The organism is Enterococcus sp. M-BR2 (assembly GCF_056612775.1).
The window spans coordinates 295,858-411,200 of record NZ_CM152743.1; the positions used below are offsets into that span (position 1 = coordinate 295,858).

The window sequence follows — 115,343 nt, forward strand, 5'->3', positions numbered from 1 at the left end:
TAGAACCAGCTGGAGTAGGTGCACGTAGTTTGCAAGAATGTCTCATGCTTCAAACGGAACGGGATGATTATGCGCCGGAACTAGCCTACATCGTGCTAGAAGAATGTTTTGAGCAATTGGTGGAGCGAAAATGGAAAGAGATTGCGCAGCGTTTTTCTGTTGATTTACACGCTGTTCAGCAAATATTCGACTATTTGCAAACATTGAGCCCAAGTCCAGGACGAATTTTCGACCGTAGTAGCGAATTGTACATTATTCCTGATGCCCGGGTATTAGTGGACGATGGAAATGTACAAGTCATCTCAAACCGAAAAAACCAGCCGAATATCCGATTCCAAGAGACCTACTTCAAGCAAATGTCACAACAAGCAGATAAAGAAACTGAAAATTATTTAAAAGAACGGAAACAGGAATTCGAATGGTTGAAGAAAACGATCCTCCAACGCGGGGATACAATTTTGCGGGTTGCTCAAGTCATTGTTTCTCGGCAAAAAGCTTTCTTTATCGACAAGGAGCGGCCCATCAAACCTCTTACGTTAAAGGAAGTTGCGACCGAGATAAATGTGCATGAATCTACGGTCAGTCGAGCAGTCAACGGGAAATATTTGGAAACAGATTTCGGTGTATTTGAGTTAAAGAAATTTTTCACTGCAAGAATCCCTACTAACGGTGCAGAACAGACAGAAGATCTTTCGGCAGATACTGCGAAGAAAAAGTTGCAGGAATTAGTTGATCAAGAAGACAAAAGCAAGCCGTTGTCGGACCAGAAATTGGTTGAATTGCTGAAAAAAGATGAGATAGCGATCTCAAGACGGACAGTAGCAAAATACCGTGATTTATTAGGAATCCCGAGTTCATCAAAAAGAAAACGTTATGATAATTAATCATCCAAAAGATCAGAAAAAGTATTTTACTTTTTCTGATCTTTTTAGTTGAAAAACGAAAGCAAAACTGTTAGACTAACAGTCGTGAGGTTGAGATTTCCCTTTATTGATGTGAAATTCGAAAAGTTAATTTCTTTTTTTTATCGTATATGGGTCGTTTTAAGTCTACATTGGACGCAAAGTGTCCAACTAAGGAGATCGCTATGCTAGATGAAATAAAAATGATTGAATCTGTTGCACCAGATATTATCGAAGTGTTGCAAGAACGCTATAAAATTTTACGAAATATCTATTGGATGCAGCCGATTGGACGTCGAAGTTTATCAGAAAGTATGGGGATAACAGAACGAGTATTGCGAACAGAAACAGACCTTTTGAAAAATCTGAATTTGATCGATACCTCAAAAAGCGGTATGACGCTGACAACTAAGGGTGAAGAAGTTTATCAAAGCCTTGAAAACTTCATGGATCAGCTTTTAGGTACGCATCAAACCGAACAACAGTTGGCAGAATATTTTGGTAATCAGCGCTGTATCGTTGTTTCAGGAAACAGCGAAGAGCAAACCAAAGTGGCTGATGCATTCGGCGAAGCGCTGAGTGAAGCCTTAGACCGACTGCTTCCGGAAGGCGAGAATATCATCGCTGTGATGGGAGGAACCACCATGGCAGTTGTAGCAGAACAGTTGTCTAATCTGGAAAATAAAAAACGGCATAACCTATTTGTCCCTGCAAGAGGTGGGATCGGTGAAGCGATAACTGTACAGGCAAATTCTGTCAGTGCAAGAATGGCTGCCAAAGCAAACGGAAACCACCGTGCACTTTATGTTCCAGAGCAATTAAGTCTGGCAACTTACAATTCTTTACTCAATGAGCCATCTATCCAAGAAGTCTTAAACTTGATTAGTGAGGCGAATTGTGTTATTCATAGTATTGGGCGTGCATTACACATGGCAGCACGTCGAAAGATGACTGAAAAAGAATTAGTCATGCTGAAACAAGCAAATGCTGTAGCGGAATCCTTTGGCTACTTTTTCAATGAAAAAGGCGAAGTTGTTTATAAGGTCCCTAGGATCGGCATAGAATTGCAAGATTTGGCGAAAGTCCCAATCATCATGGCGATAGCGGGCGGAAAATCAAAAGCCAAAGCAATTCGAGCTTATATGAAAAATGCACCAAAACAAACGTGGCTCATCACTGATGAAGCTGCTGCAAACGAGATTTTAAAAGGGGTAACCCTTTAAAATAAATATTTTTTTGATTTTCATAAGGAGGAAATCTTAAATGACAGTTAAAGTAGGTATTAATGGTTTTGGACGTATTGGACGTCTAGCATTCCGTCGTATCCAAGATGTAGATGGAATCGAAGTAGTAGCAATCAACGACTTGACAGATGCTAAAATGTTGGCACACTTGTTAAAATACGACACAACTCAAGGACGTTTCAACGGAACAGTTGAAGTTCATGAAGGTTCATTCAACGTAAACGGAAAAGAAGTTAAAGTATTAGCTAACCGCAACCCAGAAGAATTACCATGGGGCGAACTAGGCGTAGATATCGTTCTAGAATGTACTGGTTTCTTCACTTCTAAATCAGCAGCTGAAAAACATTTAACAGCTGGTGCTAAACGCGTTGTTATCTCTGCTCCTGGCGGAAACGATGTTCCAACAATCGTTTATAACACAAACCACGAAACATTAACTGGTAAAGAAACAGTTATCTCAGGTGCTTCATGTACAACTAACTGTTTAGCTCCTATGGCTAAAACATTGAACGACAAATTTGGTGTTGTTGAAGGATTAATGACAACTATCCATGCTTACACAGGTGACCAAATGACTTTAGACGGACCTCATCCTAAAGGTGACTTCCGCCGTGCACGCGCTGCTGCTGCAAACATCGTTCCTAACTCAACAGGTGCTGCTAAAGCTATCGGTTTAGTAATCCCTGAATTGAACGGTAAATTAGACGGAGCTGCTCAACGTGTTCCTGTTCCAACAGGTTCATTAACAGAATTAGTAACAGTTCTTGAAAAAGAAGTAACTGTTGACGAAATCAACGCAGCAATGAAAGAAGCTTCAAACGAATCTTACGGATACAACACAGACGAAATCGTTTCTTCAGATATCGTTGGTATGACTTACGGTTCATTATTTGATGCTACACAAACTAAAGTAATGACAGTTGGCGACAAACAATTAGTTAAAACTGTTGCTTGGTACGACAACGAAATGTCATACACTGCACAATTAGTACGTACTTTAGAATACTTCGCTAACTTATAAGATAGACAAACGTACAAGTGTAAATGATAGACATGTACATTTAAAAGCGGGGAAGCAATCGCGCTTCTTCCGCTTTTTTTGATAATAAGTTTATTCAGGAGGAAATAAAATGGCTAAGAAAACAGTGAAAGATATCGATTTAAAAGACAAAAAAGTTCTTGTCCGTGTTGACTTCAATGTTCCTTTGAAAGACGGCGTGATCACTGACGACACTCGTATCAAAGCAGCATTGCCAACAATCAACTACGTTTTAGAACAAGGCGGAAAAGCAATCCTTTTCTCTCACCTTGGACGTGTAAAAACAGAAGAAGATAAAGAAGGAAAATCTTTAGCTCCAGTTGCAAAACGTCTAGGCGAATTATTAGGTAAAGAAGTAACATTCGTACCTGAAACTCGCGGAGAACAATTAGAAGAAGCAATCCGCAACATGAAAGATGGCGACGTTGTCGTATTTGAAAACACACGTTTTGAAGATGTTGATGGTAAAAAAGAAAGCAAAAACGATACAGAGCTAGGTAAATACTGGGCTTCATTAGGTGATGTATTTGTTAACGATGCTTTCGGTACAGCTCACCGTGCGCATGCTTCTAACGTAGGTATCGCTTCAACTGGTATCCCAACAGTTGCTGGATTCTTGATGGAAAAAGAAATCAAGTTCATCGGTGAAGCAGTAGAAGAACCAAAACGCCCAATGATCGCAATCCTTGGTGGCGCAAAAGTTTCTGATAAAATCGGCGTAATCGAAAACTTGATTCCTAAAGCAGACAAAATCTTGATTGGTGGCGGAATGACTTACACATTCTACGAAGCAAAAGGAATCAAGATCGGTAACTCTCTAGTAGAAGCTGACAAAGTAGAACTAGCAAAAGAATTGATCGAAAAAGCAGGCGACAAACTTGTCTTGCCAATCGACAATGTCTGTGCACCAGAATTTTCAAATGATGTAGAAACACAAGTAATCGAAGGAGACATTCCTGACGGTTTGATGGCTTTAGACATCGGCCCAGCATCAGTAAAATTATTTGCTGATACATTACAAGGTGCAAAAACAGTTGTTTGGAACGGACCTATGGGTGTATTTGAAATGAGTAACTTTGCTAAAGGTACAATCGGTGTTTGTGAAGCAATCGCTAACTTAGAAGGCGCAACAACAATCATCGGTGGCGGAGACTCAGCTGCAGCAGCAGAACAATTAGGTTTTGCTGACAAATTCACACACATCTCAACAGGTGGCGGCGCAAGCTTGGAATTGCTTGAAGGTAAAGAATTACCAGGACTAGCAGCAATCAACGATAAATAAACAGCCAAGTTTGCTCTATTCTGACGAGTGATCGATCAAAAGGTGAAGGGAGTTTTCATGACTCCCTAGCCATTTTTCAATAAATTAAGGAGTGTGTTCCTCAATGCGTAAACCTATTATCGCAGGTAACTGGAAAATGAACAAAACTGCATCAGAAGCAAAAGAATTTGCTGAAGCAGTAAAAAACAAAATCCCTTCAAATGACAAGGTTGATTCAGTCATCGGATCTCCTGCATTATTCTTACAAGAATTAATGACATCAGCTGAAGGTACAGAACTAAAAATCTCAGCACAAAACTGCTACTGGGAAAACTCAGGCGCGTTCACTGGTGAAACTTCACCAGCAGCTCTTGCTGATCTAGGTGTTCACTATGTGATCATCGGACATTCAGAACGTCGTGAATATTTCCATGAAACAGACGAAGACATCAATAAAAAAGCAAAAGCTATCTTTGCAAACGGTATGACACCAATCTTATGCTGTGGCGAATCTTTAGAAACATATGAAGCAGGCAAAACTGCTGAATGGATCGAAGGACAAATTACAGCTGGTTTAGCTGACCTTTCAGCTGAACAAGTGTCAAACATGGTGATTGCTTATGAACCAATCTGGGCAATCGGTACTGGTAAATCAGCTGACGCACAAATCGCTGACGAAATTTGTGGTGTTGTACGTCAAACAGTTGAAAAACTTTATGGAAAAGAAGTATCAGAAGCTGTTCGTATCCAATACGGCGGTTCTGTAAAACCAGAAAATATTGCTGAATACATGGCAAAAGAAAATGTTGACGGTGCTTTAGTCGGCGGCGCAAGCTTGCAAGCAGATTCATTCTTGTCATTGTTAGACGCTGTAAAATAATTGGTGAAAATTTGCGAAAAATGCAAGAAATGTTTGCACTAATGAGCAAAATTAACTAAAATCGTATATGAGGGAAATCCCTTAGGAAAAAACAAACTCAAAGGAGAGACAAAACATGTCAATTATTACTGATGTTTACGCTCGCGAGATCTTAGACTCACGTGGTAACCCAACAATCGAAGTAGAAGTATACACAGAAAGCGGAGCTTTTGGCCGCGGAATGGTTCCTTCAGGTGCTTCAACTGGTGAATACGAAGCAGTTGAATTACGTGACGGAGACAAAGCTCGTTATGGCGGTAAAGGTGTAACTAAAGCTGTCGACAACGTAAACAACATCATTGCTGAAGCAATCATTGGCTACGATGTTCGTGACCAAATGGCTATCGACAAAGCTATGATCGCTTTAGACGGAACTCCTAACAAAGGTAAATTAGGTGCGAACGCTATTTTAGGTGTTTCTATCGCTGTTGCACGTGCAGCTGCTGACTACCTAGAAGTACCTTTATACCACTACCTAGGCGGATTCAACACGAAAGTATTGCCAACACCAATGATGAACATCATTAACGGCGGATCACATGCTGATAACTCAATCGACTTCCAAGAATTCATGATCATGCCTGTTGGCGCTCCAACATTCAAAGAAGCTCTACGTATGGGTGCTGAAGTATTCCATGCATTAGCTTCAATCTTGAAAGCTCGCGGATTAGCAACTTCTGTTGGTGACGAAGGTGGATTTGCTCCAAACCTTGGTTCAAACGAAGAAGGTTTCGAAGTAATCATCGAAGCAATCGAAAAAGCTGGCTATGTACCTGGTAAAGACGTTGTTCTTGCTATGGATGCTGCTTCTTCAGAATTCTATGACAAAGAAAAAGGCGTTTACGTACTAGCTGACTCAGGCGAAGGTGAAAAAACAACTGACGAAATGATCAAATTCTACGAAGAATTAGTTTCTAAATATCCAATCATCTCAATCGAAGACGGATTAGACGAAAACGACTGGGACGGATTCAAGAAATTAACTGACGTATTAGGCGACAAAGTTCAATTAGTTGGTGACGACTTGTTCGTAACAAACACTCAAAAATTATCTGAAGGTATCGAAAAAGGAATTGCTAACTCAATCCTTATCAAAGTGAACCAAATCGGTACATTAACAGAAACTTTCGAAGCTATCGAAATGGCTAAAGAAGCTGGCTACACAGCAGTTGTATCTCACCGTTCTGGTGAAACAGAAGATTCAACAATCTCTGATATCGCTGTTGCAACAAACGCTGGTCAAATCAAAACAGGTTCTCTATCACGTACTGACCGTATTGCTAAATACAATCAATTACTACGTATCGAAGACCAACTTGGTGAAGTTGCAGAATACAAAGGTTTGAAATCTTTCTACAACTTGAAAAACAAATAATTCTTTTCTAATGAAGATACATGATCGACCGATTGAAAGATAGACGAGCATGATCACTTAGTTAAGTAATCAGACTCTCTACCTGCTGATTTCAGCAAGTAGAGAGTTTTTTTGTTGTGAAAATCATTTGATGAATAAATCTCTTTTTTAAGAACAGAAAAATCGGGAGAGTACATAAATTATTATAATAACAACTGTTTATTTATATGTATCACATAAACCCTATTATATAAATATCCATATTTATTAAAAATAACTCATAATTTTATTTTTGTAACTGGCTTCTGTATATAATATTTACAAATATCGATACGAGATAATCGTATCGAAAAAAATCAGTTATCAAGAGATAACATCGTATAGGACCTTTTAAGGATAGAACAATAAGAGAGGAGGAAGCAGTCTTCGTTTCATTCATATCCTTTTACGCTCGGATAGGATGATTCTCTTCAAAAAGGGGATGGCAATCTTCCTCTTTCGATAAAAATCATTTGAACAGGGAGACAGAAAAATGAAAAAATTTTAGATAATTACAATGATAAAAATTATAAATATGGGATAACTACAAATATTTTTGGGATGGATCCGACTTACTGTTCTAAAATCGTCTGGCAAGCTTATTGGTATGCTTCGGCTGCTGTGCAGGTAGGAGGAATGTATCAGCCGCTTATTGCTTTGCCATACGATCTTCCTGATTATTTTGATGAAAGAGCGATCCATATCTTAACATGGGAGAATTGATGATGAGAAGGAGGATTTCTAAAAAAAGAAATTACTGTTCTAAGATTTTTATTTCGATAGGTTTACTGTTAGGGGGTACATGGCTCTATCAATTTCCAATCAAGAAACATATAGCTACACGAGCACTGTATCAATTATTAGAGGAGGAATACCAATTAACCGATTATGATATTTTTATTTCAAGAGTGGTGAAAGATACGAAAAGTGGTAGAGGCGGTGTCAGTATTTTTTTCATGGTAAGGAGTAGTTTGTATGAATATGAGTATGACTACTCTCTTGAAGAAAATAATTGGCTACGTGGTTATTACGTAAGGAGGGGTAATTATAGATCATGTGATACTCTTATTTTCAATGATGAGGAATAAAATGATTTGACTACAGAAGAACAGTTCAACAAAGTAGCTTCTCTTGTTTTTTTACTTGGTTGGATTTACTAGCGTAGAGGCAAGATTTTGAACGCCATTTACTTGGAAAAGGGGAATGTGACGCTGCTTTTGTCACGCCCTTTTTTTCTGTGGCCTCTCTTATTTGAAAATCTAGGCGTACTCCAATACAATAAAAAGAAACGGCAAGGAGAAGATTAGATGAAAAAAGAAGAAAAAATTGCGATTTTACAAGAGATTATCCGAATAAAATCAGTGAATGGAAACGAAGGCGAAGTAGCAGCTTATTTGAATAAGCTTTTGGAAAAACATGGCATAATAGGAGAACTCGTTTCTTACAGTAATGGTAGAGATAATCTGATTGCTCAATTCCAAAAAGGGCAATCAGGAAAAGTGTTAGGCCTATCTGGTCATATGGATGTCGTGGCGGCGGGGAATGAATCGTCTTGGACCTATGCGCCCTTTGCAGCAGAAATCCATGGGAATCGTTTGTACGGACGTGGTGCTACAGATATGAAGAGTGGCTTGGCGGCAATGGTGATTGCCATGATCGAACTCAAAGAGTCAGGAAAACCATTTAACGGAACAGTCAAATTATTAGCCACTGTCGGAGAAGAAGTGGGTGAATTAGGTGGGGAACAGCTCACGAAAGCTGGTTATGTGGATGACTTAGATGCCTTGATCATCGGAGAGCCAACTAATTACAGTTTGATGTATACACACATGGGATAAATCAACTATACGGTCATCTCGCACGGAAAAGAAGCGCATAGCTCTATGCCAGACCAAGGCTATAATGCGATCAATCATCTAAATGAATTTATTACGAAAGCAAATGCTGAAATGAATCACCTCGCTGAAACAATCGAGAATCCCGTCTTAGGAAAAACAATCCATAATGTCACGTTGATTAGTGGCGGAAATCAAGTAAACAGCATTCCGAGCCTCGCGCAGCTTCAAGGGAACATCCGATCGATTCCTGAATATCCAAATGATAAAATCATTGCATTACTGCAATCAATCGTCAAGAAATTGAATCAAGAGACAGACTACCATTTGGAATTGACGATCGATTACAACAAAATACCTGTCAAAGCTGATCCAGATTCTCCTTTGATTCATTGCATTCAGCAACAATTCAGTCAGCCATTACCTTTAGTTGGAGCGGCAGCAACCACAGATGCAGCCGAATTTACGAAAGCTGACCACTCCTTTGACTTTGTCGTCTTTGGACCTGGTGTCGTTACTTTGCCTCATCAAATAGATGAGTATGTCGAGCTCGATAATTATTTAGATATGATCGAAAAATATCAAGCTATTATTTTATCCTACTTAGCGTAAGTTTTTTAATAGATGAAAAACAGAGCCAGATGAGCAACTTTTTGCTCATCTGGCTCTGTTTGTTCATCCTATTTTTCTCTTGGAATATATCAAGCGCTGCGGCAACATAGTGATGACTAATGAAACAACGACGACAGATAGCAGACGGTCAAGGTAGTCTGTGCCTGCCTGTACCAAGATCACACTGATGGTTTGATCGAAACCTAACCCATGTAATAATTGGACGATCATGCTAGACCCTGAGGAAGTGATTCCGCCAAATAACTGAACGGTAATGATCGAAGAGACGATCGTTCCAGGTACAGACAAAATCAAAGCGAGTAATAAGAGTTTCAAACGTTTTTTATCTTTGTCGAGATACCTTGGTAAAATCAATCCAGCCAACAAACCTGTGAGGATTTGGATCGGTGAATAATACAGTGAAAAAATATCTGTAGTCACCCCACTTAATACACCGCTGGATAGTCCTGTCAACATTCCTGGTATGGGACCAAGTAACGCGCCAGCAAAAATCGTTCCAATAGAGTCTAGATAGATTGGCAAACGAAGCCATAAAGCAATCGTTCCTCCAACATAATTGATCCCAATACACAAAGCCATCATTGTAAGTACGCGAGTTGCCATCTTGTTTTTATTCATTTTGTTAACCCATCTTTAACCTTTCCAAATCTTTCATAATCGTTTCTTCTTGTGCATTTAAAAGAACGGTTAAAAACTTTTGGAAAAAAAGACGAGTATCTACTTTTATCATAATTTTACTGTTAGCAGATTTCTGCCAAAATTCATAACGATCAACCAATGTTTGTCCGCGACTTATTCCTTGAGTTTCTACAGCAGTGAAGCTTTTAAAGCCTTCACAGATGGACTCATCGATAAAATAAGCAACAGCTAACGGATCATTGATGACACATCCTAAGATTCTTTCTTGTTTCCAGTGAAAGTCAAAATAAAAACGAGTGATCGCTTTTAGATACTCTCCCTCTTCAGGATTCATTTGGCAGCAATATTCAAGGATAGTCGGTGTCAAGACGATTTCTCTTGTCACATCTAACCCAACCATTTCTATCGGTTGTTTGAGCTTTTCGAATACATAAGAAGCTGCTTCAGGATCACACCAGTAATTGTATTCAGCAACTGGTGAACAGTTACCATGGACTTTGTAAGTTCCGCCCATTGAGACAAAACGATCCATATGTTTCCCAACAGATGGGTTGTTTTTCAAAGCAGAAGCGATATTGGTCAAAGGCCCCAAAGCAATGACTGATGTATCTGTTTTTTCTTTGAAATAATCAGTCAGAAAATCAACTGCATGGAGCGATTCTGCCTGTTTGGCTAAGACCATCGGGAAATTTGTGTCCCCTAATCCATCCAACCCATGAGTGTCTTGCGCACTAATGAAAGGTTGCTTCAAAGGTTTTCCCATTCCTTGATAAACAGGGATATCTAAACGATCACAGCGTTCCAAACATTTCAGCACATTCTGCGTACCGATATCTACAGGGACATTCCCACAAACGACGGTAATAGCAACTACTTCGATATCAGGGGATTTGACAGCTAGTGATAAAGCTAAAGTGTCGTCGATCCCTGGATCGCAATCAATAATTACTTTTCGCATTATTTCCAATCTCCTTTCTTTAGAGATACTTAGTTTTTTATTCTGGGAAGTTTCCGAACCAGTCCAAGACGAGCGTCTTGTTTATAATGCACGAAATTAGTATACTGGCTTTTATTGTGAATGTAAATGCTCTCTTACAAGTAAATCTATTGAGAAGAACTTTAAGTAAATGATACAATGAAAAGGAAATGGAATTTACGTGTGCCGAAGAAAAAGAATCCTATTGATCGGTATATTGTATAATAAATAGATTATAGTTTGGCAGAAAGCGGCGGGTGTACGATGGTTATTTTTTATTTCATTCTTATTCTGATAATTATAGGAATCAGTTACCATTTTCTTTCTTATTTTTATGCAAAGAAATTAGTAAGAGCGGGAGTACAGAGAGGCTATGACTGGTATGAAGACACTGGGCACCGCTTGATGGATCCTGCTGCAGTCACGTCAGTAGAAAAAAAGCGGCAAAAATTAGAAGAAGAATGTGAAAGCTTCTGGGAACAAGGAATACCGAAAACGATCAAAAGTTATGACGGGTTGAAACTAGCTGGACAGATGTTCCTCCAACCAACTCAGCAGAATAAATGGGTCATTTGTGTACATGATTATCGAAGTACAGGGAAAAGAGATATGTCTCATATAGGTAAAAGATATGCAGAGAAAGGATTCAACGTTCTTATACCCGATTTACGTGCGCATGGAGAAAGTGAAGGAGAAATCATCGGAATGGGATGGCTAGACCGGCTAGATTTAATTGCATGGATCCAACTCATCTTAGATGAACAACCAGATGCATCCATTATTTTGCACGGGGGTTCAATGGGCGCTTCTACAATTATGATGGCAAGTGGTGAAAAGCTTCCATCTGCAGTCAAAGGATTTATCTTAGACAGCGGATATGTTTCTGTTTATGCGGAATTTCGGTACATGTTAAGTAAAATCACGGTCTTTCCTAAAAAAATGATCATGAGATATGCGAATCACTATGCTCAGAAATACGCAGGTTATTCTTTAAAGCAAGCATCAGCTACAAGACAGCTTGGTAGTAACCATTTGCCTTTGTTAGTCATCCATGGTGAAAGAGATCATTTTGTTCCTACAGAAGCAGCATACACGATTCAAAACGCTACGGCAGGGGATAAAGCATTACTGCTTGTTCCAGAAGCAGAACATTTGGAAGCATCGATGAAAGATCCGAAAACCTATTGGACAGTGATTTTTTCATTTATTGAACAAAGAATAACGATGGATTGATTTTCTCTTCCTTTTTGTAAGCAATCCGAGGATAAATAATTGTTTATAGACCATGAGACTGTTAAAATAAGGTAGGAATAAAAAAATATCAGTTATTTGAGGAGTGCGGCATATGGAAATCAAAGAGGAAAAAAATCGTCTTGCTTTATTCAATGATGAGCAACAAGAAATCGGAGAAATGACATGGTCGGATGCGGGGCCAGACATCATGATCATTGACCATACATTTGTCGATCCAGCATATCGTGGTCAAAAATTAGCTGAAAAGCTAGTGTATACTGGAGTAGAACTAGCAAGACGAGAGGGGAAAAAGATCATCCCTTTATGCCCTTACGCAAAAAAAGAGTTTGAGAAGAAACCAGAGTATCATGACGTCTTACGCCAATCATAATAATAACAGCTGAAAGATTTGCACTTTCAGCTGTTTTTCCATTTATATAGAGTTGTCACGGAGTTTTATCTATGATAAAGTTAAAGAGACGATATCTTTTGGGAAGGAGGCTGCTATATGTATAATTTAATTTTGGGAATCGTGATCGTTTTATCGATTGTTATGGTCATTGCGATTATGATGCAGCCAAGCAAGCAAAATAGTGCAGCGAGTGCATTTACCGGCGGTGCGGATCAACTATTCGGCAAACAAAAAGCTCGCGGCTTTGAAGCTGTCATGCAGCGATCAACTGCAGTCATGGGAGCTGTCTGGATGATCTTATTATTTGTCCTAGCATTTTTATCTTCGAAGTAGTCGAATAAGCCTCTCGCACAACGGCGGGCGGCTTTTTTTATTGCAAAGAGAACGCTTAAGAAGAAGTTATGAAAGAAACTATGGTAAAATGAGGCGAAAGAGGTGAAACGAGTGAAACAATTACCAAAACCCCTTTATGCAAAACATGGAAAACGAGCAGTTTTGCTGCTTCATGCGTACTCAGGAAGTCCAAATGATGTCCGGATGCTCGCACGGTTTTTAGAAAAAGCAGATTATACAGTCTATGCGCCGCTATTTAAAGGACATGGAACGATGGAGCCATATGATATCTTGCAAGAAAAAGCAGAAAGCTGGTGGGCAGATACTAAAAAAGCTATCCATTTTTTACAGTCTGAACAGTTTTCTGATATTGCCGTATTGGGATTATCGATGGGTGGCATCTTTGCTGTACGGGCACTAGAAGAAGAATCAGTAATTGGCGGCGGTTTTTTCTGTTCGCCCCTGTCTCCTGTAGAAACAAACGTGCCTGAAAATTTTGAAAAATATGTACGTCAAGTGCTGAAGATAGCAGGCAAATCAGAAAAAGAAATCAATGAAAAAGCTGTGTCTTACCGCTCGTTAGCTGAACATCAATTAATGGATATACAAGACCAAGCAGCAATCGCAGAAAGTAGACTATCAGATATCCAACAGCCAATATTTTTAGCTCAAGCTGGGAAAGATGAAATGATCGACCCAAATGGTGTATTTGAAACGGCACGCAAATTGAGCCGCCAACGGGTGACACTTCAATGGTATCCTGAAAGCGGTCATGTGATTACAGTTGGCACAGCAAGACGCGAATTAGAAAAAGACGTGTTGGAATTTTTAGAAAAATTACCTTGGAATGAGGAATAAATATGACAAAAGAAACAATAAAAGAGAAAATTCTCTTTTTCATGGAAAGCAGTCGCAAACGTAGTTTTTCTATGGAAGAAATCGCTGAAGGTCTAGGCTTTCAAAAAAGCGATGATTTTAAATTACTAGTACAAACGATTGCTCAAATGGAAAGAGAACAGAGTATCGTTTTCAATAAAAAAGGAAAAGTCAAACTTCCTTTAAAACCGATCTTGGTCGAAGGGACATTTCGGGCAAATGAACGAGGATTTGGATTTGTAACGATTGATCCCGAAGAAGATGATATCTATATCCCGAAAGAAGCGACTGGCTTTGCAATGGATGGGGATACCGTAGCAATTGATATCATGAAGCGAGCAAATACAGATATGGATCGCGGAGCAGAGGGAAAAGTAGTGGAGATTCGAGACCGAGCGACTACTCAGTTAGCCGGAGAATTTGTTGCTTATTCAGACGAAGAGATACAGGAAACGGATCTTTATGGTGTGGTCATCCCGAAAGATAGAAAGCTTAACCAATTCAAAGTGTATGCTGCGGCAGAGGGAGTTCGTCCAGTTGACGGAAGTATTGTATTGATCGAACTGACCCATTACCCTGAAAAAGGGTATGCGACTAGTTTAGAAGGGATAATCAAGCAAGTGATTGGTCATAAGAATGACCCTGGCATGGATATCCTCTCGATTGTCGTGGCTAACGGTATCCCTACAAAATTTCCTGATGATGTGTTGTCTGAGGCAGATGAAGTTCCAGACCAGATCAGCGAAAAGGATATTGTTGGACGCAGAGATTTAAGAGATCAGCTCATCGTTACGATTGATGGAGAAGATGCAAAAGATCTAGATGATGCAGTGACGGTCAAAAAATTAGAAAATGGTAATTATTTTCTTGGAGTACACATTGCAGATGTATCTTACTATGTGACGCAAGGCAGTCAACTGGACAGAGAAGCATACGAAAGAGGAACAAGTGTCTATTTGACCGATCGAGTGATTCCGATGATCCCACAACGTTTATCCAATGGTATCTGTTCATTGAATCCCCATGTTCCACGACTCACCATGAGTTGTGAAATGGAGATCGATCCAAATGGACAAGTTGTCTCTCATGAGATTTTTCCAAGTGTGATCCAAACAACAGAACGGATGACCTACACAGCTGTCAATCAAATCTTAGAAGATCAAGATGAAGAAACGATGCAACGTTATGCTCAGCTCGTGCCTATGTTCCAAAAAATGGGTGAATTGCATCGAATCCTTGAAACGATGCGAATCAAACGTGGAGCGATTTCTTTTGAGGATCGGGAAGCGAAGATCCTTGTTGATGCTGAAGGACACCCAAATGATATCCAGCTAAGAAGCAGAGGGATAGGTGAACGCTTGATCGAATCCTTTATGCTTGCCGCCAACGAAACGGTAGCTGAACATTATAATAAATTAAATCTTCCGTTTATTTATCGAATCCATGAACAGCCAAAAGAAGAAAAAATGCAGCGCTTCTTTGATTTTGCTTCAGCTTTGGGCATTCTGGTACGAGGAACGAAAGGAACGATCACACCGAAAGATTTACAGCATGTGATCGAAGGAGTAGAAGATAAACCAGAAGCGGCAGTTATCAATACTATGTTGCTAAGAAGTATGCAACAAGCACGCTATTCAGAAGACAATTTTGGGCATTATGGCTTAGCAGCAGATTACTACACACATTTTACATCTCCTATTCGACGCTATCCCGATTTGATCGTCCATCGGCTGATCCGTTCTTATAGCCAAGATAAAAGTGAAAGCAATCAAAGTTTATGGGCTGAGGAACTTCCTGAAATCGCGGATCATAGTTCTAAGATGGAGCGTCGCGCAGTAGAAACAGAACGTGAAGTAGATGCGATGAAGAAAGCAGAATTCATGATGGACAAAGTGGGAGAAGAATTCGACGGGATCATCAGCTCTGTTGTGAAATTCGGACTGTTTATCGAACTACCGAATACAGTAGAAGGATTGATCCATATCAATGAATTGAAACAAGACTATTTCCATTTTATTGAAAATCATTTAGCGCTTGTAGGTGAAAGAACTGGTCTGACTTTTAAAATCGGACAAAAAGTGCGCGTAAAAGTAGTCAAAGCTGATCCAGATGAACGAGCAGTGGATTTTGAACTCGTTTCCGCAGAAGAGGTCACTGCGTTGGAACGTCCAAAAGCACGCAATGGAAAATCTGGAAAACGAGAAGGAAAACAAGCAGGCAAACGCTCAGAAAAAAATGGCAAGAAGAACAAACGATATAGTGATAGTAAGCAAACGTTCGGTAAGAAAAAAGGGAAAAAGCCATTTTACAAAGGTGTCAAAAAGAAGAAAAAGAAAAAATAAAATGAGTTGGAGGAAACAGCTATGCCAAAAGGCGAGGGAAAACTAATTGCACAAAACAAGAAAGCTCGCCATGATTATTCGATCATCGACACGATGGAAGCAGGGATGGTCTTGCAAGGAACGGAGATCAAGTCGATACGAAACAGCCGGATCAATCTGAAAGATGGATTTATTCGCGTCCGCAACGGGGAAGCTTTCTTGCATAATGTTCATATCAGTCCTTATGAACAAGGAAATATTTTTAATCATGATCCATTGCGCACGAGAAAACTATTATTGCACAAGAAACAAATCGTTCGTCTTGAAAACGAATTGAAAAACACGGGAATCACTGTTGTTCCTTTAAAAGTCTATATTCGTAACGGCTATGCCAAGGTATTGATTGGTCTGGCAAAAGGGAAAAAATCGTATGATAAACGGGAAGATTTGAAACGAAAAGATATCGATCGACAAATTGATCGAACATTAAAAAATTTCTCTAGATAATTTCATTATCCTTTTTCGCATATTCGGTGCTTTTGCTTTTACTTAATGATAAAATTTGTTAGCATTTAATCTGATAAAACATGATTATCACAGGTTTTTTCTTAGATCAGGAGCACCGTGCATGGGGAAAAATTCGCTTCGTTTTTGACTGAAATAAAAAAGTGTCTAATTTTCATGAAAATGTTTTGAATTTTCTGTTTCATGGTGGTATGATACCGTGTGGTTAGAAACCGATTGGAAAAAACCAGATACGCACATGAATTGATTTTATGTGAATTTCGGGGAAAAGAGGTGAAATGGATTGGATGAACGCTCGCTAACGTTCCACATTGGACCAATTTGGTTTGATGGTACAGTTTGTATAATGGTGTTACTGACCTGTTTGATTGTTTTCTTCTTAGCTTACTTTTTTACAAGAAATCTTAAGTTGAAACCAACAGGCAAACAAAATGCGATAGAATGGGTCATTGATTTTAGTCGAGGAATCGTAACAGATAATCTGCCTAGAAAAGAATTGAGCAATTTCCATTTGTTGGCATTTACATTGTTTTTATTTGTTTTTGTTGCAAACAACATCGGTTTAGTAACAAAAATCGTCTTACCTAACGAAACAACACTTTGGAAAAGCCCGACAGCAGACCCGTTTGTTACTTTAACTTTGGCATTTATAATGATCTTACTTACTCACTTATTCGGGGTGAAAAAGTTAGGCTTCAAAGGATATTTCGTAAATTCGTTCTTGAAACCCTATAGTTTTATGTTTCCGATGAAACTGATTGAAGAATTTACAAACTTATTAACACTTGCTTTACGTCTTTATGGGAATATTTATGCGGGGGAAGTTTTGCTAACCTTGATTGCAAAAATGATGACAAGCTTAGGCTGGTTCTCATTACCATTAGCAATTCCATTAGAGATGGTCTGGATCGCGTTCTCCTTGTTTATTGGGAGCATCCAAGCATTTGTCTTTGTCACTTTGTCAATGGTTTATATGAGCCATAAGATTGAAGTAGAAGAATAATACTCGGTTAAAAAACAAACTACTATTTATCTATTTTAGGAGGAAAACAATTATGAATTATATCGCAGCAGCAATCGCAATCATGGGAGCAGCAATCGGAGCCGGTTATGGTAACGGTCAAGTTATCTCTAAAACAATCGAATCAATGGCTCGCCAACCTGAAATGTCTGGTCAATTCCGTACAACAATGTTTATCGGGGTAGCTCTAGTTGAAGCTGTTCCTATCTTAGGGGTAGTTATCGCCTTGATTCTAGTTTTTGCCGTTTAATTGAATCAGTATTAAGGCAGAAACAACATCGTTTGTTACTGCTTTTTTACATGGAAACTAGAAATACTCCAAAGAAAGGAAGGCTCGCCTATGCTGAATCAATTGGCAATTGCAGAAGTTGGCAATGCGATGTTAGGTAATATCATCGTTGTCAGCGGCTCATTTTTGATACTACTGGCTCTCTTGAAGCACTTTGCTTGGGGACCAATCAGCGATATTTTGAAAAAACGTGAAGACAAGATCGCCAATGATTTAGATTCTGCAGAACAATCTCGCATCAACTCAGCGAAAATGGAACAAGAACGCGAACAACAATTGTTAGCCTCTCGTTCTGATGCAGCTGATATCATCAAAAATGCGAAAGAAAGTGGAGAATTAAGCCGCCAAAATATTTTGAAGGATGCTCAAGAAGAAGCAGCTCGTCTAAAAAGCAAAGCCCAAGCTGATATCACTGTAGAACGTGATTCAGCGCTGAACTCTGTAAAAGACGACGTTGCAGAACTCTCTCTTCAAATCGCGGAAAAAATCTTGAACAAAGAATTATCTCCAGAAATGCATGAATCATTAATCAATCAATACATTGAAGGTCTAGGTTCTTCAAATGAAACTAGATAAATATACAGTAGGAAGACGTTACGGGAAAGCTTTATTTGAACTGGCGATCGATTCAAATCAAGCAGAAGAAATCTATCAAGATCTCGTAAGTTTACGTCAAATCTATGAACAAGTACCTGGATTAGGAAATATGTTAAGTGATGTTCGTCTAGAACCTCATGAAAAACGAGAAATCATGGACAAGCTTGTCAGCGGTTATGATGGGATCGTTAAAAACTTTTTAGAAGTTGTTTATGAGTATAACCGAATGGATGACCTTTTGTTCATGATCGAAGAATATGAACGTCGATATGATGAACATCAAGGGTTACTATTGGGAAGTGTCACAACAGCAGTCCCACTTTCAGACGAACAACGAATACAATTAGAAAAGAATGTTGCAAAAACAATGGACTATCAATCAGTTGAATTAAAACAAATCGTTGATTCTTCTATTATTGGTGGCGCGATTGTTGAAGCCAACCATCGAGTAATCGACGGAAGCATTCGCACGCAATTAGAAAAAATGCGTAATCAATTAAACAGATAGTACAAAGAGGTAGGTGAATCGAATGGCCATCAAAGCAGAAGAAATTAGTGCCTTGATTAAAGAACAAATTGAAAATTATCAAAACGTGCTTTCAGTCGAAGAAATCGGTACCGTAACTTATGTAGGTGACGGGATCGCTCGTGCACATGGTTTAGAAAACGCGATGAGTGGTGAGTTGCTTGAATTTTCAAACGGCTCATACGGAATGGCGCAAAACTTAGAGTCAAATGATGTAGGTATCATTATCCTTGGCGATTTCGAGTCCATTCGTGAAGGAGATAAAGTAAAACGAACAGGTAAGATCATGGAAGTTCCAGTTGGAGAGGCCTTGATCGGTCGGGTAGTCAATCCGCTAGGTCAACCAATCGACGGACTAGGTGAAATCGTTACTGACAAAGCTCGTCCAGTAGAAGCGATGGCACCAGGTGTTATGCAACGTAAATCTGTTAACGAACCAATGCAAACAGGGCTAAAAGCGATCGACGCCCTTGTGCCAATCGGACGCGGACAACGTGAATTAGTCATCGGTGACCGTAAAACAGGGAAAACTTCTATTGCGATCGATACGATCATCAACCAAAAAGGTCAAGATATGATCTGTATCTATGTAGCAATCGGACAAAAAGATTCTACAGTTCGTACACAAGTTGAAACATTGAAAAAATATGGCGCAATGGATTACACAATCGTTGTGAATGCCGGTGCGTCTCAACCAGCACCATTACTTTATATCGCACCATATGCTGGTACTGCAATGGGTGAAGAATTCATGTACAATGGTAAACATGTATTGATCATTTTTGATGATCTTTCAAAACAAGCTGTTGCTTATCGTGAACTTTCCTTGCTACTTCGCCGTCCACCAGGTCGTGAAGCTTATCCTGGGGATGTTTTCTACTTGCACTCACGTTTATTAGAACGTGCAGCAAAATTAAGTGATGATCTAGGCGGCGGTTCAATGACTGCTTTGCCATTTGTTGAAACACAAGCTGGAGATATCTCTGCTTATATCCCAACAAACGTTATCTCAATCACTGACGGACAAATCTTCTTAGAAAGCGACTTGTTCTACGCGGGTACTCGTCCAGCGGTTGATGCCGGACTATCTGTCTCTCGTGTAGGGGGTTCTGCGCAAATCAAAGCAATGAAAAAAGTTGCTGGGACTTTACGTCTAGACTTAGCAAGTTATCGTGAATTAGAAGCATTTACACAATTCGGTTCTGATTTGGATGCGGCAACACAAGCAAAACTAAATCGTGGACGCCGTACAGTAGAAATCTTGAAACAAAAACTGCATGCACCGCTAGCTGTTGAAAAACAAGTAGTGATTTTGTATGCCTTGACACATGGATTCTTGGACAGTATCCCTGTAGACAGTATTTTAGACTTCGAACATGAATTATTCGAATATCTGGATACCAATCATTCAGATATTTTTGAAACAATCCGTACAACAAAAGATCTTCCAGAAGAAGAAACGTTGAACAGTGCGATTCAGGAATATAAAGACATGTTCTTAGCTACAAAAGGAAATAATTCCTCTACAGAAGATAAATTGAAATCCATTCAAAATGCATAGTGAGGTGAGATGAATGGGTGCTTCATTAAATGAAATCAAGACACGTATCGCTTCAACGAAAAAAACGAGCCAAATCACGCGGGCAATGCAGATGGTGTCTGCTTCTAAGTTGACAAAATCTGAAGCTTCTTCACAGAAGTTTCAGATTTATGCAACAAAAGTAAGAGAAATCGTTACGCATTTGACTGCTACTCAGTTAAATGATATTGCTTCAGAAAATCCTAGAGGGGATATCAATTACAACAGCATGCTGCTCAGCCGTCCTGTGAAGAAAACCGGTTATATCGTCATCACTGCAGATGGCGGTCTGGTCGGTGGATATAACAGTTCGATATTGAAACAAACGATGTCTATTTTAGAAGAAGACCACCAATCACCCGATGATTACGTGATGATCGCAATTGGCGGAACTGGTGCAGACTTCTTTAAAGCACGCGGTATCAACCTAGCATATGAGCTGCGCAATTTATCTGATCAGCCAAGCTTTGATGAAGTCCGCAAAATCGTAAATATGGCAACAACTATGTACCAAAACGAAGTATTCGATGAATTATACGTATGTTATAACCATCATATCAATTCGCTAACTAGTCAGTTTCGTGTAGAAAAAATGCTGCCAATCTCAGACTTAGATCCAGAAGAAGCAACGACTTTCGAACAAGAATATATTTTTGAACCTTCAAAAGAAGAAATCTTGTCTCAGTTATTGCCTCAGTATGCTGAAAGTTTGATCTACGGTGCGATCGTTGACGCCAAAACAGCAGAACATGCTGCTGGTATGACAGCAATGAAAACAGCAACTGATAATGCTGCTAATATCATTGATGAGCTGACGGTTTCTTATAACCGTGCAAGACAAGGGGCTATTACCCAAGAAATTACCGAAATTGTTGCCGGAGCTTCGGCACTAGAATAGTATTGAGATTGGAGGAAAAAAGATGAGTTCAGGCAAGATTGTTCAAGTAATCGGTCCCGTTGTCGACGTGGAATTTTCTTTAGACCAATCCTTACCAGATATCAACAACGCATTAGTTGTTTATAAAAATGACGAAAATAAATCAAAAGTTGTTCTTGAAGCAGCATTAGAATTAGGGGACGGAGTGATCCGGACCATTGCGATGGAATCAACAGATGGTTTACAAAGAGGAATGGAAGTCATTGATACAGGCAAAGCAATCTCTGTTCCTGTAGGTAAAGAAACATTAGGTCGCGTATTCAACGTACTAGGAGATACGATCGATTTAGAAACACCTTTCCCAGAGGATGCGGAAAGAAGCGAAATTCATAAAAAAGCACCAGCCTTTGACGAATTAAGTACAAGTACAGAAATTTTGGAAACAGGGATCAAAGTTATCGACTTGCTTGCCCCATATTTAAAAGGTGGGAAAGTTGGACTATTTGGTGGTGCCGGTGTTGGTAAAACCGTACTGATCCAAGAACTGATCCATAATATCGCCCAAGAACACGGTGGTATTTCTGTATTTACCGGTGTCGGTGAACGTACTCGTGAAGGTAATGACTTGTATTATGAAATGAAAGATTCAGGAGTTATCGAAAAGACAGCCATGGTGTTCGGCCAAATGAACGAACCACCAGGTGCACGTATGCGTGTTGCGTTAACTGGTTTGACGATCGCGGAATATTTCCGTGATGTAGAAGGCCAAGATGTACTGTTGTTTATCGACAATATTTTCCGTTTCACTCAAGCTGGATCTGAAGTATCAGCCTTGTTAGGACGGATGCCTTCTGCGGTTGGTTATCAACCAACATTGGCAACAGAAATGGGTCAATTGCAAGAACGTATCACATCTACGAAAAAAGGTTCGATTACATCGATCCAAGCCATCTATGTGCCAGCCGATGACTACACTGACCCGGCGCCGGCAACAGCATTCGCCCATTTGGATGCGACAACCAACTTGGAACGTAAATTAACAGAACAAGGGATTTATCCAGCGGTAGATCCATTGGCTTCTTCTTCAAGTGCTTTAGCACCTGAAATCGTGGGAGAAGAACACTATAAAGTAGCAACAGAAGTCCAACACGTATTGCAACGATATCGTGAATTACAAGATATTATTGCTATCTTAGGTATGGATGAATTATCCGATCAGGAAAAAGTGTTAGTTTCTCGTGCCCGCAGAGTCCAATTCTTCTTGTCACAAAACTTTAACGTGGCTGAACAATTTACTGGTCTTCCAGGTTCTTATGTTCCTGTAGAAGAAACAGTGAAAGGATTCCGCGAAATCTTGGAAGGCAAATACGATGATCTTCCTGAAGAAGCTTTCCGAAGTGTTGGCCGAATCGAAGACGTCGTAGAAAAAGCGAAAACACTAGGCTACTAGAAAGGGGTGCCCCATGGATCAATATTTAACAGTAAATGTGGTAACTCCTGCCGGTTTGGTCTATGATCACCATGCAGCTATCGTCGTCGCACGTACGACAGCTGGTGAGCTTGGGATTTTGCCTAAACATGCACCGATCATCGTTCCTTTGACGATTGATGAAGTTCGTGTAAAACGGACAGATTCAGATACCCATGTCGATTGGATTGCTGTGAATGGCGGAATCATGGAAGTGCGTGATAATGTGGTTTCAATCGTTGCTGATAGTGCGGAACGTGAACGGGATATCGATGTATCTCGTGCGGAACGTGCAAAACAACGTGCAGAACGCCAAATCGAAGAAGCAAAAGCAAAACAAGATACGAACGAATTGAAGCGGGCAACTGTTGCGTTGCATCGAGCAATCAATCGTATTAAAGTATCTAAGCACTCATAAAATGAGAAGCGGATGTTTATCCGTGAATCAGAGGTCGTGAGCCTGCCATTCAGCTCCGAGTCACAAGGAACAAATTAAAAAACAGGTTCTCATGTTTGATGAATATTGTGGCTTGTGACCGAGGAGTTGGCAGGAGAACACCGTTTATTAGGAATAAAGGACTGAGACAAGACTTTTGTCTCAGTCTCTTTTTTTGCATATTTTTCCCCTTATTTCCTAAAAATGTAAGGGTATTCCTCTATTTTTAAGTATACTTGTTTTTCCTTTTATACATTTTATGGTATTATCATTTTATTAGTTATTATAAAAACAACTGTTAGAAAGGACGTCATTATGCAAGTATACGGAATTGATGCGATACTTCGAATCGTGAGTTATTTGGCGTTTATCTACTTAGCCTTCTGGTCTTTACGTTCGTTACGCATTGAGACTTTTTTTAGACCAATGCATAATACGCAAATTAGAATGGCAATCGTAATTTTTTCAATCTTTTTAGGGTACACTGCAAGTAATTTTTTCTTAGAAGTTATCGCTTTATGCCGAAATCTTTTCGTTAGCCTGTAAATTTTAAAAAAAGGTACTATTTTAAAAGGAAGGGTGTTATAATAGAAAAGATTTTGAGTAAGTGTATGCTCATTGGAATTTTTTGGAGGGAACAACAACATGGAAGAGATCATCGTAAGAGGTGGCAATCAATTAAATGGAACAGTAAGAATTGAAGGAGCTAAAAATGCTGTATTGCCTATTTTAGCTGCCAGTTTGTTAGCAGAAGAAGGTATTACGACATTAGACAACGTCCCGATTCTTTCTGATGTCTTCACTATGAATCAAGTGATTCGTCACTTAAATGTAGATGTAGATTTTGATGAACAAAAGAATCAAGTAACAATCGACGCTTCAAGACAATTAGAGATCGAAGCGCCTTATGAGTATGTTAGTCAAATGCGTGCTTCAATCGTTGTGATGGGACCGCTACTTGCTAGAAATGGACATGCAAAAGTGGCTATGCCTGGTGGATGTGCGATTGGTAAACGCCCAATCGATCTACATTTAAAAGGATTTCAAGCTTTAGGAGCAAAAATTATTCAAAAAAACGGCTATATTGAAGCAATTGCAGATGAATTGATCGGTAACACGATTTATTTAGATTTTCCTAGTGTAGGTGCTACTCAAAATATCATGATGGCTGCCGTAAAAGCAAAAGGAACAACCATCATTGAAAACGTAGCTCGCGAACCAGAAATCGTTGATTTAGCAAATATTTTGAATAAAATGGGTGCGCATGTCTATGGAGCGGGTACTGAAACAATGCGTATCGAAGGCGTTGATCATTTACATGCAGTCAACCATTCAATCGTACAAGATCGTATCGAAGCTGGTACCTTTATGGTCGCTGCTGCAATGACAGAAGGCAATGTACTGATTGCTGATGCTATCTCTGAACATAACCGCCCATTGATTTCTAAATTGATCGAAATGGGTGCAGAAATCATTGAAGAAGAAGGCGGAATCCGTGTCATCGGACCAAAACATATCTTACCTACAGATGTAAAAACGATGCCTCATCCTGGTTTCCCTACAGATATGCAAGCGCAAATGACAGCTATCCAATTAGTGGCAGAAGGTACAAGCGTAGTAACTGAAACAGTTTTTGAAAATCGTTTCCAACATTTAGAAGAAATGCGCCGTATGAACGCCCACGTCAAAATCGATGGAAATGTAGCAATCATGGATGGAAACCATGAATTGCAAGGTGCGGAAGTGTATGCAACAGACTTGCGTGCAGCAGCAGCATTAGTTTTAGCTGGCTTGAAAGCAAATGGAATCACACGTGTCCGTAACTTGAATTATCTAGATCGTGGCTATTATAACTTCCATATCAAACTACAAAAATTAGGTGCAGATGTTGAACGTGTAGACATGGATCAAACTCCTGCTGAAAAAACAGCACAAACGATTGCATAAGGAAGTGGCTGAATGAGTAACCAACGATATATCTTATTAACTCTGATAAAGATTTTAGTGGTGATCTTATTGCTTATCCTTCTTTTTGTAGCCGGAACGATGATTGGATATGGTGTCATCGGTGATGGCAATCCATTTAAAGTATTTCAACCCAGCTTGTGGATTCATATTCGAGACTTTTTTCATTGATAATTAATTACGGTGGTTCTAGTCGATAGGAAATGAGCCATGAAGCAGCATAGGATAAAAGAAAACAGAAGGGAACGTTGACTTTAGTCGCGATCCCTTTTTTTAGTAAAAGAAAAGAAGGAATCTAGTTGATGAAGAAGATATTGATTTATTTAGTTAGAGGATATCAGCGCTTTATTTCGCCTGCATTTCCGCCTAGTTGCCGCTATTACCCAACCTGTTCTAATTATATGATAAAAGCAATTCAAACTCATGGTGCGTTAAAAGGGACGGTAATGGGGACGGCTCGGATCTTACGCTGTCATCCCTTTGTCAAAGGCGGCATCGATTATGTACCTTTGACCTTTCAATTAACGAGAAATAAGAAAGATAAAAAAGAACCAGATTATAAAAAGGTTGTGAAAAATACGGGTAGCACTGAGCAATAAAGAAACAATTTGGAAAATAGCTTCCCATATTTTGCAAAATTGTGAGTGATTGCCGAAGTGCTGGATTTTGAACACCGTCAAAAAAGGTTGTGAAAAATACGAGTAGCACTGAGCAATAAAGAAAAGAGAGAGTGACTATCAAAGCAACGACTTCATGACTACATATATGGAGGTCAAAAATGATCGAAGAACTCAATAAGATAGATTTACCATGGTCCTTGTTATTAGATGCAGATCCTGATAAAGAAAAAGTTCAGGTATATGTTTCAAAGGGGAACGGCTGGATATGGAAAGAAAAAGAAAAAACAATAGGTATACTGATCTATATAGTAAGGGAAAAAGAATTCGAAATCGTTAACGTAGCTGTAGAACCTTCGCATCAAGGAAAAGGGATTGGTGGGAAACTCCTTGAGACAGCTTTTCAGAAGCTTTCACAACTCGCTTCCAGTCAAACTCAGATCATCATACGAACCGGCAGTACTAGCAGTGCTGCGTTACATCTCTATCAAAAAATGGGCTATGTGGAGATTGGTCGAGTCAAAGACTATTTTATCCATCATTATTCTAAACCGATTTTTGAGAACGGAGAACAATTGCGAGATCAAGTGATTTTAGCGATTCACTTACACAAAGCCAGCTTTAACGAATAGACTAGTGATCCGAGAAAATGCTTTCAAATACTAAACATATACATTACAATAGCTTTAGCAAGCAAAAAGGAGAATGTTTTTATGGGGATATTAGTTTTTGATTTTGGCGGGTCGGCTGTCAAATATGGTTGTTGGGATAGTAAAGATGTCAAAGGCAAGGGCCAATTTGCAACGCCTGAATCTTGGAAAGAAATGAAAGCGCAATTATTACAAGTCTATAAAGACATGTGTCTTTCTTTTGAGATTGAAGGAATTGGGATCAGCTCACCTGGAGTAGTGAATAATGAGAAACAGGTAATTGAGGGAATCAGTGCGATTCCTTATATTCATGGCTTTAATATTTTTAGAGATTTGGAAACTTTGTTTCAACTTCCGGTAACGATTGAAAATGACGCCAACTGTGCCGGAATGGCTGAGTTTTATGAAGGAGCTGCTCGTGATTATCAAGATGTTGCTTTTGTCGTGGTAGGAACTGGGATTGGCGGAGCGATGTTCACGAAAGGCCAAATCAATAAAGGTGCACATCTTTATGGTGGAGAATTCGGTTTGATGTTCTTAGAGGGCGATCAGACATTTAGTAAACTTGGTACAGCCGTACAGATGGCTTGGCGGTATTGTGAACGCAAAGGAGTCGATAAGAATACTTATACCGGAAAAGACGTCTTTGAATTAGCAGAAACCGGGGATGAAATAGCAAAAGAAGAAGTTGAGAGCTTTTATACGTACCTTGCAAAAGGTTTATTCAGTATCCAATTTTCATTCGATCCGGAAGTTATCGTATTAGGCGGTGGCGTTTCTGCAAAGGATGGGCTCATCGATGAGATCCAAAGTAGAATGAAGAAGTTGACAGATCAATTCGACCTGCATGATTTCGAGCCACAGATCCTATTGTGTGAATACAGAAACGATGCTAACCTTGTAGGCGCAGCGGCCAACTATATCGCTATAGGTCAAGGGGAGAATTAAAAGCTTTAGAGAAGTCACTTCTTGCATAAAAGAAGATGAAATGGACAAGAGATTTTTGCCTAAGGAATGTTTTATTGGCTGCAATATGATAAAATGTCTGAGAGGTGAAAATGATGTCAAAAAAAAATAAAGATATTGAAGTACGTATCGAAGAAGTAAAAAAAGATATCAAAGGTAAGAATTATGAAGTCACTCAGTTATTTATAGGAAAAAAAATGATTGGTGAAATTTTAGCCTATGGACCAAAAGAATATGAAATTTTCTTTGGTGAAGAAGATTTTGGAAAAGAAAAAAGTCTTGAAAACGCGATAGAAACAGTGATTCGTCACTGGAATCTGCACGAATAAAAAAATATCAAAAAAACTTTCAATAAAGGGTTGCAAAAATCTGGAAAATTAGGTATTATAACTAAGTCAGGTTGATACAAACCTTTCGGAGGAGTAGCGAAGTGGCTAAACGCGACGGACTGTAAATCCGTTCCTTAGGGTTCAGTGGTTCGAATCCACTCTCCTCCATTTCATTGGGGTATAGCCAAGCGGTAAGGCAAGGGACTTTGACTCCCTCATGCGTTGGTTCGAATCCAGCTACCCCAGTATAGCACAACCGTAGGCTCTCGTAAGTTCGAGAGCTCTTTTTTTGCTTTGCTACCTTGTTCCTTGAAGATTCTGTCAAATTAAGATAGAGTTAAGTTAACAAAAAAATTGGAGGGGTCAAAATGAAGTGGAAAGAAAAAGTAGACGAAGCAGCTGAAAAGTTATATGACTTGGTCAAATCAGAAAAATACGATATCGAAGTGAACATTCCTAAAAAAGGTGAAAAAGCAGTCCATGTAAAATCAAAACGCCCAACGAATCATACCAAAAAATGGATGGCTAAAAACCGCTAATAATAACAAAAGATCCATAAATCGGCATTTTCAGCGATTATAGGGTCTTTTGTTATTTTCTCAATAGGACATATCTAGAAAATGAATTCTATTAATAGGAATGGGAAGAAGGATTTGTACCTACATCATCTGTTTATGGATAGACTCCTTTATCTTTTTCAGTTGTGAATCAGGTATATACCAGTTATAATAGAAGAAACGAAAGGATGGGTGTACGTTATGTCGAATCAATTACCTGTATATATACAGATTCATGACCAATTAAAAAATGAAATCGAACAAGGTATATGGAAAGTCGGAGACCGTCTTCCTTCAGAAAGAGAATTAGCAGTGAAATTCAATGTCAGCCGTATGACGTTGAGACAAGCAATTCAAAACTTGGCAGATGAAGGAATCTTAGAAAGAAAGATCGGTTCGGGTACATATGTTGCGCGAGAAAAAGTACAAGAAAAGATGTCTGGCGCGACAAGTTTTACAGAAATCATGGAATCGCAAAATAGAGTACCTTCTAGTCGAACAATCTCTTACTTTTTGACTTCGCCAAGCTCAAGTGAAATGGAAAAACTAAACTTGAGTAAAGATGACACGATCTTGCGAATGGAGCGTATTCGTTTTGCAGATGATGTCCCTATTTGTTTTGAAGTAGCCAGTGTTCCGCAAAAGCTGATCGATGGCTACAGCAAAGCAGAGATTACTGAATCGCTGTATCGCACATTAGAAGAAAAAGGCGGGAAAAAAATCGGTCCAGCGAATCAAACGATTACTGCTGTATTGGCTTCTGAGAAAATCGCAGACTATTTAGAGGTGAAACGAGGAGATGCAGTTCTTCGTTTGCGTCAGATTTCCTATTTTGATGATGGTACGCCATTTGAGTATGTGCGTACGCAATATGTAGGAAATCGTTTTGAGTTTTATTTGGAAAAATAAAAAACAGGTGATCCCTGATTCCTTATTCGAAAAAAAGAGAATCAGAATCACCTGTTTTTATCTATGATCAGTTATCAGTTGCTCGTGATAAGAAACAGGACCTTCTTCAAATTGGACTTGTCCGTTCAGCAGCTCAATGATGGATTCTTTAAAGCTGTCAGCATTTTTTTCATCCACTGCACAGATGACGATGACTTGATCAGTGTATTGGATTTCTTTTATGAAAAAATGCTGTAGTTCAAGATAATTTTGTAATTTTCCTAGTTGCGGATACGTGATCACTACGGAGATCTCCTGTTGCAAGGTACCTTCTACGATTCCAATGTCGGACAATGCTTGAGAGACCGCATGAGTGTATGCACGTATCAATCCGCCCGTGCCGAGTTTCGTTCCTCCAAAATATCGAGTGACTACTGCAGCTACATTGATCAGTTGATTTTTTTTGAGGACTTCCAACATCGGTACGCCCGCCGTTCCACTTGGTTCGCCATCATCGCTGCTACGTTGGATCTCATTTTTTTCGCCAATGACGAAGGCGCTGCAGTTATGGTTTGCTTTCCAATGTTCTTTTTTGATTTCTTGGATGAAGTTTTTCGCTTCTTCTTCTGATTCTATTCGTTTAAGAGAACAGATAAAGCGTGATTTCTTGATTTCAATCTCACTTTGTCCATTTTCTTTGATTGTACGATAACGTTCGATCATCTTGTCACCTCTTTTTTTCGGTTGCTTTATTCAGTATAAAGAAAGTTCTAGGTTGTTTCAACACTATAACGGTTGCGCAATTACTGTAGTATGCGATAATAAAGACAAAGGCAGGTGGATCCGGGGATGAAGGAACGAATGAAAAAGTATGATGCAATTACGCATTATTTGAAGAACAACGGCGGCTCCCAAGTAACATTAACCTTTACCCAATTTGATGAACTGTTGTTTCCCAGTAACGGACTTCCCAAAACAGCCAAGGAAAGCACAGATTGGTGGGCAAATGACTATAGACATCCAGAAAAGGGTGCCTACGGCTGGTTAAATGCAGGCTATGAAGTAGTGGTCATCAATTTGGATAAAGAATATGTCGTATTCAATAAATTAGTGAAATCTAGCTGGCTATTTGATTAAATAAACCGTGTTTAGAAAACGTTGACAAATTTCTTTCTTTTTATATAATAGAGTAACAAACGCTAAGAAAACGTTTGCGTAGTCTGTTTTAAAAAGGAGAGAAAAGTATGGCTAAAAAAACAATCATGCTTGTATGTTCGGCTGGTATGAGCACAAGTTTGCTAGTAACAAAAATGCAAAAAGCTGCGGAAGCAAAAGGAATCGATTCTGATATTTTCGCTGTGTCAGCTTCTGATGCAGATAATAATCTTGCAAATAAAGATGTAGATGTACTGTTATTAGGACCTCAAGTTCGCTTTATGAAAGCTGATTTTGAAAAACGTCTGGAACCAAAAGGCATTCCTTTAGACGTCATCAATATGGCTGATTATGGAATGATGAATGGCGAAAAAGTATTAGACCAAGCAATTACATTGATTGGTGAATAAATAGATTATATAGAACTATCAAACAAGCAATCAAAAAAAAGATTGCTTGTTTTTTCGTATATTTTTTTTAAGGCGAATGATATGAATCATTTTTGGGGCAGAAGGCTTCTTACAAGAGAGATTGAAGCAATGGATTGTGAGGAGGGAAACTTACCAAATTATAAGAAGATCGCAGCAGTAGAACGTTTAGGTAACAGGATTCTTTGTCATCGTTGTGGAGTGAAAACGCCTTTCTTTGAGGGACAGCTTGCAGACTATGGCTATTTTTGCATACATTGCCTGTCTTTAGGGCGATGCGACAGTCAACAAGAGTTATATTTATTTGATCAGCCAAAAGCAGAATCTCGAGAAGTCGTCTTTTCTTGGACAGGACAGCTTACTGAAAAACAAACGGAAATCGCAGATAGGATACTTTATCATTCAGAAAAAAGACACCATCTTATTTGGGCAGTAACAGGTGCAGGAAAAACAGAAATGCTTTATCCGATTTTAGTGAAAACGTTAAAAGCTGGAGGAAGAGTAGCCATTTGTACACCGCGAATCGACGTTTGTAATGAATTGTTTTTACGTTATCGTCCTGTTTTTCCAGAAGAAACAATCATGTTACTCCATGGGAATACAACAACAGCTTATACCTTTAGTTCTTTTGTTATCTGTACGATTCATCAACTATATCGTTTTTATCGATCCTTTGACTTATTAGTAATTGATGAGATTGATGCTTTTCCTTATAGCGGGGATGCTGGGCTAGCTCACGCTGTGCAAACAGCAATCAAATCAGACGGTCGATTCATCTACTTAAGCGCCACGCCTGATGAAAAGTTACTAAAGGAAATCAAGCAGACATTTGAGATCCACAAACTTGCCTTGCGCTTTCATCGGCGCTTGCTTCCTGAACCCGTACTTGTTTTCATGAATAATTGGCGACAAAAATGTGGGAACAAAAAGAAAATCAACTCTTTGGTGCGGATCATTCAGCAACTAATCAAAGAAAACCATATCCTTTTATTTTGTCCAAGTATTACGATGATGCATCGTTTAAAAGTCACACTGCAAGAAGCTTTTCCAGAATATGAGATAACAGATGTTTCTTCACGAGACGATCAACGGGCAAAGAAAGTTCAGAAAATGCGAGAAGCAACATACGAGATACTGTTAACCACGATGATCCTAGAACGAGGAGTCACATTTGAAAGAATCTCTGTCATCGTTTTAGGAGCAGATCATCCAGTTTTTACTAAATCCTCTTTGGTGCAAATCGCAGGAAGAGCTGATCGTAAAGGTCCTTATACGAACAGTCGAGTCTATTTTTTCTATGAAGAAAAAACTTCAGCTATTCGAAAAGCCTGTCAGGAAATCAAAGAAATGAACGAAGAAGGGAAGAAGATGCTGTGAGATGTAGTTGCTGCAGTAAAGACATCATCCAAAATTTAACATTCAGCGAGATCATCGGTGTGTCGAAATATAGACTTCCTCAGACCTGTTCAGTTTGCCGCGCACAATTCCATTTATTGGAAGCAAAAGGTTGTGCAGGTTGTCAAAAACCAATCCATTTGACATACGAGGAGACGAAAAAGAAAGCAAAGACTAGTTTCGTTTTCTGCAACGACTGTCAAGAATGGAAGAAGAAATATCCTGCATATGATTTTCAACACCGCGCCTTTTTTACGTACGATGAAAAGATGCAGGCTTGGATCAATCGGTACAAGTTTATGGGAGACATCCGATTAGCAGGGACTTTTGCATATAAATGGACTCAGATAAAAAAAGATTACCCGGCATATATTTATTGTCCAATACCTTTATCTGAAAAAAGGTGGCTAGAAAGAGGATTCAATCAAGTAAGCGAGATGTTGAAAGCAGCAGAAATTCCTTTTCAGATGCTGCTCAAAAGAGAGCAACATCTGCTTGCTCAAGCAAAAAACACGCGAAAGGAAAGATTGGAGATGCCTCATCCTTTTGAGCTTGCTGTACCTCTTTCTAAGATACAACATAAAAAAATATTGATTATTGACGATGTCTATACAACAGGTCAGACACTTTTTCATGCAGCAGATTGCTTGCAGACCGCACAGCCAAAAATCATCCGAACCATTTCTTTGGCAAGATGAATCAGATGTGGAAATTTGATAGCGATTTAATTTGCAAATAACTTAGAGTTCGATATAATAGAATTAAGAAGAGGGAAAGAGTGGTCCTTCTCCTTCTTGATTGTGGTAGACGAAAGGGGTAATTTTTATGTTTAGATATAATGTACGCGGCGAAAATATCGAAGTAACTGAAGCGATTCGCGACTACGTTGAGAAAAAAGTAGGCAAATTAGAACGCTATTTCAGTGACGCACCCGACGCTACGGCGCATGTGAACTTAAAAGTTTATACAGAAAAAACAGCAAAAGTGGAAGTAACGATCCCATTACCTTATCTTGTATTACGTGCCGAAGAAACTTCTCCAGATCTATACGCAAGTATCGATTTGGTTGTTGACAAATTGGAACGCCAAATCCGCAAATTCAAAACAAAAATCAATCGTAAATCCCGTGAAACGGGCATGAATACTGCAGATGCTGCTGTTTTATTCAATGGAGAGGAAGAAAACGAAAACGATTCTGAATTAGATATCGTACGTACAAAACGCCTTTCATTGAAACCAATGGACAGTGAAGAAGCAGTCTTACAAATGAACATGCTAGGACATAACTTCTTTATTTTTGAAGATGCAGAAACAAATGGTACAAGTATCGTTTACCGCCGAAAAGATGGAAAATACGGATTGATCGAAACAGACTGATCATCCATACTTAAATAACATCAAAAACTTGCAGCAGCTGTCAATAGCTGCCGCAAGTTTTTTTGAGTTCGTCTCTTTTTTAGTTAAAATATGAATAAATTATGAAGTTCTTACTTTAATACGATTAAGATATTTCAATTATCTATAACTAATGATAAAATAAAAAGTAGAGTCTACATAGTCTGGATAATACACAGAAGGAAAAGGAGATTACACAACGCATGGCCAATTTGATTCGTTCACTTATCGAAAATGATAAGAAAGAACTAAAACGTTTAGATAGCATTGCAAAAAAAGTTGAATCATACGCTGACCAAATGGCAGCATTAACTGATGAACAATTACAAGCAAAAACTGCTGAATTCAAGAGCAGATACCAAAAAGGAGAAACATTAGATCAATTACTTCCGGAAGCTTTTGCAGTCGTTCGGGAAGCAGCAAAACGTGTATTGGGGTTATATCCATACCACGTACAATTGATGGGTGGGATCGTGCTTCACGATGGGAATATCCCTGAAATGCGTACTGGTGAAGGTAAAACCTTGACTGCAACGATGCCGGTGTATCTGAATGCGTTGACTGGCGAAGGGGTCCACGTAGTTACCGTCAATGAATATTTAGCAACCCGTGACTCGACGGAAATGGGCGAGCTTTATAATTTCTTAGGATTGACAGTTGGGTTGAATATCAACTCAAAATCTTCGGATGAAAAACGCGAGGCTTATAATTGCGATATCACTTATAGCACGAATAATGAATTAGGATTTGACTATTTGAGAGACAACATGGTCGTTTACCGTCATCAAATGGTACAACGTCCGCTGAATTATGCCATTGTCGATGAAGTTGACTCGATCTTGATTGATGAAGCGAGAACGCCGCTGATCATTTCAGGGCAAGCAGAAAAATCAACAGCTTTATATACAAGAGCAGACAACTTCGTAAAACGTTTGAAAGAAGAAGAAGATTACAAAATCGATATACAATCAAAAACAATCAGTTTAACTGAAGCAGGGATCGAAAAAGCTGAAGAAACATTCGGTTTGGACAACTTATATGACATTGAAAATACTGCATTGACCCATCACTTGGATCAAGCATTGAGAGCCAACTACATCATGCTTTTAGACATCGATTATGTTGTTCAAGATGGAAAAGTATTGATTGTTGACCAATTTACGGGTCGGATCATGGATGGACGCCGTTATTCAGATGGTCTTCATCAAGCGATCGAAGCTAAAGAAGGCGTAGAGATCGAAGACGAAACGAAAACGATGGCGACGATCACTTTCCAGAACTATTTCCGTATGTACAAGAAACTTGCGGGGATGACTGGTACAGCTAAGACAGAAGAAGAAGAGTTCAGAGAGATTTATAATATTCAAGTATACCAGATTCCGACAAACCGTCCGGTCATCCGTGACGATCGACCAGATTTGCTTTACCCAACATTACAAAGCAAGTTCCATGCTGTCGTACAAGATATCAAAGATCGCTACCGCAAAGGACAGCCTGTCTTAGTCGGAACTGTTGCGGTTGAAACATCTGAGTTATTATCAGATATGCTGAATCAAGAACGTATTCCTCATGAAGTACTGAATGCGAAAAATCACTTTAAAGAAGCAGAAATCATCATGAATGCGGGTCAAAAAGGTGCAGTGACGATTGCTACCAACATGGCTGGTCGGGGAACAGATATCAAACTAGGGCTTGGCGTAAGAGAACTTGGTGGCCTAGCAGTTATCGGGACAGAACGACATGAATCTCGTCGTATCGATAACCAGCTTCGAGGACGTGCAGGACGTCAAGGAGACCCTGGTATGTCACAATTCTACTTGTCTTTAGAAGATGATTTGATGAAACGATTCGGTTCAGAACGAATCAAAGCTTTCTTAGATCGAATGAAGATCGGTGACGAAGATGCTGTGATCCAAAGCAAGATGCTGACGAAACAAGTAGAAGCTGCACAAAAACGCGTAGAAGGAAACAACTACGACACACGTAAGAACGTCTTGCAATACGATGACGTGATGCGTGAGCAACGTGAAGTAATCTATAAACAGCGTCAAGAAGTGATCATGGAAGAAAAAAGCTTATCTAAACCACTGATGAATATGGTCAAACGGACAATCAGTCGTGTGGTAGATGCGCATACGCAATTAGAAAAAGAAAATTGGAATTTGGAAAGTATCGTCGATTTTGCTGGCAGCACGCTTGTCCATGAAGACAGTATTTCCCTTACAGATATCGAAGGAAAAACCTCTCAAGAAATCAAAGAATATCTAAACGAACGAGCACAAGAAGTATTCAATACCAAAGCAGCTCAATTGAACGGACCAGAGCAACTGCTTGAATTTGAAAAAGTCGTGATCTTACGTGTCGTGGACTCTAAATGGACAGATCATATTGATGCAATGGACCAATTACGTCAGTCAATCGGCTTGCGTGCCTATGGTCAAAACAATCCATTAGTCGAATACCAAACAGAAGGTTATAAGATGTTCGAAGATATGGTAGGTGCCATTGAATATGAAGTCACTCGTATCTTCATGAAAGCTGAGATCCGTCAAAACGTACAACGTGAGCAAGTTTCTCAAGGAACAGCTTCTCACTCAGAAGATGGAGATGCCAAAGAAAACAGTAATACTAGCGCGAAAAAACAACCAATCCATGTGAACAAGGTTGGTAGAAATGATCCTTGTCCTTGTGGAAGCGGGAAAAAATATAAGAACTGTCACGGAAAAGATGCAAACTAATTTCTGACAGCAGGATTGGTGAGACAAATTCTTTTTTAAAGAATTTGTCTCACCTTCTTTCTGTTATTTGACGATTCTGTTAGACTAGATATAATAAAAAAAGTATAGTGAAAGAAGGAAAAAAACATGGAAATATCCGAAATTCGAAATCTCCTGACAGAAATGCAGGAAAAGGTCACAAGCTTCAGGAGGTCTCTTTGACTTAGACCAGCTGGAAGAAGACATTGCGGAAGCAGAAGCAAAAATGGCTGAACCTGGTTTTTGGGATGATAGCGAAGCTGCTCAAAAAGTGATCAGTGAAAACAATGCAAATAAAGAAACTTATGATCAATTCCATTCTCTTGCTGAAGAACTGGAAGAAATCGAATTGATGGTGGAGATGTTGCAGGAAGAACCTGATGCAGTAATGCAAGAAGAAGCAGAAGCACGTATCAATGCGCTAGATGAAAAAATGAATACGTATGAATTATCTATGTTGTTAGATGGTCCTTATGATCGAAACAACGCCATCGTCGAATTGCATCCAGGGGCTGGCGGAACGGAGTCCCAAGACTGGGGCAGCATGCTTTTACGCATGTATACACGCTGGGCAGAGCAGCATGGGTATCAAGTAGAGACACTAGATTATCAAGCAGGCGATGAAGCAGGAATCAAGAGTGTGACCCTACTGATCAAAGGACACAACGCATTTGGCTATCTGAAATCAGAAAAAGGTGTTCATCGCCTTGTACGTATCTCGCCTTTTGACTCAGCAAAACGTCGTCATACTTCTTTTTGTTCGGTAGATGTGATGCCAGAGCTTGATGAAACGATCGATATAGAAATCAATCCAGATGATTTGAAGATCGACACATATCGGGCAAGTGGTGCAGGTGGTCAGCACATCAATAAGACAGAATCCGCTGTACGAATCACTCACTTGCCTACAGGAACAGTAGTAGCGAGTCAGGCACAACGTTCACAATTGAAAAACCGGGAACAAGCGATGGGGATGCTGAAAGCTAAGCTTTACCAATTAGAAGTGGAAAAGAAAGAACAAGAAGCAGCTGCACTGAGAGGAGAACAAAAAGAAATCGGCTGGGGATCACAGATCCGTTCTTATGTTTTCCATCCATATTCTATGGTAAAAGACCATCGGACAAACGTAGAGACAGGAAATGTCCAAGCTGTTATGGACGGAGATCTTGATTTATTTATTGACGGCTATTTGAAAATGCATCTGCAATAAGAGCCCTTTGTTAAATTGAAATAAAATTGTAAGATTTTGCAAGCAAGTTGAAACATTGCCATGCTATAATAGCTAAAGACTGAAAAAGATATGGAGAGAACGCCATGATTGAAATGAAGGATGTAATGAAGAAGTACTCAAACGGTACCACTGCTATCCGCAATCTCTCGATTGTCATCGAACAAGGAGAGTTTGTGTATGTTGTTGGTCCGTCTGGAGCTGGTAAATCTACATTCATCAAATTGATGTATCGAGAAGAAAAAGCTTCAAAAGGAACTTTGAACGTCGCAGGTCATGATCTAATAGCCATCAAAAACCGCGAAGTTCCTTATCTACGCAGAGAAATCGGCGTGGTGTTCCAAGACTATAAATTATTACCAAGAAAAACAGTATATGAAAATGTTGCGTACGCCATGCAAGTTATCGGCAGAAAACCTCGGGATATCAAAAAACGAGTAATGGAAGTGCTGGATCTTGTTGGTTTGAAACACAAAGTCAGAGTCTTTCCTAGCGAATTATCTGGTGGGGAACAACAACGTGTTTCTATTGCCCGAGCAATCGTAAATACACCTAAAGTACTTATCGCGGATGAACCGACAGGGAATCTAGATCCGGAAAACTCATGGGAAATCATGAAACTATTAGATCGGATCAATGCACAAGGAACAACTGTCGTGATGGCTACACATAACAGTACGATCGTAAATACGATTCGACACCGAGTAATTGCTATCGAAAACGGCCGCATTATTCGAGACCAAGCGGAAGGGGAATATGGATACGATGATTAGAACCTTTTTCCGCCATTTATTAGAAAGTATCAAGAGTTTGAAACGTAACGGCTGGATGACAGTAGCTTCGGTCAGTGCGGTAACGATCACGTTGACTTTAGTTGGTGTGTTCATGGCGGTCATCATGAACGCAACCAAACTAGCACAAGATATAGAAGGAAACGTGGATGTATCTGTGTTCGTAGACATTGGTACAAAAGACGAAGAGATGAAAAAACTAGAAAAAGAATTAAATGACTTAGATCATGTCAAAAAAGTCGAATTTTCAAGCAAAGAACAGGAATTGAAGAAAATCCAAAACGAAATGGGCGATTCTTGGAAATTGTTTGAAGGGGATAATAACCCGTTATATGATGTATACGTAGTAAGTGCTACCGATCCTTCTTATACAAAACAAGTAGCAGAAAAAGCGGCAGATTTGAAGAATGTTTCCCGTTCTGATTACGGTGGGGCTTCCTCAGATCGGATTTTCCAAATTGCTGGTGCAGTTCGAACATGGGGATTAGTTGCGGCGGCCTTGCTGTTGTTTGTAGCAATGTTTCTCATTTCTAACACGATTCGGATCACGATTTTATCTAGACAGCGTGAAATTCAAATCATGCGTTTAGTAGGGGCAAAAAATGGATATATCCGCTGGCCATTTTTCCTTGAAGGTGGTTGGATCGGCTTAATCGGTGCCATTCTTCCGATACTGATCATTACATTTGGTTACGCATGGTTTTACCAATTGATCAATCCGTCATTATTACGATCTCATTATTCATTGATCCATCCAGAAAATATCGTTTGGAAAATCAATCTTTTGATGGTCGGTATTGGTGTGATCATTGGTTCACTCGGCTCGATCATCTCTATGAGACGTTTCTTGAAATTCTAGTGCCACAAGATAAATATAATCAGAAAGTTGGACGATTTCGTTCCAGCTTTCTTTTTTTATTGGCTAAGTGGAGTAAATGGGGTGGCTTTTTTCCCTTTACTTTAAAAAACAACTTGGGTATTCTTAAGTTGGTAGAAAAAGAGGTGAAGCCGTGAAAATTATCGTTGACAATTTTTTTACGATCCTTTTGATTATGAATATTTTGCTTTCCTTTATTATCGTTTTTCGAGAAAGAAAGGAAACCGCGCAAACATGGGCATGGCTGCTCGTTTTGATGTTCATTCCAGTTGTAGGATTTATTTTATATATTTTTTTAGGAAGAGGGATTTCCAAAGAGAAAATCTTTGATTTGAAGATCCAAGGGAAAATCGGTAAGAATCTAGAAATCGAAGAAGACAAACAGGCATTGATGCGAGGACTTTACCCTCATCCGCCTACTGGACAAGTAGATGTGAAACAATTGATCTATATGCTTACTGTATTTGAAAGTACGCTTTATACGACTAAAAATGAAATCACTTTATTTACAGATGGTCGTGAAAAATTCGATGCGCTGATCGAGGATATCAAACAGGCAGAAGACCATATCCATTTCCAATATTATATTTACCGCAGTGATGCATTAGGTGAAGAAGTTCGAGAGGCATTGACAGAGGCAGCAAGACGCGGAGTAAAAGTCAGAGTCCTTCTTGATGCATGGGGTTCCACACAAGTTTCTTCTAGTTTTTTTCAGAATTTAAAAAAAGCTGGCGGAGAAGTCGCATTTTTCTTTCCTCTATTCGTTCCGTATATCAATCCTCGAATCAATTATCGCAATCATCGTAAAATCGTAGTGATTGATGGGAAAATCGGATATACAGGTGGGTTCAATGTTGGAAACGAATATCTAGGATTGGTAAAGAAATTTGGTTATTGGCGAGACAATCATCTGCGTATCTATGGAGAAGCGGTTTACACCTTGCAAAACCGTTTTTTGATGGACTGGAATTCTCAGCATACAAAAGAAGTAGGCTATTCACCAGAATTTTTCCCGTCCATTCATTCTACAGGTGATATGGCTGTTCAAATCGTGACAAGCGGACCAGATACTGAACATGAGCAAATCAAAATGACATATTTGAAAATGATTTCGTTAGCCAAACGGGAGATATTGATCCAAACGCCGTATTACATACCGGATGGATCGATTCATGAGGCATTGAAGTTGGCTCTTCTCTCAGGCGTAAAAGTCCATATCCAAATACCTAACAAACCAGATCATCTTCTCGTTTACTGGGCAACGTATTCTTTCGCTGCAGAGCTGATCGAGTATGGGGCAAGAATCGAAACATATGAAAATGGATTTATCCATGCAAAGACGATGATTATCGATGGCGGCATCGTTTCCGTTGGTTCAGCTAATATCGACGTTCGCTCATTTAGATTGGATTTTGAGGTCAATACACTGATCTATGATGAACGAATGGCTTCTCGCGTAAGAAAAGCATTCTTTGAAGATTCAAAGATTTCGACGCATCTCACAAAAGAAGTGTATGAAAACCGAGGGATGATGATTAAGATGAAAGAAGGATTAGCAAGACTGATTTCGCCGCTCCTTTAAAATACAAAAAAGACAGGAGAGCCATCAATAGATGGAGATCTCGTGTCCTTTTCTCTCGGGGCCATTTCTGAGAGTACGTCAGAAATGGAGAAAGCGTCTCGCATGAGCGAAATTAACTTTGGGGTATCTCTTGTTTTTTGGGGAAAGCAAGAAATAAGCTAATATATGCTATTAAAAGAGACACATTTCAAAGCCAGTATAGCATAGAAACTTTTAATGAGATAGCTTTTTTTGCAATTATGAGAATTTATTTTGTTATTTAATGATTTTGATTCGTTTTCATCAAGTAACGAAAATGATAGAATAAACATACTTTAGGATTAAAGGAGATTTCTAATGAAAAAACTAAAATTATTCTTACCAATAATAGGATTAGCTATTCTTTTATCAGGCTGTTCAAAGTGGATTGATCGAGGAGAATCCATTACTGCAGTTGGCTCTTCTGCCTTACAGCCTTTAGTAGAAACGGTTGCTGAAACCTACCAGACAGAAAATCCTGGAAAATTCATCAATGTACAAGGGGGCGGAAGCGGAACTGGTTTGTCTCAAGTACAGTCAGGAGCAGTCGATATCGGAAATTCTGATTTGTTCGCGGAAGAAAAATCAGGGATTGATGCTTCGGCATTAGTCGATCATCGAGTAGCAGTTGTTGGAATCACTCCTATTGTGAACAAGGATATTGGCGTAAAAGATATCAGTATGGAGAACCTGAAAAAATTATTTACGGGTGAGATCAAAAACTGGAGTGAAGTCGGTGGGAAAGATCAGCCAGTAGTTATACTGAACCGTGCATCAGGAAGCGGGACCCGTAGTACGTTTGAGAAATGGGTGTTGGACGGAGAAACAGCTGTTCAGGCACAGGAACAAGATTCAAGCGGAATGGTGCGCCAAATCGTTGCAGACACACCCGGAGCAATCAGCTATGTTGCTTTTTCTTACGTTTCCGATGATGTGGATACGTTGAATGTTAACGGTGTGGAACCGACAGATGAAAATGTGACAACGAACAAATGGACGATTTGGGCATATGAGCATATGTACACAAGAGATCATCCAAAAAAACTGACAAAAGAATTTTTAGACTATATCTTATCGGATGAAGTACAAGATAATATTGTCGGACAGCTAGGCTATATCCCTGTTTCACATATGAAAGTTGAACGTGATTGGCAAGGAAACATTGTTAAAGAGTAATCTTTACACAAAATTTACAAACTTAGCTAAACTTTTACATGTTATTAAAACCAAATTGATGTTCAATTTGTACACTGAGTGAGTATGTTAAACCTGATTAAGGGGGAGTCATCTGTGGAAGATGTGAAAAAAGTATTATTAACAAAATCAAAACGTTCCAAAATGGAACAGCGTGGAAAATTCATTAGTTTTTTGTGTATCGCGCTGATCGTGTTGGTTGTATTATCTATTTTTTATTTTGTCGCTAGTAAAGGATTGGCCACCTTTTTTACTGATAAGATCAATGTATTTGATTTTCTGTTTGGTACAGATTGGAATCCAAGCCAAATCGGAGCAAATGGGAAACCCATGGTAGGGGCATTGCCTATGATCACAGGTTCATTTATTGTGACCTTTTTATCTGCTATTGTTGCCACACCATTTGCTATTGGAGCAGCAGTGTTCATGACGGAGATTTCTCCTAAAAACGGAACGAAGATCTTGCAACCGGTCATCGAGCTACTTGTAGGTATTCCGTCTGTCGTTTACGGATTTATCGGTTTATCTGTTATCGTGCCTTTTGTCAGAAGTATCTTTGGCGGGACAGGGTTCGGTATCTTAGCTGGTACATTTGTGTTATTCGTTATGATCTTACCGACTGTCACAACGATGACTGTGGATGCATTAAAGGCAGTGCCGCGACACTATCGGGAAGCTTCATTAGCGCTAGGTGCCACAAGATGGCAAACAATCTACAAAGTGGTGCTGCGAGCAGCAGTGCCCGGGATTTTAACAGCAGTCGTTTTTGGTATGGCTCGTGCGTTTGGTGAAGCCTTAGCTATCCAAATGGTTATTGGTAATGCGGCATTAATGCCAACAGGACTTACTACTCCTGCTTCTACATTGACGTCCATCTTGACAATGGGAATCGGAAATACAATCATGGGAACAGTTGAAAATAATGTGTTATGGTCATTAGCGCTGATCTTGCTATTGATGTCATTATTCTTTAATATCGTGATCCGTATGATTGGGAAGAAAGGAGAGCTGAAATAATGAACGCAAAACGCTCAGATAAAATTGCTACAGGTGTTCTATATGTGGTTTCAGGGATCATCGTATTGATCTTAGCAGCTTTATTACTTTATATCTTAGTTCGAGGAATACCGCACATTTCATGGTCATTCTTGACTGAACCTTCCAAAGCCTACCAAGAAGGCGGTGGGATCGGGATTCAATTATTTAACTCGATTTATTTGCTGTTGATTACCATGATCATCAGTTTTCCTATCTCTTTAGGTGCGGGTATCTACCTTTCGGAATATGCCGGAAAAAACTGGCTGACAGACGTGATCCGTACGTCTATCGAAATCTTGAGCTCTTTGCCTTCTGTTGTTGTCGGTTTATTCGGTTTCTTGGTTTTCGTTATTCAATTCCAGTATGGTTTCTCAATCATTTCTGGTGCATTAGCTTTGACCGTATTCAACTTGCCTCTTTTGACTCGAACGGTCGAGGAATCTTTACAAGCGGTCCATTACACACAACGAGAAGCTGGATTGGCGTTAGGTTTGTCACGCTGGGAAACAGTGATAAAAGTGGTTGTTCCAGAAGCGACACCAGGAATTTTGACTGGTGTGATCCTAAGTTCAGGAAGAATTTTTGGTGAAGCTGCCGCATTGATTTATACAGCTGGTCAAAGCGCGCCAGCATTAGATTTTACGAACTGGAATCCATTAAGTGTTTCTAGTCCGATCAGCATTTTCCGCCAAGCTGAAACACTGGCTGTCCATATTTGGAAGATCAACACGGAAGGTACGATGCCTGATGGTGTTTCTGTTTCGGCTGGCGCTTCTGCCGTGTTGATCATTGCTGTTTTATTGTTCAACTTCGGCGCTCGTGCGATTGGCAAACGATTATACCGAAAAATGACTTCAGCCTAAGGAGAAGAAGTAAAATGAAAAAATATAATTGGAATGAAACAAATGTCATTACCATGCCAAAAGATAAGGAAGTTGCATTATATACGAATGATCTGCATGTTTGGTATGGCGACAATGAAGCAATCAAGGGAGTGGATCTAGAATTCGAAAAAAATAAGATCACTGCATTGATTGGTCCCTCTGGCTGCGGAAAATCCACGTATCTTCGTTCTTTGAATCGTATGAATGATGGGATTGCTAATACGAAAATTACTGGAAAGATTATGTATAAAGACGTGGATATCAATGCGCCTCAAGTGGATGTTTATGAAATGCGTAAACGGATCGGCATGGTGTTCCAACGCCCCAACCCTTTTAGCAAATCGATTTATGACAATATAACTTTTGCTTTGAAACAGCATGGTGAAAAAAACAAAAAGAAATTAGATGAAATCGTTGAAACAAGTTTGAAACAAGCAGCTTTGTGGGATCAAGTAAAAGATAGCTTGGATAAAAGTGCCTTGGCTTTATCTGGCGGACAACAGCAACGTTTGTGTATCGCTCGTGCAATCGCGATGAAACCCGATATCTTGCTGTTAGACGAGCCGGCAAGTGCCTTGGATCCTATTTCGACAGGAACGGTTGAAGAAACACTTGTAAACTTGAAAGAAGACTACACGATCATTATCGTGACGCATAATATGCAACAAGCAGCTCGTATCAGCGACTATACTGCCTTTTTCTATCTAGGAAAAGTAATGGAATATGACAAAACAAACAAGATATTTACCAGACCAAAAATTCAGGCAACCGAAGATTATGTGTCCGGTCATTTTGGTTAAGACGGAGGCCTCAACATGACAAAAGAAATTATCTCATCCAAAGATCTTCATCTGTATTATGGAAAGAAAGAAGCACTAAAGGGAATTGATCTAAGTTTCAATCAAGGTGAAATCACAGCGATGATCGGTCCTTCTGGTTGCGGGAAATCTACCTTTCTACGTTCATTGAATCGAATGAACGATCTGATTCCAAATGTAACGATCACCGGAAGTGTTTTATATAAAGACAAAGACATCTATGGTCCGAAAACAGATGTTGTTGAACTAAGAAAAGAAATCGGCATGGTGTTCCAACAGCCAAATCCATTTCCTTTTTCTATTTATGAAAATGTCATCTATGGATTGAAGTTAAAAGGTGAAAAAGATAAAAAAGTCCTTGATCAAGTAGTGGAAGAAAGTCTGAAGGCAGCGTCCGTTTGGGAGGATGTGAAAGATAAACTGCATAAAAGTGCCTTGTCTTTATCCGGTGGGCAGCAGCAGCGTGTATGTATCGCACGTGTTTTGGCAGTGAATCCCGAAATCATCTTATTGGACGAACCAACAAGTGCACTTGACCCTGTTTCTACTGGGAAAATCGAAAGTATGCTGTTAGAATTAAGAGAGCGGTATACGATGATCATCGTGACCCATAATATGTCTCAAGCTTCACGTATTTCAGATAAGACGGCATTCTTTTTAGATGGTCACTTGATCGAATACAACGATACGAAGAAGATATTCATGAATCCAGAAAAACAAGAGACAGAAGATTATATTTCAGGTCGATTTGGATAAGGAGGAAACGGAATGCTACGTACACAATTTGAAGAAGAATTGCTGAATCTCCATAATCAGTTCTACGAAATGGGGATGATGGTGAGCAGCGCTGTGCACAAGTCAGTTCGTGCATACATCAAACACGATAAAATCTTAGCCCAAGAAGTTATCGAAAACGATATAAATATCAATAATATGGAAACGCGTTTGGAGAAGAAAAGTTTTGAAATGATTGCATTACAACAGCCAGTTACAACTGACTTGCGTATGATTATTACAGTCATGAAAGCTAGCTCTGATTTAGAACGTATGGCCGATCATGCGGTGTCCGTTGCTAAATCTACAATCCGCGTAAAAGGACAGACGAGAATACCGGAAATCGAAAAAGAGATCTCCGATATGTCCGATTACGTGAAAAAAATGGTGGACAACGTCCTAGTTGCATATGTCAAAACAGACGAAAAAGACGCGCGTACGATCGCCAATATGGATCAAAGAGTCAATGACTATTTCAATCGAATCTATAATGCAACCATCAAAAACATGCAAGAAAATCCTGAAACAGTCATCAGTGGAACAGACTATTTGAATGTTGCCAGTTATCTAGAACGAATCGGAGACTATGTGACAAACATCTGTGAATGGATCGTCTACTTGGCTACAGGGAAAATCACTGAGTTAAATACGAACCACAATGAGATTTTCTAAACTGAAGTTGTGATTCTGCTGTTTATTCGGGAATAGGGTTTGTGACAAAACATGTCACAAACCCTTTTCATTATTCCAATAGAAAGGATAAAGAATGCAAAAAAAGATTAGCATCATCATCACTCTATTTTTTATTTGTATACTTGCTTCATGGTTTATTCAGCGTCAAGCTGCTCTATATGACGTACCTGTTATCGAGATCGAAAGAGTGAGAATAGAAGAGGATCAGCAATTGATTACAGGAAGATTGATGAACACGGACCAAAAAGGAGAAGTGATTTCTTTATCGGCTCCTTATCAAAAAAATCAAATCGAAACAGCAAATATAACAACAAGACAAATCTATCTTGTCCAAATGCATGGAGATGAATGGCAACTAGTAGCAAAAAAAAATGATGGCTGGCTTTTTTTCTTTACAAGTATCTTCATTGGCACCATGTTGCTTATTGGTGGAAAACAGGGTGTATTTGCTTTGGGAAGTCTCATCGTCAACATCGTTTTACTTTTACTTTTGTTGCTCCTCTTTACCAAAACAGAAGGTATTTCTCTCTTAAATATAGCAATCTTATTTGTCGTTATAGGGATAATCGTTAGTATATTGGCGTTAGACGGATGGAATAGAAGCAGTATAATCAAAATTTCGGCTGCAGTTACAAGTGTTTTTTTAGCATTTTTTATTTGTCTTTTGACAATGAATCATTGGAAAGATCAAGGACTGCGCTATGAAGAACTGAATTATCTGACACGACCGTATCGTTCTGTTTTTCTTTCCAGCGTGCTGATTGGGACAGCTGGAGGGACACTGGATACCGTGATCACAGTCATTGCGACATTAGAAGAATTGACCAAGTAACAACCGAAAATATCAGCGAAACAGTTATGGCTTTCAGGAAGGCAAGTGGGCCGAGATGTGATTGGTTCGATGGCTAATATCCTTTTATTCGTCTATATCAGCGGAGCGATTCCATCGCTTCTGTTATATTTAGGAAATCAATGGTCTTTCAAAGAAACGGTAGAACAACATTTATCATTAGAATTTTTACGTGTCATTGCTGGCAGCTTAGGAATAGTATTATCAATCCCCATCGCGGTCCTCTTTTTTCTCGCTGTAAGGAGGTTAAAAAAATGAATGTACTTATTATACTTGTTGGGATTTTTGCAATTAGTGTGCTATTTGTCGGTGGTACGCAAGGTATGTATATTCTTTTAGGATTATTCATTAATTTAGGAATCTTTTTCCTATTATTATTCGGCTATCATCAGAAGTGGCCGATATTGGTATTGTCGATTATAGGATTCCTATTGATCGCTGTGGTTATCTTATTTTTTATCAACGGTTATAATCTGAAAATGCGAGCCGCTTTTGCCAGTATACTGATCTTTTTGTTTTGTTTCCTACTATTGATTCCTATAACTGATTTTTTAGCGATCCAAGGGTTTACTTCGATAGAACTAGAAGAACTATCTGGCTTAGATAAGACGTTAGCAATTGATTTTAGACTACTTGCGAGGTCGTTGCTTCTGATCAGTCTTAGCGGTGCTGTTTTAGATGCGAGTGTAGCGATTTCTAGTGGAACATTCGAAGTATATCAGGCAAATCCGCATTTGTCTTTTAACCAATTGCGCCATGCTAGTTTTGCCATTGCTAAAAAAATATTGGCGTCAACAGTGATGACTCTTCTTTTTGCGTTTATGGGGAGTTCTTTAGCGTTGATTCTTTGGTTCATTGATTTAGACATTCCTTTTCAGCAAATAATCAATGAAAAATCATTTGTCTTGGAATATACGATGGCTATCCTTACCACATTGGCCGCACTACTTGTCCTGCCCTTAACTTGCGTGACTACAGCATATCTCTTTACAAAAAAGAAAGAACATCTCAAGATGGAGTAAAAGTTACAACTTAAGTCCTATGACATTTTTACTGAATCAGTGCATAATATGGATGTAAGGAAAAGCTTGCAAACAATTTTGCTTAAGGAGGCAATTTCCATGAAAGAAAGAGAACGTATTTTAGACTTAGTGAAAAAAGGAATCCTTTCGACTGAAGAAGGCTTAGATTTATTAGAAAGCATGGCAACTGAAAAAGACGAAAAACAAATCAAAAAAGAAGCAGACAAGGTAACTGCTAGTCATAAAGAAAAAGATCAGGCAAGTCAATTGATCGATGAACTTGAAAACGGTGAAGAAAGAATTTCTGAGCCAGTTGATCCAAAAGAAAAAGAAAGACAAGATCAAGAAAACTTAGAAAAGATCTTAGATGAACTAGCAACTGAAGCGAATAAAACTTCGGCGCGTCTAGACGAAGTAAATGCTCAATTTGCTGACAATAAGGCAGCACGTAATGAGAAACAGGAAGCATTGATGCAGCTGAATACAAAAGAAGAATTAGGCGAATTGACAGAAGAAGAATTAGCACAGCGTCAAACGTTAGAAGCAGAAATCAAAGAGTTAGAAGCAACCGGCGATACACTATTAGAAGAACAATTGAAGCTGGAAGCAGAATTAAAAGATATCCGCAAGAACCAATGGTCTGAGAAAAAAGAAACGTTTACGGATAAGTTTGAATTGCCAGATGATTGGAAAGATCAAGCGACAGATACGCTGAATCAAGTAGGCGAAAAAATGTCAGAAGCTGGATCACAGTTAGGCAAATTCTTGAAGAAAACATTCCAAACTGTTTCAGAAACAGTAAATGACAACATGGAATGGAAAGATGTCAGCTTACGTGTCCCTGGAATTGCGACAACGAAATTTGAACACGAATTTTACTATGAAGCTCCTGCAGCAAGTATCCTTGATATCAAGGCAGCAAACGGAAACGTGACGTTAAAAACGTGGGACAGTGATGATGTGAAAGTGGAAGCTAAGATCAAACTTTACGGAAAAATGGGTGCTGAACCATTTGAAGCATTCTCTGAACGGAGCCAGATCGAGGTCAATGAAGATCATATCTCCTTCCAAATTCCAAATAAGCGTGTGCGTGCAGACCTTGTTTTCTACTTGCCTAAACGAGTATACGACCATGCAGCTATCAAACTTCTAAATGGCAACATCATGATTGAGACATTGGAAGCTAAAGATATTTATACAAAATCTACGAATGGGAACATCATCGTGAACCAATTAACTGCAACGATGTTGGAAGTAGAAGGTGTAAACGGCAATATCGATATTCGAAACGGGAACATCTTAGATTCTATTATCGAAACAGTAAACGGCACAGTGACATTTGGTGCCACACCAGAAAACCTTTCTGTGTCTTTAGTAAATGGTGATGTACGTCTTACGATTAAAGAAGATAATTTGAAAAAAGTAGAAGCAAGTTCAGTGAACGGGAATGTCAAAGTTGCTTTACCAGATACCATCGGTTTGGAAGGACACGCTAAAACAAGTCTTGGAAGCATCAACAGCCGTCTGTCCAATTACGAAGTAGTTCGTGAGAAAAAAGAACGGACAAACCAAATGTTGCAATTCCGCCGTGTTTCAGATGATGAGATCGCGCAAGTGCAACTTTCAACGACAACAGGAAGTATCTATTTAAAAGATACAGATAAATAAAGAGGTTGTGAAAGAGATGTTCAGCCTTGAGCAATAAGAAGCGATTTTGTAAAATAGCTTCCCCTATTTTACAAAATTGTGCCTTATTGCCGATAGGCTATCTCTTGAACACCGATTAAGAAGAAGGTTGTCACAACGATTTTCTTCATTTAAAATAGTAGAACAGAGGTGAGACATGATGAAAAAAAAGTTGACAAAATCCAATAAAAATGTTGTTTTGACAGGTACTTTAGCAGGGATTGGGGAATATATCGGGATTGATCCCACTGTTATCCGTGTGCTTTATGTATTCCTAAGCTTAGTTGCTTTTGGAAGTCCAATCATTTTATACATTTTATTAGCTTTGATTATCCCATCTGCGCGTTCTGCACGAACAAACTATGGACATAACAATGCATATTATGAAAAAAACAATTATCGTGAACAAACAAAAAAACGCAAAGAAGCGGAAAAAATCGATGATGACGAATGGAGTGACTTTTAATGTCGTACTTTCAGCGTATTTTGGTTAATACGTTAACATTCATATCGTTGGCTGTTCTTTTTCCTGCGATGGTCCATGTGAGCAGTATTTGGACGGCCGTTCTTGCCAGCTTCGTATTATCTGTGTTGAACATGTTTGTCAAACCGATTTTGACGATCCTGTCCCTGCCCTTTACATTAGTCACATTGGGATTGTTTACGTTTGTTATCAATGCAGCGATTCTTAAAATGACTTCCTTTTTTGTAGGAGCAGAACATTTTAGTTTTTCTTCATTTGGTGCAGCGTTATTCGTAGCTATCTTGATGTCACTTGTCAATGTAATTGTTAGTGAACATAACAGCAGAAAGTAAAAAAAGCTGTGCCGAGATCTCGGCGCAGCTTTTTTGTTTAGAATAAAGAATGCGTTTTCTATTACATTGGTAATTAAATAAAAACGTTTTTTTTAATTGGTAGTACTTTTGGCTAGACAATGATAAAATGATAGAGAACACTCTAATAGAAATGAGGTAGCATGAATGTCAGAAGTTGTAAAAGTTAGCCAATTAGTAAAAAAATTATCTTTGGAAATCGTCACAGGCGACGAGAAAAGTTTAGACCGCGTCATCGTGACTGGGGACATCTCACGCCCAGGACTAGAGTTGACCGGTTATTTTAATTATTATTCCCATAATCGTTTACAGCTATTTGGCAGTAAAGAAATCAGTTTTGCGGAACGGATGATCCCAGAAGAGCGTTTGATCATTATGAGAAGATTATGTAGTGAAGATATGCCCGCATTTATTATTTCAAGAGGATTGCCGGCTCCGGAAGAAATGATCCAAGCAGCCAATGAAAATGGGATAGCTGTGCTGCGTTCGCCTATCTCAACGTCCCGGCTGCTAGGTGAATTATCTAGTTATTTAGATGGGCGCTTAGCCCCTCGAACAAGTGTCCACGGTGTGTTAGTCGATGTCTACGGATTAGGTGTACTAATTCAAGGGGACAGTGGGATAGGGAAAAGTGAAACGGCGTTGGAACTGATTAAGCGCGGACATCGATTGATCGCAGACGATCGAGTAGATGTCTATCAGCAAGATGAACTGACGGTAATCGGAGAACCTCCTAAAATCCTGGAACATCTGATTGAGATTCGAGGGATCGGTATCATAGATGTAATGAATCTTTTCGGTGCGAGTGCGGTACGAGGCTCTATGCAAGTCCAGTTAGCTGTTTATCTAGAAGCATGGGCGAAAGATAAGAAATACGACCGTCTGGGCTCTGAAGACACGACCGTTGAAATCGCGGAAGTGGGCATTCCACAAATAAAAATCCCTGTCAAAACAGGACGAAACGTTGCAATCATCATTGAAGTAGCCGCAATGAATTTCCGCGCACGTACAATGGGCTTTGACGCAACGAAAACATTTGAAGAAAGATTAAGTCGCTTGATTGAAGAAAACTCAGGCAATGACTAGCAAGGAGTGACAATATGTTAGCACAAATCAATCGAGTTGCTTTTGAGCTTGTAGGAATTCCTATCTACTGGTATGCATTGATTATCGTATCAGGAATCATTATTGCCATGTGGCTCAGCAGCAGAGAAGCTGTTCGGGTAGGATTAAAAGCAGATGACGTGACAGATTTTATGTTGTGGGGATTGCCGATTTCCATTATTGGTGCCCGCTTGTATTATGTTTTGTTCGATCTTCCCCAATATATAGCTGATCCAATCCAGATATTCAATATCCGTTCAGGAGGATTAGCGATTTACGGGGGATTGATTGCAGGTGCAATCACACTGTACTTTTTTACCAAATATCATTTTATTTCTTTGTGGACCTTTTTAGATATCGCTGCACCAAGCGTATTATTGGCGCAGGCAATCGGACGATGGGGAAATTTCATGAACCACGAAGCGTATGGTCCAGACACGACACGAAGTTTCTTAGAAAGTCTGCATTTACCGCAATTCATCATTGATAACATGTATATCGAAGGAATCTATCGACAACCAACCTTTCTTTATGAATCACTTTGGAGTTTGATTGGATTTATTCTGCTTTTGGTTTTGCGGAAGAAACCACATCTTTTGAAAAAAGGAGAAGTCCTTTTATGTTATCTAATGTGGTATAGTTTCGGACGTTTCTTTATCGAAGGATTACGCACAGACAGCCTTTACTTTTTAGGTGTGATCCGCATTTCTCAATTATTGTCTGCTGTTTTATTTGTCGGCACATTGATTCTGTTTATTTGGCGTAGAAAAAAAGGAAGTTTACCGGATTATGACCGCTCATTAGGAAAAAATCAACAAATTATTTGATTTTCAGAGCGTTAAAAATGAAAAAAATTTCAGGAGTGGTAAAATGAATTATAGAGTAGCGGTTTTAGGACCAGGCTCTTGGGGGACTGCTTTAGCACAAGTCCTCGCTGAAAACGGACATGACGTTCGGATTTGGGGACATCGTGCTTCACAAGTAGAAGAAATCAACACCCAACACACCAATCAACGTTATTTACCAGATCATCATCTACCCGATTCCATCCGAGCATTCACCGATATGGAAGATGCAGTAAAAGATGCAGATGCGGTACTATTCGTTATCCCGACGAAAGCGATACGTTCTGTTGCAAAAGAACTAGTTGCCAAATTGAATACGAAGCCAGTGATCATCCACGCAAGTAAGGGATTAGAACAGGGAACGCATAAAAGAATCTCTGAAATCTTGTTAGAGGAAATCCCGACAGAAAAAAGAAAAGCTGTTGCTGTTCTTTCTGGGCCAAGCCATGCGGAAGAAGTAGCAAAGCATGACATTACGACGATCACAGCGGCAAGCACAGATGTAAAAGCAGCAAAATATGTACAAGAGCTGTTCATGAACCATTATTTTCGAATCTATACCAACCCTGATGTGATTGGTGTAGAGATGGGAGCAGCTTTGAAAAATATTATTGCCATTGGAGCTGGTGCTATTCACGGCTTAGGGTTTGGCGATAATGCAAAAGCGGCAATCATGACGCGCGGATTAGCTGAGATCAGCCGTTTAGGTGTAGCAATGGGTGCCAACCCGCTGACCTTTATTGGCTTAAGCGGAGTAGGTGATCTAGTCGTTACTTGCACAAGTGTTCATTCCAGAAACTGGCGCGCAGGCAACTTGTTAGGACAAGGTCAGCCTCTAGAAGAGGTGCTAGCCAATATGGGAATGGTTGTTGAAGGTGTGAATACTACTCAAGCAGCGATGGAACTAGCCCAAATGATGGAAATCGAAATGCCCATCACTCAAACAATCTATGAAGTGCTGTATGAACAAAAAGAAATCAAAACAGCCGCAAAAGAAATCATGTTACGTGATGGGAAAAAAGAAAATGAATTCTCATTAACAATTTTTTGAAGGAGCGAATGTATATGAAAGTAAAAAAAGCAGTTATTCCAGCAGCAGGATTAGGAACAAGATTTTTACCAGCAACAAAGGCGATGGCAAAGGAAATGTTGCCAATCGTGGACAAACCAACGATCCAATTCATCGTTGAAGAAGCGTTGAAATCAGGAATCGAAGACATCTTGATCGTTACAGGAAAAGCTAAACGACCAATCGAAGATCACTTTGATTCAAATATCGAATTAGAAACAAACCTAAGTGAAAAAGGAAAAACCGAATTATTGAAATTAGTAGAAGAAACGACAGATGTCAATTTGCATTTCATCCGTCAATCTCATCCAAAGGGGTTAGGACACGCCGTTCTTCAAGCAAGAGCCTTTATTGGAAATGAACCGTTTGTCGTTATGCTAGGCGATGATATCATGGAAGACGAAGTACCATTGACACAGCAATTGATCGATGACTATGAGCGTACACACGCTTCTACGATTGCCGTTATGCAAGTTCCTCACGATGAAACTTCAAAATACGGAATCATCAACCCAGGGGAAGTACTGGAAGATGGGTTATACAATGTCAAAAACTTTGTTGAAAAACCAGATCCAAGCAAAGCACCAAGTGATTTAGCTATTATTGGGCGTTACTTATTGACTCCAGAAATCTTTGATGTATTATCAGAACAACAACCAGGTGCTGGAAATGAGATCCAACTAACTGACGCAATCGATACGTTGAATAAAACACAACGCGTATTTGCCCGTAAATTCACAGGTAAACGTTATGACGTTGGTGACAAATTTGGTTTTATGAAAACAAGTATTGAATATGGTCTGACACATCCAGAAGTAGGGGCACCTTTGCGTGAATACATCATGTCTTTAGGTAAAACATTAGAAGCAGAAGGAAGCAAGATCAATCATAATCCAAAAGGAATAACAGAAATCAAAGAAGAAAAGAAAAAATAATCTTTTTTTCTAACGAGCTTCAGCTGCTAATTGAATAAAAAGTAGTTGAAGCTCGTTTTTATTTGTTTAAAAAACACGAAAATGCTATCCTTATAGAAAAGAGAGACAAGAAGGGAGTTTGATCATGTCAGGAGGAGAAATTGCAGGATTGATCGCAGCAATCGCCTTTGCGATACTTGTCGTTTTCATCGTTCGCGTATTGTTGCAAGTTTCCAAAACTTTAGAAAAAGTAGACCAGACTGTCGCAGAAGCAAATACGACAATTGAGATCGTCACACAAGACGTAGATCTTTTATCTAGACAAGTAGAAGGCTTGCTAGTCAAAAGTAATGAGCTGCTCTTGGATATCAATGGAAAAGTCGCAACGATCGATCCATTGTTCACAGCAGTTGCTGATTTAAGTGAAAGTGTATCGGAACTTAATCATTCTAGTAAAAACATCGTGACGAAAGTCGGCGGAATCGGAAAAACGACAGCTAAAGCGACTGTTGCCGGAAAAGTCGGTGGAACAGCGATGAAATTTTTTAAAAACAAAAAACATACTGAAACGACAGGAGGAAAATAAGAATGGCTAAAAAAGGTGGATTTTTATTAGGTGCAGTAGTTGGAGGTACAGCCGCAGCAATCGCCGCATTATTGTTAGCACCCAAATCTGGTAAAGAACTTCGGGATGAATTGGCTGCTCAAGCAGATGATTTGATGGACATGGCTTCAGATTACACAGATATGGCAAAAGAAAAATCATCTGAGTTAACAGGTATTGCAAAAGAAAAAGCGCAAGATCTTTCTCAACAAGCAGGGGATCTAGCAGGCAATGTTAAGCAGAAGGTAAGTGAATCAGCAGAGGAAGCAGGAAGCGAATCAGATGATATCTTGTTAAACCTCAAAGAACAATCAGCTGATTTATCTAATCGTTTCAAAAAAACAGCAGAAGATCTGAAAAAGCCAGCAGACGAATTAGGTAGTATTGCTAAAGATACTTCAGAAGATATCATGATCGATGTAAAAGATGCTGCAGATAAAGCAGGAGAGACGGTCAATGAAGGAATGTCAGAAGCAAAACCAGTTGCAGATGACACAAAAGAAATGTTGAAAATGGCAAAAGAAGATGCAAAAGAAGCTAAAAAAGAAATGAAAGATACAATGACAGATTCGACTACCAATCACTAAGATTACTCATTTCTAGAATAAAAAAGGTGAGAGCGGACCAGCTCTCACCTTTTTTATTTTCATTACTCTAAAACAAGTAATTCTTTTGGTGTAGTCGTGAATGGCACACAACCATCACTTGTCACATACACACAATCTTCGATACGTACCCCTACTTTTTCAGGAATATAGATTCCTGGTTCAAGAGAGAAGCACATCCCTTCTTCAATCACTAAGTCGTTTCCTTCTACAAGAGAAGGGAATTCGTGGACGGTTGTTCCGATTCCGTGACCTAAACGGTGATTGAAATATTCGCCGTAGCCATAGCTGTTGATCACGTTTCGTGCGATTTGATCAAGTTCACCTGCTGTCACACCTGGGCGAACTGCCTCTTGTGCGGCAAGCTGTGCTTCAAGAGTGATGTTATAGATTTTTTCTTGGAATTCAGTTGGTTTTTGATAAGCAACTGTACGAGTAGCATCACTGCAATAGCCATTCCAAATAACGCCAAGATCGAATAACACTAGTTCATTTGGTGAAACCTTCGTGCTTCCTGGTGTACCATGAGGGCTTGCAGCATTTGCTCCTGCAAGGACTAATGTGTCGAAAGACATTTGTGAAACACCTTGTTTTTTTAATTGGTATTCGATTTCTGCGATAATTGCTTGTTCAGTTACGCCTTCTTTTACTGTTTTGAAGCCAATTTCAAAGGCAACATCGGCCCATTTACCAGCTTCGATCAGTTTGTCTTTTTCTTCTACCGTTTTGATCAGTTGCAGACGCTGGATAATAGAAGTTAGATCGGTGTAAGAATCTGTACCTGTCAAGATATCAGAGATAGCATCGAAGCGATCGACAGTCAGAGCATTCTTTTCAATACCTACATTACCAGGTTGCCCATAGCGTGCGCGAAGCTCTTTTCCGATGATCTCCCAAGGATTTTCGCTGTCTAAGTAGCCACGTACATCGTACGCCCAGCTGCTGTTTTGAGCATCTTCAACTTCCAGAGCAGGAGTGAAAAGGAAAGGATCTTGTTCCAGAGGGATAAAAAGAGCTAGTACACGCTCGTGAGGATCACTTTCATATCCGGAAAAGTAAGCGATGTGGCCAGGGTCGCTGATATAAGCCAATTCTACTTGGTGTTGTGCCATCCATTGACGTAGTTCATTGATTTTTACGTTATTCATTTGGCAACCTACTTTCTAAATTAATTTTGTATTCAATAATTGTACCACTGATTGATTAAAAGACCAACGTTCTTAAAACTGAAAAAAGTAAAAATTTTCATGAAAACAGAGATAAAACGGTTGCAATTGTTGAGATTATTTGATATCCTATTTTAGAAATGTAAGACGTATTTTCAGAAAACATATAAAATATGAATAGGAGAACACAAATGGAAAAGCAAACAATCACTATCTATGATGTAGCGAGAGAGGCAAATGTTTCGATGGCTACTGTTTCACGTGTCGTAAATGGCAATCCAAACGTCAAACCAGCAACAAGAAAAAAAGTCTTGGAAGTTATCGATCGCTTGGATTATCGTCCAAATGCAGTCGCACGTGGCTTGGCAAGTAAGAAAACAACAACAGTTGGGGTAATCATTCCTGATGTCAGCAATATGTTCTTTGCCTCTTTAGCACGTGGTATCGACGATGTGGCAACAATGTACAAATACAATATCATCTTAGCAAACTCAGATGGCAACGATCAAAAAGAAGTCAATGTATTGAATAATTTATTGGCTAAGCAAGTGGACGGCGTGATCTTTATGGGTCACCATATCACAGACGAAATCCGTGGAGAATTTTCACGTTCAAAAACGCCTGTTGTACTAGCTGGTTCCATTGATCCAGATGAACAAGTAGGTAGCGTAAACATTGATTATGTATCAGCAACAAAAGATGCAGTAAATAAATTAGCAAAAAGCGGCAATAAAAAAATCGCTTTTGTCAGCGGTGCGCTGATTGATCCTATCAATGGTCAAAACCGTCTAAAAGGCTATAAAGAAGCATTAAGCGAAAACAATCTACCATATAGCGAAGGATTGATTTTTGAGGCACAATACAACTTTAAAGATGGTCTGTCTCTAGTTGACCGGATCCATAATAGCGGTGCAACAGCTGTCTATGTTTCAGACGATGAATTAGCCATTGGTATCTTGGATGGTTTATTAGACCGCGGCGTAAAAGTACCAGAAGAATTCGAAATCATCACAAGCAACAATTCTTTACTGACAGAAGTAGCTCGTCCTCGTTTGACAAGTATCACACAACCATTATACGATTTAGGAGCGGTATCCATGCGCCTATTGACGAAAATGATGAATAAAGAAGAAGTCGAAGAAAAAACGATTATCTTGCCTTATGGAATCGAAGAAAAAGGATCAACTAAATAATAAAAGATCAATCATTTAAAGGTTGTTCCAAAAGTGGTCAACTTCTGGAACAACGTTTATACGAGAAAGGGGGTTATGACAAAATTTTGTCATAACCCCTTTTTTTTTGTGACTTTAAAAAAAGAGAAAATGGCGGAAACAAACCTTACGTCCATCGTATACGACACAATCTGTGCGTAGATGCTACATTTTGTTCACTACTATCAAAATTACTTTAAAATGAAAACGTGATAAAAAAGAAAGTAGAAAAGTAACTCTAAAAAATCCAAAAAAATCCAGGCTCGATTGCGTACTTATCTTAAAGGAGAAACAATCCATCATACATAACCCGAAAGGAGACTTCTATTTGCCTAAGAAAAGACGAAAGACCATAGTCATCATTTTGACCATTCTTACTATAGGAATCGGAGGAAAATTTTACATGGACAAAAGAGAAGCGCAAAGACAGCAAGATTTACTCGCAGTAGAAAAACAGTCCGTCAAAGTTCTGAAAAATACCTTTGCGGATATCAAGGAAGTGAAGGTAGAAGAATTTAAAAAAAACCCTGTTACCGGAAGTTATGGTGCACTTGTGACAATGACAAATAATGAAGGGAAATCTGTTTATTTTGATTATTTTTTTTCAAAACAAATGAATGAAATTAGCAGTTATGGCGTAGAAAATGAAGAAATACAAAACGAAGGGGTTACTACTCCTAAAATAAGAGTTATTTATTCTAATGGAGAGGCGGAGGAAGTGTGACAGTAAAAGACGAAGAGTATAGATATATAAGTGAACATGTTTATTGGATAGATCCTAAACATCCACAATACAGCAAAACTTATAAGGAAGGGGGAATAAAAAAAATCGGCAATACAAAGTTCCAAATCCTAAAAATCAAAGACTCATTAGACGGCATGTAGGCGATGGCTGTAGCGCCAATCGTCCATAGCAAATTGGAGAAAAATTTCAAAAATAAAAAAATTCCTGCAAACTTTCGCGTACTTAAATAATAAAGGTATCAATACTTACATAAAAAGAAAGGAGGCACGTTCTTGCCCCGGAAAATAAGAAAATTCAGCTTAGCCATTTTGTTAATCGTCATATTAGGAATCGGAGGGAAAGTCTATATGGACAAAAGAGAAGTGCAAAAACAGCAAGATTTACTCGCAGTAGAGAAGCAGTCAATTAAAGTTTTGAAAAATACTTTTGCGGATATCAAGGAAGTGAAGATTGAAAAATCTGCTCGAAATGAAATGACGGGTTCATACCGGATAGTTATTCTAATGACTAATAAACAAGATCAATCGATTTATTTTTCTTATAGTTTTTGGAAAGAAAGAAATGAGATAGGAAGTTACGGAATAGTTGATGAAAAAAAGCAAAAAGAAGGAAATACGCTCAATAAAGTTAAAGTAACTTACTCTAATGGAAATGAGGAAAGTATTTAATGATTACTGACAAACAATATAGTGAATTAAGTGATGCTGTTTACTGGCTAGATCCTAAACATAGAGACTATGTACCTGAAATGCAAGAAAATTTAAGTTTTAAAATTAACGGCACTATGTATAAAATCCTAAAAATCAAAAACTCCTTCGACGGCATGCAGGCGATGGCTGTAGCGCCAATCAAGAACGGTAAAGTGGATATTTCTCAAGTAGTGATTGCCTTTGCAGGAACGAACTTAAGTGATTGCCTTTGCAGGAACGAACTTAAGTGATTGGAAAGATTTGGAAACGGATGCAAGAAGTATCATGAATCTCTACGGGAATAGACCAGGAGCAAGTTTTTCTGAAAAAGCAACAACAAACAAGATTTTATCCGTTAGTGGATTGAAAACAGCGGGGCAAATCAATTCAGCGATTGCATTTGCTAATGAAGTAAAAAAGGAATATGGAGAAGCTGCTATTTCTACTACCGGCCATTCATTAGGTGGATTCTTAGCATTATATGTAGCAGCAGAGAAACAATGGAAAAATGTCGGCTTCAACGGGCCGGACCCGTATGATCTCTTATCACCAGAAGCAAAAAAATGGGTGGAAGAAAATCCCGGTATGCTCACCAATTACCGAAATCACGCCGATTTTATCGGTAATTTTGGTGGTAATGGCACAGGTGCTGAAGTTCGGATCAGTATGGAAACAGCATTCTTGAATCTGCTTGCTTCCCACAGTTTAACCTCTTGGAAGTTTGATGAAAATGGAAAGCTGATTATTCCTGAAAATAAAAACAATGTTAAAACTCGAAAACAACAGAAAGAAAACCAAGCGACCCAGTTGTTTTCCTATCAGTTGCAAGAACTGAACAACATACGTAAAAAACTACGATTAAGTGGCGGCCGGCTGACAGTTAATGAACAAATTTACTTAGATGACACACAAGCTAGGTTAGTAGTGGAAAAGTTATCGGCAAAAATGAAAAGCGCTATGGAAGAAGTTATCCGCATCAATCAAAGAGGAATTTTTGAGCTAGAGAAAAAATGGCAAGAAGGCTTGCGGCAAGCACGTGTTGTCGCCCCTTCGTTGACTGAACAGGAAATCATAGAAGCATTAGCTAGTGTGGGCGCCACAAAAGAGAACTTAGTCGATTCTGCGAAAGAAGTCTATCTGCTACGAATCAATAAGGCAAGACGTATGGGGGAGGCCTTTGATACATTGGCGAAGGAGATCCAAGACAAAATCAATGAAATCGTGGCACGAGATCGAGAATTAGCACAGCAATTCAATTAAAGGAGAAGTAGATGAAACTAGAAGAATTGGAAAGAGATTATCGAAGTGAACGAAGACAATTAGAAGCTCAAGAAGATGAATTGATCCACTTTAAGAATCAAGGATTACGATTGATGGAGCAAGAGGAGCAGCGACTGCATCATGTATTAAAGAACTTAGCTTTAGATAATGAGCCTCTGTTTCAAGCAAGACGAAGTTATTCGAATTATCAGGAGCATTATCAACAAGCCCTACAAGTAGAACGACGAAAACTCTATCAGCAGCAAGATGAACTAGAACGTTCCTATAGTCAAAAAATCAGACAAATAACTATGGAGAAATCATCTTATGAATGAATTTTTAATGCAATTACTAAAAGAATTAGAGAAAAATCTACATCGATCAAATGTACGTTCAGTGGGTATGGGGATATCTCAGCAAATTTGGGCAGAAAAACAATTGACAGATCAAAACCACCAAATGACTGCAGAAGAAGCTGCTCAAGAATTTTCTAACCGACATGCACACTTAAAAGAATCAGTAAAAGGGCAATTTGCAGAAAAACTAACCGAATTATTCCAAAGACAAGAAAAGAAATTAAAACAGTTTCGTTAGTAAAGTTATATAGAAAAATTTTGTGAAAATGGTTTTTCACATTTTTACATAAATTTGTCTTAATATCGTAGATGTAAGCTTTTGAACACCATTTATTCGGAAAAAGGGAGCTGTGACAAGATTTTTGTCGCAGCTCCCTTTAATTCTGATTAATCTATTAGATCAATCATCTTTATCGTCTGATTCTTTGGTCTCTGGATTCGCTCTAGCATAAGCTGAAGCGGTGTTCCAGTAATCTGTATAGTTTTCATCAGTACCGCCAACGCCGAATTTAAAGGCGCTTTTCTTCGGACCATTTTTTGCCCAAAGTGATTCCACTGTTTTTCCTGGCGTTTGGATAGATTTTTTATTGACAGTAACTTTTCCAGCTGTTTGTCCTGTGAACCCAGATACTTTTTTCTTCATCACATCGGATGATAAGTCAAATTTCTCATCAGTGCCGAAAATCTCAGGGTTTGCTTGGTAAGCTTGATTGATTAGATTGGCAAGATAATTAGCCGAACGTATCCTTGCTTGGCTGTCCATTCCAGTATTGTCATCGTGTCCTGCCCAGCTACTGATAGTGATAGACGGAGTAGAGACGATCAGCCATGAATCTCTGTATTCGTTGGTAGAACCAGTTTTTCCAACCCAATCTGCTTTTCCTAGATTTCCGTTTAAGCTTGAGATGACATCTTTGAATGGTGTAGTGATTTTTTCATTGATCACACTGCGCATCATGTCATTCATGATCGATGCCGTTGCTTCGGAATAAATACGGACAGAATTACTTTCATGTTTATAAATCACATTACCTGCATTATCTGTGATGGAATCAATGATATAGCCTTCTTCGTAGACGCCACCATTTGCTAAGACCTGGAATCCATTTGTCTGTTGAAGCGTCGTTACATCTACTGTCCCTAAAGGAGCCGATTCAACGCCCCAATTATCATTTGCTGGGTAGTTCATCTTCGCCAAGTAGTGCTCGTAAGCATATTGTTTCGATCCACCGGAATTCAATACGTCTTGGTATAAGTGATAAGCTGGGATATTGTTGGACCATTCCAGTGACTCACGGACGGTTTGGAAGGTGTTCGACCCTTCATTGGTCGCATTGACGATTTTCTCGCCAGCATTTTCTCCTTCTTGCCAAGTCGTTGCATAATCTGATACACGGGATTCTGATCCGACAAGTCCCATATCGATTGCAGGACCGTAAACAAGAACCGGTTTGATGGATGAACCAGCTTGACGTTCTGTATCAAAGGCGTGGTTATTTTGATTCTGGCTGTAATTCCGGCCACCCACGAATCCATAGATACGTCCGGTTCTGTTATCCATCAATACATTTCCAGTCTCCACTTGGCTACCAGCACCATCATCTAACATGTAGCCATAATTTTCTACGCCGGTTTGCAATGCAGCATAGATATCTTTATCAATCGTCGAATGGATCGTATATCCTTTGTTTTGGATCGTTTGCTGTGCTTTTTGATAATAAGCTTCACTGACCGATGAATCTGACATATCAGCATTATCTTTTTCTGCCAATTGTTGTGCAATAATCCTTGTTGCTTCGTTCATCACGGTATAATACAAGAATTCTCTGTCAGTCTGTTCCGCGATTTGTTGTGGGAGAAAGTCTTTTGTAAGATCATAGGCTTTCGCTTCTTCGTATTGTTCTTTCGTAATTTGTCCTTCACGGTACATACTGAATAAAACAAAATCTTTTCTGGCAAGACCGGCAGAAAGATCTTCTTTTAGCGCGCCTGTATTCGTGTATGGACTATACGTGATAGGGCTTTGAGGCAAACCAGCGATATAAGCAGCTTGCGGCAGAGTCACATCCTTTGCATCTACACCAAAGATTCCTCTAGCAGCTTCCTGGACTCCAGCAATATTTTGCCCCTTATTATTCCGACCAAATGGTGAGACATTCAAATACGTAGCAATGATCTCATCTTTTGAAAAGTGTTTTTCTACTTGTGCAGAAAGAACGATCTCGTTTGCTTTACGTTTGAATGTTGTTTCATCGGTTAGGATCTGTTGTTTGACTAATTGCTGTGTCAAAGTGGATCCTCCAGACGAGCCGATGCCAGTCGCTTCTGAAACTAGTGCTCGTAAAACAGCTTTAGGGACATAACCTTGGTGTTTATCGAAGTATTCATCTTCTGTACTGATAATCGCGGTTTTCAATAAAGGCGAAATCTTATCAGATGAAATAGTCGTCCGCATCAGATCTGTCTGGATTTTTGATATCTCTGTATTATCTGCATAAACAATCTTTGACGTTTCCGTAATGTTTCCTAGTTCTGTCTGCAGTTCTTTTTTAGTCGGCAATTGTGTGTCTTCGACAAGATAGGCAAAGTAGCCAGCACCTATTCCGATACCTAGAGCTGCGAACAACAAAAGAAGAACAGTAATAAAAACAGTCAATGATTGAAACACTCTAAAAATAATCTTAGGAACAAACCATTTTTCTTTTTTTCTTCTATTCTGTTTTTTTCGAGTATTTTTGCGTGGCAAAAGGGTCACCTCAACTAATGGTTTTATTTCGCTAATTATAGCAAATAATAGGACAAAAAAACAGACAAGGCTGTTTTTGACAGGAATTTCTTTTTCGAATGAGATAAAACGTGAGGAAATGATCTTTTTTATGAAAGAGTTCTTAAGCTTTTCTTTAGGGAAAGTTTCAGTTACTATGGAGAACAGGGCAAAGAAAAACAAACCATTTTCTTTGTACATCATCTTATCAATATACAGGAATTGTTCGAAACAATTGCCTTTCAAGGAGGAATCCATCCATGTTATTAGGCTCACACGTCAGCATGAGCGGAAAGAAAATGCTGTTAGGCGCGGCAGAAGAAGCAGCCAGTTACGGATCTTCGACCTTTATGATCTATACAGGCGCTCCTCAAAATACTAGAAGAAAAGCTATCGAAAAGATGAATATTGATGCCGGAAAAGCATTTATGGCAGAAAACGGACTAACAAATATCGTCGTTCATGCGCCTTATATCATTAATTTGGGAAATACGATCAAACCAGAAATGTTTCCATTTGCTGTACAATTTCTGAGAGAAGAGATTGTCCGTGCGGAAGCTTTAGGTGCTACTCAAATCACCCTTCACCCAGGCGCTCATGTAGGAGCAGGGGCAGAAGCTGGGATTGCTAGAATTATTGAGGGGTTGAATGAAGTTTTGACAAAAGAACAGACGGCACAGATCGCTTTGGAGACGATGGCAGGGAAAGGTACGGAAATCGGTCGAACATTTGAGGAATTAGCGCAAATCATCGATGGAGTAAAATTGAATGAAAAATTATCCGTTACTTTTGATACATGTCATACGAATGATGCCGGATATAATATAAAAGAAGATTTTTCAGGTGTAATGGAAGAGTTTGATAAGGTCATCGGATTAGATCGGCTTAAAGTACTGCATATCAATGATTCTAAAAATCCACAAGGTTCTCATAAAGATCGGCATGCCAATATCGGTTTTGGAACAATTGGATTTGACACATTGAACAAAATCGTCCATGATCCAATGTTTGACAACATTTCGAAAATATTAGAAACCCCATATGTCGGTAAAGATAAAAAGAAAGCTTACGCACCATATGGAAAAGAAATTTCCATGTTCAAAGCGCAAGCATTCGATCCCGAAGTGTTCCCTGAGTTATTAGCAGAAGAAGTCACACTTTAAGTTTTCTACCTGACAGCAACAAAAAAGGATTGGGCAGTCTGCCTTGTCCTTTTTTGTTTAAGAAACAAAGGAGTGCTTTTTGCATTCGTTTTCGCCATGCTCCTTTTGCCCCCTCTTTTTAAATTCAGACAAACAGGGTATACTGATAGAAAAGTAAAAAACGAAAAGTTTCACAAACAAGTAGCAAAACGTGATTGAAAGGACGAAAAGATGCTGAACATTTTAAACCCCTTGATCGACCAACTAAAAAAGAAACATACATACTTTATTCTTGGCATAGCCGTATTATTTACAATTATTCGGTTGTATTTATATAGTAAAGCAATCTATGGAACAGATATGTCGGCGACCTATGATGATCAGCTGCTGATTCACTATGCTCAAAATATTTTGGATGGTAAATGGCTAGGGGAGTACACGACTACGACACTTTCAAAAGGGATTTCCTACAGCTTGTTTTTAGTACTTGCACATAAACTGCATCTTTCTTATGCAGTTTTATTCGGCATGTTCAGTATTCTTGCCAGTATATTGGTTGCACTAGCGTTTAAACCAATCGTGAAGAACAAGTATCTTCTTTTAAGTATCTATTTTTATTTTTTGTTTTCTCCGATTAGTTTTACACATGAATATTCCACTCGAACATATCGTAATGCTCTCGTGATCCCGACTGTTGAGATCATTATCGCTTGTTTACTAGCTATTTATTACCGCAAATATAATTCCAGCAAAAAATTGCTGCCGTGGTTTTTAGGGCTAGCTGTTTCTTTTCCTTTCTTTTGGTTCATTCGCGAAGATTCCATCTGGCTTCTTCCTTTTACTGTAGTCGCGTTAGGCATCAGTTTCGTTCAGATCTTGCTAGGACAAGACTTTTCTTTCAAAGAAGCAAAGAAGTTAAAAGAACGACCATTTCTCCTTTCGAAACAAGAATGGCTGAAACTTTCATTGTTTTTACTCCCTCTAGTCGGTTTCTCCATCGTCTATCAGTGGATCGAATATAAAAACGAGACAACATATGGTATTGCAGCCATCAATGACCGTTCGAGTGGCGAATTTGGACGTTTGATGAAACAGCTGATCCGAATAGATGACGAAACAAACTTAAATAAAGAAAACAGTGAGATATGGGTCTCGCATGCTGCATTAAATAAAGCTTTAGACGCATCTCCTACATTTCATACTGTTTCTACTCGTATTGACGAATTGTATACGACTCATGCGTGGACCCAAGGCGGAAAAGTAAAAGAATTACCAGGAGATATCATTTTTTGGGCATTGCGAGATGTGGTAAGCGAATCTGGTTATTACCAAAACAATGCAAAAGAAACCAATGATTTTTGGAAAAAAGTCAATCAAGAATTAGAAGAAGCCTATCAAAAGGGAACTATCAAAAAGAAAAAAGAATTCTATCTGATGGGATCAGGGGATGGAAAGACGATGAATGATCTGCCAATCGTATTTGATTTTCTGAAATCAGGATATGCTTATGCATGGCGATACAAAGATTTCCATCAAGGGGGGAATTATAGTTTTGGGACGCAAGAACAAGTCGAACAGGCACAAGAATTATTGAATCTTCCACTAATGGATAATTGGATCGATAGCAGTGATCCGAGAACACCTGATTTCCAGTTGACAAAAACAGCAAAAGTCGCGAATGTCATGATAAAAATTTACCAAGTTCTGGCCATTCCCGTGCTGATTGCTTCAATAGCAGGGATATTACTTATGATACTAGGAACCGTATTTGCAAAAGCTGATCGTGCCTATTATAGTTCCTCTTTGATTGTAGTCATCGGATTAATACTGACACAATTGGTTTTTCTTTTCGGTGTCTCGTGGTTTTGTTCTTATGCGCCAGAAAAAAAGGATTATTTTTTAAGTGTCTACACTGGCGCAGGCGTGCCATTAACGCAATTCATCGCAGTAACAAGCATGCTAGTTTTTAGTAAATTGAATCTGAAAAAAGCTTTATCTTCCAAATAAAAAGGGAACTGTGACAAAAGTCTTGTCGCAGTTCCTTTTTCCGAATAAACGGTGCTCAAAAGCTTGCATCTGCGGTAATAAGCTCAACCAAACGTAAAATATGAGGAACTATTTTTGTTTGGCTGTTCTTATTACTTGATGCAGGACAGCTTTTTCACAACCTCTGATACACGGTGTTCCAGAAGTAACTTCTTCGGAAATAAACCGAAATTTCACAAAAATTTGAAAAGCAATTTTCTTAAATTCCTTCTTATTTCTTGAAGCTGCCCACTTCTGTCACAACCTCCTTTGTGTAAAAGAATCAGTTTCTATTCGATTTCTTCTATCGTTTCTTGCAAACGCTGTTCATATTTTTTGTTTCCTTTATATAAATCACCAATCGTCCATGCCAACAGGAGAAGGACAAGAACAATGATTACATAGGCGATTTGATCAGCCAATGCTAGTTGAGCTGAGGTGGCTTGCTCGCCGAAGAAACTTTCGATTTGACCTGGTAATCCTCGTAAGTTCAAGTAAGTCAGACTAATCACAGAGAACCAGCCAAGAAGTTTTACAACAAATGAATTTTTGAATCGGCTCCCCATCTCCGCTTGGCTATTGGTCATCATCAGTAAAGGAATCATCGAGAATGGCAATGCAAAAGCCAGAAAAACTTGGGATTCATTCATCAAGTTATTCAAAGCGGTATGTTCTTCTATCGTTCCTTTTGTACTTGTAAACAAAACACAAATCAATACAGGAATCACAGAAAGCAATCGTGTGACTAGTCTTCTTAGCCAAATCGGGATACGCATATGGATGAAGCCTTCCATGATGACTTGACCGGTCAACGTACCAGTAATAGTAGAGTTCTGGCCAGAAGCAAGAAGTGCTACAGCAAATAAAGTAGACAAGATACCAGATTTTGCTACAGCAATCAAGATACCATTGCTCATAGCTGATGGATCAGATAAAGCTTCATACAGACCAAAAAAGGAAGGATCTTGGACAGAACCGGTTTTGAATACAGCGACACCCATGATCAATAGCAGTGCATTGACTAGAAAAGCCATTGACAACTGGATATTAGAATCCCAAGTAGAAAAGCGTACCGCTTGTGCAACATCTTCTTCGTCTTGGTGATCGATCTTCCGAGTTTGAGAAACTGCTGAATGAAGATATAAGTTATGCGGCATGACTGTTGCACCAATAATCCCTAAGGCTCCAGTCAGCGGAGTTTCACCGCCGATGACCGGTGAGTCTGAGAATGTATGACTGTTAGGGATAAAGCCGGCAAACAAACTGTGCCAATCAGGGTTAGACAAGCCAACTTGATAGACGAAAACGAATAAAATGACGAAAATCAAGCAGACAACCAAAGCTTCGATTTTACGAAACCCGACTTTTGTCAGCAATAAGAGGACGAAAACATCTAACACAGTGATAAATACGGCAATCACTAATGGAATATCAAAAAGCAGGTAGAGGGCGATTGCTGCACCAATGACTTCTGCGATGTCTGTTGCCATAATGGCTAATTCAGTCAAGATCCATAAAATGACACCCAATGTCTTACTTGTCCGTGCTCGAATTGCTTGGGCCAAATCCATTTGGGTCACGATTCCTAATTTTGCTGCCATATATTGTAAAAGCATAGCAATCAGACTAGACATCAAAATAACTGACATCAATAAATATTGGAAATTTTGTCCACCAGTGATCGAAGTGGACCAGTTACCTGGATCCATATAACCCACTGCTACTAATGCACCTGGTCCAGAGTAAGCAAGAAGTGTTTTAAAAAAACTTTTTCCCTTGGGTACATCCACTGTTCCATTTACTTCAGCTAAAGATAAACCATTTGTATGTTCAATAAGTCGATGCTTATGAAATTGTTTGTTGGATTGATTATTCAAGAAAAAACCACCTTTCCTATTTATCTACGATTACATTCTACACCTCAGAAAGAAAAAATTAAAGAAAAAGATTCGGTATGCCTAATTTTTTTTCGTGGCGTGTCTTGCTGGTTAATGAAAGAAATTTTGTTCTTCTCTAAAAAAACCACTATTTTTTGCATGAAACTAAAGAATACGCCTTTCTTTTTTCAATAAACTTTAGTAAAATAAATCATTGAGAGCAATTCGGAAATAGAAAGGAGAGATTTATATGGTATCAACAGGTATTGTCGTACTTATTGCTATTATTGCTTTGCTAATCGGCGCAGTAGGTGGCTTTTTCCTAGCGCGTAAATATATGAAAGACTATTTAGAAAAAAATCCTCCCGTTAATGAGGACATGTTGCGATCAATGATGATGTCAATGGGGCAAAAACCATCTGAGAAGAAAATTCGCCAGATGATGCAGCAAATGAAGAACCAAGGGAAAAAATAGGTTCTGACCCAAAGACTTTTTGCGGGCTGATTTTTTCAGTCCGTTTTTTATTTCGTAATTTGTTAGACTATTCAGACTATTCAGCAAAAAAGACAAGCACAGACAATCCTATGCTCTTGATAAAGACAAAGGAGGAGTAAAATGTCGATTTTTAGAAAATTAGGTTGGTTTTTTCGACAGGAAAAGAAACATTATTTAATTGGGATTTTCTCCCTATTCGCAGTGGCCTTGGTACAGTTAGTTCCTCCAAAGGTGATTGGGATCATCATTGATGAGATTGCCGATAAAAATTTATCAATAAAGATCATTTCCTGGTGGATCTTATTATTGATCCTTGCAGCTCTCTTACAATATCTTTTTCGTTATATCTGGCGGACGAATATTTGGGGAAGTGCAGCTCGGTTGGAGAAAGAACTTCGGCAGCAGCTATTCAAACATTTTACAGAAATGGACAATCTCTTTTACCAAAAATATCGGACTGGAGATTTGATGGCTCATGCAACGAATGATTTGAATGCAATCCAGAATGTAGCTGGAGCTGGTATCTTGACCTTTGCAGATTCAGTGATCACGGGCGGAACAACGATCATTGCGATGATTTTGTTTATTGATTGGCGCTTAACACTGATTGCGCTGATTCCTATGCCTTTACTAGCCGTTACTTCACGAGTGCTGGGGTCAAAACTCCACGATGCTTTTCGTGATTCGCAAGAAGCTTTTTCTAGTATCAATGATAAGACACAAGAAAGTATTACTGGAATCAAAGTCATTAAAACATTTGGACAAGAAAAAGAAGATCTCGCGGATTTTGAAGAAAAGATTGAAGATGCAATTATTAAAAACAAACGAGTCAATTTTTTAGACTCCTTATTTGATCCATTCATTACCTTGATTATCGGTTTGTCTTATGTTGCAACAATTATTTTAGGTGGAAAGTATGTCTTGGAAGGCACGATCTCGATCGGGCAGATGGTCTCATTTATTAGCTATATCGGTATGCTTGTTTGGCCGATGTTTGCGATTGGTCGATTGTTCAACGTATTGGAAAGAGGAAATGCTTCTTATGATCGCGTCAATGAACTTTTGCATGAAAAGACGCATATCGTGGAACAACTGGGTGCAGTGCAGACCCCGGCAAAAGGCGAGCTGAATGTAGCTATTTCCTCTTTTAACTATCCGAAAGAAGAATCACCAGCATTAGAACAAATCAAATTTGTGATCCAAGAAGGAGAAACATTAGGTATTGTTGGGAAAACTGGTGCGGGAAAAACGACAATCATCAAATTACTGATGCGTGAATACGATGATTATCAAGGAAAAATCCAATTTGGCGGACGTTCGATCAAAGAATATTCATTGAATGCTTTATTAGGATCAATCGGCTATGTGCCTCAAGATCACTTCTTGTTTTCGATGACCATTCGAGATAATATCCGTTTTTCTAATCCAAAACTTTCAGAAGAAGAAGTAGAGCATGCGGCTTCTTTAGCATTTATCAACAATGAAATCAAGGAATTGCCAAAAGGTTATGATACCTTAGTTGGAGAACGTGGAGTCTCTTTATCTGGCGGACAGAAACAAAGGATTTCGATTGCTCGAGCATTGATCAAAAATCCTGAATTGCTGATCTTAGATGATGCACTTTCTGCAGTAGATGCCAAAACAGAAGAAGCTATCTTGCATAATTTAAAAGAAATAAGAAAAGAGAAAACAACCATCATTGCAGCTCACCGTTTAAGCAGCGTGATGCATGCAAAAGAAATCATTGTTGTCGATCAAGGGAAAATCATTGAACGAGGAACCCATCATGAGCTGCTTGCATTAGGCGGCTGGTATGAACGAATGTGGGAGAAACAGCAATTAGAAGCGAAGATAGAAGGAGGCGAGGCCTGATGGATGAAAATTATCAATCGGAATGGACAAAATCGATTCCACTTAAAGAACAGAAGAAGATCATCAAACGACTGATGAAGTTCGCCAAACCTTTTAGAAGAACGTTCATCGTTGCTATCTTATTTGCATTTGCCCTGTCTGTGATCAATGTCCTATTGCCAAGGATCATCCAAATTTTTATGGATGATCATCTGGCTAAACAGTCGGCTACGACACAAGTTATTTTGTTTTTTGCTGGTATGTACTTGTTTGGAGTCATAGTCAAAAGTATCATTTGGTTTTTCCAATGGTATTTGTATTCCATGGCTTCATTGAAGACCTATCAGTATGTTCGGGTAAGATTATTTGAAAAGCTGCATACACTAGGTATGCGTTATTTTGATCAGACACCGGCAGGATCGACTGTTTCTCGAGTGACAAATGACACAGAAACGCTATTTGAATTTTGGTATGTCTTTTTGATGGTATTGACTGGGATCTTTGCAGTCGTTTCTTCCTTCATTGCCATGTTTCAAATCAATGGAGAAATTGCCTTGTGGACTTTGGTGTTCTTGCCGATTTTAGGAATCGTCATCTGGTATTACCAGAAATTCAGTTCTCGTATTTACCGGAATATGCGGGAAAAATTAAGTCAGCTGAACACGAAATTGAATGAATCGATTTCCGGCATGCGTATTATCCAGCAGTTTCGCCAAGAAGCTCGTTTAGCTAAAGAATTTGAACAAGTGAACAACGAGTATTTAGACACGCGCTACGCGATGATCAAAACGAATTCGATTCTGTTAAGTCCGATCATCAATTTTCTATATGCATTGGCGATTGCGTTGGCGTTGACTTTGTTTGGGATCGATGCGATGCATTCTCCCGTAGAAGTTGGACTGATCTATGCATTTACGACCTATATCCAGGGATTTTTTAATCCAATGTCTCAAATGATGGACTTTTTGAGCACCTTTACAGATGGGATGGTTGCCGGTAGTCGTATTTTGAAAATCATGGATACAGAAGAATATGCACCGCAACAAAATCCTGGAGCAGATCAAACGATTACTTCAGGTAAGATCGAGTTTCGCAATGTAAGCTTTTCTTATGATGGAGAGCACAATGTATTGAACAATATCTCTTTTGTCGCTAATCCGGGAGAGACCGTTGCATTAGTGGGGCACACCGGAAGCGGAAAAAGCTCGATCATCAACGTATTGATGCGGTTTTACGAATTTTATGAAGGCCAGATCTTGATTGATGATCATGACATTCGAGAATATCCAATGGAAGAGTTACGTAAGAAAATGGGATTGGTCTTGCAAGATGCCTTCTTGTTTTATGGAGATATCGCAGGAAATATCCGGATGATGAATCCAGCTATCACAGACGAACAGATTCGCCATGCAGCTGAGTTTGTTCAAGCAAACAAGTTTATCGATGAATTACCAAAAGGATATCACTCAAAAGTGATCGAACACGGTGCCAGCTATTCTAGTGGACAACGACAGCTGATCACTTTTGCGCGAACAATCGTGACAGATCCTAAAATACTAGTATTGGATGAAGCGACAGCAAATATCGATACTGAAACAGAAGGATTGATCCAAGAAGGATTGACAAAAATGCGACAAGGACGGACAACGATTGCGATTGCCCATCGGCTGTCCACGATTCGGGATGCAGAATTGATTTTAGTTTTAGACAAAGGTCATATAGTAGAACGCGGGAATCATGAAACACTTCTAGCGCAAAATGGTTTGTATGCAGATATGTACAAACTGCAAAGCAGTGGTGTGTAAAAAGTGGTTGTGACAGGGCTCCGTTCAGCTTTAGGTGATAAGAAAAAAATTGTAAAAAAGGCTTTCCAGATTTTTGCATAAATTTGGCTTATCACCGATAAGCTGGTACTGGAACACCGTATATTAGAAGTTGGGACAGTAGCATAGTAGCATTTTGACCTAAGCGCTAGAGTGAAAATAAAACAGAGCTTCCCAGATTCTTCATCTGTGAGCGTTAGTGTCGTAATTACCAGATTTAAAAAAATCACGACAGCTAGTCAGAAGTGCCCAATAGCCGCTAAGAAAGCGTTGACAAAAGCGCTTGCTTTCGATAATATAAAGAAAACGATACAACTTGGATAGTGATTGCCTGATGCAAGCTAAACCTGATGAGTCTCCCATGGTTCCATGGACGGCTTTTTGGGTTTTTCTTTTTGTTTTGGATACAGCCCTATATATCATGGAAAGGAGTAAAACATGCTGATTGAGAAAGTACTGAATAACAACGTCGTAATAACCAGAGATGAAAGAAATCAGGAAATGATCGTGATGGGAAAAGGTTTGGCATTCAAAAAGAAAGTGGGTGACCCGATTTTTGACTCATGCATCGACAAAAAATTTCAGTTGACAAATGACGGACTTTCACAACAGTTCCAAGAATTGGCACAAGCGATTCCTCTTGAGTACTTAGAAATTTCTTGTGAAATCATTGAATATACAAAAGAGGCTCTACAAGTCCAGTTGAATGATTCAGTGTATATTGCATTGACGGATCATTTGTATACGGCTATCGAACGTCACAAAATGGGAATATTTGTACCAAATGTATTGCTGTATGATATCAAACAACTATTTCCTAAAGAGTATGCCATCGGGAAAAAAACAGTGAAGAAAATCTCGGATAAATACCACATCAAGTTATCAGAAGATGAAGCCGGATTTATCGCATTGCATTTAGTCAATGCACAAGGCATTCAAAGCCAACAAGACAATACCTACCTGTTTACTACAACAATACAGGATATTCTAAATATCGTCCGCTATTACTATAAGATTACATTTGATGAAGATTCAGTCCATTTTTTTCGATTCGTCACACACCTACGTTTTTTTCTGACACGCGTCCTAGATGGAGAAAAAACAGAAGTGGGAGAAGTTTCTGAGGAATTGTTCCAGGTTATTCAAAAAAAATATAAGGACACGTTTGGTTGCCTTGAGAAAATAGCAGACTTTTTAGCCGAGGCATTCAACTACCAGATGTCCACGGACGAAAAAATGTATTTAACGATTCATACTGCGCGTTTAGTGCATGAGAATCGTTGTAAATAAATAAAAAAAGGAGGATAAATTAACAAGAACGTATGAAATAAGGGTAGTGACATTCAGTTGGCTAAACCTTCCACTAATAAATTGGAGGGAATAGAAATGGGAAAATATCAAGAATTAGCGAGCAAAATTGTAGAAAATGTCGGCGGGAAGGAAAATATCAATGGTTTGACACATTGTATCACAAGGCTTCGTTTCAAATTAAAAAACGAAGAAAAAGCAAATGATGAGATCTTGAAAAATATGGACGGTGTTGTGACGGTAATGCGAGCGGGAGGACAGTACCAAGTTGTCATCGGGAATCATGTGCCAGTCGTGTTTGAAGAGGTTATAAAAGCAGGAAATCTTACTTTTGATGAGGCTGTTTCAACAGAAAAAATGAGACCGTTTGATATGCTTATTGATGGAATATCGGGCTGTTTCCAGCCATTCCTTGCTATTCTAGCTGCTGGTGGGATGATTCGTGGACTGACAGCATTACTTGTCTTCTTAGGCGCATTTGACCGCGGTTCTGGCACATTTGTTATGTTTGATAATATCGGTGATTCTGTATTCCAATTTATGCCTGTTATTATCGGTTTAACAGCTGCCCGTAAATTTAAAGTAAATGAATTCGTAGGGATGTTGCTTGGGGCAGCATTAATGAATCCTAGCTTGTCGCTGGAAGCTTTGAGTGGTGCAGCAGAAGCACCACTGACGACCATATTTTCTGGCACTATTTTTGAAGCACCTATTTATCAAACAGTATTCGGCATTCCCTGGATTGCGCGTAACTACGCTTCTTCTGTCATTCCCATTATCTTTATTGTGTTGTTAGCTAGCCAAATTCAGAAACCAATTAAAAAGTTAGTACCTGAGATGATCGCGAATTTCTTCGTTCCATTCTTCACCGTTCTTATTACAATGCCCTTAGGTTTTTTACTCGTTGGACCAGCATTCACATTCGCAACTGATATTTTAATGGCTGGATTTGAAACACTTTTAGCACTTTCGCCAGTTATTTATGGAGCAATCGTAGGCTTCTTCTGGCAAATTCTGGTGATGTTTGGTCTCCATTGGGCAATCGTACCAATGGGATTGATGCAATTTTCTGTGAATGGCTGGCAAAATATCATGACACCTGTTGCAGTAGTATCTTTTGGACAAACTGCAGCACTTACTGCACTCTACTTTAAGCTTAGAAGCCCAAAAGACAAAGCAATTGCAATACCAGCCATTGTTTCTGGTATTGTGGGGATTACAGAGCCAGCTATTTATGGGTTTACACTGCCACGTAAAAAAATATTTATTTTTACCTGTGTCGGTGGTGCGTTAGGGGGCGCGTATAGTGGGTTAATGAATTTAACTTCTTGGAATCAAGGTGGACTAGGCATCTTTACAATTCCCAACTATATTAGACCAGATGGTGATTTAACAGATGTGATTAATGTATTGATTGGGATCGCCATTGCGATGGTGGTATCCTTTGCGCTGACTTTTTTCTTTTGGAAGGAGGAAGCAGGTGAAACAGATGATAGACAGAAAAGATCAGGTAAAGAAATTGTAAAAACACCGATACAAGGACAAATCGCTCCACTGAATGCAGCAAAGGATGCAGCTTTTGCACAAGGAACACTAGGTCGAGGAATCTTGATCTACCCTGAAAAAGGAGAAGTACGTGCCCCTTTTGACGGAACAGTCATGACCCTGTTCCCGACGAAACATGCAATGGGAATGGTTTCTGAAGCAGGTCTGGAATTGCTGATTCATGTCGGATTGGATACTGTTCAGTTGGAAGGGAAATATTTTGAAAGCTTGGTGCAGCAAGGAGAAAGAGTGAAACAAGGCGATCTGTTGCTCCGCTTCGACAAAAAGAAAATCGAAGAGGAAGGATACAGTTTAGAAACACCTGTGATCGTCACCAATTACACGGATTATTTGGATATTTTGGAAAATCAAGGGGAGACGGTCGGGCCAGACGATGCACTTATCACCGCACTGACCTGAACGGTTAGGTGAAAGAATGGACTAGGCTTAACTATTCTTTTTATTCCACTTCTTTATTTTCGAAATTGAAAGGCTCTTTCATGATGGCTGAGCTGATAGGGCGTTTATCAAATTTTTGTCCTACAGAAATTAGATGGACTAAATTCTGTTGATAATTTTCTGCAAAAACACAACTATATAACACGTCTAGAAGATAACAAATCGATGTATTGATCGTAAAATTACCAATTTTCGAATACAGTCGTTCGCGTGTCGTAAGTCGCAAAGCGGCTGTACTCATTGAGGATAGCGTTGAATCACCGATACTGGTCAACGCTAAAATTGGAACATGATTTTGTTTCAATATTTCTGCGGTACGAAGGATCACATTGTTTTCACCCGTATAAGAAATCAGAATCCCGCACATATCACTCGTGCAATTGTACGCTTCATAGAACGATTCACCAAAAGTGGTGACAATCGTGACATCCATTTTGATGCGCTTCATTTTCAGCATGAAATCTTGAGAAATCAAAGTATTCGAGTTACTGGCGAAAATCACGATTTTTTTTGCTTGAAGCATTAGTTGTTTGGCTTTTTGCAGTTGGTCATGATGAATGAGAGAAAGTGTATCTTGAATCGTCATCTGTTCTAAAGAAGCCATTTTATTTGCGATCGTCATAATACCGTCTGTGGTGGAAAAAGGAAGATTCGCATCTACGTCTTGAAAATTCCCTTCAAGATAGGCTGTTTCAGCTAAAAAAGCATTACGAAAACTGACCCAGCCATCAAAACCCATTTTTTTTGCTACACGGATGAGGGTGGACGGGTGGACATAACATCGCTCAGCAATCTCTTGGATGGTCATTTCGCCAAGTGCTGGAGAATCGCTTAAGAGAAACTGAATCACTTCATTTTCTGAAGGAGAAAAGGAGATTTCTTTGATTTTTTCACGTAATAACATGTAGATACCTTCTTCTTGTTTTTTTACGTAAATTATAACTTTTTTGAAAATGATTTGTAAACGGATTTATGTTATATAGCTTAATAAAGACATTTTTTGACAAGATATTTACAAAAATCCAGAAGAAAACACTAACTTTTGTAAATGTTACTGGAAAGAAACGAATTTCTATTGTTTGTTTTGTTTACAAAAAAGATAATAAAAGTGTAAAAAGTAAAGGAGTGAGAACATGGCAAAAGGAATCAAAATCGCTACGATTGGTGGAGGCAGCAGTTACACCCCCGAGTTGATGGAAGGATTTATCAAAAGATATGAGGAATTACCGATACGAGAAATCTGGCTCGTAGATGTAGAAGAAGGAAAAGAAAAGCTTGAGATCGTCAGTCAGATGTCTCAGCGTATGTGGGATGCTTCTCCGTATGAAGTCAAAATCTATGCAACTCTGGATCGGGAAGAAGCATTGAAAGATGCGGATTTTGTTACGACTCAGTTTCGTGTCGGTCAATTAGATGCACGAATCAAAGACGAGCGGATCCCTAGTTATTATGGGATGATTGGGCAAGAAACAAATGGTGCTGGCGGGATATTCAAAGCTTTTCGTACCGTTCCAGTGGTTTTGGCAATCGTTGAAGACATGAAGCGTTTATGTCCAAATGCTTGGCTGATCAATTTCGCGAACCCAAGCGGGATGGTGACAGAAGCAGTTATCAGATATGGCAAATGGGATAAAGTGATCGGATTATGCAATGTGCCAGTAATGGCGATGATGACAGAACCAACAATGCTTGGCAAGAAAAAAGAAGAGCTGATCTACAAGTTTGCCGGTCTAAATCACTTCCATTGGCACAAAGTAGCAGATAATAAAGGAAATGACCGCACGGCAGAATTGATTGATCGTTTATACGATGAAGACAATGGATTGCCGAAAAATATCTTTGATATCCCGTTTTTCAAAGAACAATTAAAACAAATGAACATGATCCCTTGTGGCTACCACCGCTATTACTATCGTGAAGAAGAAATGCTGGAACATGCTTTAGAAGAATATCAAACGATTGGTACAAGAGCGCAGCAAGTGAAAGAAACAGAAGCAGAGCTGTTTGAATTATACAAAGATCCAGAGTTGGATCATAAACCTGAACAATTGCAAAAACGAGGTGGTGCTTATTATTCAGATGCTGCCTGTGAAACGATTGCTTCGATCTATGGAAATAAAGAAACACAGATCGTGGTATCTACAAAGAATGATGGAGCTGTTCCTGATCTGCCGGCAGATTGTGTAGTAGAAGTCACTGCCTATGTTGGCGCACAAGGCGCACGAAATGTAGCGTTTGGTTCCCTTCCTGCTGCTGAAAGAGGCTGGTTGCAAGTAATGAAGAATATGGAATTGCTGACGATCGAAGCAGCCGTGACTGGTGATTATGGAACAGCTTTACAAGCATTTACGATCAATCCGCTTATACGATCAGGAAAGACAGCAAAACGGATCATGGATGAGTTGTTTATTGCACATCAGCAGTATTTACCGCAATTCAAGGAAACAATCAGCCGGTTAAAAGCAGAAGGAATCGAAGTCCAAGATGAACTGGCAAGAGAATTATCAAGCAATACACATGTAATGGAGGAAGTATGATGGGATTCAGAAAAGATTTTTTATGGGGCGGAGCTACAGCAGCCAATCAATGCGAGGGCGGTTATGACGAAGGCGGACGTGGGTTAGCGAACGTAGACGTTGTGCCAATCGGAGAAGACCGTTTTCCTGTCATTACTGGAAAAAAGAAAATGTTTGAATTTGATGAAGATCATTTTTATCCAGCAAAAATTGCGATCGATATGTATCATCATTATAAGGAAGATATTGCTTTGTTTGCAGAAATGGGGTTCAAGACTTATCGGATGTCCATTGCTTGGAGTCGTATTTTTCCAATGGGCGATGAAAAAGAGCCAAATGAATCTGGTTTGAAATTTTATGAGGATGTCTTTAAAGAATGTCAAAAGTACGGGATCGAGCCGCTTGTGACGATTACACATTTTGATTGTCCGATGCATTTGATCAAAGAATATGGTGCGTGGCGTTCCAGAGAACTCGTTGGTTTTTATGAAAATCTGTGCCGAGTCATCTTCAATCGCTATAAAGGACTTGTCAAATATTGGTTGACATTCAATGAGATCAATATGATCCTTCATGCACCATTCATGGGCGCAGGGCTGTATTTTGAAGAAGGAGAAAATGAAGAACAAATCAAATATCAAGCGGCACATCATGAGTTGGTTGCAAGTGCCATCGCAACGAAGATTGCTCATGAAGTAGATCCGGAGAACAAAGTAGGCTGTATGCTGGCAGCAGGAGCATATTATCCATACACTTGCAATCCTGAAGATGTTTGGGCTTCTAGAAAATCAGATCGAGAAAATTATTTCTTCATTGATGTCCAGTCACGAGGAGAATATCCCGCTTATGCATTGAAAGAAATGGAACGAAATGGCATTCAGATCAAAATGGAACCTGGGGATGCCGCATTGCTGAAAGAACATACTGTTGATTTTATCTCCTTTTCTTATTATTCTTCTCGAGTTTCGACTACTGACAACGAACTCTTGGAACAGACTGCAGGAAATATCTTTGCTTCTGTCAAAAATCCATATCTGGAAGCAAGTGAATGGGGTTGGCAAATTGATCCATTAGGCTTGAGAATAACGATGAATGATATTTATGATCGTTATCAAAAACCACTATTTATTGTAGAAAACGGCTTAGGTGCAGTCGATACGCCCGATGAGAATGGTTATGTGGAAGATGACTATCGAATCGACTATCTGGCAGCACATATCCAGGCAATGAAAGATACAGTAGAATTAGATGGAGTCGATCTATTAGGCTATACGACTTGGGGATGTATTGATTTAGTATCAGCTGGTACAGGTGAGATGAAGAAAAGGTACGGATTCATTTATGTCGATCGTGACAACGAAGGAAATGGCACATTAGCCCGTTCGAAGAAGAAATCATTCAACTGGTATAAAAAAGTAATTGATTCAAATGGAGAAAATCTTTCGAATGATTGATCAATGATTTGTAAAAGTCTATTGTTTTTCAGCGGATTTTTCGAGTATAATAAAGCTATTCGAGAAACGCAAGCAGAACAATAGACTTTTTTTCGCATTGGCTGTAAAGTATGCTTACTTGATTAAGTAAAGGAGAATCTACATATGTATGATGTAATCGTTATTGGCGCAGGTCCTGCTGGGATGACTGCTGCTTTATATGCTTCACGTTCAAACTTATCCGTATTGATGATCGAACAAGGCGCCCCTGGCGGCCAAATGAACAATACGGCAGAAATCGAAAACTATCCTGGTTTCGATTCAATCATGGGTCCTGATCTAGCTTATAAGATGTATGAAGGTGTTTCAAGATTTGGGACAGAAAATGCTTATGGAATCGTGCAAGATATCAAGGATCACGGCAGCCACAAAGAAGTTATTTGTGAAGATAAAACTTACGAAGGAAAAACAGTCATTATCGCAACAGGCTGTATCCACCGTAAATTAGGCGTACCTGGCGAGGAAGAATTTGCTGGACGTGGCGTTTCTTACTGTGCAGTTTGTGATGGTGCGTTTTTCCGTAACAAACGTCTAGTAGTGATCGGAGGAGGAGACTCAGCAGTAGAAGAAGCCATCTATTTGACACAATTTGCTTCTGAAGTAGTCATCGTCCACCGTAGAGATGAATTACGTGCACAAAAGATCATCCAAGACCGTGCATTTGCGAATGAAAAAATTTCCTTTATGTGGGATACAGTCGTTGACGAAATCGTTGGGAATGAAATGGTAGTGACAGGTGTGAAAGCACGTAATGTCAAAACCGGCAATGAGTTTGATTTGGCAGCAGACGGAGTATTCATCTATGTTGGACTGGATCCATTAACTGCACCATTTAGAGAAGCAGGGTTGACGAACGAAGCTGGCTGGATTCCAACAGACAACGAAATGAAGACGAATATACCAGGCGTTTTTGCCATCGGAGATGTTCGTGAAAAAGATTTGCGACAAATCACTACTGCTGTTGGTGATGGTGGGATCGCTGGACAACAAGTGTATAAATACTTGGAATCTTTAGAAGAAACAACTGCATAAGTTTAAAAAGAGTGGAAGAACGGTTTCAATTGTTCTTTTACTCTTTTTTTTCGCGTGAAATCTACTGAATCCGATTTATGCGAATACTTGCAACCGTGCTTGATAAAAGAATCCTTTCTTGATTTAAGCGTTTTTTAGACCTCGTACTTTCATATCTAATAAGTGAATGCTATACTTATTAAGAACCATATTTCAGAAAGAGGTGTTATTTTCATGTCTTGGGAACAAGTGTATGAACAATGGGTACATGAAGAAAATTTAGAAGAAAACTTAAAAAAACAATTAAATGATCTGGGTGAAGATCCTGAAAAACTTGAAGATGCTTTTTATGCACCGTTGGAATTCGGTACTGCAGGCATGCGGGGAATCTTAGGGCCTGGGATCAATCGAATGAACATCTATACGGTAAGACAAGCAACAGAAGGACTTGCACGTTTCATGGATACACAAGGCGAAGAAACAAAACGCCGAGGTGTCGCTATCGCTTATGACTCACGCCATCAATCACCAGAATTTGCCATGGAAGCAGCCAAAACATTAGCACATCACAATATCCCATCTTATGTATTCGAAAGTCTACGTCCAACACCAGAGCTTTCTTTTGCAGTCCGTCATTTGAAGACGTTTGCGGGAATCATGGTAACCGCATCCCACAATCCAGCAGCTTACAACGGATATAAAGTCTACGGAGAAGATGGGGAACAAATGCCTCCTGCAGACGCAGATGCATTGACGAAATATGTCCGTGAAGTCAGCAATCCGTTAAAAGTTGAAGTATTATCTGACGACGAAGCTGAACATAGCGGATTGATCACGATCATCGGAGAAGAAGTGGATGCCGCTTATCTAGAAGAAATCAAAGCAGTAACGATTGATCATGAATTGGTGGAAACAATGGGTAAAGATTTGAAGCTTGTGTACACACCACTTCACGGAACAGGAAAAATGTTGGGCGAACGTGCGTTGAAACAAGCTGGATTCGAACAATTCGTACTAGTTCCAGAACAAGCTGTCGCAGACCCGGATTTCACTACAGTCAAATCACCGAATCCAGAAGAACACTCTGCTTTCGAGTATGCGATGCGACTTGGCGAGAAAGAAGGCGCTGACTTACTGATTGCAACAGATCCTGATGCAGACCGTTTAGGCGCAGCCGTTCGTTTGCCAAATGGCTCCTATGAAGTATTGACAGGAAACCAAATCGGAGCCCTGTTTGCTCAATATATTTTGGAAGCACACCAATCGCGAGGCACTTTACCTGAAAATGCAGCGGTATTGAAATCAATCGTTTCTAGCGAATTGCCTACAGCAATTGCGGAACACTATGGGGCTACCATGTTCAATGTATTGACAGGATTCAAATTCATTGCTGAAAAAATTCAACAATTTGAAGAAGATCATTCCCATACTTTTATGTTCGGATTCGAAGAAAGTTACGGTTATTTAGTTAAACCTTTCGTTCGCGACAAAGACGCGATTCAAGCATTGCTCTTATTAGCAGAAGTAGCAGCTTACTATAAAAAACAAGGCAAAACATTGTATGACGGCTTGCAAACGATTTTTGAAACATATGGCTACTACGCAGAAAAAACGATTTCTGTGACAATGAGCGGACAAGAAGGCTCTGCAAAAATCTCTGCTTTGATGGAAAAATTCCGTGAAGAAGCACCGACAGAATTTGCCGGAGCAAAAGTCATCCAAACAGAAGACTTCAAAGAGTTGACGAGAACAGACCGTGAAGGAAACGTAGAAAAACTAACGACACCGCCATCTGACGTATTGAAGTATACGCTGGAAGAAAATGGCTGGATCGCTATCCGTCCTTCAGGAACTGAGCCGAAAATCAAATTTTATATCGGTGTAAAAGGAAACTCTTCAGAAGACGCAGCTGAAAAAGTAGCCGCTTATGAAGCGATTATCAAAAAAATGACAGAAGAATAAAAAAACTTGAGACTGATGGAAAAAGTGGTAAACTTTAGAAGTCAGTCTTTTTTCAAGTTGGAGGTGAATGGATTGCCAGACACGCAAAAAACAAAAGTAGAGAAAGTCAGCCAACTATTCAAAATGTTGAGTGACCCCACTCGTCTCAAAATTCTGCTGTATCTGAAAGACGGGGAACAAAATGTGACAGCAATCACCCAAGCAGTAGAAATGGAACAATCTGCTGTATCGCATCAACTGCGTTTATTAAGAGAAAACCATGTCGTCAAGTTCCATCGTGAGGGAAAAGCGATTTTGTATAGTCTTGATGATTCTCACGTACTGGATATTTTGAACCAGACGCTCAAACATGTGGAACATCAATAACGATAGGTGCAAATAGAGACAAACTGGACTGTATCAACGAATCTTCTTCGCTGACACAGTCCAGTTTTTTTAAAGAAAAATTGTTAGTCTGTTTCTTCGGTGGTTTCAGTTCCATAATAACTATGGTCTTCTAGGTCTAAAGCATTCAAAATAAGCGAAGCTGTTTCTTCAATAGATAAAGAAGCGACATTGATTACTACGCAGCCCAATTTTTCATAAAGATCATTCGCAAAATCGAGTTCAGCTCGTATTTTTTCGATATCGGAATAAGCAGTATCAGGATTTAATCCGTAAGAGCGCATCCGTTCTTTCCGGATATTGTTTAAAATATCTGGGTTATTCGTCAGTCCCACGATTTTTTTAGGATCGATCTCCCAAAGCTGTTTGGGAATATGTGCTTGTGGGATCAAAGGTAGATTGGCAACTTTTAAATTTTTGTTAGCTAAAAACAAGCTCAAAGGCGTTTTGGAAGTTCGGGATACGCCTAGCAAAACGACATCTGCTTCTAGAAACCCACGAGGATCTTTCCCGTCATCGTATTTTACAGCAAATTCCATTGCTTTGATCCGTTTGAAATAGTTTTCATTCAATAAATGAAGGGCGCCAGGTTGCCGAATGGGCTTGATACCAGTTAAGCGCTCGATTTCTGATATCGGCGGAGTCATCACATCAAAACTAAATAATTGATGTTCTTCACAAAAAGAACGCGTCATCTCGATCAATTCTTGATTGATCAATGTGTGTAGGACAAGGGCTTTTTCTTTTAGTGCATCTTGCAGTGCCTGCATCAATGTTTTCTCATCTGTCACAAATGTTCTGCGGAATAAATTGAACTCAACGCTAGGATATTGGGCCATAGTGGCTTGTGCTAATTTTGTCGCAGTTTCTCCAGCAGAGTCGGAGATGACAAAAAAAGTAACGATTTCTGTAGAATCGGAAGACATGGATAAAACCTCACTTGCATTTTTTTTATGTTTATTATACCATACTCTAGAATGTGTACTTCGTAATCATTTTGATTTGGAGGAATAAGTCATGAAAAAACAGACATTGATCGAACAATCACTAGAAACATTGAAAAATAACGGTTTTAAATATACTAAAAAAAGAGAAGCATTGTTAACTTATTTAGTGAAGCGCAATCGCTACGTATCCGCTAAAGAAGTTTTTGACTATATGAATCAGGAATTCAAAGGAGTAAGTTACGATACGATTTATCGAAATCTCCATGATTTTGCAGAAATCGATTTACTGGAAGAAACCGATTTAAATGGAGAGATGAAGTTTCGTTTTCATTGCTGTCAAGGAGAAATCGGCCATCACCATCACTTTATCTGTACGGTGTGCGGAACAACGAAAGAAATCCATATGTGTCCAATGAATTATTTCGAAGAACAGCTCGGTGGATGTACGATCGAAGGGCATAGATTCGAGATTTTCGGAAGATGTGAAAATTGTCAATAAGGATTTAAATAAAATAACATTTGATAATTTTAAAAAAAAGCAAGATTTCCTTGACGGTCAAAACAGCATTAGATATAATGTTTACAGGACAGTCTTGTTTTTTGAGATATATTTCAATAACAATTACGGTTACTTTTTAAGCTCGGAGGGAGGGAATTAACATGTCAAAAACAGTCGTTCGCAAAAACGAATCACTTGACGATGCTCTTCGTCGCTTCAAACGTTCCGTGTCAAAAGCGGGTACTTTACAAGAATCTCGTAAACGTGAATTCTACGAAAAACCAAGTGTAAGACGCAAGAAAAAATCTGAAGCAGCTAGAAAACGCAAAAAATTCTAGTTCTGTGATGAATTGGAGTTGGTAGTGTGTCACTACTAAGTAGATTAAACGATGACATGAAAACAGCGATGAAAGCGAAAGATAAGGAATCTTTACAAGTCATCCGAATGATCAAGTCATCTATACAAAACGAGCAGATTAAAGAAGGTCACGACTTGACAGAAGAAGAAGAATTAACGGTGTTGTCTCGCGAAATGAAACAGCGACGTGATTCTTTGCATGAGTTTGAAGAAGCAGGGCGTGACGATTTAGCTGAAAAAGTAAAAAGTGAAATTGTGATAGTCGAAAAATACATGCCGGAACAACTTTCCGACGAAGAAATTCGACAACTTGTTCAAGAAGCAATCACACAAACTGGTGCTTCATCAATGAAAGAATTTGGCAAAGTCATGGGTGCGATCATGCCTAAAGTCAAAGGAAAAGCAGATGGAAACCAAGTAAATGCCATTGTGAAAGAACTATTACAATCTTAATTTTATCATTTAAACTGCGGACAATCATTGTCCGCAGTTTTTTTGTGCGCGTAAAAAAGAAATCTAAAAAATAGCTAGACGAAAGAATAGGATTCTTTCATCTAGCTGGTTTTTTCCTGTTTAATATTTCTTATGTTAAATTGTGTTTGATTTGGTTATTCTTCTGGTAGTTCATTTGCTTCTTGTTTATACCCTGATAGGCGATAGGCGTAATAAAACAGTAGGCTGCCAGCGTAACCAAGTAACGTTGGGACCATCCAGCCAAGTCCTAATGCAGCAAAAGGAACGTGATGATGATAAAATTCGAGCATGCTTGCTACAACTCTTTGTTGACTCACTAAAGCAGGCGAATTTGCCAGCATATCCAATACGGCAGGAACAGCAGCAAACAACATCGTTACTTGATAGACAAATGGTGTCTTTTGGAAAAATTTTGCTGTTAAGGAAAGCAAGATCAACGCAAGCGACAATGGATACAAAAGCATCAATACTGGTAAAGACCATTGGATGATATTGTCTAAACCAGCATTTGCAACGACAAAAGAGACGAAAGTCGTTAACCGCAGCCATGTCATATAACTGACTTTAGGGAACAGTTTATGGAAATCTTGCGCAAAAGAAACAACGAGTCCCATAGCGGTAGTGAAGACACCTAATGTGACCATCACTCCTAAGAAGCTAGCGCCGAAGTTACCTAAATAAAAATTAGTGATCTGAGAAAGTGCAGTTCCGCCATTTTCTGATAAAGACATCTTATTCAAACTCATCGCACCGAGAAGAACAAGTCCAAAATAGATCATGACTTCTAGCGCAACGCTCAGGCTACCAGCTTTTGCTGTTAATTCTGTGACTTTTTTATCTTTGAAACCAAGGTCACGGACTGCATGGACAAAAGTGACACTTAAGGCAAGCAAAGCTACTGCATCAACCGTGTTATAACCTTCTAGGACACCATTTGTTAAAGCGTTTGTTTGGTAAGTATCTGCAGCAGATTGATTTAGATTTCCCATTGGGTGGAATAAAGAAACGACAAAAATGATTGCTAATAATGCAAGAAACAAGGAGTTTAGATACTTTCCGACGTATTTGACCAACCGTGTGGGATGGACAGTAAGGAAATAAGCAAGTAAAAAGAAAAGAGCAGAGAATAAAAACATACCTAATGAATTATATTTTTCAGGCAAAAATGGTTTAGCAGCCATTTCAAAAGCAGTAGCAGCTGTCCGTGGTGTACCGAAAAATGGTCCGATCGTCAAATGAACAAGGATTAAGAACAAGGCAGCATACCATTTTCCGACAGGTTTAGCTAAGTCATACAGACCATCACTTTTTGTCACTACTACAGCTAAGATAGCTAGTAATGGGAAAAGAGCACCTGAGATAGCAAATCCTACGCCAGCACTGACCCAGTTTGCGCCAGCCATTTGACCTAAGTGGACAGGAAAGATTAGATTACCTGACCCGAAGAACATCCCGAAGATAAGTGAACTGACCATCAATAGTTGTTTCCATGAATAAGTTTTTGTTTCTTCCATAAATTTTTCCTCCAATAATTATCATTTTGATTGACGATATAAACGTTGCAGCAATTAGTAATGCCACTAATATCAGATTCCATGAAAACCACCACCTTAAAATAAAAAAAAGCCCTTTTCCACTTGGGAAAAGGGCTCTAGATTCTAGAACGGTACCACCTTTTTTCGCTTAAAAAAGCTTCTTCATTCACGGACGCTTTTTGATAAAGTTATCCGCTAGCCTGATAATGGAGGCAGCCACAATGATCTACGTTTTCGACATTGACTCGGAAATGATGTTCGTCTATTCGATTTATTGTCATTTCTCACTTACATGACTCACTGGGAATAAATCGTTGAATAGCCTACTGTTTTCCTCGACGCTTTGCTGTATGTTTATTTGTTGACGTAATAATACACCTGTTTTTTTTGAAATGCAAGAATATTTTAACTATTTTGTTTTCTTTTTTTGAAACAGGAAAAATACCTAGAGAATACTTGTTGAATGAAACGAAATATTTTGTTCTCCACTTTCATATAACTTACATTCTCAGCTTCTTTTTATCAAAACGAGACCTTTAGCGAATGGAAACGGCTATTTTTTAACGTTTCTTGGTACGTATGGTTAAGCGACTCTTTTACAACCTTTTCTTATTTGCTATATAGTTTCTTCTGAGTATGGTAAAATAGGAAAGAATGAATCGAAAAAAAGGGGATGTCTATTTTTGACGGAAGAGTCTAGTTCTTTAGAGATTAGATTGACAGCTGCTGATGATGTCAGCATGCTTTTAGGTGCACACGACAAGCATATAAAACTGATCGAGGAAACAACGGAAACAACCATCCATACACGTGGAGAAATCATTCAGATCATTGGTGAGCAATCCCAGATTTCCTTGGCTGCCTCAGTCATTCGGACATTACAGGAATTGATCAAACGAGGAATCCACGTAAGTACGCCAGATGTTGTGACGGCATTGAAGATGGGGCAAAAAGGTACATTAGATTATTTTGTTGAGATGTATGAGGAAGAGATCGTCAAAGACCGTAATGGAAAACCTATACGGGTAAAAAACAGCGGTCAAAAGAAATACGTTGAATCGGTAGCCAAACATGACATCGTATTTGGTGTAGGGCCAGCCGGAACAGGGAAAACGTTTCTTGCCGTAGTATTAGCAATTGCTGCCCTAAAAAAAGGCGAAGTGCAAAAAATCATTTTGACGCGGCCCGCTGTGGAGGCAGGGGAAAACCTAGGCTTTCTACCCGGGGATCTGAAAGAAAAAGTGGATCCTTATCTGCGGCCTGTTTATGATGCTTTATACCAAATTTTTGGATTGGATCATACGAACCGATTGATGGAACGAGGCGTGATCGAAATCGCACCTTTAGCTTACATGCGGGGGCGGACATTGGATGATGCATTCGTTATCTTGGACGAAGCACAAAACACGACAGTCGCTCAGATGAAAATGTTCTTGACCCGTCTCGGTTATCAATCAAAAATGATTGTCAATGGGGATACAAGTCAGATAGACTTGCCTCGTGGGACGACAAGTGGTCTTGTTCATGCAGAACGAACATTAAAGCAAATCAAAAAAATCGATTTTGTTAATTTTGAAGCAAGTGACGTTGTTCGGCACCCTGTAGTTGCCGAAATCATCAAAGCTTATGAAAAGGCGGATCTTCATCAAGAATAAGCTTTGCTTAGGAGGATAAGCACATGTTGAATAAAACACTGCAGAAACTACAAGAAAAACTCGGAAAGGCAGCATTGCCTTTCCTTCTGTTCTTGTTTTTTATCATTGTCTGCGGCGTTACATTTAGTAGTGTCAAACAAAAGGCCAATGATTTCAGAGAAGGCCAAGTAGCAGAAGAGAGTATCCGTGCGAATAAAACGATTGAGAACACGGAAGAAACCGAACAAAGAAGAAAACTGGCAGCAGAAGCAGTGACTCCAGAATATACTTATCAAAAAGATCTGGCAGATGACCAGAACAATCGGATCAAGCAATTATTCGAATTGATCGATAAGACGAATGATACCATCAACAAATCTTATAATGACAAGGTAGATAAGGCGAAGGAAGATGAAAATATCCCGAAACCTACTACAGAAGAGCGGATTGCTACACTGAAGAAAAATTTTGAAAACGTGAATGCAGAAAACGTTGCGTTTTACCAAAAACTGCCGAACAATTTTTATTCGACGATATTTGAAATGACTGAAACGGAAATTCACACGGTTAGGGATGAAAGTTTGAAGCTCATTGACGAACAGATGAGTAAACAAGTTCGTGAAAGCGAATTGGAAGCTTTTAAACAAGAAGCAGAAGATCAGATTCAATATTTGAATGTCACAACAGAGCAGCAACAAATGATTCGCTACTTAGTGGATCAAGGCATTGTAGTCAATGATGTATTGAATGAGAAAAAGACAGAAGAATTAAAACAATCTGCACGAGAAGCTGTACAACCAGTGATGATCTTCCAAGGAGAAATCATTGTTCGCGAAGGAAATCAAATTGATGCTTCAGCGATGAAAAAATTGGAATTACTAGGATTGACGAATCAAACGACTTCGATTTTCCCACTCATTGCCATGGTTTTAGCTGTTTTGCTTCAAATCGGTGTACTGATTTATAATTCACTCCAATTTCAAAATGCAGGAGAAAGAACAAAATACGTACTTTTCTACGTGACAGCAATGTCAGTCAGCGTCGTACTAATGAAATTTTTCCAACTCTTCCAAACAGAACAAGCTGCTTATATTCCGCTGTTTTACCCCGCGGCTTTTGCTCCACTTGTTTTAAGCTTTTTCTTGAATCGAAGAGCAGGGATCATGGCTGGTATTTTCCAAGCAGTATCCGCACTTTTCATTTTTTATGATTCGATTGGCACGAACTTTCTGACAGTTATTTTGATGTCCTATGTATTTTCTGGTCTCATGGCAACGATCGTCAGACGCAAACGGATCTCAGAACAAGGGTTATCCGCTGCTATGTGGGTCATTATTTTCCCTGTGATGATGGATGTCATTTTGATTATCTACCAAGGAATGAGCTTTGGGGATGCAACGACTTGGTTAACGCTAGTCTGCGGATTCACAGGTGCATTGTTCTCATTCTTGCTGACGATAGGTCTGCACCCCTATATTGAATTGATGGTCAATGATGATAGTGTGATCGTATTAAATGAACTCAGCAATCCTAATCATCCTTTATTGAAACAGTTGCTGGAAGAAGCACCAGGTACGTATCACCATAGCATGATGGTAGCCAATCTAAGTGCTAATGCTGTAGCAGAAATCGGTGGACGTTCTTTACTAACTCGAGTAGCTTGCTATTATCATGATATCGGCAAGATCAAACACGCCAGCTTTTTCGTTGAGAACTTGCCTTCAGGAGCGGAAAATCCGCACAATTTCTTATTGCCAGAAGACAGTAAACATATTATCTTTGGACATGTGACAGATGGTGCCAAAATATTGGAAGATTATAATATGCCGCAAATGGTGATCGATATTTGCAGACAGCATCATGGAACCACGCTGATGCGTTATTTCTACGTTAAGGCAAAGGAACGCAACCCGGAAGTCACGGAAGAGCAATTCCGTTATCCTGGACCAAAACCTCAAAGCCGTGAAGCAGGAATCGTCAATATAGCTGACAGTTGTGAAGCGGCAGTACGGGCAATGGACCATCCAACGAGCGAAAAAATCGAAAGTTTTGTCCATAATCTTATAGAAGAGCGTATTTCCGATGGACAATTGGACGACAGTGGATTGACGTTAAAAGAAATCCGTAAAGTAGAAAAATCATTGATCAGCGGTTTAAGCAGTACCTTCCATTCTCGGATCAAATATCCTAAAATGAAATCGGAAGTTGAGAAGATAAAAGAAGAACAAGAAGAATAGCAAGAAGAATAGAAAGAAGCGATGTATAATGGATATTACTTTCATGGATGAAACAAACCAAGTATCAGAAGAGAAAATGAAAGAAATCGACGACTTGTTGCAATTTGCAGCATCATATTTAGAGTTGCCAGAAGAAACAGAAATGTCTGTTACTTTCATGGACAACGCAGCAATCCAAGTAATCAATCGTGATTACCGTGGAAAAGATGCACCGACAGACGTCATCAGTTTTGCCTTGGAAGAAGAGGGCGAAGACGAAATCCCAGTGATTTTTGAAGATGGAGAGAATCCATTACCTCGTGTACTGGGAGACATCATGATCTCTACTGAACGTGCTGCAGAGCAAGCAGAAGCTTACGGCCATTCGTATGATCGGGAACTTGGCTTTTTAGCGGTTCATGGATTCTTGCATATCAACGGGTATGACCATATGACACCAGAGGATGAGAAAGAAATGTTTGGTTTACAGAAAGAGATCTTAGATGCCTATGGACTTAAAAGATAAAAACGTAGAGAAAAACAAACATTTCCTGATGTCCGTGGAATTTGCCGTCCAAGGAGTCAAAACCGTTTTTGAGGAAGAACGCAACATGAGGAAACATGTTGCGTTCGGAATCCTCGCTTTGTTTATGGGCGTGATTTTCCAACTTGATCGGATAGAATGGTTATGGCTGCTTTTAGCTGTTTTTCTCGTATGGATAGTAGAGATCATCAATACTGTTTTTGAAAATGTCGTGGACATGTTTACGGATTTTCATTTTCATCCGATTGGGAAAAAAATCAAAGATATGGCAGCTGGAGCAGTTTTAGTGACCGCTTGTTTTGCCGTTATCGTTGGGTTGATTTTATTTGTCCCTAAAATATATCATTTGTTGTTTAATTAAAAAGGAGAACGTATATGCCAGAACATAAATCAGGGTTTGTCGCAATCGTCGGCCGCCCGAATGTAGGAAAATCCACTTTATTGAATCGAATCGTGGGTCAAAAAATTGCCATCATGAGTGATAAGGCACAGACAACTAGAAATAAAATCCAAGGAGTATATACTACACCAGAAGCTCAGTTGATTTTTATTGACACACCAGGAATCCATAAACCAAAGCATCGTTTAGGAGATTTTATGGTAGAAGCAGCTTACAGTGCGTTGAAAGAAGTGGACGCGGTCTTATTTATGATCAGCGCTGATCAAAAACGCGGTCGGGGAGACGATTTTATTATTGAACGTCTAAAAAACGTGCATTCTCCTGTTTATCTGATTATCAATAAAATCGATAAAATCCATCCAGACGAGTTGTTGGGAATCATTGAAGATTATTCAACGCAGATGCCCTTTGCACAAGTGATTCCAATCTCTGCTACAGAAGGAAACAACGTCGAACGTTTGATGGATGTATTAGTCAGTGAAATGCCAGAGGGCCCACAATATTTTCCAGATGATCAAGTGACTGATCATCCTGAATACTTCATCGTTTCTGAATTGATCCGTGAGAAAGTCTTGTTTTTAACACGAGACGAAGTGCCTCATTCTGTCGCAGTCGTTGTTGATTCGATGAAGCGAAACGAGAATGATAAAATCCATATCCAGGCTACGATTATTGTCGAAAGAGATAGCCAAAAAGGAATCATTATCGGCAAAGGCGGAAAAATGCTGAAGCAAGTAGGAACGAAAGCAAGAAAGGATATCGAAAATCTTTTAGGAGACAAAGTCTTTCTAGAACTTTGGGTCAAAGTTCAAAAAGACTGGCGAGACAAAAAAGTCTATCTGCAAGACTTCGGCTACCGAAAAGACGAATACTGATATTCTGAGCTTCTTGTAAGTTAGGTATAGAAATAAACTGGATAAAAATCCGCGTGTTGAGAAAAGCTGCGGAAGATCGCAACATAAATGATCTGGATCGGCAGAATCTGCTTTTCCAGATTTATTTTTTAGGAGGGAGAATATGAGCCAGCTTGCAGAATCAAAAGGCTTGATTTTATCTAGCCGTAATTACAAAGAAAAAGATAAATTAGTCAAAATCTTTACAGAATCTTCTGGCAAAATGATGTTTTATATCAAAGGGATCCATCGGCAAAATCAGCCCTTAGCTCCGGCTTTGCTCCCTTTTACTGAAGCAGTTTATATCGGGAATTTTCGAAGTGAAGGTCTGTCATTTTTAAGCAGTGTCAAAGATGTCCATGCGTTTCGACACATCCAAGAAGACATCTTTTTGAGCGGCTATGGCACATATTTATTGAATCTAGTAGATGCGGCAATCGAAGATCATCAGTACGACCCGCATTTGTTCCAGTTTACGCAACAAGCACTGCAACGGATGGACCAAGGAGACGATGCAGAAATCATCACGAATATTTTTGAAGTCCAAATACTGCAACGCTTCGGAATTGCACCAATCTGGACACACTGCGTCGTATGTGGGGAAACAAAAGGAAAATTTGACTATTCTTCCAAATATGGTGGTGTGATATGCGAAAGACACTGGTCGATGGATGATCACCGTTATCATGCAGATCCTCGAGCTGTTTATTTCGTTCGGATGTTTTCAGCTATTTCTTATGATAAGATCAGTGGAATCCATCTGAAAGAAGAAACCAAACAAGCAATCCGTGAACTCATCGACCAGCTGTATGATGAATATGTCGGTATCCATTTGAAAAGCAAAAAGTTCATCGATCAAATGAAGTCTTGGGCACACGTATTAAAGACGCCAGAGAAAGACATGTCTGAAAAAGATCTACCTAAAAAAGAAGAATAGTAAATGAAACATACAACAAAAAATCAAAACCATTTGACAAACACAGGGAGTTCCGTCTATTATTAACCGTAGATCAAATAGATCGTTCAGTGATAGGATCTATTATAGAAACAAGAAAACTGCAAAATGAATACGTACATTGACCAAGATCAGTAAAAAACACGTGGTTTAGCGAGTTCGGGAGAGTGGGAGCCGGACCCAAACGATTTTTGAAGAGGCACTTGCGAGTACGATAAATGAAGCTGCCGAATCTTTATTCGGAAGTAGGGTGGAACCGCGAATTATTCGTCCCTATGTCTGTAATCAGACATAGGGATTTTTTGTCGTTTTCTTTCCTGTATTCTTATTTGACAGCAACGCTTTAAAATTGAAAGGGGCAAAACAGATGAGTAAAAAATTGACCGTCCAAGATATGATATTAACATTACAAAAATTTTGGTCATCAAACGGCTGCATGCTGATGCAAGCGTATGACACAGAAAAAGGAGCAGGTACGATGAGCCCATATACCTTTTTACGGGCAATCGGACCAGAACCATGGAATGCTGCTTACGTAGAGCCATCTCGCCGACCAGCTGATGGACGTTATGGTGAAAACCCAAACCGTTTGTATCAGCATCATCAATTCCAAGTCGTGATGAAACCTTCACCTGAGAATATCCAAGAGCTTTATTTAGAAAGCTTGCGCCTTTTAGGAATCGATCCATTAGAACACGACATCCGTTTTGTTGAAGACAACTGGGAGAACCCATCCATGGGCTGTGCCGGTGTGGGTTGGGAAGTATGGCTTGACGGAATGGAAATCACACAGTTCACGTACTTCCAACAAGTTGGTGGACTGCCTTGTAAACCAGTCACTTCTGAGATCACTTATGGACTAGAACGTCTTGCTTCTTATATCCAAGAAGTTGAAAGTGTCTATGATTTAGAATGGGCTGATGGCGTGAAATATGGCGAGATCTTCAAACAACCAGAATATGAACATTCCAAATATTCTTTTGAAGTAAGCGACCAAGACTTGCTACTAAGCAACTTTGATCGTTTTGAAAAAGAAGCTAAACGCTGTATCGATGAAAATCTTGTTCATCCGGCGTATGATTATATCTTGAAATGTAGCCATACATTCAACTTATTAGATGCCCGCGGTGCAGTATCCGTAACAGAGCGTGCCGGTTATCTTTCTCGCATCCGCAACATGGCTCGTGCTGTAGCCAAAATCTTTGTGGCAGAACGCGAAAAATTAGGATTCCCTTTGTTGAATAAAAACACAGCAAATCCAGAAACCGTGAAGGAGGCTGAATAAGATGGCAAAAGACTTATTACTTGAAATCGGGTTGGAAGAAATGCCTGCCCATGTTGTCACACCAAGCATGAAACAATTAGAAGAAAAAACAGCAAAATTTTTAGATGAAAACCAATTGACTTATGATACGATCGAAACATTTTCCACACCGCGCCGTTTAGCAATCAAAGTAACAAATATTCCAGAACGACAAGCGGACAGTGAAGAAGAAGTCAAAGGACCAGCCAAAAAAATTGCTTTGGACGCAGATGGAAACTGGACGAAAGCAGCGGAAGGATTTGTCCGCGGACAAGGTCTGACGACAGACGCTATCACATTTAGAGAATTAAAAGGTGTGGAATATGTCTATGTAACGAAATACACTCATGGTAAGGAATCCAAAGAAGTATTGACAGGTTTAGCAGATGTCATTAAAAGCCTGACTTTCCCTGTAACGATGCATTGGGCAGAATACGATTTTGAATATATCCGCCCTATTCACTGGATCGTGGCATTGTTAGATGATGAAGTAATCCCATTCGAAATCTTGGATGTCAAAACAGGCAGAGCCTCTCGAGGTCATCGTTTCTTAGGCGAAGATGTGACATTTGCGCATGCAAAAGAATATGAAGAAAAATTGAATGAACAATTCGTCATTGCGTCTCCGCAAAAAAGACAAGAAATGATCGTTACACAAGCAAACGAATTAGCAGAAAAAAATCACTGGGTTATTGATCTAGACGAAGATTTACTAGAAGAAGTCAACAATTTAGTCGAATATCCAACTGTCTTTTCTGGCGACTTCGAAGAAAAATATCTTTCTGTTCCTGAAGAAGTACTAGTCACTTCTATGAAAGAACATCAACGTTATTTCGAGGTACGGAATGATCAAGGTATGCTGCTTCCTCATTTTATTTCTGCTCGTAATGGTGATCGGGTAAAATTGGAAAATGTGGTTCGAGGCAATCAAAAAGTATTGACGGCTCGTTTAGAAGATGCGGAATTCTTTTATAATGAAGACAAGAAAGCTTCAATCGACCAATACGTTGAAAAACTAAAAACTGTTACTTTCCATGAAAAAATCGGTAGTATCTATGAGAAAATGCAGCGGGTACAAGTCATTGTCCGTATCATTGGCGAACAAGTAGGACTATCTGAGGAAGAATTGATGGATCTGCAACGAGCTGCTGAAATCTATAAATTTGATCTAGTAACCAACATGGTAGGGGAATTTCCTGAACTACAAGGGATCATGGGCGAAAAATATGCTCTGCTGAAAGGCGAGAAACCTGCTGTAGCGACAGCGATTCGTGAGCATTACATGCCTATATCCAGTGAAGGAGAGCTACCTCAGTCTACAGTAGGTTCTGTTTTAGCGATTGCAGATAAATTAGATAGCATCTTTTCTTTCTTTGCAGTTGGGATGATTCCAAGCGGGTCAAACGATCCTTATGCCTTACGTCGCCAAGCATACGGTGTCGTTCGGATCATCGAGTCGAAAAAATGGGCCTTTCCTTTGTCTGTTCTGCAAGAAACGATTAGTGATGTTATCAGTAAAGATACGGATCGTTTCGGTATTGGTTTATCAGAAGGGCAACAACAAGTGATCGACTTTATCAAAGGCCGTCTGCGCCAATTATTGACAACGAAGAATATTCGTCATGATGTCATCGATGCTGTTTTGAATGCGGAACAAAAAGATCTGACAAAAGTATTTGCAGCAGCACAATTGTTCAAACAACATCTTGCAGATGAAGACTTCAAACCTTCAATGGAAGCTTTGACACGTGTCGTAAACTTAGCGAAAAAAGCGCAGCTTGAAAAACAATCAGAAGTAAACCCTGAGCTGTTCGAAAACGACGCAGAGAAAGAATTACACAAAGCAGTAGAAGCAATGAAAGCAAGTTTTGCTGACCAAACGATCCACGAAAACTACGACCAGCTTGTCGCTCTTCGTCCACTGATCGAAAATTATTTTGATCAAACGATGGTCATGGCTGATGAACCAGCAGTACGTAAGAACCGACTAACACAACTTAGTCAAATAGCTGCCATGGCTTTGTCATTAGCAAGCTTGGATCAAATCATCACAAAATAGTCTTTTGTTTGAAAAACAGAGAGCATGCACGAAACGTGCTGTGTCTCTGTTTTTTTGTTATAAATATAAATAGCTGTTATTAATTCTATTTTAATAATTTTTGTTATTTTATTCTTTGTTCGAATTTTCAAAATGCTCATGAAAAGTGAGGAAATAAAAACGAAAAAGATTAATCATAATCTTGTTACTGTTATATTTACTTTTAAATTAGGAATTTCCCTAGTCAAGAAAACTGTTTGTGGTATGATTATATAAGGAAAACCTGTTTATAAATATTTCTATGAATATATTAGTTTAATTATGCTTTTAAAATAAAAAGCGCTCATTCTGATGTGAATGAATCACATCTTTATTTATCTATCATCAATATTTAGGAGTGAATCTATGGAAAAGCCGTTCGTCAAGTTATTGGCTACTGTGGCGGTAGGCACAGGCGCTATTGTGATTTGCTTGTTTGGATACCATCTCAATAATCAGCGGCAATATCATCAACGGATCAATTACGCAGAATCTGCCATCACCAATCAAAAAGACACCGTGACCTCTTTATCAAAAGAAGTAGATAAGCTGTACAGTACAAAAGAAAAAATTTTCCTAAATCCTGAAATAACAGAAGAAACAGTTTCAAATTTGTCACATAAACTATCTTCTATCAAACTGTCAGCAGATGATTATGACATCAAGGAATCAGAATTACCTAAAGAAGCTGCTGCGATCCAAGAAGAAAAGAAAGCAGTCTTAACACAGTTAGAGGATGCAGAATCAAAACTGAAGATCCAGACGGCTGTCAATAAATTATTTACTAAAAACGTATCAAACTGGCAGCAAGCTGTGGATGATGTCATCATCAAAGAAAAGTTGGCAAGTGCAGATGTCGCCCATGTACGTGAAAATATGAGCTTTTTTAAGGATAGTGCTTGGAAAACGGTCGTTATGCAATATCTAGGATTCGCTGATACCCAAATTGCACAAGTCACGCAACTAGATCAGCTATTCGATACGATGCTGAAAGACGGTCAAGTAACAGCTACTGCTACTTACGATCAATATTTGACCGCACTCAGTCTCATCGAACAGATCCGGAATGAAAAAATAAGAGCCACATACGCGTCAAAAGCAGAAACAGTCGCTCAGCAAATGGGCTATAGCAATACGAGCTATTAATAAGCGAGAATTCAAGCAAGGCTAGCAAACGGAGGAAACTATGGCAAAACGAAGAAGAAAATCAAGAGGGAAAAAGATATTTCTAATTATTTTAGCAATTCTTGTCGTACTAGTATTAGCAATCGTAGGAGTAGGAGCAAAATTATATCTAGATCTCTCACATTCTATTGAGAAAACTTACGAATCAGTGGAACGAACCCAAGGAGAACGAACAAAACCAGTTGATCTGGACAAACAAGAATCTTTCTCTGTTCTATTGATGGGGATCGATACGGGAGATTTAGGTCGGGTCGATCAAGGACGATCAGATACGATGATGGTTGCCACAGTCAGTCCTGAAGACAAACAGACAACGATTGTCAGCATTCCTCGTGATACGTATGTCGACATCGTTGGACATGACACAAAAGACAAGATCAACCACGCTTACGCATTCGGCGGAGCTGCCATGGCGATGGATACCGTACAAAAATATGTAGACATCCCAATTGATCACTATGTTTCAATCAATATGAAAGGTCTAAAAGAACTCGTTGATGCAGTTGGTGGTATCGAAGTCAATAATGACCTCACCTTCTCACAAGATGGCTATGATTTTACGATCGGTAAAATCACATTGAACGGGGATCAGGCATTGTCTTATTCTCGTATGCGTTATGAAGATCCAAATGGTGACTACGGCAGACAAGAACGTCAAAGAAAGATCGTAGAAGGTGTAGCGAAAAAAGTGTTGAGTCTGAACGGTGTAAGCAACTATCAATCCGTTTTGAATGCTCTAGAGTCGAATATGAAAACAGACATGAGCTTTGATGAAATGAAAAAGATTGCTTTAGATTATCGGGATGCATTTGGTACGATCAAGCAAGATCAGCTGCAAGGAGAAGGCTTCATGCAAGACAATATCTCATACCAAAAAGTCAGCGATCAAGAACTTGATCGTGTGAAAAAAGAATTAAAAGATCAAATGAATCTAGAGAATAAATAGGAAAGTGGAGAAAAAATGGAAGAGACAATCAGCTTGAAAGAAATTTTTGAAACATTGCGCAAACACGTGATAACAATCCTCATCTCAATGTTTGCTGGCTTGGCCATCTCAGGCATCGTGACGTTTTTCATCTTGACGCCAAAATACAGCTCACAAGCCCAATTGATCGTGACACTGCCGCAATCAGATACTGCAAATGTCAATGATGTCAATACGAACCTGCAAATGATCAATACGTATAAAGATATGATCGTCAGTGATCTAGTACTAAATGAAGTCAAAGATCGTTTAGAAACAGAAGACAATGTGAAAATGACTGCTGGACAAATTAAAGATGCTATCTCCGTCAATCAGTCACAAAATTCACAAATGTTCTCGATCCAAGCAACAAGCACAAATGCAGTGACGGCTCAACAAATCGCTAATACAACGTCACAAGTATTCCAAGAGAACGCCAAAGATGTGATGAATGTCGATAAAATCTCGATCATCTCAGGTGCAGTTGCCAATACGACACCTGTTTCGCCAAATAATAAATTGAATCTAGTGATTGGCTTAGTGTTAGGAATGATGGTAGGCGTAGGTCTAGCTTTCTTATTTGAATTACTCGATCGGACAGTAAAAGATGAAAAATATGTGACGGATACATTGGGCTTCCCGATCTTAGGGACTGTACCAGAAATGTCAGCGAAAGAATTGAATGCTGGTATCCGTAAAAAAGGACCAGCTCAGACACAACCAAAAGCTACAAACGATAAAACAGCGCCATCACGCAGAAGCCGCTCAAGAGTCTAGGAGGAAAGAAAAATGGCACGAACACAGAAACAAAAAGCAGCCCAAACTCATGCAGTCAGTTTGGTCACACTCACCAATCCCTCTTCACCAATCGCTGAACAATATCGTACGATTCGGACGAATATCCAGTTTGCCTCCGCAGCTGGTCAGCAAATCAAAACGATTGTTGTGACTTCATCAGGACCTGGAGAAGGGAAATCGACCACTGCAGCAAACATTGCCGTTGTTTTTGCCAAATCTGGTCAACGGGTGCTGCTAGTCGATGCAGACTTACGTAAGCCCGTCATCTATAAAACGTTCAAGTTGAACAACGCAAGCGGATTAAGTACTGTTCTTAGTTCATCAGGAAGTGTAGCAGATGAGATCCAACGAACACCAGTCGACAATTTGTCGATTCTGCCAAGTGGACCTAAACCACCAAATCCATCAGAACTACTAAGTTCGCCAAGAATGGATCAGATTTTAGCAGAAGCAAGACAACTATTTGATGTAGTGATCTTCGACATGCCGCCAGTCGTTGCCGTAACAGATGCACAGATCATGTCTTCAAAAACGGATGGCACCTTATTGGTCGTACGGGAAAATACGTCACGAAAAGAATCATTGACTAAAGCAAAAGAACTGTTAGATATGGTACAAGCGCGAGTCCTTGGTGTTGTATACAATGGAGCAGAACACAGCAGAGATGCTGGCTATTACTACGGGAATTAAGAAATAAAAAGAGAGGAGACAAGAGAAATGATCGATCTACATTGCCATATCCTGCCAGGAATCGATGACGGAGCAGAAAACTTAGATGCCAGTATCGCCATGGCTGAAAAAGCGATTCAACAAGGAATCACACATATTTTATGCACCCCCCATCACAATAATGGAAAATACAGCAATGAAAAATCACAAGTCATTTCTCTAGTCGCTTCGTTACAAGCAGAATTAGAGAAAAGACAATTGCCTTTGACGTTATTGGAAGGACAAGAAGTACGTATTACCGGAACACTGATTGAAGACATCCACCGAGATGAAATTTTATTTACAGATTTAGATGATACATATCTTCTAATCGAATTTCCGACACTGGAAGTTCCGTTATATGCAGAACGGCTCTTTTTTGAGTTGTTACAACTAGGAAAGACACCAGTGATCGTCCATCCAGAACGCAACGCGCATTTTCGTAAAGACCCGAATCATTTGCTGCCATTCCTAGATATGGGATGCTTGGCCCAACTCACCGCACCAAGTTATGTCGGTGTATTTGGCAAAGATATCCAGAAAACAGCCAAAACGATGGTCAAACATAACCTCGTGCAAATGGCTGCTTCCGATGCCCATGGTGTCTCTAAACGTACCTTTTACTTAAAAGAATGTTATGAGCAAATCGCCAAGGACTTTGGTAAGGAAAAAGTAGTACAGATGAAACAAGTCGCAAAGGACCTGATCAACGGGGATGAGATCAGTTATCCAGTCTATGAAGAGGTAAAAAAGAAGAAGTTTGGTTTATTTTAGGGGGAGTTAAAAAGTGTTTATATTAACAAGAAGAAGAAAAATTGCCACATTGGTTGTTGTGGACAGCTTGTTATTAATCGCTGCAAATAGTGCAGCAGCTAAATTCATGAAGCCGTTTGTATCTATATCAATGGACCTTATTTTAATCTCTATCGGTTTGTCGATTGGTTTTTATTTATTTTATGGTAGTTTATTCAAAGTTTTCACTCGGATCAATCGCTATACAAATTTAAGAGAGATCATTGCAATTTTTAGTTCACTATCTGCAAGTGCTGCCTCAAGTATCCTCATACTGCTGTTCATTAATCGGCGATACAGTTTACGGTTAGTTATCTTTGCTTATCTGCTTTCGCTCTTATTGATCATCGGTAGCCGATTGATCTGGCGTATCTACATCGAAACAAAAAATATGAGATATGTATCAGCAGATTCTGCTAAAAATACCTTGATCGTTGGTGCTGGCGAAGGCGGGCGTATTTTATACAACAGCCTTCTTGGATCCAAAACAGCTCAAGATATCCACGTTGTCGGGTTTGTAGATGATGATCCGAATAAAAGAAATACGTATCTTTCAGGAAAAAAAGTATTAGGTGCATTAAAAGATATTCCGGAATTGATTGAAAAATATGACATTCAAATGGTAACGATCGCTATCCCTTCCTTATCAAGAAAAAAATTACGAAGAATCTTCGAGTTAGTCGAATCCGCTCATGTGAAAGTCAATACGATGCCTTCTATAGAAGAACTTGCTTCAGGGAAAATTAGCGTATCAAAATTAAAAACAATTGACGTAGTGGATTTACTGGGAAGAGATGAGGTAGAGTTGGATATTGAATCCATCAAAGATCAGATCACAGACAAAGTCATTCTTGTCACCGGCGCAGGAGGATCGATCGGTTCAGAAATCTGTCGGCAAATCATTCAATTCAATCCTGTAAAGCTATTGCTTTTAGGACATGGGGAGAACTCGATCTACTTGATTGACCGTGAGTTACGCACGCATCATCAAAAGTGTCCTACAGAAATCGTACCGATCATCGCAGATATCCAAGATCGCAAGAAAATCAATGAGATCATGGAACAATACCACCCAGATATCGTCTACCATGCAGCCGCTCATAAGCATGTACCATTGATGGAATACAACCCAAAAGAAGCAGTCAAAAACAATATTTTCGGTACAAAAAATGTAGCAGAAGCAGCCAAAGCAACGAAAGTAAAAAACTTCGTCATGGTCTCGACAGATAAAGCCAACAATCCGCCAAACGTCATGGGTTCAACAAAACGAATCGCTGAAATGATCGTGACTGGGTTGAATGAAGAAGGATGTACGAAATTCTCAGCTGTCAGATTTGGGAATGTCCTTGGTTCTCGTGGTAGTGTGATTCCAGTATTCCGGGAACAAATTGCTCAAGGCGGACCAGTCACTGTAACAGACTTTCGTATGACCCGATATTTCATGACGATTCCTGAAGCGAGTCGTTTAGTTATTCAATCTGGCGCATTAGCAAAAGGCGGCGAAATCTTTATTTTAGATATGAGCGAACCAGTGAAGATCGTGGATCTAGCCAAAAATATGATTCGATTGAGCGGATATAGCGAAGAGGAGATCGAAATCATTGAAACAGGTATCCGTCCAGGGGAAAAACTATATGAAGAACTATTGTTAGATAAGGAAAGAAATGATGAAGCAGTTTATGAGAAAATCTTTGTAGGAAACATCAAAGGCTACTCAATACAAAAAGTGATGGAATTCGTCAATAGCCTGCCGCAAGACGACGAACAATTGGCTAAAGACGTTGTCACTTTTGCAAATGCTTCGAATAAGTAGAAAGCAGGAAAATGATAATGGAAAATAATAGAATTTTATTAGCATCTCCTCATATGAGTGAGGAAGGATATGAACAAGAGTATGTAAAAGAAGCATTTGATACAAATTGGGTTGCTCCTTTAGGTGCGAATGTGAATGGATTTGAGAAAGAATTAGCAGAATACGTGGGAGCTAGTCATGCTGCCGCATTATCTTCTGGAACAGCAGCTATACATTTAGCTTTGAAAGCGGCTGGGGTCGGTAAAGATGACATAGTGATTTGTCAGTCCTTGACGTTCTCAGCTACGGCTAATCCAATTCTCTATCAAGGAGCTATACCTGTATTTGTTGATAGTGATTACGAAACTTGGAATATGAAACCTGAACATTTGCGAACAGCGCTAGAAAAATATCCTAACACAAAGGCTGTATTAGTAGTACATTTGTACGGTTTATCAGCTAACTTAGACGAAATTACTAAAATATGCAAAGAATATGAGGTTACTCTAATTGAAGATGCTGCAGAATCATTAGGAACAACATATAAAGGAAAATATACTGGTACATTTGGTGACTATGGAATTTATTCTTTTAATGGAAATAAGATAATCACAACTTCAGGTGGCGGAATGCTTGTATCCAATGACAAAGAAAAGGTGGAAAAAGTGAGATTTTGGGCTACACAATCTCGTGAGAAGGCACGCCATTATCAACACAATGAAATTGGCTATAATTATCGAATGAGCAATATCGTTGCAGGTATCGGTCGAGGACAATTGAAAGTTTTAAATGAAAGAATTGAGAAAAAACGATATATTCATAGTTTTTATAAAAAAGAATTGTCTAAATTGTCAAATATACAATTCATGCCAGAAAATAATTGGAATGAACCGAATTATTGGTTAAGTGTCATAATAATAAAGGGAATAAATACGAATCATCTTATTGATGAGTTAGACAAAAATAATATAGAAGCCCGCCCAGTATGGAAACCAATGCATTTACAACCTGTTTTCAAAAATTATGATTATATTGGAGATGATGTAGCAGAAACTTTATTTGACTTAGGAGTATGTTTACCATCAGACACAAAGATGACAGATGAAGATTTGAAAACAGTTGTTTCTACAATAAAGAGGGTGGCTAATAATGAGTGGAAAAATTTTATATAAAAATATAATTAAACGAATATTAGATCTAGTAATATCAGTGTTACTTATAAGCATTCTTTTCCCTGTTTTGATTATTATAAGTATTCTGATAAAGGTTACATCAAATGGGCCCATCTTTTTTAAACAAAAAAGAATTGGGAAAAATGGTTGTACCTTTCACATATATAAATTTCGTACTATGTGTGTAGGAGCAGAGAATATAGGAGATGGATTATCAGTAAAGTCATCCAGTGATAGCAGAATCACATCAATCGGTAGGATATTAAGAAAAACTAGTATAGATGAAATACCTCAATTATGGAATATTATAAAAGGGGATATGTCCCTTATTGGTCCTAGACCCCCAGTAACATATTTTCCATATAAAGGTTATGCTAATTATCCTAGTTGGGCAAAAAAAAGATTTACTGTTAGACCAGGTGTGACAGGGCTTTCTCAATGCACTGTAAGAAATTCTGTAGTGTGGGATAAGAGGATAGAAATCGATAATATATATGTTGAAAAAATTTCTTTTTTATTAGACTTGAAAATTTTATTTCTTACAATTTTAAGAACTTTGAAACAAACTGATATATATGGTGGAGGTAAGTTATATAAAAATGAATAAAATAAATTTTAATATTCGTCCTATTGAGTTTGAGGATGCTTCAGTTATTTATGAATGGAAAAATAATCCACAAATATTTAAATATCTTGGAGGTGGATATAAACCACAGTCGCTTACTGAAATACAGAGTTATATGAATTCATTACTGAAACAAACAGAATCTAATCAAAGATTTTTAATTGTTAATGAAGAAAGGCAAATCCCTGTAGGGCTAGTAGGACTATACAACATTAAACAAATCCATGGCACCTGTGAGATAGGAATATATATTGGAAATAAGGAATTTCAAGGTAAAGGTGCTGGGAGTATTGCAGTGAAAAAGATTGAATACTATGCTAAAAATTTTTTGAATTTAAGAAAAATCTCTCTTTTTGTTGTTAGTAATAATATTTCTGCTGTAAGATTTTGGGAGAAAATGGAATATTGCCTTGTAGGAACTTTAAATAAAGAACGGTATATTGATGGTCAATATATGGATGTTCAAATTAGAGAAAAATTTTTGTAAACAGGAGAAAGTGTATGAATGGATTAATTCTAAGTTGTGGAACAAGAAATAAAGTTATTCAATATTTTAAGAAAGAACTATCAGCTTCTAAAGGTAAGTTAATTGGTGCAGATTCAAGCAAATTTGCTCCTGCTTTATATGATTGCGATAATTATTACTTAGTACCTAAATTTACTGAAAATAATTATATAGAAAAAATTTTGGAAATCTGTAAAAAAGAAAAAATTGATTTTTTATTATCACTTATTGATACAGAATTAATACTTATTTCAGAAAAAAGAGAGTTATTTGAAGCCTTAGGGGTGAAAGTTATAGGGCCAGACTTACAGATGGCACAAAAGTGTTTGAATAAAAAAGATATGTATTATTTACTTAATAAAGTAAATGTGAAAACTCAAAAAAGTTATTTTTCAATATCAGAGTTTAAAGATGCGTATAATAAATCAGAAATATCTTTTCCAGTATTTGTAAAGCCTATTTTAGGAAGTGCGAGTCTAGACATCAATCGAGTGTACAACATGGAGCAATTGGAATCAATATTTTTATTTTCAAAAGTTGAATTAATGATTCAAGAGAATATGAATGGTAGGGAATATGGCGTAGATTGCTATATAGATTTGCACACTGGTGTCTTAATAGAAATATTTATAAAAGAGAAAATCAAAATGAGAGCTGGAGAAACAGATAAATCTGTATCAGTTAAAAATGCTGAAATTTTAAGTTTAATTGAAGATTTTTTTAACAAAGTCTCAGGTTTTTTTGGTCCTGTAGATATAGATATCTTTGAAAAAGATGGTGAATATTATTTATCTGAAATCAATCCTCGTTTTGGCGGAGGTTATCCACATGCTTATGAATGTGGTATAAATTTTCCTAATCATATTATCAATAATCTCGGAGATGAGTTAACTCCTCAAAAAAAGCTTGAATATCCAGAAAATATTTTTATGATGAAATATAATGACATAAAAATCAGAAAATTTTAAAGGAGATATGTATGAATTGGTTGTTGATTCATCCTTTCGGATATAGTAGAAGAACGGAACGTTTAGAAGAAGTTTTAACAGAAAAAAAAATAGAATTTTCAATTGTAGCTTCTAATTATTCTCATACAAAAAAAGAAAAAATAAATTATATCGAACAGGAAGGAAAGTGTATAATTCCAATTAAAGTCATACCATATAAAAAAAATATTTCAATTAAGAGAATTATATCACATTTATTTTTCTCTATATCTACTTTTTTATTTATAAAAAAGAATAAACCTAAAAATGTTTATTGTAGAATACCACCGAATTTACTATTGTTCTTATTGGTCAATTTTTGTAAGGATACCAAAGTTCTAGTAGATGTATATGATCTTTGGCCTGAATCTTTTCCAAAGAAAAAAAACAAAATTATTGAACATCTATTTGACATATGGAGGTGTTTAAGAGATAGCTCATTAACTAAAACTCAAGCTACTGTTTTAGAATGTAATTTATATAAAAAGTATCTACCAATAAAAGATGAAAAAAAAATGTTTACTATATATCCAGAAGCGTTGAACAACGAGTCTTTTCAAGTTGAAATTAGTAATTTAGGTTTTATAGACAAAGAGATTAATTTTTGCTATTTAGGAACAATCAATAACATTGTAAATTTTGCAGCGATGGAATCTATTTTTGACATAATTCCTGCTAATTTTTCTTTTTCTGTTCATTTTATGGGCAAAGGCGAAAAAAAAGAAAAATTTGCTGATATTGTAGAAAAATATGGTGGTAAGTTTGTAGACCATGGACCAATTTATTCTGATGTAGAAAAGAATAAAATTATTAATAGATGTCATTTTGGACTAAATCTTTTTGCAGAAAATACAATTATTGGTTTAAGTTTAAAATCTATTGAATATTTTAAATTTGGATTGCCAATTATATCGAATTTAAGAGGAGACACTTTTGATTTTATCAAGAGCAAAGGGATAGGAATTTATTATTCAGAAATTTATAGTTTTTATGATCTGTGTAATTATTATAAGGAAGATCATAATGTAAGATTGAGAGTTAGAAAACTATATGAAGAAAAGTTTTATAGTAACACAATTCTAAACCAATGGGAAAAGATTATTGGAGGATTATTTAGTGAATGAAAAAATCGGTATAATTATAGTTACTTATAACCCTGAAAGTGAATTATTAAGAATTATAAATTCCTTGGAAAATTATATTACTGTTATAATTGATAATGGGTCAACAGAAAGCGAAACAAAATCTTCTTTACGAAAGCAGTCTTTCCAAAAGAAAAATATAAATTTTATAGAACTTGAAGAAAATAAGGGATTAGGATTTGCACAAAATATAGGGATAAGTGTACTAGAGAAAAAAAACGTAGAATTTGTTGTATTATTTGATCAAGATACGATGTTTGAAACTGTTTTTTTAGAAAACCTAGTATCTACATTTTATAAAGCAGAGTCTACGTTTCCTCAATTGGGAGTATTGGTCCCTGTATATTATGATAAAAAAAGACTTAAATTAGCAGATTTTACTGTAAAAACCAAAAAAAAATATATTAAAAAACAAGTAAATCAGCATTTTTTAGAAATTGCATTTGCAAATGCATCTGGAATGATTTTTAGAATTGATTTAATAAAAAAAGTTGGTAACATGCGAGAAGATTTTTTTATTGATCAAATTGACATTGAATTTTGTGTAAGAGTGAATCATAATGGATATAAAATAGTGGCTACAGACTATCTACAAATTACACATACTGTAGGTGAAGGGAAACTAATTAAGATTGGAGGGATGAGCATACAACATAGTAATCATAATGAGAACAGAAGATATTACATTGCTAGGAATTCTATCATTATGACAAAATTGTATAGTACCGACAAAATGTTTATAAGTTTAATTAGGAAAAGATTATTTAAAACAATAATTATTTGCTTATTAGAAAAAGATAGATTTAACAAAATCAAGTATATTATCAGAGGAATCAAAGATGGCTTCGACTACAATAATTCATGAGGAGGAATCTATACTGAAATATCATTGTAAAAGGTCTAACATCGATAAATTATCTAGTCTACTTATAGGTCTATTCATGTGGATTTTAATGGGGTTTAATAGCTACAATGCAGACTATAAAGCCTATGAATTTTTATACAATAGAATATGCTTATATGGTATTAATTCAGATCCAGGAATTGAAGTTGGATTCAAAACATTAATGTATATATTTAGTTTTTTTTCAAATAATTATCAAGTATTTCTTTGTGTTACTTCCTTTTTTTGTATATTATTTTTAATTGTAATAGTTGCTAAATATACAAATCATGTTGCATTCACTTTAATCCTTTTTTTTATATTTGGATTTTTTTCAAATGCAATTCAAATTCGTAATTTCATTTCTATGCTTTTTATATTGTTTGCTATACGTGTCTTTATAAATACGATGGGAAAAAAATCATATATATATTATATAATTTTAGTAGTAATCGCTTCACTATTTCATATAACATCATTATTTTATTTAGTTTTAGTTTTTATCAAGCTTAAAAAGAAGTATATAAATGTATTGATAATCACTATACTATTAACACTACTCTTTACAGGTAATAATTTACAAAACTATTTTTTGGATACAAAATTTGTGACTTACTTAGACGGAGAGAATACAGCAGGTGGATTGAAAAATGTTCTACTCTTAATATATTTTGCTGTTAATATAGTTATTATAAAAAAAATGGTTTTTAATTTAACTGATTATAATAAAAATAGTTTGTTTTATTATATTTATATTATAAATTTATTAGTTTCAACTAGCTTCTTATGGGTACTTATCAATAATAATTTTATTCGACTTATAAGAAATATTTATTTATTGAACTATGTTTTATATTCTCACTTTTTTTATAAGTTTTATAAAAAAACAAAAATAAAAAACTATTTTCTTTTAATCATTTACTTATTTTATATTGTATTTTCTGCGTATTTTTTTACTATAAAAGGTTCAAGTATAGAAACTGGTTTTTTAGCATTATTTAAAAATAATATTATTTTTAATTATTTATTTTAAGAAATTTTATGTGTTACAAAATGAAGAAATGAAGGAAAAGTATGAGTGAAAGAGTAAGATCTATATTAAAAAATTTAAATTATACAGTTTCGGCTAATTTTATTGTTTTATTTGTTTATGCAATATTGTATTTAATTGTACCCAAATTTCTAGATTTAGAAAACTATGGTTTATGGCAGTTATATATATTATACTCAGGATATGTTGGATTTTTTCATCTTGGATGGCTGGATGGAATTTATTTAGCTATTGCTGGGAAAGAATATAGGGAGTTAGATAAACAAAAATTAGGCACCCAATTTTGGTACTTTTTGTTTTTTCAATGTATACTCTCTTTATTTTGTATAATTTTCGTTAGCTTCTTTTTTAAAGATAAAAATTTAAAAGTTATACTTTGTTTAACTGCAATTTCGATAATTATAGTCAATTGTAAACAATTTGTTCTTTTTATTTTACAATCCACGAGTCGAATTAAAGAGTATGCGCAGCTATCTAGGACAGATCGTTACATTTATGTTACTGTTTTAATTATTTATTTATTAAACTTTAAGAGTTATTTAGGCGTAGTAATTCTTGATTTACTTTCAAAACTTATTATGACTGTTTGGGGATTGTATTTGATAAGGGATATTCTTTTTATAAAAATAAAGACATTCAAAAGTATCTTTCCTGATATTATCAATAATATCAAATCAGGTAGCAATCTTATGTTTAGCAATATTGCAAGTTTTTTAATTACGGGAGTAACAAGGGTTTTTGTTGAGCGTGTTTGGGATATAAAGACTTTTGGTCAGTTGTCGTTAGTACTTAGCATCTCAAATATGGTTTTAACGTTTGTAAATTCAGTTGGAGTCGTGATGTTTCCACTACTTCGTAAAACAAATGCAAAACAGTTACCAGTGCTTTATTTAAATTTGAGAAATTTATTTGTTCCTTTTACTTTTTCTTTGTTGACAATGTATTTGCCAACAAAAGTTATTTTACAGATTTGGCTTCCACAATATTATCAAAGTGTTGTATACATGGGTATATTATTTCCTATGATAATTTTTGAGAGTAGAATGGCTTTGCTAGTAATGACTTACTTAAAAACAATTCGTCAAGAACGTAAAATTTTATTTTCTAATTTAACAGCCCTATTATTTACTATTGTATTTACATTTTATAGTACTATTATAGAAAAATCATTGAGTTTAACTTTAATTTTCTTGCTCGTTAGTATTATGATTAGATGTATAATTGCAGAGGTGTTATTAGTAAAGGAATTAAAAATTAATATTAGTTATGACCTATTCCAAGAGACTATATTAGTAGCTGTTTTTATTTTTAGTAATTATTATATAGATACGAATAGTGGACACATAATTTATCCTATTATATTTTGTTTCTATATCTTTTTTATAAGAAAAAAAATAAAAAAATCTATTTACTTTTTTAATTATATAATTAAAAATCATAATTAAATACTTAGAAGATAAAATAGTTTTTTAACGCTTATATTTTTAGCCATTCATTTTAATAAGTCAAGTCCATAATCCTGTGTAAAATACTATACAATGTTTTACCGGTCTCTCATTGATCAAACTTAATATATTTTCTTGTAGAACTGAGCCATTCGTCATGAAGGTCCATAAGGACAGCTCCAATTAATCGATTGGCAGACGTTCGGTTGGGAAAAATCCGAATAATCTTTTCTCTTCTGCGGACTTCCTGGTTCAGTCGTTCAAGAAGGTTGGTGCTTTTTAGCCGATTGTGACCATTTCCGATAACCGTGTATTGAAAGGCATCTTCGAAGCCATTATCCAATGTTTCGCAAGCTTTTGTATATTTAGACTGGTCGATATATTCACCGACTAAGGCATTCTTAGCTGTTCGAGCGAGTTCAATATCCGTAAACTTAAAGATCGCTTTTACTGCTTCTCTAAACGGTTTTGAATTCTTTTTTGGAATGGAACTGAAGATGTTTCTTAAAAAATGGACCTGGCATCTCTGCCAACTTGCGTTGGTAAATGACTTACGAATTGCAGACACTAGGCCTTTATGGGCATCAGAAATGATGAGTTCTGTCCCCTGTAGACCGCGTTCTTTTAAGTATTCAAAGAAGATGGACCATGTGTCATCACTTTCTTCATTTTGGATCATGAAGCCAATGATTTCACGATCACCACCTTCTGTTATCCCGATCGCAATATGGCAGCTTTTAGAAAGCACTCGATGGTCCTCACGGACTTTTATGTAGAGAACATCAGTCATCAGATAAGGATAACTCGTACCTGAGAGTGAACGGTTCTGCCATTCGTTGACCATCGGGTCTAACTGCTCAGTCAGGCTAGAAACAAAAGATTTCGATACCGATTTTCCACATAGCTCTTCAACAATCTTTGAAACTTTACGTGTCGAAACGCCTGAAACATACATCTCAAGCATTGAAGCGAGCAGTGCCTTTTCATTTCGCTGATAATGCTCAAACACCGTCGGTGAAAATTCACCATCACGTGTTCTAGGCACTTTTAACTCGAGTGTGCCCACACGAGTCGTAAAGTCTCGCTCATAATAGCCATTTCTTTGACTCTGACGACTTTCTGAACGTTCATAGTCATCGGCTTGAATATATTCTGTTCGTTGATTTTCCATCAATTGGTTGAAAACAGTGGTCAAAATATTTTTAGAAACTTCATCTTTTACCGAATATTCAATAATACTTTGAACCTCTTCGTTGTTCAGTGTAAAATGTACTTGGGTCATGTAACGTCCTCCTGGGTATGTTTTTGTGGTTAAAAACATTGTACCGTAAAAGGGCTGTTACATGGCCTTTTATCTTTTACACAATTATATGGACTTTATCTTTTAATAATTAAGAAATACTAATTTATTATACTATTTCTGCTTACTATATTGATTTAGACAATTTGTCATAGACTAAAGAAAGATTAAAAAAATAGACTGTTAAAAAAATTTAATAAAGCGCAGAGACTGATTATCTATAGTTGACAAAAAGTGAATTTCCACTTAAATAAAAATATCGACCAGATTTCTTTTTCAAAAATCTTGGTCGATATTTTTAATTGCTAAAACTGTTAATGAATTTTTATTACACTTTTATTTACTATCTACTTCCGCTTCTGCTGCTTTCCTGCGTTGCGGCCTTTGTTGTTTGTACTGTTTTTGGGTTGCTTGATTTGTTTGGTTGCTTGTTTGCTGTCAGCTGGTTTAGCTGATTCTGTCACATCTTTTCTTGGAGTGACGACTTGTTTTGGTGGGTTTTGTTTCAACTCTTCTGCCACTTGTGCTTTCAAACGTGGTTTCATCATAACGTTTGTGATGAATGTTTGCAGACAGCTGAACACACCACCGACTACCCAGTAAAGTGTAACACCGGCTGGCGCACTAATCGACATGAAGACGATCATAGCAGGAGAGACGATCAGCATCGTACGCATCGTCTTTTTCTGTTCTTCAGGAATACCGATCGTTGAGATATATCCTTGAAGCAGATAAGCGACCCCTGCAATGGCAACAAGCACCATACTTGGTGAGCCTAGATCGATGCCGTAGAAAGATGATTCCCGAATACCTTCTGTATAACGTGCCGTAAAGTACAAGGCAGAGAAGATCGGCATTTGGATCAATAGAGGCAGACAGCCGATTCCGCCGGTCATACTCAATCCGTTTTCGCGGTATACTTGCTGCATTTCTGCTTGTGCCGCCATTTGTTCTTCACGTGTTGTTGCAGCTTTCAATTTTTGTTGGGCTGCTTCAACTTGTGGTTTTAACGCTTGCATTTTTTCAGATTGGATCATTGTTTTTTTCGATTGACTAATACCTAGTGGCAAGATGATGATACGGACGATCACAGTCATTGCAATAACTGCCCAGCCATAAGACCAATTGAAATTCTCAACTAGATATGTAATCGCTTGGCCCATAGGATGGACGAGTACTCGATAAACGATTCCCGAAGTGTCAGGGTTTCCGTTTGAATCCATCCGCACACAGCCAGATAAAAAGAGCAGGATACTGACAAGTCCGGATCCCAATAACCAGTTTTTCCATTTATTCATAGAATACTTCCTCTTCTATAATTTTTACACAAACTTAACTATACTAAAAAAGCGCATGGAATTCAATCAACTTCATAGAAATTTCATATAAATATTCGTTCTTTTACGTAGCGAAAAATTTTGAAAAAAAGACAAAAAATCAAGAAAGAAATACTAGGAAAAAGTAGAATGATTCCAAGTGTTTCTTTCTTATTTTAATAAACTAAAAACTTTTTTGTTCTGCCCGAAAAGCGGAGACAAATGAACTCACTGCAAGTGATAGATCAGCTTTTTCACTGCTGTCCTTAATGCTTGAGGCAAAGCGCCTCAAAAACAACCTTATCGACGGTGTTCAAAAGTCAGTTTCTCGGTATTAAGTCAAATTTTATGCAAAAATGTGGAAAGCCATTTTCACAAAATTCTCCTTACTACTCAAAACTAAGCGACTTTTTCACAACCTTATTGACGGTGTTTTATCAGCTGCCTCTCGGTATTAAGTCATTACATTTCAAAATATGAGAAGCTATTTTGAAAATGTTTCTCCTTAATACTCGAGGCAAAGCGCCTCAAAAACAACCTTATTGACGGTGTTCAAAAGCTTGCATCTACGGCATTAAGTCCAGCCTGTTGAAAAATATGGAGAGCTATTTTTCACAACCTGTCCTTAATGCTTGATGCAGACCAGCTTTTTCACAACCTTATCCCACCACATCAAATTTCTTTCGTTCCTCAATCATCGGGTCTTCTTGGACATCCACATACTGCACTCGTCCACTTGGGCTCGGTGATTTCTTGACTTCTTCAATAAATTTCTGGATGATGTCGTCATTGCCGATTGCTTCGATCGTGACTGAGCCGTCATCTTCGTTTTTTACCGTTCCGGTCACGCCTAACTGATCAGCAACCATCTTGGTCATGTAGCGAAATCCTACGCC

At 38.4% G+C, this 115,343-nt stretch carries 113 protein-coding genes, 2 tRNA genes, 3 pseudogenes and 1 riboswitch (2 of these 119 only partly in view); of the genes and pseudogenes, 106 read left to right on the forward strand and 12 right to left on the reverse strand.

The genetic code is table 11. From position 1 onward, the window contains the following. From rpoN to AC1F25_RS01430, 9 genes and pseudogenes are all read left to right on the forward strand, one after another. Window positions 1–884 carry the 3' portion of an RNA polymerase factor sigma-54 gene (rpoN, locus tag AC1F25_RS01390; RefSeq protein ID WP_081185560.1) on the forward strand. Its footprint begins 448 nt before the window's first position, so only the last 884 of its 1,332 coding nucleotides appear in the window; the start codon falls outside the window, past its left edge; the stop codon is at window positions 882–884. A gap of 149 nt (window positions 885–1,033) precedes the next feature. After that, complete coding sequence (locus AC1F25_RS01395) at window positions 1,034–2,125, forward strand: sugar-binding transcriptional regulator (RefSeq protein ID WP_002316430.1); 1,092 nt, start codon at window positions 1,034–1,036, stop codon at window positions 2,123–2,125. A 40-nt stretch (window positions 2,126–2,165) separates the two neighbouring features. Continuing rightward, window positions 2,166–3,167 carry a type I glyceraldehyde-3-phosphate dehydrogenase gene (gap, locus tag AC1F25_RS01400; RefSeq protein WP_002292818.1) on the forward strand — a complete coding sequence of 334 codons (1,002 nt, stop codon included), beginning with the start codon at window positions 2,166–2,168 and terminating at the stop codon, window positions 3,165–3,167. A 109-nt stretch (window positions 3,168–3,276) separates the two neighbouring features. Continuing rightward, window positions 3,277–4,467, forward strand: coding sequence for a phosphoglycerate kinase (locus AC1F25_RS01405; RefSeq protein WP_002292817.1), 1,191 nt, complete (start codon window positions 3,277–3,279; stop codon window positions 4,465–4,467). Window positions 4,468–4,570: 103 nt separating this feature from the next. Beyond that, window positions 4,571–5,326, forward strand: coding sequence for a triose-phosphate isomerase (gene tpiA, locus AC1F25_RS01410; RefSeq protein ID WP_002292815.1), 756 nt, complete (start codon window positions 4,571–4,573; stop codon window positions 5,324–5,326). 115 nt (window positions 5,327–5,441) lie between these two features. After that, window positions 5,442–6,740 carry a phosphopyruvate hydratase gene (gene eno, locus AC1F25_RS01415; protein WP_002292812.1) on the forward strand — a complete coding sequence of 433 codons (1,299 nt, stop codon included), beginning with the start codon at window positions 5,442–5,444 and terminating at the stop codon, window positions 6,738–6,740. A gap of 579 nt (window positions 6,741–7,319) precedes the next feature. Further along, window positions 7,320–7,481 carry a hypothetical protein gene (locus AC1F25_RS01420; protein WP_002292811.1) on the forward strand — a complete coding sequence of 54 codons (162 nt, stop codon included), beginning with the start codon at window positions 7,320–7,322 and terminating at the stop codon, window positions 7,479–7,481. Continuing rightward, window positions 7,469–7,846: a hypothetical protein gene (locus AC1F25_RS01425; RefSeq protein ID WP_479994186.1), complete on the forward strand. Its 378-nt coding sequence runs from the start codon at window positions 7,469–7,471 to the stop codon at window positions 7,844–7,846. The genes AC1F25_RS01420 and AC1F25_RS01425 overlap by 13 nt, the downstream gene beginning before the upstream one ends. Window positions 7,847–8,065: 219 nt before the next feature. Continuing rightward, window positions 8,066–9,205: pseudogene (locus AC1F25_RS01430) on the forward strand (ArgE/DapE family deacylase). Window positions 9,206–9,268: 63 nt separating this feature from the next. On the opposite strand, the gene AC1F25_RS01435 reads toward AC1F25_RS01430, so the two are convergent. Together AC1F25_RS01435 and AC1F25_RS01440 are read right to left on the reverse strand one after the other, a co-directional pair. Further along, complete coding sequence (locus AC1F25_RS01435; RefSeq protein WP_002292808.1) at window positions 9,269–9,844, reverse strand: ECF transporter S component; 576 nt, start codon at window positions 9,842–9,844, stop codon at window positions 9,269–9,271. Between the two features lie 4 nt (window positions 9,845–9,848). After that, on the reverse strand, window positions 9,849–10,823 hold the full coding sequence (locus AC1F25_RS01440; protein ID WP_047927403.1) for a nucleoside hydrolase: 975 nt from the start codon (window positions 10,821–10,823) through the stop codon (window positions 9,849–9,851). Between the two features lie 23 nt (window positions 10,824–10,846). Further along, window positions 10,847–10,891: riboswitch (PreQ1 riboswitch) on the reverse strand. A 214-nt stretch (window positions 10,892–11,105) separates the two neighbouring features. On the opposite strand from AC1F25_RS01440, the gene AC1F25_RS01445 reads away from it, so the two are divergent. The 25 genes from AC1F25_RS01445 to AC1F25_RS01565 all read left to right on the forward strand — a co-directional run bounded on the left by AC1F25_RS01445 (window position 11,106) and on the right by AC1F25_RS01565 (window position 29,327). Then, a complete protein-coding gene (locus AC1F25_RS01445; RefSeq protein WP_002314671.1) occupies window positions 11,106–12,074 on the forward strand; it encodes an alpha/beta hydrolase in 969 nt (322 codons plus the stop codon). 112 nt (window positions 12,075–12,186) lie between these two features. Next, window positions 12,187–12,465, forward strand: a complete 279-nt coding sequence (locus AC1F25_RS01450) for a GNAT family N-acetyltransferase (RefSeq protein WP_002300467.1) — start codon at window positions 12,187–12,189, stop codon at window positions 12,463–12,465. Between the two features lie 117 nt (window positions 12,466–12,582). Next, window positions 12,583–12,819: a preprotein translocase subunit SecG gene (gene secG / locus AC1F25_RS01455; protein ID WP_002292802.1), complete on the forward strand. Its 237-nt coding sequence runs from the start codon at window positions 12,583–12,585 to the stop codon at window positions 12,817–12,819. Window positions 12,820–12,921: 102 nt separating this feature from the next. Next, window positions 12,922–13,677: an alpha/beta hydrolase gene (locus AC1F25_RS01460; protein WP_002300470.1), complete on the forward strand. Its 756-nt coding sequence runs from the start codon at window positions 12,922–12,924 to the stop codon at window positions 13,675–13,677. Between the two features lie 2 nt (window positions 13,678–13,679). Beyond that, a complete protein-coding gene (gene rnr, locus AC1F25_RS01465; RefSeq protein WP_479994187.1) occupies window positions 13,680–16,037 on the forward strand; it encodes a ribonuclease R in 2,358 nt (785 codons plus the stop codon). Window positions 16,038–16,058: 21 nt separating this feature from the next. Beyond that, window positions 16,059–16,523, forward strand: a complete 465-nt coding sequence (gene smpB / locus AC1F25_RS01470; RefSeq protein ID WP_002292799.1) for an SsrA-binding protein SmpB — start codon at window positions 16,059–16,061, stop codon at window positions 16,521–16,523. 301 nt (window positions 16,524–16,824) lie between these two features. Beyond that, window positions 16,825–17,544: a F0F1 ATP synthase subunit A gene (gene atpB, locus AC1F25_RS01475; protein ID WP_002300474.1), complete on the forward strand. Its 720-nt coding sequence runs from the start codon at window positions 16,825–16,827 to the stop codon at window positions 17,542–17,544. Window positions 17,545–17,596: 52 nt separating this feature from the next. Beyond that, on the forward strand, window positions 17,597–17,812 hold the full coding sequence (gene atpE, locus AC1F25_RS01480) for an ATP synthase F0 subunit C (RefSeq protein WP_002292797.1): 216 nt from the start codon (window positions 17,597–17,599) through the stop codon (window positions 17,810–17,812). A 90-nt stretch (window positions 17,813–17,902) separates the two neighbouring features. Then, complete coding sequence (gene atpF / locus AC1F25_RS01485; RefSeq protein ID WP_002292796.1) at window positions 17,903–18,427, forward strand: F0F1 ATP synthase subunit B; 525 nt, start codon at window positions 17,903–17,905, stop codon at window positions 18,425–18,427. Further along, window positions 18,414–18,956, forward strand: a complete 543-nt coding sequence (locus tag AC1F25_RS01490) for a F0F1 ATP synthase subunit delta (protein WP_002292794.1) — start codon at window positions 18,414–18,416, stop codon at window positions 18,954–18,956. Before atpF ends, AC1F25_RS01490 begins: the two co-directional genes overlap by 14 nt. Window positions 18,957–18,978: 22 nt before the next feature. After that, the gene (gene atpA, locus AC1F25_RS01495; RefSeq protein ID WP_002292793.1) at window positions 18,979–20,535 is read left to right on the forward strand and encodes a F0F1 ATP synthase subunit alpha; all 1,557 of its coding nucleotides are present in this window, start codon (window positions 18,979–18,981) and stop codon (window positions 20,533–20,535) included. 13 nt (window positions 20,536–20,548) lie between these two features. After that, complete coding sequence (locus tag AC1F25_RS01500; RefSeq protein ID WP_281529282.1) at window positions 20,549–21,451, forward strand: F0F1 ATP synthase subunit gamma; 903 nt, start codon at window positions 20,549–20,551, stop codon at window positions 21,449–21,451. Between the two features lie 22 nt (window positions 21,452–21,473). Beyond that, entirely contained in the window at window positions 21,474–22,880 is a 1,407-nt protein-coding gene (atpD, locus tag AC1F25_RS01505; protein ID WP_002289006.1) for a F0F1 ATP synthase subunit beta, read from the forward strand. A 13-nt stretch (window positions 22,881–22,893) separates the two neighbouring features. After that, on the forward strand, window positions 22,894–23,316 hold the full coding sequence (locus tag AC1F25_RS01510) for a F0F1 ATP synthase subunit epsilon (RefSeq protein ID WP_002289005.1): 423 nt from the start codon (window positions 22,894–22,896) through the stop codon (window positions 23,314–23,316). A gap of 333 nt (window positions 23,317–23,649) precedes the next feature. Then, window positions 23,650–23,880 carry a DUF1146 family protein gene (locus AC1F25_RS01515; protein WP_073490648.1) on the forward strand — a complete coding sequence of 77 codons (231 nt, stop codon included), beginning with the start codon at window positions 23,650–23,652 and terminating at the stop codon, window positions 23,878–23,880. 99 nt (window positions 23,881–23,979) lie between these two features. Next, window positions 23,980–25,281, forward strand: a complete 1,302-nt coding sequence (murA, locus tag AC1F25_RS01520) for a UDP-N-acetylglucosamine 1-carboxyvinyltransferase (RefSeq protein ID WP_002308580.1) — start codon at window positions 23,980–23,982, stop codon at window positions 25,279–25,281. 12 nt (window positions 25,282–25,293) lie between these two features. Then, on the forward strand, window positions 25,294–25,470 hold the full coding sequence (locus tag AC1F25_RS01525; RefSeq protein WP_479994188.1) for a DNA-directed RNA polymerase subunit beta: 177 nt from the start codon (window positions 25,294–25,296) through the stop codon (window positions 25,468–25,470). A 131-nt stretch (window positions 25,471–25,601) separates the two neighbouring features. After that, window positions 25,602–25,898, forward strand: a complete 297-nt coding sequence (yidD, locus tag AC1F25_RS01530; protein WP_002329491.1) for a membrane protein insertion efficiency factor YidD — start codon at window positions 25,602–25,604, stop codon at window positions 25,896–25,898. A 179-nt stretch (window positions 25,899–26,077) separates the two neighbouring features. After that, window positions 26,078–26,548 carry a GNAT family N-acetyltransferase gene (locus AC1F25_RS01535; RefSeq protein ID WP_104875970.1) on the forward strand — a complete coding sequence of 157 codons (471 nt, stop codon included), beginning with the start codon at window positions 26,078–26,080 and terminating at the stop codon, window positions 26,546–26,548. A gap of 81 nt (window positions 26,549–26,629) precedes the next feature. Beyond that, complete coding sequence (locus tag AC1F25_RS01540) at window positions 26,630–27,514, forward strand: ROK family protein (protein WP_002329490.1); 885 nt, start codon at window positions 26,630–26,632, stop codon at window positions 27,512–27,514. 110 nt (window positions 27,515–27,624) lie between these two features. Beyond that, window positions 27,625–27,861 carry a DUF2969 domain-containing protein gene (locus AC1F25_RS01545; protein ID WP_002316425.1) on the forward strand — a complete coding sequence of 79 codons (237 nt, stop codon included), beginning with the start codon at window positions 27,625–27,627 and terminating at the stop codon, window positions 27,859–27,861. A gap of 87 nt (window positions 27,862–27,948) precedes the next feature. After that, window positions 27,949–28,029 (forward strand) — tRNA-Tyr (locus AC1F25_RS01550). 6 nt (window positions 28,030–28,035) lie between these two features. After that, window positions 28,036–28,107, forward strand: a tRNA-Gln gene (locus AC1F25_RS01555). A 122-nt stretch (window positions 28,108–28,229) separates the two neighbouring features. Beyond that, window positions 28,230–28,400 (forward strand): hypothetical protein, encoded by a 171-nt coding sequence (locus AC1F25_RS01560; RefSeq protein WP_002292784.1) that lies wholly within the window; start codon window positions 28,230–28,232, stop codon window positions 28,398–28,400. Window positions 28,401–28,619: 219 nt separating this feature from the next. Continuing rightward, a complete protein-coding gene (locus AC1F25_RS01565; RefSeq protein ID WP_002313489.1) occupies window positions 28,620–29,327 on the forward strand; it encodes a GntR family transcriptional regulator in 708 nt (235 codons plus the stop codon). A 57-nt stretch (window positions 29,328–29,384) separates the two neighbouring features. On the opposite strand, the gene AC1F25_RS01570 is transcribed toward AC1F25_RS01565, so the two are convergent. Continuing rightward, the gene (locus AC1F25_RS01570) at window positions 29,385–30,029 is read right to left on the reverse strand and encodes a YigZ family protein (protein ID WP_002308585.1); all 645 of its coding nucleotides are present in this window, start codon (window positions 30,027–30,029) and stop codon (window positions 29,385–29,387) included. Between the two features lie 126 nt (window positions 30,030–30,155). Between AC1F25_RS01570 and AC1F25_RS01575 the strand changes: the two genes are divergently transcribed. From AC1F25_RS01575 to AC1F25_RS01705, 27 genes and pseudogenes are all read left to right on the forward strand, one after another. Further along, entirely contained in the window at window positions 30,156–30,443 is a 288-nt protein-coding gene (locus AC1F25_RS01575) for a DUF7662 domain-containing protein (RefSeq protein WP_479994189.1), read from the forward strand. Between the two features lie 107 nt (window positions 30,444–30,550). Further along, window positions 30,551–30,871 carry a PTS sugar transporter subunit IIB gene (locus AC1F25_RS01580; RefSeq protein ID WP_002292778.1) on the forward strand — a complete coding sequence of 107 codons (321 nt, stop codon included), beginning with the start codon at window positions 30,551–30,553 and terminating at the stop codon, window positions 30,869–30,871. A gap of 81 nt (window positions 30,872–30,952) precedes the next feature. Further along, the gene (locus AC1F25_RS01585; RefSeq protein ID WP_277892224.1) at window positions 30,953–32,266 is read left to right on the forward strand and encodes a DEAD/DEAH box helicase family protein; all 1,314 of its coding nucleotides are present in this window, start codon (window positions 30,953–30,955) and stop codon (window positions 32,264–32,266) included. After that, entirely contained in the window at window positions 32,263–32,982 is a 720-nt protein-coding gene (locus AC1F25_RS01590; protein ID WP_479994190.1) for a ComF family protein, read from the forward strand. The genes AC1F25_RS01585 and AC1F25_RS01590 overlap by 4 nt, the downstream gene beginning before the upstream one ends. Window positions 32,983–33,109: 127 nt before the next feature. After that, window positions 33,110–33,661: a ribosome hibernation-promoting factor, HPF/YfiA family gene (gene hpf, locus AC1F25_RS01595; RefSeq protein WP_002292771.1), complete on the forward strand. Its 552-nt coding sequence runs from the start codon at window positions 33,110–33,112 to the stop codon at window positions 33,659–33,661. Window positions 33,662–33,882: 221 nt separating this feature from the next. After that, window positions 33,883–36,417, forward strand: a complete 2,535-nt coding sequence (gene secA / locus AC1F25_RS01600; RefSeq protein WP_002308589.1) for a preprotein translocase subunit SecA — start codon at window positions 33,883–33,885, stop codon at window positions 36,415–36,417. Between the two features lie 126 nt (window positions 36,418–36,543). Then, window positions 36,544–37,645 (forward strand): peptide chain release factor 2 gene (gene prfB / locus AC1F25_RS01605; RefSeq protein ID WP_099098328.1). Its coding sequence is split into 2 segments (ribosomal slippage): window positions 36,544–36,615 and window positions 36,617–37,645, totalling 1,101 coding nucleotides; the frame shifts between segments, so codons are not numbered across the junction. Between the two features lie 104 nt (window positions 37,646–37,749). Beyond that, the gene (ftsE, locus tag AC1F25_RS01610) at window positions 37,750–38,436 is read left to right on the forward strand and encodes a cell division ATP-binding protein FtsE (protein WP_002292768.1); all 687 of its coding nucleotides are present in this window, start codon (window positions 37,750–37,752) and stop codon (window positions 38,434–38,436) included. Beyond that, the gene (ftsX, locus tag AC1F25_RS01615; RefSeq protein ID WP_002292767.1) at window positions 38,429–39,313 is read left to right on the forward strand and encodes a permease-like cell division protein FtsX; all 885 of its coding nucleotides are present in this window, start codon (window positions 38,429–38,431) and stop codon (window positions 39,311–39,313) included. The genes ftsE and ftsX overlap by 8 nt, the downstream gene beginning before the upstream one ends. 151 nt (window positions 39,314–39,464) lie before the next feature. Beyond that, window positions 39,465–40,913 carry a cardiolipin synthase gene (gene cls / locus AC1F25_RS01620; RefSeq protein WP_002292766.1) on the forward strand — a complete coding sequence of 483 codons (1,449 nt, stop codon included), beginning with the start codon at window positions 39,465–39,467 and terminating at the stop codon, window positions 40,911–40,913. 336 nt (window positions 40,914–41,249) lie between these two features. Next, a complete protein-coding gene (locus AC1F25_RS01625) occupies window positions 41,250–42,107 on the forward strand; it encodes a phosphate ABC transporter substrate-binding protein PstS (protein WP_081185546.1) in 858 nt (285 codons plus the stop codon). A 114-nt stretch (window positions 42,108–42,221) separates the two neighbouring features. Further along, window positions 42,222–43,142 carry a phosphate ABC transporter permease subunit PstC gene (gene pstC / locus AC1F25_RS01630; protein WP_002292761.1) on the forward strand — a complete coding sequence of 307 codons (921 nt, stop codon included), beginning with the start codon at window positions 42,222–42,224 and terminating at the stop codon, window positions 43,140–43,142. After that, window positions 43,142–44,026, forward strand: coding sequence for a phosphate ABC transporter permease PstA (pstA, locus tag AC1F25_RS01635; protein WP_002292759.1), 885 nt, complete (start codon window positions 43,142–43,144; stop codon window positions 44,024–44,026). The genes pstC and pstA overlap by 1 nt, the downstream gene beginning before the upstream one ends. 14 nt (window positions 44,027–44,040) lie before the next feature. Next, window positions 44,041–44,847: a phosphate ABC transporter ATP-binding protein PstB gene (gene pstB, locus AC1F25_RS01640; RefSeq protein ID WP_002308601.1), complete on the forward strand. Its 807-nt coding sequence runs from the start codon at window positions 44,041–44,043 to the stop codon at window positions 44,845–44,847. A gap of 15 nt (window positions 44,848–44,862) precedes the next feature. Beyond that, window positions 44,863–45,621, forward strand: coding sequence for a phosphate ABC transporter ATP-binding protein PstB (gene pstB / locus AC1F25_RS01645; RefSeq protein WP_479994191.1), 759 nt, complete (start codon window positions 44,863–44,865; stop codon window positions 45,619–45,621). 12 nt (window positions 45,622–45,633) lie between these two features. Then, window positions 45,634–46,311 (forward strand): phosphate signaling complex protein PhoU, encoded by a 678-nt coding sequence (gene phoU, locus AC1F25_RS01650; protein WP_002289490.1) that lies wholly within the window; start codon window positions 45,634–45,636, stop codon window positions 46,309–46,311. Window positions 46,312–46,747: 436 nt separating this feature from the next. Beyond that, window positions 46,748–47,440, forward strand: a pseudogene (locus AC1F25_RS01655) (YibE/F family protein). Then, window positions 47,437–48,204, forward strand: coding sequence for a YibE/F family protein (locus tag AC1F25_RS01660; RefSeq protein ID WP_002292754.1), 768 nt, complete (start codon window positions 47,437–47,439; stop codon window positions 48,202–48,204). Before AC1F25_RS01655 ends, AC1F25_RS01660 begins: the two are co-directional and overlap by 4 nt. A gap of 99 nt (window positions 48,205–48,303) precedes the next feature. Further along, window positions 48,304–49,872 carry a daptomycin-sensing surface protein LiaX gene (gene liaX / locus AC1F25_RS01665; protein WP_002292753.1) on the forward strand — a complete coding sequence of 523 codons (1,569 nt, stop codon included), beginning with the start codon at window positions 48,304–48,306 and terminating at the stop codon, window positions 49,870–49,872. 175 nt (window positions 49,873–50,047) lie between these two features. Then, window positions 50,048–50,356, forward strand: a complete 309-nt coding sequence (locus tag AC1F25_RS01670) for a PspC domain-containing protein (RefSeq protein ID WP_002292752.1) — start codon at window positions 50,048–50,050, stop codon at window positions 50,354–50,356. Further along, a complete protein-coding gene (locus tag AC1F25_RS01675) occupies window positions 50,356–50,706 on the forward strand; it encodes a phage holin family protein (RefSeq protein WP_002303620.1) in 351 nt (116 codons plus the stop codon). The genes AC1F25_RS01670 and AC1F25_RS01675 overlap by 1 nt, the downstream gene beginning before the upstream one ends. Window positions 50,707–50,871: 165 nt before the next feature. Then, window positions 50,872–51,810, forward strand: coding sequence for an HPr(Ser) kinase/phosphatase (hprK, locus tag AC1F25_RS01680; RefSeq protein WP_002289568.1), 939 nt, complete (start codon window positions 50,872–50,874; stop codon window positions 51,808–51,810). A 14-nt stretch (window positions 51,811–51,824) separates the two neighbouring features. Further along, the gene (lgt, locus tag AC1F25_RS01685) at window positions 51,825–52,655 is read left to right on the forward strand and encodes a prolipoprotein diacylglyceryl transferase (protein ID WP_047927384.1); all 831 of its coding nucleotides are present in this window, start codon (window positions 51,825–51,827) and stop codon (window positions 52,653–52,655) included. 43 nt (window positions 52,656–52,698) lie between these two features. Then, on the forward strand, window positions 52,699–53,724 hold the full coding sequence (locus AC1F25_RS01690; RefSeq protein ID WP_002308606.1) for an NAD(P)H-dependent glycerol-3-phosphate dehydrogenase: 1,026 nt from the start codon (window positions 52,699–52,701) through the stop codon (window positions 53,722–53,724). A 14-nt stretch (window positions 53,725–53,738) separates the two neighbouring features. Continuing rightward, window positions 53,739–54,677, forward strand: a complete 939-nt coding sequence (galU, locus tag AC1F25_RS01695; RefSeq protein WP_002308607.1) for a UTP--glucose-1-phosphate uridylyltransferase GalU — start codon at window positions 53,739–53,741, stop codon at window positions 54,675–54,677. Between the two features lie 124 nt (window positions 54,678–54,801). Beyond that, window positions 54,802–55,242, forward strand: a complete 441-nt coding sequence (locus AC1F25_RS01700) for a DUF948 domain-containing protein (protein ID WP_002308608.1) — start codon at window positions 54,802–54,804, stop codon at window positions 55,240–55,242. Window positions 55,243–55,244: 2 nt separating this feature from the next. Beyond that, window positions 55,245–55,847 (forward strand): YtxH domain-containing protein, encoded by a 603-nt coding sequence (locus AC1F25_RS01705; protein ID WP_002308610.1) that lies wholly within the window; start codon window positions 55,245–55,247, stop codon window positions 55,845–55,847. Window positions 55,848–55,909: 62 nt separating this feature from the next. Here AC1F25_RS01705 and AC1F25_RS01710 read toward each other — a convergent pair whose 3' ends face one another. Continuing rightward, on the reverse strand, window positions 55,910–57,013 hold the full coding sequence (locus AC1F25_RS01710; RefSeq protein WP_002313499.1) for an aminopeptidase P family protein: 1,104 nt from the start codon (window positions 57,011–57,013) through the stop codon (window positions 55,910–55,912). A 209-nt stretch (window positions 57,014–57,222) separates the two neighbouring features. Between AC1F25_RS01710 and ccpA the strand changes: the two genes are divergently transcribed. The 8 genes and pseudogenes from ccpA to AC1F25_RS01750 all read left to right on the forward strand — a co-directional run bounded on the left by ccpA (window position 57,223) and on the right by AC1F25_RS01750 (window position 61,530). Then, window positions 57,223–58,224, forward strand: a complete 1,002-nt coding sequence (ccpA, locus tag AC1F25_RS01715) for a catabolite control protein A (RefSeq protein ID WP_002291653.1) — start codon at window positions 57,223–57,225, stop codon at window positions 58,222–58,224. 346 nt (window positions 58,225–58,570) lie between these two features. Next, complete coding sequence (locus AC1F25_RS01720; protein ID WP_479994192.1) at window positions 58,571–58,966, forward strand: hypothetical protein; 396 nt, start codon at window positions 58,571–58,573, stop codon at window positions 58,964–58,966. Further along, window positions 58,963–59,217 (forward strand): annotated as a pseudogene (locus tag AC1F25_RS01725) (hypothetical protein). Before AC1F25_RS01720 ends, AC1F25_RS01725 begins: the two are co-directional and overlap by 4 nt. 42 nt (window positions 59,218–59,259) lie before the next feature. Then, on the forward strand, window positions 59,260–59,655 hold the full coding sequence (locus AC1F25_RS01730) for a hypothetical protein (RefSeq protein ID WP_479994194.1): 396 nt from the start codon (window positions 59,260–59,262) through the stop codon (window positions 59,653–59,655). After that, window positions 59,655–59,927, forward strand: a complete 273-nt coding sequence (locus tag AC1F25_RS01735; protein ID WP_479994195.1) for a hypothetical protein — start codon at window positions 59,655–59,657, stop codon at window positions 59,925–59,927. The genes AC1F25_RS01730 and AC1F25_RS01735 overlap by 1 nt, the downstream gene beginning before the upstream one ends. Beyond that, complete coding sequence (locus tag AC1F25_RS01740; protein ID WP_479994196.1) at window positions 59,896–60,936, forward strand: lipase; 1,041 nt, start codon at window positions 59,896–59,898, stop codon at window positions 60,934–60,936. Before AC1F25_RS01735 ends, AC1F25_RS01740 begins: the two co-directional genes overlap by 32 nt. Before the next feature lie 11 nt (window positions 60,937–60,947). Beyond that, window positions 60,948–61,271, forward strand: a complete 324-nt coding sequence (locus AC1F25_RS01745) for a hypothetical protein (protein ID WP_123856467.1) — start codon at window positions 60,948–60,950, stop codon at window positions 61,269–61,271. After that, window positions 61,264–61,530 carry a hypothetical protein gene (locus AC1F25_RS01750; protein WP_317547690.1) on the forward strand — a complete coding sequence of 89 codons (267 nt, stop codon included), beginning with the start codon at window positions 61,264–61,266 and terminating at the stop codon, window positions 61,528–61,530. The genes AC1F25_RS01745 and AC1F25_RS01750 overlap by 8 nt, the downstream gene beginning before the upstream one ends. A gap of 162 nt (window positions 61,531–61,692) precedes the next feature. On the opposite strand, the gene AC1F25_RS01755 is transcribed toward AC1F25_RS01750, so the two are convergent. Beyond that, the gene (locus AC1F25_RS01755) at window positions 61,693–64,038 is read right to left on the reverse strand and encodes a transglycosylase domain-containing protein (protein WP_479994197.1); all 2,346 of its coding nucleotides are present in this window, start codon (window positions 64,036–64,038) and stop codon (window positions 61,693–61,695) included. A gap of 278 nt (window positions 64,039–64,316) precedes the next feature. Between AC1F25_RS01755 and AC1F25_RS01760 the strand changes: the two genes are divergently transcribed. Together AC1F25_RS01760 and AC1F25_RS01765 are read left to right on the forward strand one after the other, a co-directional pair. Continuing rightward, on the forward strand, window positions 64,317–65,219 hold the full coding sequence (locus tag AC1F25_RS01760) for a deoxyribonuclease IV (protein WP_479994198.1): 903 nt from the start codon (window positions 64,317–64,319) through the stop codon (window positions 65,217–65,219). 210 nt (window positions 65,220–65,429) lie between these two features. Further along, a complete protein-coding gene (locus AC1F25_RS01765) occupies window positions 65,430–67,205 on the forward strand; it encodes a hypothetical protein (RefSeq protein ID WP_002308629.1) in 1,776 nt (591 codons plus the stop codon). Between the two features lie 308 nt (window positions 67,206–67,513). On the opposite strand, the gene AC1F25_RS01770 is transcribed toward AC1F25_RS01765, so the two are convergent. Then, window positions 67,514–69,100: an Nramp family divalent metal transporter gene (locus AC1F25_RS01770; protein WP_002320293.1), complete on the reverse strand. Its 1,587-nt coding sequence runs from the start codon at window positions 69,098–69,100 to the stop codon at window positions 67,514–67,516. Between the two features lie 250 nt (window positions 69,101–69,350). Between AC1F25_RS01770 and AC1F25_RS01775 the strand changes: the two genes are divergently transcribed. The 5 genes from AC1F25_RS01775 to AC1F25_RS01795 all read left to right on the forward strand — a co-directional run bounded on the left by AC1F25_RS01775 (window position 69,351) and on the right by AC1F25_RS01795 (window position 76,543). Further along, complete coding sequence (locus tag AC1F25_RS01775) at window positions 69,351–69,575, forward strand: YneF family protein (RefSeq protein ID WP_002291670.1); 225 nt, start codon at window positions 69,351–69,353, stop codon at window positions 69,573–69,575. A 141-nt stretch (window positions 69,576–69,716) separates the two neighbouring features. Next, window positions 69,717–71,468 carry an ABC transporter ATP-binding protein gene (locus tag AC1F25_RS01780; protein WP_479994199.1) on the forward strand — a complete coding sequence of 584 codons (1,752 nt, stop codon included), beginning with the start codon at window positions 69,717–69,719 and terminating at the stop codon, window positions 71,466–71,468. Further along, the gene (locus AC1F25_RS01785; protein ID WP_479994201.1) at window positions 71,468–73,252 is read left to right on the forward strand and encodes an ABC transporter ATP-binding protein; all 1,785 of its coding nucleotides are present in this window, start codon (window positions 71,468–71,470) and stop codon (window positions 73,250–73,252) included. The genes AC1F25_RS01780 and AC1F25_RS01785 overlap by 1 nt, the downstream gene beginning before the upstream one ends. A gap of 456 nt (window positions 73,253–73,708) precedes the next feature. Next, a complete protein-coding gene (gene licT / locus AC1F25_RS01790; RefSeq protein WP_002336547.1) occupies window positions 73,709–74,560 on the forward strand; it encodes a BglG family transcription antiterminator LicT in 852 nt (283 codons plus the stop codon). A gap of 96 nt (window positions 74,561–74,656) precedes the next feature. Further along, entirely contained in the window at window positions 74,657–76,543 is a 1,887-nt protein-coding gene (locus AC1F25_RS01795; RefSeq protein ID WP_305040395.1) for a beta-glucoside-specific PTS transporter subunit IIABC, read from the forward strand. Between the two features lie 40 nt (window positions 76,544–76,583). Here AC1F25_RS01795 and AC1F25_RS01800 read toward each other — a convergent pair whose 3' ends face one another. Then, complete coding sequence (locus tag AC1F25_RS01800) at window positions 76,584–77,486, reverse strand: MurR/RpiR family transcriptional regulator (protein WP_002291682.1); 903 nt, start codon at window positions 77,484–77,486, stop codon at window positions 76,584–76,586. 229 nt (window positions 77,487–77,715) lie between these two features. Here AC1F25_RS01800 and AC1F25_RS01805 point away from each other — a divergent pair, with 229 nt between their 5' ends. From AC1F25_RS01805 to AC1F25_RS01825, 5 genes are all read left to right on the forward strand, one after another. Further along, window positions 77,716–79,119 carry a 6-phospho-beta-glucosidase gene (locus AC1F25_RS01805; protein WP_002305593.1) on the forward strand — a complete coding sequence of 468 codons (1,404 nt, stop codon included), beginning with the start codon at window positions 77,716–77,718 and terminating at the stop codon, window positions 79,117–79,119. Then, window positions 79,119–80,552 (forward strand): 6-phospho-beta-glucosidase, encoded by a 1,434-nt coding sequence (locus AC1F25_RS01810; RefSeq protein WP_270094807.1) that lies wholly within the window; start codon window positions 79,119–79,121, stop codon window positions 80,550–80,552. Before AC1F25_RS01805 ends, AC1F25_RS01810 begins: the two co-directional genes overlap by 1 nt. A gap of 144 nt (window positions 80,553–80,696) precedes the next feature. Further along, window positions 80,697–81,623 (forward strand): thioredoxin-disulfide reductase, encoded by a 927-nt coding sequence (trxB, locus tag AC1F25_RS01815; protein ID WP_002291688.1) that lies wholly within the window; start codon window positions 80,697–80,699, stop codon window positions 81,621–81,623. A gap of 213 nt (window positions 81,624–81,836) precedes the next feature. Further along, on the forward strand, window positions 81,837–83,564 hold the full coding sequence (locus AC1F25_RS01820) for a phospho-sugar mutase (RefSeq protein ID WP_479994202.1): 1,728 nt from the start codon (window positions 81,837–81,839) through the stop codon (window positions 83,562–83,564). A gap of 15 nt (window positions 83,565–83,579) precedes the next feature. Then, on the forward strand, window positions 83,580–83,930 hold the full coding sequence (locus AC1F25_RS01825; protein WP_479994203.1) for an ArsR/SmtB family transcription factor: 351 nt from the start codon (window positions 83,580–83,582) through the stop codon (window positions 83,928–83,930). Between the two features lie 83 nt (window positions 83,931–84,013). Here AC1F25_RS01825 and AC1F25_RS01830 read toward each other — a convergent pair whose 3' ends face one another. After that, entirely contained in the window at window positions 84,014–84,874 is an 861-nt protein-coding gene (locus AC1F25_RS01830; protein WP_002314696.1) for a pyruvate, water dikinase regulatory protein, read from the reverse strand. Between the two features lie 91 nt (window positions 84,875–84,965). Here AC1F25_RS01830 and AC1F25_RS01835 point away from each other — a divergent pair, with 91 nt between their 5' ends. The 3 genes from AC1F25_RS01835 (at window position 84,966) to AC1F25_RS01845 (ending at window position 86,205) form a co-directional block, all read left to right on the forward strand. Next, a complete protein-coding gene (locus tag AC1F25_RS01835) occupies window positions 84,966–85,394 on the forward strand; it encodes a Fur family transcriptional regulator (protein ID WP_002287322.1) in 429 nt (142 codons plus the stop codon). Between the two features lie 161 nt (window positions 85,395–85,555). After that, on the forward strand, window positions 85,556–85,732 hold the full coding sequence (gene rpsU / locus AC1F25_RS01840; RefSeq protein ID WP_002287321.1) for a 30S ribosomal protein S21: 177 nt from the start codon (window positions 85,556–85,558) through the stop codon (window positions 85,730–85,732). A 26-nt stretch (window positions 85,733–85,758) separates the two neighbouring features. Beyond that, window positions 85,759–86,205: a GatB/YqeY domain-containing protein gene (locus tag AC1F25_RS01845; RefSeq protein ID WP_002291695.1), complete on the forward strand. Its 447-nt coding sequence runs from the start codon at window positions 85,759–85,761 to the stop codon at window positions 86,203–86,205. A 155-nt stretch (window positions 86,206–86,360) separates the two neighbouring features. On the opposite strand, the gene brnQ is transcribed toward AC1F25_RS01845, so the two are convergent. Beyond that, window positions 86,361–87,740, reverse strand: a complete 1,380-nt coding sequence (gene brnQ, locus AC1F25_RS01850) for a branched-chain amino acid transport system II carrier protein (RefSeq protein WP_002291696.1) — start codon at window positions 87,738–87,740, stop codon at window positions 86,361–86,363. Window positions 87,741–88,444: 704 nt separating this feature from the next. On the opposite strand from brnQ, the gene AC1F25_RS01855 reads away from it, so the two are divergent. The 22 genes from AC1F25_RS01855 (at window position 88,445) to AC1F25_RS01960 (ending at window position 111,831) form a co-directional block, all read left to right on the forward strand. Beyond that, entirely contained in the window at window positions 88,445–89,416 is a 972-nt protein-coding gene (locus AC1F25_RS01855; protein ID WP_002291698.1) for a PhoH family protein, read from the forward strand. A 23-nt stretch (window positions 89,417–89,439) separates the two neighbouring features. Beyond that, a complete protein-coding gene (locus tag AC1F25_RS01860) occupies window positions 89,440–91,632 on the forward strand; it encodes an HD family phosphohydrolase (protein ID WP_002291699.1) in 2,193 nt (730 codons plus the stop codon). A 28-nt stretch (window positions 91,633–91,660) separates the two neighbouring features. Beyond that, complete coding sequence (ybeY, locus tag AC1F25_RS01865) at window positions 91,661–92,137, forward strand: rRNA maturation RNase YbeY (protein WP_002291700.1); 477 nt, start codon at window positions 91,661–91,663, stop codon at window positions 92,135–92,137. Beyond that, window positions 92,121–92,516 carry a diacylglycerol kinase family protein gene (locus AC1F25_RS01870; RefSeq protein WP_002316408.1) on the forward strand — a complete coding sequence of 132 codons (396 nt, stop codon included), beginning with the start codon at window positions 92,121–92,123 and terminating at the stop codon, window positions 92,514–92,516. Before ybeY ends, AC1F25_RS01870 begins: the two co-directional genes overlap by 17 nt. Before the next feature lie 14 nt (window positions 92,517–92,530). Further along, window positions 92,531–93,430: a GTPase Era gene (gene era / locus AC1F25_RS01875; protein WP_002288753.1), complete on the forward strand. Its 900-nt coding sequence runs from the start codon at window positions 92,531–92,533 to the stop codon at window positions 93,428–93,430. 142 nt (window positions 93,431–93,572) lie between these two features. Beyond that, window positions 93,573–94,385: a DNA repair protein RecO gene (gene recO / locus AC1F25_RS01880; protein ID WP_002314698.1), complete on the forward strand. Its 813-nt coding sequence runs from the start codon at window positions 93,573–93,575 to the stop codon at window positions 94,383–94,385. A 385-nt stretch (window positions 94,386–94,770) separates the two neighbouring features. Continuing rightward, window positions 94,771–95,688: a glycine--tRNA ligase subunit alpha gene (gene glyQ, locus AC1F25_RS01885; protein ID WP_002305598.1), complete on the forward strand. Its 918-nt coding sequence runs from the start codon at window positions 94,771–94,773 to the stop codon at window positions 95,686–95,688. Window position 95,689: 1 nt separating this feature from the next. Next, complete coding sequence (gene glyS / locus AC1F25_RS01890; RefSeq protein WP_047929353.1) at window positions 95,690–97,765, forward strand: glycine--tRNA ligase subunit beta; 2,076 nt, start codon at window positions 95,690–95,692, stop codon at window positions 97,763–97,765. Window positions 97,766–98,149: 384 nt separating this feature from the next. Continuing rightward, the gene (locus tag AC1F25_RS01895; RefSeq protein WP_479994204.1) at window positions 98,150–98,929 is read left to right on the forward strand and encodes a hypothetical protein; all 780 of its coding nucleotides are present in this window, start codon (window positions 98,150–98,152) and stop codon (window positions 98,927–98,929) included. 40 nt (window positions 98,930–98,969) lie between these two features. Next, a complete protein-coding gene (locus AC1F25_RS01900) occupies window positions 98,970–99,914 on the forward strand; it encodes an LCP family glycopolymer transferase (protein ID WP_002308652.1) in 945 nt (314 codons plus the stop codon). Between the two features lie 15 nt (window positions 99,915–99,929). After that, on the forward strand, window positions 99,930–100,709 hold the full coding sequence (locus tag AC1F25_RS01905) for a YveK family protein (protein ID WP_104846747.1): 780 nt from the start codon (window positions 99,930–99,932) through the stop codon (window positions 100,707–100,709). Between the two features lie 12 nt (window positions 100,710–100,721). Then, on the forward strand, window positions 100,722–101,420 hold the full coding sequence (locus AC1F25_RS01910) for a CpsD/CapB family tyrosine-protein kinase (RefSeq protein ID WP_002314703.1): 699 nt from the start codon (window positions 100,722–100,724) through the stop codon (window positions 101,418–101,420). A 27-nt stretch (window positions 101,421–101,447) separates the two neighbouring features. Further along, window positions 101,448–102,212 (forward strand): tyrosine-protein phosphatase, encoded by a 765-nt coding sequence (locus tag AC1F25_RS01915; protein ID WP_002334849.1) that lies wholly within the window; start codon window positions 101,448–101,450, stop codon window positions 102,210–102,212. 13 nt (window positions 102,213–102,225) lie between these two features. Further along, window positions 102,226–104,043, forward strand: coding sequence for a polysaccharide biosynthesis protein (locus AC1F25_RS01920; protein ID WP_479994205.1), 1,818 nt, complete (start codon window positions 102,226–102,228; stop codon window positions 104,041–104,043). A gap of 17 nt (window positions 104,044–104,060) precedes the next feature. Then, window positions 104,061–105,194, forward strand: coding sequence for a DegT/DnrJ/EryC1/StrS family aminotransferase (locus tag AC1F25_RS01925; protein WP_104674325.1), 1,134 nt, complete (start codon window positions 104,061–104,063; stop codon window positions 105,192–105,194). After that, on the forward strand, window positions 105,172–105,801 hold the full coding sequence (locus tag AC1F25_RS01930) for a sugar transferase (protein ID WP_104674326.1): 630 nt from the start codon (window positions 105,172–105,174) through the stop codon (window positions 105,799–105,801). The genes AC1F25_RS01925 and AC1F25_RS01930 overlap by 23 nt, the downstream gene beginning before the upstream one ends. Further along, entirely contained in the window at window positions 105,794–106,306 is a 513-nt protein-coding gene (locus AC1F25_RS01935) for a GNAT family N-acetyltransferase (RefSeq protein ID WP_104674327.1), read from the forward strand. The genes AC1F25_RS01930 and AC1F25_RS01935 overlap by 8 nt, the downstream gene beginning before the upstream one ends. A gap of 14 nt (window positions 106,307–106,320) precedes the next feature. After that, window positions 106,321–107,292 carry an ATP-grasp domain-containing protein gene (locus AC1F25_RS01940; RefSeq protein ID WP_104674328.1) on the forward strand — a complete coding sequence of 324 codons (972 nt, stop codon included), beginning with the start codon at window positions 106,321–106,323 and terminating at the stop codon, window positions 107,290–107,292. Between the two features lie 11 nt (window positions 107,293–107,303). Continuing rightward, complete coding sequence (locus AC1F25_RS01945; protein WP_104674329.1) at window positions 107,304–108,434, forward strand: glycosyltransferase family protein; 1,131 nt, start codon at window positions 107,304–107,306, stop codon at window positions 108,432–108,434. Continuing rightward, a complete protein-coding gene (locus tag AC1F25_RS01950; RefSeq protein ID WP_104674330.1) occupies window positions 108,427–109,317 on the forward strand; it encodes a glycosyltransferase in 891 nt (296 codons plus the stop codon). Before AC1F25_RS01945 ends, AC1F25_RS01950 begins: the two co-directional genes overlap by 8 nt. Next, window positions 109,292–110,368: an EpsG family protein gene (locus AC1F25_RS01955; RefSeq protein ID WP_104674331.1), complete on the forward strand. Its 1,077-nt coding sequence runs from the start codon at window positions 109,292–109,294 to the stop codon at window positions 110,366–110,368. Before AC1F25_RS01950 ends, AC1F25_RS01955 begins: the two co-directional genes overlap by 26 nt. Before the next feature lie 41 nt (window positions 110,369–110,409). Further along, entirely contained in the window at window positions 110,410–111,831 is a 1,422-nt protein-coding gene (locus AC1F25_RS01960; protein ID WP_325908207.1) for a lipopolysaccharide biosynthesis protein, read from the forward strand. A 109-nt stretch (window positions 111,832–111,940) separates the two neighbouring features. Here AC1F25_RS01960 and AC1F25_RS01965 read toward each other — a convergent pair whose 3' ends face one another. From AC1F25_RS01965 to AC1F25_RS01975, 3 genes are all read right to left on the reverse strand, one after another. Then, a complete protein-coding gene (locus AC1F25_RS01965; protein ID WP_142432588.1) occupies window positions 111,941–113,113 on the reverse strand; it encodes an IS256 family transposase in 1,173 nt (390 codons plus the stop codon). Window positions 113,114–113,478: 365 nt separating this feature from the next. Further along, complete coding sequence (gene yidC, locus AC1F25_RS01970; protein ID WP_002291748.1) at window positions 113,479–114,429, reverse strand: membrane protein insertase YidC; 951 nt, start codon at window positions 114,427–114,429, stop codon at window positions 113,479–113,481. A 677-nt stretch (window positions 114,430–115,106) separates the two neighbouring features. Continuing rightward, window positions 115,107–115,343, reverse strand: the 3' portion of a protein-coding gene (locus tag AC1F25_RS01975; protein ID WP_002289551.1) for an acylphosphatase. 39 nt of this gene lie beyond the right edge of the window; 237 of the gene's 276 nt are visible here — the last part of the coding sequence; its start codon lies beyond the right edge, outside the window; the stop codon is at window positions 115,107–115,109.

Excerpts from the sequence above, each read along its gene's own strand:
- AC1F25_RS01735 (WP_479994195.1), top strand. The coding sequence starts at position 59,655 with ATGATTACTGACAAACAATATAGTGAATTAAGTGATGCTGTTTACTGG.
- atpA (WP_002292793.1), top strand. The coding sequence starts at position 18,979 with ATGGCCATCAAAGCAGAAGAAATTAGTGCCTTGATTAAAGAACAAATT.
- AC1F25_RS01805 (WP_002305593.1), top strand. The coding sequence starts at position 77,716 with ATGGCAAAAGGAATCAAAATCGCTACGATTGGTGGAGGCAGCAGTTAC.
- AC1F25_RS01935 (WP_104674327.1), top strand. The coding sequence starts at position 105,794 with ATGAATAAAATAAATTTTAATATTCGTCCTATTGAGTTTGAGGATGCT.
- AC1F25_RS01870 (WP_002316408.1), top strand. The coding sequence starts at position 92,121 with ATGGACTTAAAAGATAAAAACGTAGAGAAAAACAAACATTTCCTGATG.
- AC1F25_RS01535 (WP_104875970.1), top strand. The coding sequence starts at position 26,078 with ATGATCGAAGAACTCAATAAGATAGATTTACCATGGTCCTTGTTATTA.
- AC1F25_RS01435 (WP_002292808.1), bottom strand. The coding sequence starts at position 9,844 with ATGAATAAAAACAAGATGGCAACTCGCGTACTTACAATGATGGCTTTG.
- secA (WP_002308589.1), top strand. The coding sequence starts at position 33,883 with ATGGCCAATTTGATTCGTTCACTTATCGAAAATGATAAGAAAGAACTA.
- AC1F25_RS01955 (WP_104674331.1), top strand. The coding sequence starts at position 109,292 with ATGGCTTCGACTACAATAATTCATGAGGAGGAATCTATACTGAAATAT.
- AC1F25_RS01710 (WP_002313499.1), bottom strand. The coding sequence starts at position 57,013 with ATGAATAACGTAAAAATCAATGAACTACGTCAATGGATGGCACAACAC.
- pstA (WP_002292759.1), top strand. The coding sequence starts at position 43,142 with ATGAACGCAAAACGCTCAGATAAAATTGCTACAGGTGTTCTATATGTG.
- atpD (WP_002289006.1), top strand. The coding sequence starts at position 21,474 with ATGAGTTCAGGCAAGATTGTTCAAGTAATCGGTCCCGTTGTCGACGTG.
- ccpA (WP_002291653.1), top strand. The coding sequence starts at position 57,223 with ATGGAAAAGCAAACAATCACTATCTATGATGTAGCGAGAGAGGCAAAT.
- trxB (WP_002291688.1), top strand. The coding sequence starts at position 80,697 with ATGTATGATGTAATCGTTATTGGCGCAGGTCCTGCTGGGATGACTGCT.
- brnQ (WP_002291696.1), bottom strand. The coding sequence starts at position 87,740 with ATGGAAGAAACAAAAACTTATTCATGGAAACAACTATTGATGGTCAGT.
- AC1F25_RS01425 (WP_479994186.1), top strand. The coding sequence starts at position 7,469 with ATGGGAGAATTGATGATGAGAAGGAGGATTTCTAAAAAAAGAAATTAC.
- liaX (WP_002292753.1), top strand. The coding sequence starts at position 48,304 with ATGAAAGAAAGAGAACGTATTTTAGACTTAGTGAAAAAAGGAATCCTT.
- galU (WP_002308607.1), top strand. The coding sequence starts at position 53,739 with ATGAAAGTAAAAAAAGCAGTTATTCCAGCAGCAGGATTAGGAACAAGA.
- AC1F25_RS01760 (WP_479994198.1), top strand. The coding sequence starts at position 64,317 with ATGTTATTAGGCTCACACGTCAGCATGAGCGGAAAGAAAATGCTGTTA.
- AC1F25_RS01700 (WP_002308608.1), top strand. The coding sequence starts at position 54,802 with ATGTCAGGAGGAGAAATTGCAGGATTGATCGCAGCAATCGCCTTTGCG.
- AC1F25_RS01500 (WP_281529282.1), top strand. The coding sequence starts at position 20,549 with ATGGGTGCTTCATTAAATGAAATCAAGACACGTATCGCTTCAACGAAA.
- AC1F25_RS01585 (WP_277892224.1), top strand. The coding sequence starts at position 30,953 with ATGAATCATTTTTGGGGCAGAAGGCTTCTTACAAGAGAGATTGAAGCA.
- yidC (WP_002291748.1), bottom strand. The coding sequence starts at position 114,429 with ATGAATAAATGGAAAAACTGGTTATTGGGATCCGGACTTGTCAGTATC.
- AC1F25_RS01745 (WP_123856467.1), top strand. The coding sequence starts at position 60,948 with ATGAAACTAGAAGAATTGGAAAGAGATTATCGAAGTGAACGAAGACAA.
- ftsX (WP_002292767.1), top strand. The coding sequence starts at position 38,429 with ATGATTAGAACCTTTTTCCGCCATTTATTAGAAAGTATCAAGAGTTTG.
- hpf (WP_002292771.1), top strand. The coding sequence starts at position 33,110 with ATGTTTAGATATAATGTACGCGGCGAAAATATCGAAGTAACTGAAGCG.
- AC1F25_RS01565 (WP_002313489.1), top strand. The coding sequence starts at position 28,620 with ATGTCGAATCAATTACCTGTATATATACAGATTCATGACCAATTAAAA.
- AC1F25_RS01750 (WP_317547690.1), top strand. The coding sequence starts at position 61,264 with ATGAATGAATTTTTAATGCAATTACTAAAAGAATTAGAGAAAAATCTA.
- pstB (WP_002308601.1), top strand. The coding sequence starts at position 44,041 with ATGAAAAAATATAATTGGAATGAAACAAATGTCATTACCATGCCAAAA.
- AC1F25_RS01895 (WP_479994204.1), top strand. The coding sequence starts at position 98,150 with ATGGAAAAGCCGTTCGTCAAGTTATTGGCTACTGTGGCGGTAGGCACA.
- AC1F25_RS01445 (WP_002314671.1), top strand. The coding sequence starts at position 11,106 with ATGGTTATTTTTTATTTCATTCTTATTCTGATAATTATAGGAATCAGT.
- AC1F25_RS01910 (WP_002314703.1), top strand. The coding sequence starts at position 100,722 with ATGGCACGAACACAGAAACAAAAAGCAGCCCAAACTCATGCAGTCAGT.
- AC1F25_RS01775 (WP_002291670.1), top strand. The coding sequence starts at position 69,351 with ATGGTATCAACAGGTATTGTCGTACTTATTGCTATTATTGCTTTGCTA.
- AC1F25_RS01690 (WP_002308606.1), top strand. The coding sequence starts at position 52,699 with ATGAATTATAGAGTAGCGGTTTTAGGACCAGGCTCTTGGGGGACTGCT.
- AC1F25_RS01490 (WP_002292794.1), top strand. The coding sequence starts at position 18,414 with ATGAAACTAGATAAATATACAGTAGGAAGACGTTACGGGAAAGCTTTA.
- yidD (WP_002329491.1), top strand. The coding sequence starts at position 25,602 with ATGAAGAAGATATTGATTTATTTAGTTAGAGGATATCAGCGCTTTATT.
- AC1F25_RS01450 (WP_002300467.1), top strand. The coding sequence starts at position 12,187 with ATGGAAATCAAAGAGGAAAAAAATCGTCTTGCTTTATTCAATGATGAG.
- murA (WP_002308580.1), top strand. The coding sequence starts at position 23,980 with ATGGAAGAGATCATCGTAAGAGGTGGCAATCAATTAAATGGAACAGTA.
- AC1F25_RS01930 (WP_104674326.1), top strand. The coding sequence starts at position 105,172 with ATGAGTGGAAAAATTTTATATAAAAATATAATTAAACGAATATTAGAT.
- AC1F25_RS01830 (WP_002314696.1), bottom strand. The coding sequence starts at position 84,874 with ATGTCTTCCGATTCTACAGAAATCGTTACTTTTTTTGTCATCTCCGAC.
- hprK (WP_002289568.1), top strand. The coding sequence starts at position 50,872 with ATGTCAGAAGTTGTAAAAGTTAGCCAATTAGTAAAAAAATTATCTTTG.
- AC1F25_RS01395 (WP_002316430.1), top strand. The coding sequence starts at position 1,034 with ATGGGTCGTTTTAAGTCTACATTGGACGCAAAGTGTCCAACTAAGGAG.
- glyS (WP_047929353.1), top strand. The coding sequence starts at position 95,690 with ATGGCAAAAGACTTATTACTTGAAATCGGGTTGGAAGAAATGCCTGCC.
- era (WP_002288753.1), top strand. The coding sequence starts at position 92,531 with ATGCCAGAACATAAATCAGGGTTTGTCGCAATCGTCGGCCGCCCGAAT.
- AC1F25_RS01560 (WP_002292784.1), top strand. The coding sequence starts at position 28,230 with ATGAAGTGGAAAGAAAAAGTAGACGAAGCAGCTGAAAAGTTATATGAC.
- AC1F25_RS01575 (WP_479994189.1), top strand. The coding sequence starts at position 30,156 with ATGAAGGAACGAATGAAAAAGTATGATGCAATTACGCATTATTTGAAG.
- secG (WP_002292802.1), top strand. The coding sequence starts at position 12,583 with ATGTATAATTTAATTTTGGGAATCGTGATCGTTTTATCGATTGTTATG.
- AC1F25_RS01515 (WP_073490648.1), top strand. The coding sequence starts at position 23,650 with ATGCAAGTATACGGAATTGATGCGATACTTCGAATCGTGAGTTATTTG.
- atpF (WP_002292796.1), top strand. The coding sequence starts at position 17,903 with ATGCTGAATCAATTGGCAATTGCAGAAGTTGGCAATGCGATGTTAGGT.
- eno (WP_002292812.1), top strand. The coding sequence starts at position 5,442 with ATGTCAATTATTACTGATGTTTACGCTCGCGAGATCTTAGACTCACGT.
- rnr (WP_479994187.1), top strand. The coding sequence starts at position 13,680 with ATGACAAAAGAAACAATAAAAGAGAAAATTCTCTTTTTCATGGAAAGC.
- rpsU (WP_002287321.1), top strand. The coding sequence starts at position 85,556 with ATGTCAAAAACAGTCGTTCGCAAAAACGAATCACTTGACGATGCTCTT.
- AC1F25_RS01765 (WP_002308629.1), top strand. The coding sequence starts at position 65,430 with ATGCTGAACATTTTAAACCCCTTGATCGACCAACTAAAAAAGAAACAT.
- licT (WP_002336547.1), top strand. The coding sequence starts at position 73,709 with ATGCTGATTGAGAAAGTACTGAATAACAACGTCGTAATAACCAGAGAT.
- recO (WP_002314698.1), top strand. The coding sequence starts at position 93,573 with ATGAGCCAGCTTGCAGAATCAAAAGGCTTGATTTTATCTAGCCGTAAT.
- pstB (WP_479994191.1), top strand. The coding sequence starts at position 44,863 with ATGACAAAAGAAATTATCTCATCCAAAGATCTTCATCTGTATTATGGA.
- glyQ (WP_002305598.1), top strand. The coding sequence starts at position 94,771 with ATGAGTAAAAAATTGACCGTCCAAGATATGATATTAACATTACAAAAA.
- AC1F25_RS01440 (WP_047927403.1), bottom strand. The coding sequence starts at position 10,823 with ATGCGAAAAGTAATTATTGATTGCGATCCAGGGATCGACGACACTTTA.
- ybeY (WP_002291700.1), top strand. The coding sequence starts at position 91,661 with ATGGATATTACTTTCATGGATGAAACAAACCAAGTATCAGAAGAGAAA.
- atpE (WP_002292797.1), top strand. The coding sequence starts at position 17,597 with ATGAATTATATCGCAGCAGCAATCGCAATCATGGGAGCAGCAATCGGA.
- AC1F25_RS01625 (WP_081185546.1), top strand. The coding sequence starts at position 41,250 with ATGAAAAAACTAAAATTATTCTTACCAATAATAGGATTAGCTATTCTT.
- AC1F25_RS01965 (WP_142432588.1), bottom strand. The coding sequence starts at position 113,113 with ATGACCCAAGTACATTTTACACTGAACAACGAAGAGGTTCAAAGTATT.
- phoU (WP_002289490.1), top strand. The coding sequence starts at position 45,634 with ATGCTACGTACACAATTTGAAGAAGAATTGCTGAATCTCCATAATCAG.
- AC1F25_RS01835 (WP_002287322.1), top strand. The coding sequence starts at position 84,966 with ATGAAAAAACAGACATTGATCGAACAATCACTAGAAACATTGAAAAAT.
- AC1F25_RS01905 (WP_104846747.1), top strand. The coding sequence starts at position 99,930 with ATGGAAGAGACAATCAGCTTGAAAGAAATTTTTGAAACATTGCGCAAA.
- AC1F25_RS01570 (WP_002308585.1), bottom strand. The coding sequence starts at position 30,029 with ATGATCGAACGTTATCGTACAATCAAAGAAAATGGACAAAGTGAGATT.
- AC1F25_RS01825 (WP_479994203.1), top strand. The coding sequence starts at position 83,580 with ATGGAAAAAGTGGTAAACTTTAGAAGTCAGTCTTTTTTCAAGTTGGAG.
- smpB (WP_002292799.1), top strand. The coding sequence starts at position 16,059 with ATGCCAAAAGGCGAGGGAAAACTAATTGCACAAAACAAGAAAGCTCGC.
- AC1F25_RS01925 (WP_104674325.1), top strand. The coding sequence starts at position 104,061 with ATGGAAAATAATAGAATTTTATTAGCATCTCCTCATATGAGTGAGGAA.
- AC1F25_RS01795 (WP_305040395.1), top strand. The coding sequence starts at position 74,657 with ATGGGAAAATATCAAGAATTAGCGAGCAAAATTGTAGAAAATGTCGGC.
- AC1F25_RS01945 (WP_104674329.1), top strand. The coding sequence starts at position 107,304 with ATGAATTGGTTGTTGATTCATCCTTTCGGATATAGTAGAAGAACGGAA.
- AC1F25_RS01540 (WP_002329490.1), top strand. The coding sequence starts at position 26,630 with ATGGGGATATTAGTTTTTGATTTTGGCGGGTCGGCTGTCAAATATGGT.
- AC1F25_RS01420 (WP_002292811.1), top strand. The coding sequence starts at position 7,320 with ATGGATCCGACTTACTGTTCTAAAATCGTCTGGCAAGCTTATTGGTAT.
- AC1F25_RS01820 (WP_479994202.1), top strand. The coding sequence starts at position 81,837 with ATGTCTTGGGAACAAGTGTATGAACAATGGGTACATGAAGAAAATTTA.
- ftsE (WP_002292768.1), top strand. The coding sequence starts at position 37,750 with ATGATTGAAATGAAGGATGTAATGAAGAAGTACTCAAACGGTACCACT.
- AC1F25_RS01525 (WP_479994188.1), top strand. The coding sequence starts at position 25,294 with ATGAGTAACCAACGATATATCTTATTAACTCTGATAAAGATTTTAGTG.
- AC1F25_RS01810 (WP_270094807.1), top strand. The coding sequence starts at position 79,119 with ATGGGATTCAGAAAAGATTTTTTATGGGGCGGAGCTACAGCAGCCAAT.
- tpiA (WP_002292815.1), top strand. The coding sequence starts at position 4,571 with ATGCGTAAACCTATTATCGCAGGTAACTGGAAAATGAACAAAACTGCA.
- AC1F25_RS01800 (WP_002291682.1), bottom strand. The coding sequence starts at position 77,486 with ATGTTATTACGTGAAAAAATCAAAGAAATCTCCTTTTCTCCTTCAGAA.
- gap (WP_002292818.1), top strand. The coding sequence starts at position 2,166 with ATGACAGTTAAAGTAGGTATTAATGGTTTTGGACGTATTGGACGTCTA.
- AC1F25_RS01660 (WP_002292754.1), top strand. The coding sequence starts at position 47,437 with ATGAATGTACTTATTATACTTGTTGGGATTTTTGCAATTAGTGTGCTA.
- AC1F25_RS01960 (WP_325908207.1), top strand. The coding sequence starts at position 110,410 with ATGAGTGAAAGAGTAAGATCTATATTAAAAAATTTAAATTATACAGTT.
- AC1F25_RS01545 (WP_002316425.1), top strand. The coding sequence starts at position 27,625 with ATGATGTCAAAAAAAAATAAAGATATTGAAGTACGTATCGAAGAAGTA.
- AC1F25_RS01705 (WP_002308610.1), top strand. The coding sequence starts at position 55,245 with ATGGCTAAAAAAGGTGGATTTTTATTAGGTGCAGTAGTTGGAGGTACA.
- AC1F25_RS01940 (WP_104674328.1), top strand. The coding sequence starts at position 106,321 with ATGAATGGATTAATTCTAAGTTGTGGAACAAGAAATAAAGTTATTCAA.
- AC1F25_RS01860 (WP_002291699.1), top strand. The coding sequence starts at position 89,440 with ATGTTGAATAAAACACTGCAGAAACTACAAGAAAAACTCGGAAAGGCA.
- AC1F25_RS01510 (WP_002289005.1), top strand. The coding sequence starts at position 22,894 with ATGGATCAATATTTAACAGTAAATGTGGTAACTCCTGCCGGTTTGGTC.
- AC1F25_RS01780 (WP_479994199.1), top strand. The coding sequence starts at position 69,717 with ATGTCGATTTTTAGAAAATTAGGTTGGTTTTTTCGACAGGAAAAGAAA.
- AC1F25_RS01915 (WP_002334849.1), top strand. The coding sequence starts at position 101,448 with ATGATCGATCTACATTGCCATATCCTGCCAGGAATCGATGACGGAGCA.
- AC1F25_RS01675 (WP_002303620.1), top strand. The coding sequence starts at position 50,356 with ATGTCGTACTTTCAGCGTATTTTGGTTAATACGTTAACATTCATATCG.
- AC1F25_RS01900 (WP_002308652.1), top strand. The coding sequence starts at position 98,970 with ATGGCAAAACGAAGAAGAAAATCAAGAGGGAAAAAGATATTTCTAATT.
- lgt (WP_047927384.1), top strand. The coding sequence starts at position 51,825 with ATGTTAGCACAAATCAATCGAGTTGCTTTTGAGCTTGTAGGAATTCCT.
- AC1F25_RS01580 (WP_002292778.1), top strand. The coding sequence starts at position 30,551 with ATGGCTAAAAAAACAATCATGCTTGTATGTTCGGCTGGTATGAGCACA.
- AC1F25_RS01405 (WP_002292817.1), top strand. The coding sequence starts at position 3,277 with ATGGCTAAGAAAACAGTGAAAGATATCGATTTAAAAGACAAAAAAGTT.
- AC1F25_RS01785 (WP_479994201.1), top strand. The coding sequence starts at position 71,468 with ATGGATGAAAATTATCAATCGGAATGGACAAAATCGATTCCACTTAAA.
- AC1F25_RS01670 (WP_002292752.1), top strand. The coding sequence starts at position 50,048 with ATGATGAAAAAAAAGTTGACAAAATCCAATAAAAATGTTGTTTTGACA.